95 protein-coding genes, 3 tRNA genes and 1 other RNA gene (2 of these 99 only partly in view) are annotated in these 115,343 nt (G+C 68.5%); 22 read left to right on the top strand and 77 right to left on the bottom strand.

The genetic code is table 11. The annotated features are described in order from the left end of the window. Together VH571_RS04670 and VH571_RS04665 are read right to left on the bottom strand one after the other, a co-directional pair. On the bottom strand, positions 1-1,522 hold the 5' portion of the coding sequence (locus VH571_RS04670; RefSeq protein WP_423263543.1) for a bifunctional [glutamine synthetase] adenylyltransferase/[glutamine synthetase]-adenylyl-L-tyrosine phosphorylase. Its footprint begins 1,475 nt before the window's first position; only the first 1,522 of its 2,997 coding nucleotides appear in the window; the start codon lies at positions 1,520-1,522; the stop codon falls past the left edge of the window. Positions 1,523-1,572: 50 nt separating this feature from the next. Beyond that, positions 1,573-2,910 carry a glutamine synthetase family protein gene (locus VH571_RS04665; protein ID WP_055958161.1) on the bottom strand — a complete coding sequence of 446 codons (1,338 nt, stop codon included), beginning with the start codon at positions 2,908-2,910 and terminating at the stop codon, positions 1,573-1,575. A 48-nt stretch (positions 2,911-2,958) separates the two neighbouring features. On the opposite strand from VH571_RS04665, the gene VH571_RS04660 reads away from it, so the two are divergent. Beyond that, a complete protein-coding gene (locus VH571_RS04660; RefSeq protein WP_423263542.1) occupies positions 2,959-4,695 on the top strand; it encodes an NAD+ synthase in 1,737 nt (578 codons plus the stop codon). A 118-nt stretch (positions 4,696-4,813) separates the two neighbouring features. Here the strand turns inward: VH571_RS04660 and VH571_RS04655 are convergent, their stop codons facing one another. Further along, positions 4,814-4,999 (bottom strand): SPOR domain-containing protein, encoded by a 186-nt coding sequence (locus VH571_RS04655; RefSeq protein ID WP_055958165.1) that lies wholly within the window; start codon positions 4,997-4,999, stop codon positions 4,814-4,816. A gap of 163 nt (positions 5,000-5,162) precedes the next feature. Next, positions 5,163-7,385 carry a lectin-like domain-containing protein gene (locus VH571_RS04650; RefSeq protein ID WP_423263541.1) on the bottom strand — a complete coding sequence of 741 codons (2,223 nt, stop codon included), beginning with the start codon at positions 7,383-7,385 and terminating at the stop codon, positions 5,163-5,165. A gap of 166 nt (positions 7,386-7,551) precedes the next feature. On the opposite strand from VH571_RS04650, the gene map reads away from it, so the two are divergent. Both map and ppgK read left to right on the top strand, forming a co-directional pair. Further along, positions 7,552-8,415, top strand: coding sequence for a type I methionyl aminopeptidase (gene map, locus VH571_RS04645; protein WP_423263540.1), 864 nt, complete (start codon positions 7,552-7,554; stop codon positions 8,413-8,415). Between the two features lie 36 nt (positions 8,416-8,451). Next, a complete protein-coding gene (ppgK, locus tag VH571_RS04640; protein ID WP_055958172.1) occupies positions 8,452-9,213 on the top strand; it encodes a polyphosphate--glucose phosphotransferase in 762 nt (253 codons plus the stop codon). Between the two features lie 108 nt (positions 9,214-9,321). On the opposite strand, the gene rnpB is transcribed toward ppgK, so the two are convergent. From rnpB to VH571_RS04620, 4 genes are all read right to left on the bottom strand, one after another. Further along, an RNA gene (gene rnpB, locus VH571_RS04635) (RNase P RNA component class A) lies at positions 9,322-9,723 on the bottom strand. Between the two features lie 33 nt (positions 9,724-9,756). After that, positions 9,757-10,497 (bottom strand): zinc ribbon domain-containing protein, encoded by a 741-nt coding sequence (locus VH571_RS04630; protein WP_055958175.1) that lies wholly within the window; start codon positions 10,495-10,497, stop codon positions 9,757-9,759. Positions 10,498-10,541: 44 nt separating this feature from the next. Continuing rightward, positions 10,542-11,366 (bottom strand): Nif3-like dinuclear metal center hexameric protein, encoded by an 825-nt coding sequence (locus VH571_RS04625; RefSeq protein WP_423263539.1) that lies wholly within the window; start codon positions 11,364-11,366, stop codon positions 10,542-10,544. 25 nt (positions 11,367-11,391) lie between these two features. Further along, positions 11,392-12,768, bottom strand: coding sequence for a hypothetical protein (locus VH571_RS04620; RefSeq protein ID WP_423263538.1), 1,377 nt, complete (start codon positions 12,766-12,768; stop codon positions 11,392-11,394). A 283-nt stretch (positions 12,769-13,051) separates the two neighbouring features. Between VH571_RS04620 and VH571_RS04615 the strand changes: the two genes are divergently transcribed. After that, positions 13,052-14,668 (top strand): GH25 family lysozyme, encoded by a 1,617-nt coding sequence (locus tag VH571_RS04615; protein WP_423263536.1) that lies wholly within the window; start codon positions 13,052-13,054, stop codon positions 14,666-14,668. 324 nt (positions 14,669-14,992) lie between these two features. Here the strand turns inward: VH571_RS04615 and VH571_RS04610 are convergent, their stop codons facing one another. From VH571_RS04610 to VH571_RS04590, 5 genes are all read right to left on the bottom strand, one after another. Then, on the bottom strand, positions 14,993-15,628 hold the full coding sequence (locus VH571_RS04610; protein ID WP_423263535.1) for a ScbR family autoregulator-binding transcription factor: 636 nt from the start codon (positions 15,626-15,628) through the stop codon (positions 14,993-14,995). A 134-nt stretch (positions 15,629-15,762) separates the two neighbouring features. After that, positions 15,763-16,695, bottom strand: a complete 933-nt coding sequence (locus VH571_RS04605) for an alpha/beta hydrolase fold domain-containing protein (RefSeq protein ID WP_423263534.1) — start codon at positions 16,693-16,695, stop codon at positions 15,763-15,765. A 57-nt stretch (positions 16,696-16,752) separates the two neighbouring features. Continuing rightward, entirely contained in the window at positions 16,753-17,331 is a 579-nt protein-coding gene (locus VH571_RS04600; RefSeq protein WP_423263533.1) for a hypothetical protein, read from the bottom strand. 247 nt (positions 17,332-17,578) lie between these two features. Then, positions 17,579-17,651 (bottom strand) — tRNA-Val (locus VH571_RS04595). 142 nt (positions 17,652-17,793) lie between these two features. Then, a complete protein-coding gene (locus VH571_RS04590; protein WP_423263532.1) occupies positions 17,794-18,267 on the bottom strand; it encodes a peroxiredoxin in 474 nt (157 codons plus the stop codon). Positions 18,268-18,547: 280 nt separating this feature from the next. Between VH571_RS04590 and aceE the strand changes: the two genes are divergently transcribed. The 6 genes from aceE to VH571_RS04560 all read left to right on the top strand — a co-directional run bounded on the left by aceE (position 18,548) and on the right by VH571_RS04560 (position 26,352). Continuing rightward, on the top strand, positions 18,548-21,292 hold the full coding sequence (aceE, locus tag VH571_RS04585) for a pyruvate dehydrogenase (acetyl-transferring), homodimeric type (RefSeq protein WP_423263531.1): 2,745 nt from the start codon (positions 18,548-18,550) through the stop codon (positions 21,290-21,292). Between the two features lie 7 nt (positions 21,293-21,299). Continuing rightward, positions 21,300-22,589 (top strand): PucR family transcriptional regulator, encoded by a 1,290-nt coding sequence (locus tag VH571_RS04580; protein WP_423263530.1) that lies wholly within the window; start codon positions 21,300-21,302, stop codon positions 22,587-22,589. Positions 22,590-22,686: 97 nt separating this feature from the next. Next, the gene (locus tag VH571_RS04575; protein WP_423263529.1) at positions 22,687-23,625 is read left to right on the top strand and encodes an ACP S-malonyltransferase; all 939 of its coding nucleotides are present in this window, start codon (positions 22,687-22,689) and stop codon (positions 23,623-23,625) included. Then, positions 23,622-24,638: a beta-ketoacyl-ACP synthase III gene (locus tag VH571_RS04570; RefSeq protein ID WP_423263528.1), complete on the top strand. Its 1,017-nt coding sequence runs from the start codon at positions 23,622-23,624 to the stop codon at positions 24,636-24,638. Before VH571_RS04575 ends, VH571_RS04570 begins: the two co-directional genes overlap by 4 nt. Positions 24,639-24,755: 117 nt before the next feature. After that, on the top strand, positions 24,756-25,004 hold the full coding sequence (locus tag VH571_RS04565; RefSeq protein ID WP_055958210.1) for an acyl carrier protein: 249 nt from the start codon (positions 24,756-24,758) through the stop codon (positions 25,002-25,004). A gap of 88 nt (positions 25,005-25,092) precedes the next feature. Then, positions 25,093-26,352 (top strand): beta-ketoacyl-[acyl-carrier-protein] synthase family protein, encoded by a 1,260-nt coding sequence (locus VH571_RS04560; RefSeq protein ID WP_423263527.1) that lies wholly within the window; start codon positions 25,093-25,095, stop codon positions 26,350-26,352. A 120-nt stretch (positions 26,353-26,472) separates the two neighbouring features. Here VH571_RS04560 and VH571_RS04555 read toward each other — a convergent pair whose 3' ends face one another. The 9 genes from VH571_RS04555 to VH571_RS04515 form a co-directional block, all read right to left on the bottom strand. Then, positions 26,473-26,988, bottom strand: a complete 516-nt coding sequence (locus VH571_RS04555; protein WP_233573134.1) for a DUF3145 domain-containing protein — start codon at positions 26,986-26,988, stop codon at positions 26,473-26,475. 395 nt (positions 26,989-27,383) lie between these two features. Then, positions 27,384-29,030, bottom strand: a complete 1,647-nt coding sequence (locus tag VH571_RS04550; protein WP_423263526.1) for a bifunctional 3'-5' exonuclease/DNA polymerase — start codon at positions 29,028-29,030, stop codon at positions 27,384-27,386. A 35-nt stretch (positions 29,031-29,065) separates the two neighbouring features. Beyond that, positions 29,066-29,935 (bottom strand): DUF1684 domain-containing protein, encoded by an 870-nt coding sequence (locus VH571_RS04545; RefSeq protein WP_423263525.1) that lies wholly within the window; start codon positions 29,933-29,935, stop codon positions 29,066-29,068. Positions 29,936-30,126: 191 nt separating this feature from the next. Then, entirely contained in the window at positions 30,127-30,753 is a 627-nt protein-coding gene (locus tag VH571_RS04540; protein WP_423263524.1) for an FMN reductase, read from the bottom strand. 19 nt (positions 30,754-30,772) lie between these two features. Then, complete coding sequence (locus VH571_RS04535) at positions 30,773-31,870, bottom strand: LLM class flavin-dependent oxidoreductase (protein WP_423263765.1); 1,098 nt, start codon at positions 31,868-31,870, stop codon at positions 30,773-30,775. 248 nt (positions 31,871-32,118) lie between these two features. Beyond that, positions 32,119-32,511 (bottom strand): excalibur calcium-binding domain-containing protein, encoded by a 393-nt coding sequence (locus VH571_RS04530; RefSeq protein WP_423263523.1) that lies wholly within the window; start codon positions 32,509-32,511, stop codon positions 32,119-32,121. A gap of 81 nt (positions 32,512-32,592) precedes the next feature. Then, a complete protein-coding gene (locus VH571_RS04525; RefSeq protein ID WP_055958223.1) occupies positions 32,593-32,898 on the bottom strand; it encodes a hypothetical protein in 306 nt (101 codons plus the stop codon). Between the two features lie 527 nt (positions 32,899-33,425). After that, positions 33,426-33,671: a hypothetical protein gene (locus VH571_RS04520; RefSeq protein WP_423263522.1), complete on the bottom strand. Its 246-nt coding sequence runs from the start codon at positions 33,669-33,671 to the stop codon at positions 33,426-33,428. Positions 33,672-33,962: 291 nt separating this feature from the next. After that, on the bottom strand, positions 33,963-35,453 hold the full coding sequence (locus VH571_RS04515; protein WP_423263520.1) for a glycohydrolase toxin TNT-related protein: 1,491 nt from the start codon (positions 35,451-35,453) through the stop codon (positions 33,963-33,965). A gap of 67 nt (positions 35,454-35,520) precedes the next feature. Between VH571_RS04515 and VH571_RS04510 the strand changes: the two genes are divergently transcribed. Beyond that, a complete protein-coding gene (locus VH571_RS04510; protein ID WP_423263519.1) occupies positions 35,521-35,676 on the top strand; it encodes a hypothetical protein in 156 nt (51 codons plus the stop codon). 100 nt (positions 35,677-35,776) lie between these two features. Here the strand turns inward: VH571_RS04510 and VH571_RS04505 are convergent, their stop codons facing one another. The 5 genes from VH571_RS04505 to VH571_RS04485 form a co-directional block, all read right to left on the bottom strand. Continuing rightward, on the bottom strand, positions 35,777-36,064 hold the full coding sequence (locus VH571_RS04505) for a WXG100 family type VII secretion target (RefSeq protein ID WP_055958235.1): 288 nt from the start codon (positions 36,062-36,064) through the stop codon (positions 35,777-35,779). Next, the gene (locus VH571_RS04500) at positions 36,064-36,468 is read right to left on the bottom strand and encodes a WXG100 family type VII secretion target (RefSeq protein WP_423263518.1); all 405 of its coding nucleotides are present in this window, start codon (positions 36,466-36,468) and stop codon (positions 36,064-36,066) included. Before VH571_RS04500 ends, VH571_RS04505 begins: the two co-directional genes overlap by 1 nt. Positions 36,469-36,567: 99 nt before the next feature. Next, positions 36,568-36,858, bottom strand: coding sequence for a WXG100 family type VII secretion target (locus VH571_RS04495; RefSeq protein ID WP_055958241.1), 291 nt, complete (start codon positions 36,856-36,858; stop codon positions 36,568-36,570). Between the two features lie 270 nt (positions 36,859-37,128). Next, positions 37,129-38,508, bottom strand: a complete 1,380-nt coding sequence (locus VH571_RS04490) for an MFS transporter (protein ID WP_423263517.1) — start codon at positions 38,506-38,508, stop codon at positions 37,129-37,131. A 416-nt stretch (positions 38,509-38,924) separates the two neighbouring features. After that, on the bottom strand, positions 38,925-39,839 hold the full coding sequence (locus VH571_RS04485; RefSeq protein WP_423263516.1) for a hypothetical protein: 915 nt from the start codon (positions 39,837-39,839) through the stop codon (positions 38,925-38,927). Positions 39,840-40,034: 195 nt separating this feature from the next. On the opposite strand from VH571_RS04485, the gene VH571_RS04480 reads away from it, so the two are divergent. Both VH571_RS04480 and VH571_RS04475 read left to right on the top strand, forming a co-directional pair. Next, positions 40,035-41,012 carry an Ig-like domain-containing protein gene (locus VH571_RS04480; RefSeq protein ID WP_423263515.1) on the top strand — a complete coding sequence of 326 codons (978 nt, stop codon included), beginning with the start codon at positions 40,035-40,037 and terminating at the stop codon, positions 41,010-41,012. A 4-nt stretch (positions 41,013-41,016) separates the two neighbouring features. Beyond that, positions 41,017-45,474 (top strand): FtsK/SpoIIIE domain-containing protein, encoded by a 4,458-nt coding sequence (locus VH571_RS04475; protein WP_423263514.1) that lies wholly within the window; start codon positions 41,017-41,019, stop codon positions 45,472-45,474. Positions 45,475-45,777: 303 nt separating this feature from the next. Here VH571_RS04475 and VH571_RS04470 read toward each other — a convergent pair whose 3' ends face one another. The 10 genes from VH571_RS04470 to VH571_RS04425 all read right to left on the bottom strand — a co-directional run bounded on the left by VH571_RS04470 (position 45,778) and on the right by VH571_RS04425 (position 61,628). Beyond that, positions 45,778-46,119 carry an FHA domain-containing protein gene (locus VH571_RS04470; protein WP_423263513.1) on the bottom strand — a complete coding sequence of 114 codons (342 nt, stop codon included), beginning with the start codon at positions 46,117-46,119 and terminating at the stop codon, positions 45,778-45,780. Beyond that, the gene (locus tag VH571_RS04465; protein ID WP_423263512.1) at positions 46,116-48,437 is read right to left on the bottom strand and encodes a transglutaminase-like domain-containing protein; all 2,322 of its coding nucleotides are present in this window, start codon (positions 48,435-48,437) and stop codon (positions 46,116-46,118) included. Before VH571_RS04465 ends, VH571_RS04470 begins: the two co-directional genes overlap by 4 nt. Continuing rightward, complete coding sequence (locus tag VH571_RS04460; RefSeq protein WP_423263511.1) at positions 48,434-49,813, bottom strand: DUF58 domain-containing protein; 1,380 nt, start codon at positions 49,811-49,813, stop codon at positions 48,434-48,436. The genes VH571_RS04465 and VH571_RS04460 overlap by 4 nt, the downstream gene beginning before the upstream one ends. Then, complete coding sequence (locus tag VH571_RS04455) at positions 49,810-50,802, bottom strand: AAA family ATPase (RefSeq protein WP_423263510.1); 993 nt, start codon at positions 50,800-50,802, stop codon at positions 49,810-49,812. The genes VH571_RS04460 and VH571_RS04455 overlap by 4 nt, the downstream gene beginning before the upstream one ends. A 59-nt stretch (positions 50,803-50,861) precedes the next feature. Next, positions 50,862-56,621: an Ig-like domain-containing protein gene (locus VH571_RS04450; RefSeq protein ID WP_423263509.1), complete on the bottom strand. Its 5,760-nt coding sequence runs from the start codon at positions 56,619-56,621 to the stop codon at positions 50,862-50,864. 2 nt (positions 56,622-56,623) lie between these two features. Further along, the gene (locus VH571_RS04445) at positions 56,624-58,144 is read right to left on the bottom strand and encodes a serine/threonine-protein kinase (protein WP_423263508.1); all 1,521 of its coding nucleotides are present in this window, start codon (positions 58,142-58,144) and stop codon (positions 56,624-56,626) included. Further along, positions 58,134-59,003, bottom strand: coding sequence for a hypothetical protein (locus tag VH571_RS04440; protein ID WP_423263507.1), 870 nt, complete (start codon positions 59,001-59,003; stop codon positions 58,134-58,136). Before VH571_RS04440 ends, VH571_RS04445 begins: the two co-directional genes overlap by 11 nt. A gap of 228 nt (positions 59,004-59,231) precedes the next feature. Continuing rightward, positions 59,232-59,305: transfer RNA gene (locus VH571_RS04435), tRNA-Ile, on the bottom strand. Then, entirely contained in the window at positions 59,296-60,597 is a 1,302-nt protein-coding gene (locus tag VH571_RS04430; RefSeq protein ID WP_423263764.1) for a glycosyltransferase, read from the bottom strand. Before VH571_RS04430 ends, VH571_RS04435 begins: the two co-directional genes overlap by 10 nt. A 116-nt stretch (positions 60,598-60,713) precedes the next feature. Next, complete coding sequence (locus VH571_RS04425; protein WP_370275191.1) at positions 60,714-61,628, bottom strand: DMT family transporter; 915 nt, start codon at positions 61,626-61,628, stop codon at positions 60,714-60,716. A gap of 52 nt (positions 61,629-61,680) precedes the next feature. Here VH571_RS04425 and def point away from each other — a divergent pair, with 52 nt between their 5' ends. After that, positions 61,681-62,247: a peptide deformylase gene (gene def, locus VH571_RS04420; RefSeq protein WP_423263506.1), complete on the top strand. Its 567-nt coding sequence runs from the start codon at positions 61,681-61,683 to the stop codon at positions 62,245-62,247. A gap of 74 nt (positions 62,248-62,321) precedes the next feature. Beyond that, positions 62,322-62,394: transfer RNA gene (locus VH571_RS04415), tRNA-Asn, on the top strand. Between the two features lie 179 nt (positions 62,395-62,573). Here the strand turns inward: VH571_RS04415 and VH571_RS04410 are convergent. The 9 genes from VH571_RS04410 to dusB all read right to left on the bottom strand — a co-directional run bounded on the left by VH571_RS04410 (position 62,574) and on the right by dusB (position 74,740). After that, positions 62,574-63,593 carry a D-isomer specific 2-hydroxyacid dehydrogenase family protein gene (locus tag VH571_RS04410; protein WP_423263505.1) on the bottom strand — a complete coding sequence of 340 codons (1,020 nt, stop codon included), beginning with the start codon at positions 63,591-63,593 and terminating at the stop codon, positions 62,574-62,576. A 7-nt stretch (positions 63,594-63,600) separates the two neighbouring features. Next, positions 63,601-64,455: an ATP-binding cassette domain-containing protein gene (locus VH571_RS04405; protein ID WP_055958287.1), complete on the bottom strand. Its 855-nt coding sequence runs from the start codon at positions 64,453-64,455 to the stop codon at positions 63,601-63,603. Between the two features lie 2 nt (positions 64,456-64,457). Then, positions 64,458-66,128 (bottom strand): dipeptide ABC transporter ATP-binding protein, encoded by a 1,671-nt coding sequence (locus tag VH571_RS04400; protein WP_055958290.1) that lies wholly within the window; start codon positions 66,126-66,128, stop codon positions 64,458-64,460. Continuing rightward, a complete protein-coding gene (locus VH571_RS04395) occupies positions 66,125-67,168 on the bottom strand; it encodes an ABC transporter permease (protein ID WP_423263504.1) in 1,044 nt (347 codons plus the stop codon). Before VH571_RS04395 ends, VH571_RS04400 begins: the two co-directional genes overlap by 4 nt. A gap of 2 nt (positions 67,169-67,170) precedes the next feature. Continuing rightward, positions 67,171-68,253, bottom strand: coding sequence for an ABC transporter permease (locus tag VH571_RS04390; RefSeq protein WP_423263762.1), 1,083 nt, complete (start codon positions 68,251-68,253; stop codon positions 67,171-67,173). 121 nt (positions 68,254-68,374) lie between these two features. Beyond that, positions 68,375-70,033, bottom strand: a complete 1,659-nt coding sequence (locus VH571_RS04385) for an ABC transporter substrate-binding protein (RefSeq protein WP_423263503.1) — start codon at positions 70,031-70,033, stop codon at positions 68,375-68,377. 161 nt (positions 70,034-70,194) lie between these two features. Continuing rightward, a complete protein-coding gene (gene dnaG, locus VH571_RS04380) occupies positions 70,195-72,102 on the bottom strand; it encodes a DNA primase (RefSeq protein WP_194604468.1) in 1,908 nt (635 codons plus the stop codon). A 37-nt stretch (positions 72,103-72,139) separates the two neighbouring features. Beyond that, positions 72,140-73,417 (bottom strand): deoxyguanosinetriphosphate triphosphohydrolase, encoded by a 1,278-nt coding sequence (locus VH571_RS04375; RefSeq protein ID WP_423263761.1) that lies wholly within the window; start codon positions 73,415-73,417, stop codon positions 72,140-72,142. A gap of 96 nt (positions 73,418-73,513) precedes the next feature. Beyond that, the gene (dusB, locus tag VH571_RS04370; RefSeq protein ID WP_423263502.1) at positions 73,514-74,740 is read right to left on the bottom strand and encodes a tRNA dihydrouridine synthase DusB; all 1,227 of its coding nucleotides are present in this window, start codon (positions 74,738-74,740) and stop codon (positions 73,514-73,516) included. Positions 74,741-74,832: 92 nt separating this feature from the next. Between dusB and VH571_RS04365 the strand changes: the two genes are divergently transcribed. Further along, on the top strand, positions 74,833-75,321 hold the full coding sequence (locus tag VH571_RS04365; RefSeq protein WP_423263501.1) for an aminoacyl-tRNA deacylase: 489 nt from the start codon (positions 74,833-74,835) through the stop codon (positions 75,319-75,321). Between the two features lie 28 nt (positions 75,322-75,349). On the opposite strand, the gene VH571_RS04360 is transcribed toward VH571_RS04365, so the two are convergent. The 5 genes from VH571_RS04360 to VH571_RS04340 all read right to left on the bottom strand — a co-directional run bounded on the left by VH571_RS04360 (position 75,350) and on the right by VH571_RS04340 (position 79,742). Next, the gene (locus VH571_RS04360; RefSeq protein WP_423263500.1) at positions 75,350-75,553 is read right to left on the bottom strand and encodes a hypothetical protein; all 204 of its coding nucleotides are present in this window, start codon (positions 75,551-75,553) and stop codon (positions 75,350-75,352) included. Further along, a complete protein-coding gene (locus tag VH571_RS04355; RefSeq protein WP_423263498.1) occupies positions 75,550-76,233 on the bottom strand; it encodes a DsbA family oxidoreductase in 684 nt (227 codons plus the stop codon). The genes VH571_RS04360 and VH571_RS04355 overlap by 4 nt, the downstream gene beginning before the upstream one ends. Beyond that, a complete protein-coding gene (locus VH571_RS04350; protein ID WP_423263497.1) occupies positions 76,230-77,102 on the bottom strand; it encodes a hypothetical protein in 873 nt (290 codons plus the stop codon). The genes VH571_RS04355 and VH571_RS04350 overlap by 4 nt, the downstream gene beginning before the upstream one ends. 134 nt (positions 77,103-77,236) lie before the next feature. Next, positions 77,237-78,622 (bottom strand): glycine--tRNA ligase, encoded by a 1,386-nt coding sequence (locus VH571_RS04345; RefSeq protein WP_423263496.1) that lies wholly within the window; start codon positions 78,620-78,622, stop codon positions 77,237-77,239. A gap of 64 nt (positions 78,623-78,686) precedes the next feature. After that, positions 78,687-79,742 carry an aminotransferase class V-fold PLP-dependent enzyme gene (locus tag VH571_RS04340; RefSeq protein ID WP_423263495.1) on the bottom strand — a complete coding sequence of 352 codons (1,056 nt, stop codon included), beginning with the start codon at positions 79,740-79,742 and terminating at the stop codon, positions 78,687-78,689. Positions 79,743-79,823: 81 nt separating this feature from the next. On the opposite strand from VH571_RS04340, the gene VH571_RS04335 reads away from it, so the two are divergent. Both VH571_RS04335 and VH571_RS04330 read left to right on the top strand, forming a co-directional pair. Then, a complete protein-coding gene (locus VH571_RS04335) occupies positions 79,824-80,816 on the top strand; it encodes a LysR family transcriptional regulator (RefSeq protein ID WP_423263494.1) in 993 nt (330 codons plus the stop codon). Positions 80,817-80,865: 49 nt separating this feature from the next. Continuing rightward, a complete protein-coding gene (locus tag VH571_RS04330) occupies positions 80,866-81,588 on the top strand; it encodes a hypothetical protein (RefSeq protein ID WP_423263493.1) in 723 nt (240 codons plus the stop codon). A gap of 258 nt (positions 81,589-81,846) precedes the next feature. Here VH571_RS04330 and VH571_RS04325 read toward each other — a convergent pair whose 3' ends face one another. Next, a complete protein-coding gene (locus VH571_RS04325; protein ID WP_055958322.1) occupies positions 81,847-82,656 on the bottom strand; it encodes an isoprenyl transferase in 810 nt (269 codons plus the stop codon). A 65-nt stretch (positions 82,657-82,721) separates the two neighbouring features. After that, on the bottom strand, positions 82,722-83,555 hold the full coding sequence (gene recO, locus VH571_RS04320) for a DNA repair protein RecO (RefSeq protein ID WP_423263492.1): 834 nt from the start codon (positions 83,553-83,555) through the stop codon (positions 82,722-82,724). A 34-nt stretch (positions 83,556-83,589) separates the two neighbouring features. Here recO and VH571_RS04315 point away from each other — a divergent pair, with 34 nt between their 5' ends. Beyond that, the gene (locus VH571_RS04315; RefSeq protein ID WP_055958325.1) at positions 83,590-84,252 is read left to right on the top strand and encodes a trimeric intracellular cation channel family protein; all 663 of its coding nucleotides are present in this window, start codon (positions 83,590-83,592) and stop codon (positions 84,250-84,252) included. Between the two features lie 117 nt (positions 84,253-84,369). On the opposite strand, the gene leuA is transcribed toward VH571_RS04315, so the two are convergent. The 11 genes from leuA to hrcA form a co-directional block, all read right to left on the bottom strand. Beyond that, complete coding sequence (leuA, locus tag VH571_RS04310) at positions 84,370-86,133, bottom strand: 2-isopropylmalate synthase (RefSeq protein ID WP_423263491.1); 1,764 nt, start codon at positions 86,131-86,133, stop codon at positions 84,370-84,372. A gap of 189 nt (positions 86,134-86,322) precedes the next feature. Continuing rightward, positions 86,323-87,024, bottom strand: a complete 702-nt coding sequence (locus VH571_RS04305; protein ID WP_055958331.1) for a response regulator — start codon at positions 87,022-87,024, stop codon at positions 86,323-86,325. After that, the gene (locus VH571_RS04300) at positions 87,021-88,307 is read right to left on the bottom strand and encodes a sensor histidine kinase (RefSeq protein WP_235480907.1); all 1,287 of its coding nucleotides are present in this window, start codon (positions 88,305-88,307) and stop codon (positions 87,021-87,023) included. Before VH571_RS04300 ends, VH571_RS04305 begins: the two co-directional genes overlap by 4 nt. Before the next feature lie 93 nt (positions 88,308-88,400). Continuing rightward, positions 88,401-89,300, bottom strand: coding sequence for a GTPase Era (era, locus tag VH571_RS04295; RefSeq protein ID WP_055958337.1), 900 nt, complete (start codon positions 89,298-89,300; stop codon positions 88,401-88,403). Next, the gene (locus tag VH571_RS04290) at positions 89,297-90,658 is read right to left on the bottom strand and encodes a hemolysin family protein (RefSeq protein ID WP_123944129.1); all 1,362 of its coding nucleotides are present in this window, start codon (positions 90,656-90,658) and stop codon (positions 89,297-89,299) included. The genes era and VH571_RS04290 overlap by 4 nt, the downstream gene beginning before the upstream one ends. 6 nt (positions 90,659-90,664) lie before the next feature. Next, positions 90,665-91,135 carry an rRNA maturation RNase YbeY gene (gene ybeY / locus VH571_RS04285; RefSeq protein ID WP_055958340.1) on the bottom strand — a complete coding sequence of 157 codons (471 nt, stop codon included), beginning with the start codon at positions 91,133-91,135 and terminating at the stop codon, positions 90,665-90,667. Further along, positions 91,132-92,157, bottom strand: a complete 1,026-nt coding sequence (locus tag VH571_RS04280; protein ID WP_423263490.1) for a PhoH family protein — start codon at positions 92,155-92,157, stop codon at positions 91,132-91,134. Before VH571_RS04280 ends, ybeY begins: the two co-directional genes overlap by 4 nt. Further along, positions 92,150-92,524: a histidine triad nucleotide-binding protein gene (locus VH571_RS04275; RefSeq protein ID WP_055958345.1), complete on the bottom strand. Its 375-nt coding sequence runs from the start codon at positions 92,522-92,524 to the stop codon at positions 92,150-92,152. Before VH571_RS04275 ends, VH571_RS04280 begins: the two co-directional genes overlap by 8 nt. Positions 92,525-92,597: 73 nt before the next feature. After that, entirely contained in the window at positions 92,598-93,338 is a 741-nt protein-coding gene (locus VH571_RS04270; protein WP_423263489.1) for a 16S rRNA (uracil(1498)-N(3))-methyltransferase, read from the bottom strand. 2 nt (positions 93,339-93,340) lie between these two features. Further along, complete coding sequence (dnaJ, locus tag VH571_RS04265; protein WP_055958350.1) at positions 93,341-94,447, bottom strand: molecular chaperone DnaJ; 1,107 nt, start codon at positions 94,445-94,447, stop codon at positions 93,341-93,343. Positions 94,448-94,539: 92 nt separating this feature from the next. Continuing rightward, a complete protein-coding gene (hrcA, locus tag VH571_RS04260; protein ID WP_055958353.1) occupies positions 94,540-95,571 on the bottom strand; it encodes a heat-inducible transcriptional repressor HrcA in 1,032 nt (343 codons plus the stop codon). A gap of 145 nt (positions 95,572-95,716) precedes the next feature. Here hrcA and VH571_RS04255 point away from each other — a divergent pair, with 145 nt between their 5' ends. Continuing rightward, positions 95,717-96,130, top strand: a complete 414-nt coding sequence (locus tag VH571_RS04255; protein ID WP_423263488.1) for a DUF4870 domain-containing protein — start codon at positions 95,717-95,719, stop codon at positions 96,128-96,130. A gap of 250 nt (positions 96,131-96,380) precedes the next feature. Here the strand turns inward: VH571_RS04255 and hemW are convergent, their stop codons facing one another. From hemW to VH571_RS04230, 5 genes are all read right to left on the bottom strand, one after another. Beyond that, on the bottom strand, positions 96,381-97,607 hold the full coding sequence (hemW, locus tag VH571_RS04250; protein WP_423263487.1) for a radical SAM family heme chaperone HemW: 1,227 nt from the start codon (positions 97,605-97,607) through the stop codon (positions 96,381-96,383). A gap of 2 nt (positions 97,608-97,609) precedes the next feature. Beyond that, positions 97,610-98,260: a DUF1990 family protein gene (locus VH571_RS04245; RefSeq protein WP_055958361.1), complete on the bottom strand. Its 651-nt coding sequence runs from the start codon at positions 98,258-98,260 to the stop codon at positions 97,610-97,612. 206 nt (positions 98,261-98,466) lie between these two features. Beyond that, positions 98,467-98,625, bottom strand: a complete 159-nt coding sequence (locus VH571_RS04240; RefSeq protein ID WP_423263486.1) for a hypothetical protein — start codon at positions 98,623-98,625, stop codon at positions 98,467-98,469. 37 nt (positions 98,626-98,662) lie between these two features. Beyond that, positions 98,663-100,513, bottom strand: a complete 1,851-nt coding sequence (lepA, locus tag VH571_RS04235) for a translation elongation factor 4 (protein WP_055958365.1) — start codon at positions 100,511-100,513, stop codon at positions 98,663-98,665. Between the two features lie 122 nt (positions 100,514-100,635). Further along, positions 100,636-101,775, bottom strand: coding sequence for a pyridoxal phosphate-dependent aminotransferase (locus VH571_RS04230; RefSeq protein ID WP_423263485.1), 1,140 nt, complete (start codon positions 101,773-101,775; stop codon positions 100,636-100,638). A gap of 297 nt (positions 101,776-102,072) precedes the next feature. Between VH571_RS04230 and rpsT the strand changes: the two genes are divergently transcribed. Continuing rightward, positions 102,073-102,333, top strand: a complete 261-nt coding sequence (rpsT, locus tag VH571_RS04225; protein WP_055958372.1) for a 30S ribosomal protein S20 — start codon at positions 102,073-102,075, stop codon at positions 102,331-102,333. A gap of 317 nt (positions 102,334-102,650) precedes the next feature. Here the strand turns inward: rpsT and holA are convergent, their stop codons facing one another. From holA to VH571_RS04195, 6 genes are all read right to left on the bottom strand, one after another. Beyond that, the gene (holA, locus tag VH571_RS04220; protein ID WP_423263484.1) at positions 102,651-103,676 is read right to left on the bottom strand and encodes a DNA polymerase III subunit delta; all 1,026 of its coding nucleotides are present in this window, start codon (positions 103,674-103,676) and stop codon (positions 102,651-102,653) included. Further along, positions 103,592-106,051, bottom strand: coding sequence for a ComEC/Rec2 family competence protein (locus tag VH571_RS04215; protein ID WP_423263483.1), 2,460 nt, complete (start codon positions 106,049-106,051; stop codon positions 103,592-103,594). The genes holA and VH571_RS04215 overlap by 85 nt, the downstream gene beginning before the upstream one ends. Positions 106,052-106,226: 175 nt before the next feature. Continuing rightward, positions 106,227-107,105 carry an NAD-dependent epimerase/dehydratase family protein gene (locus tag VH571_RS04210; RefSeq protein WP_423263482.1) on the bottom strand — a complete coding sequence of 293 codons (879 nt, stop codon included), beginning with the start codon at positions 107,103-107,105 and terminating at the stop codon, positions 106,227-106,229. 91 nt (positions 107,106-107,196) lie between these two features. Further along, positions 107,197-107,883 carry a helix-hairpin-helix domain-containing protein gene (locus VH571_RS04205; protein WP_423263481.1) on the bottom strand — a complete coding sequence of 229 codons (687 nt, stop codon included), beginning with the start codon at positions 107,881-107,883 and terminating at the stop codon, positions 107,197-107,199. Positions 107,884-108,112: 229 nt separating this feature from the next. Further along, on the bottom strand, positions 108,113-110,653 hold the full coding sequence (gene leuS / locus VH571_RS04200) for a leucine--tRNA ligase (RefSeq protein ID WP_423263760.1): 2,541 nt from the start codon (positions 110,651-110,653) through the stop codon (positions 108,113-108,115). Between the two features lie 115 nt (positions 110,654-110,768). Next, positions 110,769-112,148, bottom strand: coding sequence for an anthranilate synthase component I family protein (locus tag VH571_RS04195; protein ID WP_423263480.1), 1,380 nt, complete (start codon positions 112,146-112,148; stop codon positions 110,769-110,771). Positions 112,149-112,160: 12 nt separating this feature from the next. On the opposite strand from VH571_RS04195, the gene VH571_RS04190 reads away from it, so the two are divergent. Further along, complete coding sequence (locus VH571_RS04190) at positions 112,161-112,895, top strand: aminotransferase class IV (protein ID WP_423263479.1); 735 nt, start codon at positions 112,161-112,163, stop codon at positions 112,893-112,895. Positions 112,896-113,187: 292 nt separating this feature from the next. Here VH571_RS04190 and cydC read toward each other — a convergent pair whose 3' ends face one another. Then, entirely contained in the window at positions 113,188-114,879 is a 1,692-nt protein-coding gene (gene cydC / locus VH571_RS04185; protein ID WP_423263478.1) for a thiol reductant ABC exporter subunit CydC, read from the bottom strand. Beyond that, on the bottom strand, positions 114,876-115,343 hold the final stretch of the coding sequence (cydD, locus tag VH571_RS04180; RefSeq protein WP_423263477.1) for a thiol reductant ABC exporter subunit CydD. The gene runs 1,221 nt beyond the window's last position; 468 of the gene's 1,689 nt are visible here — the last part of the coding sequence; its start codon lies beyond the right edge, outside the window; it ends in the stop codon at positions 114,876-114,878. The genes cydC and cydD overlap by 4 nt, the downstream gene beginning before the upstream one ends.

The raw sequence follows: 115,343 nt of genomic DNA, 5'->3' as shown, positions 1-115,343 counted from the left end.
TCGTCGTGAGCGCCAGGTCGGCATCGGGGCGGCGAGCCACGGCCGACAGAAGAGGGCGGTAGAACAGCCGCTCGTGCAGGCTGCGGACCCTCCTCTTGATGGCGTGCCAGTGTTCAACGAGCCCTGCCGCGCTGGTCGCCAGCCCCGTGGCCCGGGCGAGAACGCGGAGGGCCTCCTCGTCGGTCGGCATCAGGTGCGTCCGTCGCATTCGCGAGAGCTGGATGCGATGCTCGAGCAGGCGGAGCTCGCGGTAGTCGCGGTTGAATTCGGCCGCCTCGGCCCGTCCGACGTAGCCCTTTGCCGCCAGGGCACCCAGCGCTCCGAGGGTCGAGCGCTGCCGGATCGACGGGTCGTTCTGACCGTGCACGAGTTGCAGCAGCTGGATGGTGAACTCGATGTCGCGCAAGCCCCCGGGGCCGAGCTTCAGCTGCTGATCGACCTCCGCGGACGGGATGTGCGCTGTAACTCGCTCTCGCATGCGCTGGGTCGACTCGACGAAGTTCTCGGTTGACGCGATCGACCACACGAGGGGCGCGAGCTTCTCGACGTACTCCGAGCCGAGTTCGCGGTCGCCCGCGATGGGCCGGGCCTTGAGGAGTGCCTGGAACTCCCATCCCTTCGCCCAGCGCTCGTAGTAGGCGAGATGCGACGACAGGGTGCGAACGAGGGCGCCGTTCTTTCCCTCCGGTCTCAGGTTCGCGTCGACCTCCCAGAGGGGCTCCTCGGGGGCGAGGTCGGAGAGCGTCCGGGTCGTGTGAATCGCGAGGCGGGTCGCGATCTCGACGGCGCGAGCGGACTCGAGGCCATCCGCCCCTTCTGCGACGAAGACGACGTCGACGTCGCTGATGTAGTTCAGCTCGCGCGCCCCCGTCTTACCCATGGCGAGGATGGCGAGCCTCGTTCGGGCGACCTCGTCGGCGGGGAACGCGACTTCGCGGCGGGCCACGTCGAGGGCTGCCTCGAGCGCGGCACCCGCGAGGTCGGCCAAAGCCGACGCGACCACGTCGAGCCCGGCCACGGGGTCGTAGAGCGTGAGGTCGAAGGCCGTGAGCGAGACCAGGCACTCGCGGTACGCGACCCGCACCGCCGTGCGGGCGGCATCGCCGGTGAGGTCGCCGACGGCGGACAGCAGGTCGCGCTCGTAATCGTCTTGATGCGGGACGGTCCAGACCTTGCTGAGCAGCGCGCGGAGCGATGCCGGACGCCGGACCAGGAAGTCGGCGAGACCCTCGGAGGCACCCAGCACGAGCATGAGGCGATCGCCCGGACGCTCGTCGGCGCGCGTGGGGCTCGGGAGGGTCTCCGCTCCGAGAAACACCCGTGTCTCGTCGGGGGCGCGCTCGATCAGTCGACCGAGGCGGACGAGAGCCTGATCCGGGTCTGCACTCCGAGAGATCGCAGCGACGTAGCTCTCAACCAGGGGCTCCCGGTCGATCAACTCGTCGAGGCGATCGCGACTCGCCCGAAGATCGGCGAACCCCAGCCGTGCCAGATCCGAGAGCGCGGTGGCTGATCGGGGCACGGTGGGGCTCGTCGTCGTTGTCGGTGTCGTCGTCCGCGGAGACGGCTCGGCTACAGCATTTCGAGGTTCGAACGCAGCTCGAACGGCGTGACCTGTGCTCGGTAGTCTTTCCACTCCTGGCGCTTGTTCTTCAGCACGTAATTGAAGACGTGCTCGCCGAGGGTCTCGGCTACGAGCTCGCTGTCTTCCATGAGCGAGAGAGCGTGGTCGAGGCTCGCCGGCAGCTGGTTGTAGCCGAGAGCACGGCGTTCGGCGTCGGTGAGGCTCCAGACGTTGTCTTCGGCCTCGGCGGGGAGCTCGTAGCCCTCCTCGATGCCCTTCAGGCCAGCGGCGAGCAGAAGCGAGAACGCGAGGTAGGGATTGGCCGCGGAGTCGATGGCGCGATACTCGACCCGACTCGACTGACCCTTGTTGGGCTTGTAGAGCGGCACGCGTACCAGGGCGGAACGGTTGTTGTGGCCCCACGTGACGAAGCTCGGCGCCTCGTCGCCGCCCCAGAGGCGTTTGTACGAGTTGACGAACTGGTTGGTGACGGCGGTGATCTCGGGGGCGTGCTTCAGCAGGCCGGCGATGAACTGGCGGCCGATCTTCGAGAGCTGGTATTCGGCGCCCGCCTCGTAGAAGGCGTTCGCGTCGCCCTCGAACAGCGAGAGGTGCGTGTGCATGCCCGACCCCGGGTGACCCTGGAGCGGCTTCGGCATGAACGTGGCGTAGACGCCCTGCTCGATGGCGACCTCCTTGACCACGGTGCGGAAGGTCATGATGTTGTCGGCCATCGTCAGCGCATCGGCGTAGCGAAGATCGATCTCGTTCTGGCCGGGGCCGGCCTCGTGGTGGCTGAACTCGACCGAGATACCGAGGTCTTCGAGCATGCGCACCGAGCGCCGGCGGAAGTCGTGAGCGGTGCCACCCGGAACGTTGTCGAAGTAGCCGGCCGTGTCGACGGGCACGGGGCCCTCCGGGCCGATCTTCGACGACTTGAGCAGGTAGAACTCGACCTCGGGGTGCGTGTAGAAGGTGAAGCCGCGGTCGCCCGCGCGCGCCAGGGTCCGCTTGAGCACGTTCCGAGGATCCGAAACACCCGGCGCGCCATCGGGCGTCGCGATATCGCAGAACATCCGGGCGGTGGGGTCTTCGGTGCCGCGCCAGGGAAGGATCTGGAAGGTGGTGGGATCGGGGTGCACCAGCACGTCCGCCTCGAACGACCGGGTGAGGCCCTCGATCGCCGAGCCGTCGATGCCGACGCCCTCGGCGAAGGCGCCCTCGACCTCGGCGGGCGCGATGGCCACCGATTTGAGGGTGCCGATCACGTCGGTGAACCAGAGTCGGATGAACTTGATGCCCCGCTCTTCGATGGTGCGAAGAACGAAGTCTGTTTGCTTGTCCATTCAGGCCCTTTCTGATGCCGGCTCGAAGCCATTAGTAGGCTAGTGGCTATGCCCCGACTCCGCTTGGCGCTCGCTCAGACCAACCCCGTCGTCGGGGATCTCGCGGGCAACGCAGACCAGATCGTCGAAGCCGCTCGCGCGGCCCGAGCAGCGGGAGCCGACCTCGTCGCCAGCGGTGAGATGAGCCTCACCGGCTATCCGATCGAAGACCTCGCGTCGCGCCCCAGCTTCTTGAAAGCGTCAAGACACGCGGTCGAGCAGCTCGCCGAGCGGCTGCAGGCCGAGGGGCTCGGCGACCTCGCCGTCATCGTCGGGCATCCTGACGGTCCCTTCGAACCGCGACTGCTCGACACGTCGAACGCCCCCACGGCGATCGCCAAGAACTGCGCCAGTGTGCTGCAGGGCGGGCGTGTCGTGACGACCACCGCCAAGTACCACCTGCCGAACTACTCCGTCTTCGACGAATACCGCGTCTTCATTCCCGGCGACGAACTGCTCGTCGTCCGTCTCAAAGGCGTCGACGTCGCCGTCATCATCTGCGAAGACCTCTGGCGTGACGGCGGCCCGGTCGGGCGTGTCATGGAGGCCGGCGCCGGCCTCCTTCTCGTGATCAACGCGAGCCCCTGGATCGCCGACAAAGACGAGGTGCGCCTCCCCCTCGTGACCCACCGCGCCACCGAGAACGACACCGTCGTCGCCTACGTGAACATCGTCGGCGGTCAAGACGACCTGCTCTTCGACGGCGACAGCGTCGTGGTCGACGGCTCGGGCGCGATCCTCGCCCGGGCGCCGCAGTGGAAAGAACACCTGCTCGTCGTCGATCTCGACCCCGAGCAGTCGACCGGCCGCACCATGCCGGCGGGCATCCGCAGCGTCGATGTCGACACGCGACCCGTCGGCCAGCTCGACGCCGTCGCGCCCGACATCGCCGAGCTCCCCGACGACCTCCAGCAGCTGTGGGAGGGCCTCGTCGTCGGCACCCGCGACTACATCGAGAAGAACGGCTTCAGGTCGGTGATCCTCGGCCTGTCCGGCGGAATCGACTCGGCCGTCTGCGCGGCCATCGCGGCCGACGCCATCGGTGGCGATCGCGTCTACGGAGTGTCGATGCCGTCGCAGTGGTCGTCCGACCACTCCCGCAGCGACGCCGACGACGTCGCCGAGCGCATCGGGGTGCAGTACTCCACCGAACCCATCGCCGATCTCGTCGCCCCGTTCGAGCGGCAGCTGAAACTGACCGGGCTCGCCGCCGAAAACGTGCAGGCCCGGGCGAGGGCGCTGATCCTGATGGGTCTCTCGAACCTGCACGGCCACCTCGTGCTCACGACCGGCAACAAAACCGAACTCTCGGTCGGCTACTCGACCATCTACGGTGACTCGGTCGGCGGCTTCGCCCCGATCAAAGATGTGCCGAAGACGATGGTCTGGGAGCTGGCGAAGTGGCGCAACCGGCACGCCGAAGCGCAGGGCTTGCGGGGACCGATCCCCGAGAACTCCATCACAAAGCCGCCGTCGGCCGAACTCCGCCCGGGCCAGGTCGACGAAGACACGCTGCCGCCGTACGAGATCCTCGATGGGATTCTCGACGCCTACATCACGAAGGCTCTCGGGGCGGCCGACGTCGTCGCGCTCGGGTACGACGCCGACATCGTTGCGGAGGTGACGAAGCTCGTCGATCGATCGGAGTGGAAGCGCCGCCAGGGTGCGATCGGGCCGAAGATCTCGGGCATGGCCTTCGGGCGCGACCGCCGACTGCCGATCACGTACCGCCCGACGTCGCCGTAGGCGGCGCCCGGGCTTTAGCAAACGCCAAACGGACTAAGCGACGTGCCGCGGCACGTCGCTTAGTCCGTTTCAGGTGGCCTCGACCCGCTGTGAGGGCGCGGCCACCGTTATGTTCAGCTCAGCGGTCGCCGGCGGCCTCTTCGGCGGCCCACTTCTCGCTGTTCGCCTTGATGCGCTCGAGCGCGTGCTGGGCCTCTTCGCGGGTGGCGTAGGGCCCGGCCCGGTCGACGGCGGGCGAAACCATGCCCTCCTCGACCTGATGCGTCTTCGTGTTGAACCAGAATTCGTGATCGCTGTCAGCCATGGGTTGACCCTACCCCTGGCCGCCGAGCCGTTTCGGTTGGCGGCCAGGGTGCCGACGCGGGCGGCTCTCGTCGAGATAATCAGGCCGGCGCGGGTGGACCGGGATGCCCACGCAGGCGCACTCAGGCCAGCTCGCGCAGCCGAGCCCCCTCACGGCAGCACGGTCACGAGCGACGCCGATGGCGAGACGCGCCGACCAGGCCCACGCCCGCGGCCGCTAGAGCCAGGGCAAGTGCGACGACTCCGGCGATCCCCTGCGATCCGGTGAAGGCGAGCTGCAGCGGTGCGCGCGGCCCGGATGCGGGCCCGGAACCCGCGGCCGCCGCAGGGCTCGGCGATGACGGGGGCCCGGACGGCTCCTCGCCCTGAGCGACGGGGATAAACACCTGAGGAGAAGGATCCGCCCCATCGGCATCGCTCGGAGAGGTTGCGATCGCAATGTTGCCGAGGTCGGCTCCGTCTCCGGCGTAAGACGGGTCGAGCGTGGTCGTGATGCGGAAGCTCGTCGACTCCCCCGGGCGGAGGGTGCGGTCGGACGCGCAGGTGACCCGCTGCCCCGAGGCGGTGCAGTCGTCGCCCGCGGTGAAGGTGAGGTCGTGCGGAAGGTCGTCGACCATGCCGACGTCGGTCGCCGGGGCCGTGCCGTGGTTCGTCGCCGTCAGCACGTAGTCGAGCGACTCGCCCGGTGTGACTGTGTCTTTGCCCCCGCCGAGTACAGCGCGCTTGTCGGTCGTGAGTTCGGCCTTCGGCGGATCTGTCACCGGGATGGTGACAGGCTCGGAGGGGGTGCCTCCGTCGGCATCGTCGGGTGAGGTGGCCACTCCGATGTTTGCGAGGTCGGAGCCGTCGCCGACGTAGTCGGCGTCGAGTCGGGCGGTGAAGGTGAACGCCTTCGAGCCCGAGACGGCGAGGGTCTCGGCCGACGAGCAGGTCACGTTCTGGCCCGTGGCCGTGCAGCCATCGTCGGACGCCACGAAGTGGATACCGGCGGGCAGCGCGTCGGTGGCACCGATCGCGCGAGCGCTGGAGGGGCCTGCGTTCTGGGCGGTGATCGTGTAGGTGAAGTCTTCGCCGGGCGCGACGAGCTCGTCGGTCTGGTCGAGGAGTGCGTACGTCTTCGTCGTGCTGATCTCGGCCTGCGGTGTGAGGGCTGTGGACGCGGTGGCGGTGTTGTTCGACAGATCGCCGTCGTTCCGGTCGGCAGGCACCTCGACCGTGGCGGTGTTGTCGAGGACGCCTGTGGCTGCGGGATCGACCGTGCCCGTCAGGCGGTAAGTGGCGCTGCCTCCAGGGGCAAGATCGGTGTGGGTCGCAAGCGTGTTGCCGGATCCTGACGCCTCATGACAGGCGGAGCCAGCCGAGGCGGCGCACGACCAGGTCACCCCCGACACGGACGACGGGACGGAATCGCGTACGAGGGCATTCGCCACGGGATTCTCGCCCGGGTTTGTCGCCGTGACCTCCCAGGAGACCGCCCGGCCGGGAACAACCTCGGCGGGCCCGGTCTTGGAGATGGCCAGGTCGGCGGGGACGGTCACCCGCAAGTTGTCGATCTCGTGAAGGTTTTTCGCCGTGCCGGTGGATGCCGCGAAACCGAGACGGAGCGTGGGCGGCAGGCTCGCCTGGCCCGACCAGGTGTTGACGTCGACGTCGTCGAAGACGGTTTCGAGGGGAGTGTCGCCACCACGGTTGGTCTGGACGGTGAACCTGACCGCCTTGCCCGCGGGCTGGATGCGGATGCGTGCCGAGCGTGCGCCGGCCCGGTCTGCCGTCATCAGCGAACCGCCGGGTGCCGGGGCGCCGAGTTGATAGGGGTAGCCGACGAGACCGTCGCCCGATCCGCGGACTGCGATCGAGCTCGGTGCCCTGCCCGGGCCCGAGTTGTTGAGGGGCAGACTGAAGTTGCCGAACTCGTCGAAGCCGATGCCGAGATATCCGCCCGGCACGCCGGGGATGGTGCAGTCGCCGACGCTCGCGGTCGTCGACATGCAGGAATAGCCGAGCCCTGCGCCGTGAGCGCCGGTGGCGAGCTGGGCGTCACCGTCGGCGAGAAAGAACGAAATACCGTCGCCGCCCAGTGCGTCGGCGTACATACCGTAGTCGAAGGTGATGTCGAGGCCGAGGGTGGTGTCGAACGGCTCGTCGGTGATCCACGACCCCTTGTGATGCGCAGTGTCGGTCGTGAGTCGAAGCCAGCCTGTGTCGACGGCCGCGTCGTCGAGCAGCGTGCCGCCCGCGGCACCGGCGGCGAAGTTCTGCTCGAAGGGCAGGGGGAAGTCTCGGGGCGCTGCGCTCGCCTCTGCCGTCGCGGCGGGGAGAGCGAGCGCCGTGACGACAGCGGCAGCAGCGACGGCCGCGACGGTGCGGCGGGGTCTTGTGGGGTGCATGGAAGCCTTTCACGCGGGGACAGTTCGGCCATATTGGCATTTGATATTGGTATGCGCAACCAGACCGGTCTGCCCCTGGGGATAACTGCCGGGGCCGCTTCCAGCCGCTCGGGTACCGCGGTCGCCCGTACGCCGGCAAGGCCGGCTGACCCCTAAGCTGGAACGCATGCCCCGGGACTCACACGGTCATCTGACCCCCGGCCGGATCTCGCCGCTGCGACCGGTCCCCTCGTCGATCGTTCGTCCCGAGTACGTCGGCAAGGCGGCTCCTGCGGACTACACGGGCGGTGACGTCTACGACGCGGCCACCATCGAGTTGATCCGCGAGTCGAGCCGGATCGCCGCCGATGCCATCACCGCCGTAGGCGAGGCGATACGACCGGGTGTGACCACCGAGCAGCTCGACGTGATCGCGCACGACTACGTCACCAGCCATGGCGCCTACCCGTCCACCCTCGGCTACCGGGGGTTTCCGAAGTCGGTGTGCACGTCGGTGAACGAGGTCATCTGCCACGGGATCCCCGACGACACCGTGCTGCTCGACGGCGACATCGTCAACATCGACATCACCGCGTACAAGAACGGCGTTCACGGCGACACCAACCGCACGTTCGTCGTCGGCGATGCGCCCCAGACGACCGTCGACCTCGTCGAGCGCACGCGCGAAGCTCTGAACCGCGGCATCAAGGCCGTCGCCCCGGGGCGCCAGGTCAACGTGATCGGTCGAGCGATCGAGATGTACGCCAAGCGCTTCGGCTACGGGGTCGTCCGCGACTACACCGGCCACGGCGTCGGCCGCGCGTTCCACTCCGGCCTCATCATTCCCCACTACGACGCGCCGCAGTTCGACGACGTCATGGAGGTCGGGATGGTGTTCACGATCGAGCCCATGCTCACGCTCGGCGGTGTCGACGCCGACATCTGGGCCGACGACTGGACGGTCACCACCCGCGACTTCTCTCTCACCGCCCAGTTCGAGCACACCATGGTCGTCACCGAGCGCGGCGCCGAAGTCCTCACCACCTACTAGACACTCCACCCCTCCCCTTTAGAAAGGCAGTTCCCCATGACCACCAAGGCAGTGGGCATCGACATCGGCGGTACCGGCATCAAAGGCGCCATCGTCGATGTCGAGTCGGGCGAGCTCGTCACCGATCGCATCAAGAAGCCGACCCCGGCGGGCGGCGAACCGGATGCCATCGTCGCCGTCGTCAAAGAGATCATCGAAGAGCTCGGCGACGACGCAACTGAACTGCACGTCGGCGTGTGCTTTCCCGCCGCCATCATGGACGGCAAGACCCTCTCGGCTGCCAACGTCTCGAAGAAGTGGATCGACTTCGAGGCCGAGAAGCTCTTCGAATCGACCCTCGGAAAGCCGATCCACTTCGTCAACGACGCCGACGCCGCTGGGTACGCCGAGTCGCAGTTCGGTGCCGCGAAGGGCGTCGCAGGTCTCGTCATCATGACCACCCTCGGCACCGGTATCGGCACCGCACTCATCCACGACGGTGTCCTCATCGTCAACGCCGAGCTCGGCCACCTCGAGATCGAGGGCAAAGACTACGAGACGAAGGCCTCGTTCGCCGCCAAGGAGCGCGACGACCTCAGCTGGAAGCACTGGGCCAAGCGCCTCCAGAAGTACTACTCCCGCCTCGAGGCGCTGCTCTACCCCCGGTTGATCATCGTCGGTGGTGGCGTGTCGAAGCATTACGACGAATTCTTGCCGCTCCTCGATTTGCGCGCCGAGATCGTGCCGGCGAAGCTGCGCAACAACGCGGGCATCCTCGGGGCCGCGGCCCTGGCAGCCGAGTCGAAGCCGTCCTTCTAGGGCAGTCGTTTCGGGCCGTCGCTCGCAGGAGCGGCAGAACGATAACAGGCGAAGGATCCGGCACCCCGGCAACGGGCTGCTGGATCCTTCGCCTGTTTCGGTCGTGGGCGAATGGGCCGGCTGGTACGCCGGGTTCTGTCTTGCCTCGCGGCCGCTTGCGCAACCGGTGAGGCATGGACGGCCATCTATCTTGGCTCTACGTTGCCGCAGCGCTCTAGCGGTCTACCCGAGGGCTGGACGAGCAGTCTCATGCGCCCTCTGTCTGACCTTGCTCCGGGCGAGGTTTACCTAGCCGGTCGGTCACCCGAACCGCTGGTGGTCTCTTACACCACCGTTTCACCCTTACCCCGTCGCGCCTCCGAAGAGGGCGCCGTGGCGGTCTACTTTCTGTTGCACTGTCTCGCGGGTCGCCCCGGGTGGGTGTTACCCACCGCCCTGCTCTGAGGAGCCCGGACGTTCCTCGGCGCGATGCCCTTGCGAGCTCCGCGACGCGACCGTCTTGCCGACCCATTCGCGAGACAAGCCTAGCGGGGTGGGCTCGGGTCAGATGCCCGACTCGTCCGTCCGCACCAGGACGGCCTGGCTGTCGGGGCAGAGCAGCACGTCGTCGGGGGCGGCGGAACGGACCGCCGCCAGGTCGCTGCCGGTGAGTTCGACGCCGCTGGCGCTCGAGACCCGAGCACGCAGGTGAGAGGCTCCGACTCCGTAGCGCTCGCGCTGGCGCTCGTACAGGGCGAGGAGGTCGGCGGGGATGCGGCCGGCGATCGTCTCACGGTCGGCGATGGCGTGGCCTCGCTCGGATTCGATCTGGGCGAGCGACGCTTCGCGCGAGGTGGCGAGCTCGGTCTTCGAAGCGGCGATCGCGTCGAGTTCGGACTGCGTGCCGGCGACGACGGCGCTGGTCTGTTCGACCCGATCCATCACCTCCAGCTCGATGTCTTCGAGGTTGCTCTGCCGTGAGGCGAGTGCCGTGAGCTCCTGTTCGAGGGCCTGGATGTCTTTGGGCGCTGACGACGACTGGAGTCGTTCCCGATCTCTCGCGATTCGCGCCTCGACGACGGTCACGTCGGATTCGACGCGGGTCAGTTCGCGGCGAGCCGCCTCGAAGACGGCTTCTTCGGAAGTCAGGCGCACGCGGAGGGCGGCTGTCTGCTTCTCGTATTCGGCGAGCTGGGCGTTCTCGGGCAGCTGGCGAGCGCGGTGGGCAAGCTGCTGCGCTGTCGTGTCGAGGCGCTGCAGGTCGAGCAGGAGCGCCTGGTCGGCGGGGCTGGCTTTCTGGGGCATTGAGTCTCACTTGCGTTCGGTGCGGAAAGCGGAAAGGGCCGGTTTCACTGGAGGACGGCGAAATCCCAGGGGTCGGTGCGGAGCTCCGAGACGGAGACCTCGACGCCGGGAAGGGCGGCGCGCAGCTCTGCCGCCGCCGTGTCGAGCCAGAGCCATTCGCTGGCCCAGTGCGACACGTCGACGAGCGCCGGGCCCTGCCCGAGAAGCATGCGGTCGCGCGCGTCGGAGGCCGGGTGGTGGCGGAGGTCGCTGGTGATGTAGACGTCGGCGCCCACGACGGACGGGTTGTCGAGAAGGGAGTCGCCCGCACCCCCGCACAGGGCGACGGTCTGGATGACCCGGTCGGAGGCCCCGGCCACGCGGACTCCCCCGGCGACCGGCGGCAGGATGTCGGCGAGGGCTCGGGCGAGGGCGACGAGTGTGACGGGCTGCGGCAGGCGCCCGACGATGCCGAGCCCGGTCGTGCCGGTGGAATCGCCAGACGACGTCTCGAGCGGAGCTTGATCGACGAGGCCCAATCGGGCTGCGATCGCTCGCGATGTGCCGGTCTCGACGACGTCGGCATTGGTGTGGGCAGCAAGAAGTGCGCAGGATCCGCGAATGAGTCGAGCGAGCACAGCGCCCTTGGTCGTGGACTCGGCGACGCTCGTCACACCGTGGAACAGCAGCGGGTGGTGGACGAGCAGCAGATCGGCGCCGACCTCGAGCGCCTCGTCGGCGGTATCGAGCACCGCGTCGACGGCGAGGTGAATGCGGCCCACAGTCGCGGTCGGATCACCAGAGACGAGCCCCGGGGAATCCCAGCCAGAGGCTCCCGAGAGGGGCCAGAGTGCTTCGACGGCTGCGCCGACGACTTCGAGTGTGACCACCGGTCAAGCTTAGTCGACCGGCGATTCAGGCTCGGGCGGCGGTCGAGCCTGGGGAATCGTTAGCCGAGCCGTCGGGCGCGCTGGCCGATCGGTCGCCGGCCGGGCCCTTGCGACCGTCGACAGCAACGACGATCACGAATGCCAGCACAAGCGCCGCTGCGAGACCCCCGACGACGGAGAGCTCGCGGGGCACGCCGTGCACCTGCACCAGCGACAGGAGGTACCCCTGCCAGGCGAAGGCGGACGACGTGGTTCGAATAAGTCCTTCGCCGATGACGACGCCGACGATGACCGCGAGAGCGAGGGCCAGGCCGGACGAGCGGTTCGACACGCTGCCCGCGGCCGCCCGGGAGCGGAGCGCGATGCGGCCCAGGACGATGCCGATCCAGGCCGCGGCCGGAACGGCGATCGCCCCGAGCGCGGCGGAGGGGGTGACCGGTGCACCGGTGGCGTTGACGAGGACGGCTGCGATCACGACGACGACCGCGAGGGCGGAAAGCGAGGCGACCAGGATCCTGGTGCTCGCCCGGGCGGGAACGCCCGCCTCAGCGCTGGGCTGGCCGGGTGACGTGGGGGTTCCGTGCTCGAGGAGTTCTTCGTCGGCGAGGCGGGCGCGCTCCGCGTGAACATTCCTCGACGCGTCGTCGACCGCGGGGATGTCACCGGCGGTCACGACAGGGGGCTCTGCGGCCGTCTTGCGGAGTCGGAGCGGAACGAGTCCTTCGCCCGTGGGGGTCTGGTCGACCGTGACGAGCTCAGCGGCGCCGGCGTCTTTGTCAGCGCGCGGGTCTGCGTTCTTGCCTGCGCCCACGTTCGCGCTCGCGTGTGCATCGAGCTCGGCCGACTTGGGCTCTGTGGTGGGAGGCGGCGTGCGGTCGACGGAGATGAGGGGCGGGCCGCTCTGAATTGGAATCACGCCGGTGAAGTGCAAGCGGGTCTTCTCGAGCTCTTCGAGAGCCTCGTCGGTGCCGATCCGGCGGATCTCGGCCTCCCATGCGGCAAAGCGCGCGGCTTCGGTGGCGCGGAGCTGCATCTGCGCCTGCAAGATGCCGATCAGGTCGATCGTCGCGGTGTCGTCGGTGTGGCGTCCGACGAGAGGGACGAGGTGTTCGTCTTCCAGCGAGCCGCGCTCGGGAGGCTGGGGAAAGCTGCGCTCGACCGGCTCGGGAACGAGGGTGTCTTCGGGGAAGTCGTCGAGGTCGTTCGGAGCTGCGAGCGAGTCGTCGGTAGCTGGGCTCTCGGTGACCGGGCTGGTGATGACTGAGCCCCCGATGACTGCGGTCTCGGAGGTTGCGCTCACGGTGGGGATATCGTCGGTCTGAGGAGTCTCGGCGGGGCGTTCGTCGGCCTCCATGATGGCTGTCACCGCCCCTAAACTGCTCGACTCGCGCTGGTGTTCCATGGCGGAATGATATGCGCTCACATGTCGGTATTTGTCATGACGCGCCGCGCACTCTCGTCTCACTCCCCCGTGAGTGTTCGTCACTGTCCTCGATCTGCTGATACCCGGCCCGATTCATCAGCAGATAGCGGACACTCACCCGGCTACCGACGGGCTGAGAGGCTGTAAGTGACTAGTGCGGGTGATGGGGGTGAGCGCTTAGGGTGAGAGCGCCGATTGCAAGTGCGCCTGTCAGCGTGCGTCGGCAAAGGCTTGTTCAGATCGTCTTCCGAGGGGGAAGCGCATGCACCGTTCCATCCGTCGCCGGGTCGCCGTCGGCCTCGCCACCGTTACCGTGTCGGCTCTCGTGGCTGTCGCCGGGGCTTCGGCGGCGGTGGCTGCGCCGTCGTCCAGCTTTCCGAAGGGCATCGATGTCTCGGAGTGGCAGAGCCACTTTCAGGGCAATCCCGACGTCAACTGGGCCGCACAGAAGGCCGCCGGTGTGCAGTTCGCGCTCATTAAGGCGAGCGGCGGCTACAAGGTGACGAACGAGGCGTTCGCCGATCAGTGGAACGGCGCGTACAACGCGGGCCTTATTCGAGGTGCGTACCACCTCGCCGCTCCCAACCTGCCCTCGACGAACCTGACGAAGAACGCGCTCACGCAGGCCGACTATTTCGCATCAAAGGCGTCTGACACCGCCCAGGGCAAGCTCTGGTCTGCTGGGGGCCAGACGTTGCCTCCGGTCCTCGACATCGAGAAGAACAATCAGCAGACGACGATCAACGCCTGCTTCGGCATGACGCCTACGCAGCTCCAATCGTGGATCAAGTCGTATTTGGCCGAGGTCACGGCGAAGGTCGGCCGCACCCCGATCATCTACACCTCGCGCGATTTCTGGACGGAGTGCGTCGGCAACTCGACGAAAACGTTCGCCGGAACCGCCCTCTGGCAGGCCAGCTACGACTCCACAGTCGGGGCCATCCCATCAAGCTGGGCGACCTGGACCATGTGGCAGTGGCGCGAGGGGAAGAACACCGCGGGCAACGGCGGCACCGACTACGACCAGGACGTCTACAACGGCACCCTCACGTCGCTCCACCTCCTCGCCGACCCCACCTACGGCCACGGCACGAGCACCGCGCCACGCTTGCACGACTTCAACGGCGATAAGAAGAACGACCTGCTCGTGGTCTCGTCGGCCGGCGGGGCCTACTTCTACAAGGGCAACGCGAAAGGGTACCTCCTCTCGTCGTCGAGTGTCGCGATGGGTTCCGGCCTGAAGTCGTACAACGCCTTCGCGGCGGTCGGCAAAATCAAGTCGTCGGGGTATGCCGGCCTCTACGCGCGGTCGTCATCGGGCACGCTGTACTACTTCCCGATCGGCGCCACGGGCAAACTCGGCACTCGCGTGACCGCCGCCAAGGGCTGGAGCGCCCTGTCGAACATCACCTCCGCCGGTGACTTCAACGGCGACGGCATCGCCGACCTCGTCGCGGTCGATAAGGTCGGCGTGCTCTGGGCCTACCTCGGCGCGGGCAACGGCACCTTCAAGGGCCGCGTGCAGTTCGGCTCGGGCTGGAACTCCAAGACCGCGCTCGTGGGCGCCGGTGACTTCACCGGAGACGGAAACGCCGATCTGCTCGCGCGCGACTCCGCCGGCCGACTCGCTCTGTACACGCACACCCCCTCGAGCGGCAGCCTTCGTGGCGCGACCCTGGCGAGCTCCGGCTGGAACAGCTACAAGCGTCTCTTCACCCCGGGTGACATCACCGGAGACGGCAAAGCCGATCTGATCGGTGTCGGCACCTCGGGCAAGACCTACCTGTTCCCCGGAACCGGCAAGGCCGCCACCTCGTTCGCCGCCCGTAAGGCCTTCGGAAGCTCGACGAGCTGGGGCACCAGGCTGTTCGTCGGCTGATCTGCCGATTGCGGCTCGATAAACGACAGAGAGCAGGATCCGAGACCTCGTGTGGTCTCGGATCCTGCTCTTTCGAGTGGAGCCTGATCCTCGCTCCATTCGATCCGCCGAATCGGATCGAAGCATTGCGACAGCTCGAGCCCTCAGCTCAACTGCTGCCACGCCGCGTGGCGACGCCTTCTTTCCGCTCAGAGAAAGAGGGGCGTCGTCCCCAAACCCGAACTTAGAGGTTCGGGCGCCCGGAATCCATAGGTTTGCAACGAGTTCATCGAACTGTTACAAACCGGGCCGGTCGGATTGTTTTAGCCACCCGAACCTTGATTATCAGCGAGATAAGACGATCGATAACAGGTGTCGCGCAGATTCCATCCGCTCCGGACGGACCAGGGCGGGGAGTAGCAACTCCCACATATCGCGAATCCGGTCGAGCAGATCGCGTCGCTGTCGCAGGGTGTCGGAGACGAGCTGCACTCCGGTGTAGCTCGGGATGATGTATTCGGCCACTCGACGCGGGTCGAGATGCTCGAAGAGGTCGCCCTGCTCCTGGCCGAGGGTGACGAGGGTCTCGAACGAGTCCATCCACTCGAGGTAGGGGTTCTCTGCCGAGAGCTCCGACGCGGTGCCATCGGTGGTCAGACGGATGCCGGCGCTCACGATGGTCTCGCTGGTCAGCTGGTGCGCGAGGCTCGCGCACATGCGCAGCATCCCCTCCATAGCGCTCTCGGCCTCGGCTAGTGCTTTGCCGGCGGCCACGCGAGCGACCCTGTGCTGCTCGTCGATGACGGCGTTAGCGATCTCGTCTTTGGAGTGGAAGTGGAAGTACATCGCTCCCCGCGTGACACCCGCCTCGTCGGCGATGAGGTCGAGCGACGCGTTTGCGTAACCGCGGGCGTTGAAGACGGTGGCGGCGCCCTGGATCACTGCTGCCCGTGTCGCGAGGGCTCTCTCCTGGGTTGGCACGAGTAGAGCGTACCGGGGTGGCAAAGGGAAACAGGTTGATCGGACTTTTTCGGTGAGGCGCCGAGAGAACGCCGGTGTCGCTCACCGTTTTACGCATTGCTGACTGATTATTCGGTGAGCGATGCGTAAAACGATTAGCGACGCGGCGCGAGACTGCCCGTGACCTGCTCGACGAGTGTGCGGCGTGCAGCTCGACCCTCTGGGGTCGGAAGGAGCGGATACACGTGCACCTGCTGGGGAGCTTCGAAGTAGGTGAGATCGGCGCCGAGAGCCTCGGCTCGCTCGGCGAGCAGGCGAGCGTCGGGATTGAGGATGTCGTGGGTACCGCTGAACATCGTGATCGGGCCGACCGCGGCCAGGTCGCCCGAAAGCGGGCTCACCCGGAGGTCGTCGACCGGGAGCTCGCCGCGCCAGAGGTCGGCATAGACGATGCCGCCCGGTCGAGCGAGCCACGGGTCGTTCGGCTGCACGACGGGGATGCCGGGGTTCGTGAAGGAGAGGTCGAGGGCCGGCGAGATGAGGATCGTCCGCGCCGGGGCGACACCGTGATCGGCCTGCAGGAGGAGCGCGGCAGAGAGCGCGATCTGCCCTCCGGCCGAGTCTCCGGCGAGAACCACTCCCCCAAGGCGTCCGTGGACATCGAGGGCGATGCGAGTGACCTGCTCGACGACCTCGCCGGCGGTGCCGAACGGCGCCAACGGGTAGATCGGCACGGTGACCTCGACGTCGGCCTCGCGGGCGATCTGCGCGATCAGAGTCCAGTGCTGGGTGACGATCTCGTTGACCCAGGCTCCACCGTGCAGGTAGACGACGCCGGCACGAGGGCCTGCGCCGGGCGTCGAGCCGGGCGAATGCGACCCGCTCGGTGTGACCGTGTAGATCGGCCACCCGCTGCGGCGGTCGAGAGCGACGTGCACACCCCGAAGCCGCGCCGGTGGGGCAAAAGGTTGCGGGCGGATCCTTCGGTCTTCGATGTGGGCGCGTGCTTTGTCGGCGTCGACGAACGTGGCATTGGCCCGGACGACGCGGAGGAGGACGGCGACCCCTCGGGCTGCGATGCTCGGCACGGGGTCGAGCCTAGGCGGCGAGTCTGATGAGAGGAGGTCTTCTGCGGCGCGCTGCGCTCACGGGCCCCACGGTGCATTGTCGATGCGCGGCTCGCCGGGGTCCCAGGGCCAGGTGAAGGGGGCGCCGGACGGTTTGTGGTCGTAGATCGGATCTCCGTACGACGACAGGCCCCAGAAGATGGTCTCGTCAGAGGCGCTGCAGTGAAGAAACGCCACCGAGGAGTAGACGCCCCGTTCGATCACCGCTGCGACGATGTCGTCGATGGCGTAGGCGGCGCGGATGACTTCGAACCGGCCATCGGCGACGCGTGCGCGGATGGCCTGGTCTGCGGCTTCCATGTCGAGATAGGTCATGCCGGGTCGAAGGTCATTTGGCCGCCGTGGTGCGACTACGTCGGTATCGCAGACCGGGCAGGAGTCGCGAGTCGCCTCCGTCGAGTTGACGTCACGTCGCTCCGGAATCGGGTAGGCGCGGTCGGGACCGTACCTGACCTCGTGACCGGAATGCTCGCGGAGGCGCTGGATTACTTCAGCAGCGCGTCCCCGCAGGGCGACGGGGACGACGCCGTCCCACAGCTCAGGACGCGGAACCAGGACTTCTGGTTTTCGACCCGTCTCTTGGGTGATGAATCTCATTCGTCCACGCCACTCGGAATACACGATGGCGCGCGTGTCGTCGGGAGTCTCGCGCTCTGCCGCCCAGGACAGCGCGTACCTGCCGCCCCGGTAAAAGACTTTGTCAGCCTTGGAGGGCGACGTCGGCCGACCCGGCTCCAAAGGGACTCCAGGAACGACGAGACCGTCAGCTGCTCGCTTCCACCACATGACTCGACTATGCCAGGTGTGGGAGCGGTGCTGCGCGGCCCGCTTGACTGTGTTGAGGTGGGCCCTACCGGGCTCGAACCGATGACATCCACGGTGTAAACGTGGCGCTCTACCAACTGAGCTAAAGGCCCGCTGCGTCGCGACGACGAGCGTGCGTCAATGCTAGCGGAACGAATTCGACGAACTCGCGCGGATCGGCCGATGTCGCGCGCCACGGCGATGTGACGGTGGCCGATTTGCGCGAGGTCGCGTTTTCCCGCGGGGCAGCAAGCCTCAGACGGCTACGGGCACCAGAGCGTCGAGCGAGGCGCGGTAGTCGGCCATGTCTCGCGCCTGCCCGGGAGCGGTCACGAACTGCTCCTGGATGACGCCGTCGATGTCGATCAAGAAGGTCGCGCGGTTGGCGAAGCCCTTGTGCTCCAAGAAGACGCCGTATTCCTTGGCGACTTCGCCATGGGGCCAGAAGTCGGCGAGGAGGTTGAATTCGTAGCCCTCGGCCTCGGCGAATGAGCGCAGGGTCGCCTTGGAGTCGACGGAGATGCCGATCAGCTCGACCCGGTGGTCTTGAAAGAGACCGATGTTGTCGCGGAGCTGGCACAGCTCGGTGGTGCAGGTGCTCGAGAAGGCGAGGGGGAAGAAGACGAGGGCGACGGGTTTGACCCCGCGGAACTCCGACAGCCGGATGTGCTCGCCGAACTGGTTCGGCAGATCGAAGTCCGGTGCCTGGATGTCGTTCTCCAGAGCCATGTCGCGCTTCCTTTCGCGCCGCGGCTTGCGCGGTGTGTTCACGAGGCCGGACCCGGTGGGGCCGCGGCACGAGCGACAACACTACGCCCGGTGCCCCGCAAAGCAAGTGGCCGAGGATCCGACGTGGCTGAGAAGCACTGACGGCGCGGGTCACTAGAGTGGTCGGGTCGGGATCCTCCCGTCCTCACCCCTGGACGACGAAGTACCGGCAGCTCTGTGGCTTTTCATGTGGCCCGGGGTAAAAAAGCATCATGTTCCCCACAAAAGAACGAGGTCAAGGGTGTCGGTAAACGGTCAGGATCCCTATTCGGTCGACGATTTCGATCGGGATCCCGAAGAGACCGCGGAGTGGAAGGAGTCGCTCGACGGTCTCGTCGCGACTCACGGCCACGAGCGGGCTCGCGAGATCATGCTCAGTCTCCTGTCGAGGTCGCGCGACCTGCACGTCAACGTGCCGATGGTGCCTACCACCGACTACATCAACACGATCGCCGTCGAGAACGAGCCCGCGTTCCCCGGCGACGAAGACCTCGAGCGTCGCTACCGCAAGTGGATCCGCTGGAATGCGGCGATCACCGTGCACCGCGCTCAGCGGCCCGGTATCTCGGTCGGCGGCCACATCTCGACCTACGCCTCTTCGGCCGCGCTGTACGAGGTCGGCTACAACCACTTCTTCCGTGCACAGGGTGCTCCGGGTGGTGGCGACCAGATCTTCTTCCAGGGCCACGCCTCCCCCGGTATGTACGCCCGCTCGTTCCTCGAGGGTCGCCTCGACGAGCACGCTCTCGACGGCTTCCGCCAAGAGAAGTCGCACGGCGACGGCGGCTTGTCGTCGTACCCGCACCCGCGCCTCATGCCCGATTACTGGCAGTTCCCGACCGTGTCTATGGGTCTCGGCCCGATCAACGCGATCTACCAGGCGCAGCAGGCGAAATACCTCACCAACCGCGGCATTAAAGACGCCTCCGACCAGCAGGTCTGGGCGTTCCTCGGCGATGGCGAGCTCGATGAGGTCGAGAGCCGCGGGCAGCTGCAGGTCGCTGCCAACGACGGGCTCGACAACCTCAACTTCGTGATCAACTGCAACCTGCAGCGTCTCGACGGCCCCGTGCGCGGTAACGGCAAGATCATCCAGGAGCTCGAGAGCTTCTTCCGCGGGGCCGGATGGAACGTCATCAAGGTCGTCTGGGGTCGCGAATGGGACGAGCTGCTGTCGCGCGACGACGACGGCGCGTTGCTCAACCTCATGAACCGCACGCCCGACGGCGACTACCAGACCTACAAGGCCGAGTCGGGTGCCTACGTCCGCGAGAACTTCTTCGGACGCGACCCGAAGGCCCTCGAGCTGGTCAAGAACTACTCCGACGACGACGTCTGGCACCTCAAGCGCGGTGGCCACGACTACCGCAAGGTCTACGCGGCCTACAAGGCAGCGGTCGAGCACAAGGGCCAGCCGACGGTCATCCTCGCGAAAACGGTCAAGGGCTACGGCCTCGGCCCGTCGTTCGAGGGTCGCAACGCGACCCACCAGATGAAGAAGCTGACCCTCGACGGGCTGAAGGCGTTCCGCGACGAGATGAGCATCCCGATCTCCGACGCGACGCTCGAAGAGAACCCCTACCTCCCGCCGTACTACCACCCCGGTCAGAACGACGAGGCGATCGAATACCTGCAGGCGCGTCGCCGCGAACTCGGCGGGTACATCCCCGAGCGGCGCAGCAAATACACGCAGATCCCAGTGCCCGAAGAGAAGTCGTACGCGATCGTCAAGAAGGGCTCGGGCAAGCAAGAGATCGCCACGACGATGGCTTTCGCCCGCCTGCTGAAAGACCTGCTCCGTGCGCCCGACTTCGGTCACCGCATCGTGCCGATCATTCCCGACGAGGCGCGCACGTTCGGCATGGACGCCTACTTCCCGACGTCTAAGATCTACAACCCCAACGGTCAGACCTACACGTCGGTCGACCGTGAGCAGCTCCTCGCTTACAAAGAGAGCCCGCAGGGGCAGATCATTCACGTCGGCATCAACGAGGCGGGCGCGTTCGCAGCGTTCACCGCGGCCGGCACAAGCTACTCGACTCAGGGCGAGCCCCTCATCCCGGTCTACGTCTTCTACTCGATGTTCGGCTTCCAGCGCACGGGCGACGCCATGTGGGCGGCCGGCGACCAGATGGCGCGCGGCTTCATCATCGGCGCGACGGCGGGTCGCACGACCCTGACCGGTGAAGGCCTCCAGCACGCCGACGGCCACTCGCAGTTGCTCGCTTCGACCAACCCCGCGGTGGTCAGCTACGACCCGGCCTACGGATACGAGATCGGCCACATCGTCAAGGCCGGCATCGAGCGCATGTATGGCACCGACGACGAGGGCAAAGCGACGCACAGCGACCCCAACGTCATGTACTACATCACCGTCTACAACGAGCCGATGCAGCAGCCGGCCGAGCCCGAGGGCGTCGACGTCGAGGGGATCACCCGGGGCATCCACCGGATCAAGTCGGCCGAGAACCTCGGCCCCCGTGCCCAGCTTCTCGCGTCGGGTGTCGGTGTGCCGTGGGCTCTCGAGGCGCAGCAGCTCCTCGCCGAAGACTGGAACGTCGCGGCCGACGTCTGGAGCGTCACGAGCTGGACCGAGCTGCGCCGCGACGGCCTCGCCGCCGACGAGCACAACTTCCTCTACCCGAACGACGAGCCGAAGAAGGCCTACGTCACCGAGAAGCTCGAGGGCACCGAGGGCCCGGTCATCGCGGTCTCCGACTTCATGCACGCGGTGCAAGACCAGATCCGTCAGTTCGTTCCGAGCGACTACTACACGCTCGGTGCCGACGGCTTCGGTTTCTCCGACACTCGCCCCGCCGCCCGTCGCTTCTTCAAGATCGACGGCCCGTCGATGGTGGTCCGCACCCTGCAGGCTCTCGCCAAGCGCGGCGAGGTCGACCCGAGCGTCGTGCAGCAGGCGATCGACCGCTACCAGCTCCACGAGGTGACGGCCGGAACCTCCGGCTCCGCCGGCGGGGAGAGCTGATCCGGTCGTGAGCGCCTCGCGCACTCAAGACCCAGCGGCGAAGCAGAAGACGCTGGCGTGGTTGCGCACCGTGTCGGGTGAGTTCGCCACGGCGACCATCAAGAAGCTCGACGAGACGCTGCCCTGGTACGGCTCCATGCCACCGGGGCGGCGTTCCGCCGTCGGCCTCGTGGCACAGGCGGGCATCACGTCGTTCATCAGCTGGTTCGACGACCCCAAGGCCACGCCCTGGATAGCTGCCGACGTCTTCGGCGCGGCACCGCGCGAGCTGCTCCGAAGCGTCAGCCTGCAGCAGACGCTCCAGCTGATCCGCGTGACCTGCGAAGTGGTCGAAGACCGCGTGCAAGATCGCGACAGCTTCCTGCGCGAGGCGATCCTGCTCTACTCGCGAGAGATCGCCTTCGCCGCGGCCGACGTGTACGCCCGAGCTGCCGAGGCTCGTGGCCTCTGGGACGCCCGGCTCGAAGCTCTCGTCGTCGACTCGATCCTGTCGGGCGAATACGACGACGAGCTTCCGTCGCGCATCGCGGCCCTGGGCTGGCACGGCCATGGAGCCGTCTCCGTGCTCGTCGGCACGGCGCCCCGCATGCTCGACGTCGATGTGCTGCGCCGGACGGCGCGCCACCTCGACGCCGACGTGCTCATCGGGGTGCAGGGCTCGCGCCTCGTTCTCGTGATCGGGCGCGCCGACTCCGACGACGCGAGCGAAGGATCCCCCGGCCCGGCCTCCTCCGCCACGACTCCCCCGGCAGTGGCGTCGGGTCCTGCGGGCTCGACGAAGCACCACCCCACCTTCACCGAGATCGCTTTGGCCCTCGAACCGGGGTTCGGCGACGGGCCCCTGGTGCTCGGGCACGAAGTCCCCGGCCTCGTCGACGCGTCGGGCAGTGCCAAAGCCGCTCTCGCCGGCTTTGCGGTCGCGCGCTCGTGGCGCAACGCGCCCCGGCCGGCGCAGGCCGACGACCTCCTTCCCGAGCGCGCCCTCGCCGGAGACCCTTTGGCGCGGTCGACACTCGTCAACCGCATCTACCGGCCCCTCAAGGCGCACTCCTCAGAACTGCTGGCGACCCTCTGGTGCTATCTCGACAACGGTCGATCGCTCGAGGCGACGGCCCGCGAGCTCTTCGTGCACCCGAACACCGTGCGCTATCGACTCAAGCGCGTCACCGACGTGATCGGCTGGGACGCCACCGGTGCGCGAGAAGCCCTCATTCTGCAGTCGGCTCTCATCCTCGGCTCGATCGCCGACCCGGATGCACCGACGAAGTCGACTCGCAAGGCACCGGGCGCCAAGTGATTCGACCCTCCCGTGTGACGACTTCGCACAACGGTTTCGCCGATTCTTGGTCGAGTCCCCACACCGCCCCGGTGCGAATGATTGGCAGGATAGACCGGTGATCGTTCTCGTAGCCCCCGGGCAAGGTTCGCAGACCCCCGGCTTCCTCTCCTCCTGGATTACCGACCCGACGCTCAAGGAGCAGCTCGAGCAGCTCTCCGAGGCCTCCGGCGTCGATCTCGTCGCCCACGGCACCACTTCCGACGCCGAGACCATTCGCGACACCGCGGTGGCTCAGCCCCTCATCGTCGCCGCAGGGCTGCTCACGGCTCGGGCTCTCTTCGAGCGCGTCTCCCCCGGCGCCATCGCGGGCGTGGCCGGGCACTCCGTCGGCGAGTTGACCGCCGCCGCCCTGGCCGGTGTCGTCACCGAGGCCGATGCCGTGTCTCTCGTCACCGTTCGGGCTCGGGCGATGGCCGAAGCGGCGGCCGCGGCCCCCACCGGCATGAGCGCCGTGCTGGGATGCGACGAGGCGGAACTCCTCGCCCTGCTCGACGACCTGGGCCTCCAGCCCGCCAACTTCAACGGTGGCGGCCAGATCGTCGTCGCCGGCGACCTCGACGCCCTCGCCGCCCTGGCCGACGCGCCGCCGGCCAAGGCGCGGGTCATCCCGCTCAAGGTCGCCGGCGCCTTCCACACGCGCTTCATGTCGACGGCTGTCGAGCCCCTCCGCGTGGCGGCTGCGGGCGTCTCGGCGAGCGACCCCACTACCCGGCTCTGGTCGAACGCCTCCGGCGCCGAGATCGGCGGGGGCCGGGAGTTCCTCGACCTCCTCGTGGGCCAGGTCGCAAGCCCGGTCCGCTGGGACAAGACCATGGAGTCGTTCCAGGCGGCCGGTATCACCGGCCTCATCGAACTCGCTCCGGCTGGAGCCCTAACGGGCCTGGCAAAGCGCGGACTGCGCGCCCCCGACGGCGGCAAGCTTCCGACCGTCGCCATTACTTCACCCGACGACCTCCAGGCCGCCGTCGATCTGCTCGAGGGAGCTTCTGCATGACCAACCCGACACCCGCTCTGCTGCAGAATCCTCAGAGGCAGTTCACCCGGATCCTGAGCTTCGGCGCAGCCCGCGGCGACGTCGTCGTGCCCAACGCCGACATCATCGAGCCGATCAACTCGTCTGACGAGTGGATCCGGCAGCGCACCGGCGTGATCACGCGCATGCGAGCGAGCCGAGAGATCGACGCGATCGATCTCGCCGAGACCGCCTCCCGGGAGGCCATCGAGAAGGCGGGCATCGACCCGGCGAAGATCGGCGCCGTGCTCGTCGCAACGATCAGCAACACGGTGCCGACGCCGTCGATGGCGGCACTGCTCGCCGAGCGAGTCGGTGCCAACCCGGCCGCCGCGTACGACATCAGCGCCGCCTGCGCCGGCTACACCTACGGAATCGCCCAGGCAGACGCGCTCATCAAGTCGGGAATCGCCGAGTACGTGCTCGTCGTGGGGGCCGAGAAGCTCTCCGACGTCATCGATCCGACCGACCGCTCGATCTCGTTCCTGCTCGCCGACGGCGCCGGTGCGGCGGTCGTCGGGCCGAGCGAGACCCCCGGAATCTCGCCTACCGTCTGGGGCTCCGACGGGTCGAAATGGGAGACCATCGGGATGACCGCCACGACGCGCGAATACCGCGAGGGCGCGGGAGAGGTCGCTTGGCCGACCATTCGCCAGGAGGGCCAGACCGTGTTCCGCTGGGCCGTCTGGGAGATGGCCAAGGTCGCCAAGCAGGCTCTCGAGAAGGCCGGCATCGAGGCCTCTGACCTCGCCGCCTTCGTGCCACACCAGGCGAACATGCGCATCATCGACGAGTTCGCCAAGCAGCTCAAGCTGCCCGAAACCGTCGTGATCGGCCGTGACATCGAGACGACCGGCAACACGTCGGCCGCGAGCATTCCCCTGGCCACGCATCGCCTTCTCGCCGAACACCCCGAGCTGTCGGGCGGTCTGGCACTCCAGATCGGCTTCGGTGCGGGTCTCGTTTTCGGCGCTCAGGTGGTCGTTCTGCCCTGACCCCCGAGCACCTCGCACCCGCGGGGCACTCGAACCGGTTCCGCGCGCCGTGCACCCGCGTGGTAACCGTGCAATAAGATCTACCCGGTCACACCGTCACCCCCAAGGAGAGAAACAATGGCACAGTCCACCGAAGAAGTCCTGGCCGGCCTGGCCGAGCTCGTCAACGACGAGACGGGTATCGCCACCGACACCGTCGAGATGGACAAGTCGTTCACCGACGACCTCGACATCGACTCCATCTCGATGATGACCATCGTCGTCAACGCCGAAGAGAAGTTCGACGTCAAGATCCCCGACGACGAGGTCAAGAACCTCAAGACCGTCGGCGATGCAGTCAACTTCATCACCAAGGCGCAGGGCTAAGAGTCCTTCTGCTCGGCCCGCGTCCTCTCGACGCGGGCCGAGCGCTGTTTCCGGGGTGCGCCGCATCCCGACCACTTAGGAGACCACTGTGACCACAAGCACCCCCAAAAAGATCGTCGTCACCGGCATCGGCGCGACGACGCCCCTCGGCGGCACTTTCACTGCCAGCTGGGAAGCCCTGCTCGCCAAAGAGAGCGGCATCTCGACCATCGAGGCCGACTGGGTCGAGGCGTACGACCTCCCCGTTCGCTTCGCAGGTCAGATCAAAGTCAACCCGTCCGAGGTGCTCACCCGTCAAGAGACGAAGCGACTCGACCCGTCGAGCCAGTACGCACTCATCGCCGCCCGTGAGGCATGGGTCGACGCCGGGTCCCCCGATGTCGTGCCAGAGCGTCTGCTCGTCGACTGGGCGACCGGCATCGGCGGCATCTGGACTCTGACCGACGGCATGGACACCCTGCGCGAAAAGGGTCCCCGCCGCGTGCTGCCCATGACGGTTCCGATGCTGATGGCCAATGGCCCGGCAGCGGCCGTGTCGATGGATCTCGGTGCGCGCGCCGGAGCCCGCACGGTGCTCTCCGCGTGCGCGTCGAGCACCGAGTCGCTCGTGAACGCCTACGAGCACCTGCAGCTCGGCCACGCCGACATCGTCGTCACGGGCGGGTCGGAAGCGGCGATCCACCCGCTTCCCCTGGCCGCGTTCGCCTCCATGCACGCTCTGTCGACGCGTGCCGACGACCCGGCGACCGCCTCGCGCCCCTACGACGTCACGCGCGACGGCTTCGTGCTCGGCGAAGGAGCGGGAGCGCTCGTCCTCGAGACCGAAGAGCACGCCCTCGCCCGCGGCGCCCGCATCTACGCCGAGGTGCTCGGTGGCGGAGTCACGAGCGACGCCTTCCACATCACCGCGCCCGACCCCGAGGGCACCGGGGCCGCGCGCGCCGTCATCGAAGCGCTGAGCTCGTCCGACGTCGAGCGTGAGCAGGTCGTGCACATCAACGCGCACGCGACCTCGACCCCCGTGGGCGACGTCGCCGAATACCACGCTCTCCTCCGCGTCTTCGGCGACCACCTGCCCAACATCGCGATCTCGGCCACCAAGGCGTCGACCGGTCACCTCCTCGGTGGCGCGGGTGCTATCGAGGCGGCCTTCACCGTGAAGGCGTTGAGCAGCCGCACCGCTCCCCCGACGATCAACACGACGCAGACCGATGACGAGATCGACATCGACCTCGTGACGGAGCCTCGGGCTCTCCCCGCCGAGGGCGAGATCGTGGCGATCTCGACGTCGTTCGGGTTCGGTGGCCACAACGCCGTGATCGCGCTGCGGAGCTGGCCTCAGGCGTAGCCGCACGCGCACGAAGGCCCGACCACCTCGCGGGGTGGCCGGGCCTTCGTCTTGCGTCCTCCCCGATGTCGAACGGGAGGGCACGTGAAGCAGCTTGCGGAGAGTCGACGCCCGTGCGAATCAGCCGACCTTGTGCAACCACACGACGGGGTTGCCCTCGCTCGCGTGGCGGAACGGCTCGAGCTCGTCATCCCACGCCTGGCCGAGGGCGAGACGCAACTCGCGGTGCAACTCGAGCGTGTTGGATCCTGCGATCTCCATCGCGTAGCGAATGCGATCTTCGGGGATGACCGTGTTGCCGGCCGAGTCGGTCTGTGCGAAGAAGACGCCGAGGTCGGGCGTGTGCATCCAGCGACCGCCGTCGGCGTGGCTCGACGGGTCTTCGGTCACCTCGTAGCGGAGGTGCTCCCAGCCACGCAGGGCAGAGGCGATCTGGGCTCCGGTGCCTACCGGACCCTCCCAGAAGAACTCGGCGCGCAGGGCACCCTTGAGCACGGGCTGCTCGCCCCACGAGAAGTTGACAGCCGTGCCAAGGGCGCGACCAGCAGCCCACTCGACATGCGGGCTCAAAGCTCTGGGCGACGAGTGGACGAAGAGCACGCCACGCGTCACCGCGGTGTTGGTTATTTCAGCCACAGTTTTCTCCACTCGATTAGGTGCGACTTCCCCATCGACCTGTGAGTGGAACAAACGTGGTACTTCGTGAAGTATGGCTGATGCGGCTGGGTAATGACAAGTGTGTGATTCCTGTGTGCCCGATCGGGGGTCAGATGCCTGCTCTCGAGGGCCGCGCCTGTATTGAGGAGCCCCGGCTGGCAGGAATTCAGGATCCGGCGCCGGCCCCGCTCAACACAGGAGCATCGCGCGCGGATTCAGGCGCATGCTCGCGTCTGCGGCCCGCGTTCAGGAGGAGCAGCTCTTCGCGCGCCTGAAATCAGGAGTACGGAGTCGGCGCACCTGAATTCAGGAGCAGTCGAACGAGCAGACGACAACTCCGCGCGGTGGCACCCGAACCGGGGAGCCGCAAGTGGCTATTTCGCGTCGGCGTACGACTCCACTGTCGCCACCGTCACTGGAAAGCGCACGGGAGCCTGCCCGAAGAGCAGCCGCCCCGCCTCGGCGGCAGCGCCCTCGACCAGGGCGACCACCTCGGGGGCGACATCGGCGGGCGTGTGGACGACGACCTCGTCGTGAAGGAAGAACACGAGGTGCGGTGCGTCCGGGCCATGCCCGAACCGGGCGTCGAGCGAACGGCGAAGAGCACCCATCCAGCAGAGCGCCCATTCGGCTGCGGTGCCCTGCACGACGAAGTTGCGGGTGAAGCGACCCCAGGCGCGGCGCCCTGCCCCGACATCGCCGACGCCCACCTCGGGAGGCGGCGGTGCGAGGTCGTCGCCCGCCGCGGACGAGGGATCGGGCGAGGTGCGCCCCAGGAGCGTGTGCACTACGCCGCCGCCCTCACCGACTCGGGCCGCGTCTTCGACGAGCTTGATCGCCTTCGGAAAGGCGCGGGTGAGTCGCGGCATGAGCCGCCCCCCATCGCCCGAGGTGGCACCGTACATGGCGCCGAGCATCGCGACTTTGGCCTCGGCGCGGGTCGCCACGGCGCCGGACGCCACGATCCCCTTGTAGAGGTCTCCGGTGCCGGCACGCGCCATAGCGTCGTCGTGGGAGAGGGCGGTCAGGATCCTGGGCTCCAATTGCGAGGCGTCGGCGACCACGAGGGCCCACCCCGGGTCGGCCACCACGGCGCCGCGCACCGCCTTCGGCAGTTGCAGGGCTCCCCCGCCCGAGGTGCCCCAGCGGCCGGTCGCTGCGGCGGCGGGGACGTAGTCGGGCCGGAAGCGCCCGCCCGCGACCCAGGCGTCGAGCCAGGCCCAGCCATTGGCGACGAGGAGCCGCTGCTTCTTTTTGTAGGCGAGCAGGGGCGGGATCGCCGGGTGGTCGAGCTGCTGGAGCTCCCACTGCCGGGTCGTGCGCACCGCAAGCCCGGCGCCTCGCAGCGCCTTGATCAACTCGGCCGGCGAATCGGGGTTGAGGTCGGGCGTTCCGAGCTCTCGCCGGAGAGCCGCCAGATCAGTGAGCATCAGGGCAGGGCGCTGGCCAGGGTGCGGCTTGGGGCCGAGGGCGACCGTGAGGAGGGCGTCGTGCGTCGACGCCGACCACGGAATGCCGCGCGCTCGCATCTCAGCGGCGATCAGGGCACCTGCCGACTCGGCGGCGACGAGCAGCTCGAGCTGACCGCGCTGGGGAGAGGCTTCAATGGCCGCACGCTGCAGCAGGAACTCGCCGACCGGATCGGGCAGCGACTCGCGCTCGACGACGAACAGCGCGTCGGCGGCCACCGGCGGAGCCTGGCCGGCATCCCACGGGCCCGCACCGCCCCGATGAATCTCGGAGCCGATGGTGAACTCGGAGGCCCGCAGAATCGCGTGCGCGAGGCGCAGGTCAACGCATCGATCGACGTGGAGGCCGTCTGCGAGCAGCTGGGGATACCACCGAGCGGTGTCGTCCCAGACCCACCGCGTGGCGACCGCTTCACCGCGCTCGATTTCGCCAGCGAGATCGGAGCCCAGGATCCGGCGCACCGACCCCGACCGAAGTGCCCCGGCCTCGTCACGTCCGATCACCGTCACCTCGATGGACTCGTCGGGCAGACGAACGAGACACGTGAACATTTGTTCGATTCTAGGTGGCGGGCGCGTCTGGCCTGCTATTCGTGCAGGAGCGAGCCGTCTTTGGCGAGGACGTTCTTCTCCCCCGCCTCGATGGCTACGGCGAAGCGGTTTTGCTTCGGCGGGATGGGGCAGTTGAAGTTGTACGAGAAGGCGCACGGCGGCAGCACGGCGCGGTTGAAGTCGAGGGTGATGGTTCCATCGTCGTTCGGGGTCGGGAACAGGAAACGCCCGACAGAGTAGGTCGAGTCGCCGTTGGTGGCGTCGCCGAACACCAGCTGCAGCAGGTCGCCGTCGCCCGCGGGGAAAGCGGCCAACTCGTAGTCGACCCCATCACGGCTGAAGCGGATGAGGCCGGGCAGGGGCTTCGGACGGCTGAGGTCGAGGTCTTTCTGGTGTCGGATGTCGACCTCGGTGCCTTCCGCCGTGGGTACCCACTCGGCCGTCACGACCCATGACGAATCGAACGGGAACGCGTCGATGTCGCCGAACGCCTCAATGGCCTCGGAGGCGGGGTTCCAGACCCGGAGAGCGTAAGTGCTGCGGTCGTCGTTCGCGATCACGGTGCCGGTGGAGCCGTCGGCGAAGGCGATCGTCGAGGGGGTTATTGCATCGTCGCCCGAGACGTAGACCGTGCCGTCGACCGGATCGCCGTCGACGATGATGCCGTCGGCGGTCGCTGCGGTGACGGCGAGGCCGCCAAGACCCTTCGGCGCAGGAGCCCACCGCCCAGGCACGCCGTAGATCGGCTGCTCGGAGTCGACCCACTGGGTGTTCGTCAGCGCGAGCGGGCCCTGGGGGCTCTGCGCTCGTCGAAGGCGTCGCTGGTGGAACTCGGCGAGGTCGGCCGCGGGGTCGGCTGCGTTGGTTTCGGCGGGGCTGCTGTCGGCGGTGCTCGTCTCAGTCATGATGGCTCCAACGTAGAAGAGGCCCCCGACATTTCCGCCAGAACCGGCGCGTCACCACGCGGTGCCTGACAACACGGACCTAACAACACGGACCCGGCAACACAGACCTGACAACACGGATCCGAAACCACCGAGCGGCCGCGACACCGCCGAAAGGCGGGTGCGCGGCCGAAAGGTGGCGGCGGCGATGCCTAGCTGTCGGCAGAGAGACGCCGCAGCTGCTCCTCGAACGGCACGACGCCGTCGAACGCGTCGTCGCGAGCCGTCGAGTGGCCCGAGACGAGGTCGGCGAACTGGGCGCCCGCTCGAGCTACCCGGTCGGGCAGGGTGGTCGTGGTCTCATCGCCCGAGCCCCAATCCTCCGAGGCCGCGAACACGCCGAGCGGAGCGACGACCGCGCGGAGGTACGAGAACAGCGGTCGCAGCGCGAAGTCGAGCACCATCGAGTGGCGCGCCGTCCCGGCGGTCGCACCGATGAGAACGGGCGTGCCCGACAACGACTCCTTGTCGATCACGTCGAAGAACGACTTGAACAGGCCGCTGTACGACGCGGTGAAGACCGGAGTGACGGCGATGACGCCGTCAGCCGACGTCACAGCGGTGATGGCGGCATCGAGCGCGGGCGACGGGAACCCGGTCAGCAGGTTGTCGGTGATGTCGTGCGCGAGGTCGCGCAGCTCGACGACGGTGACCTCGACCTGGTCGCCGTGCTCCGCGAGGGAGCGGACGGTGGCCTCGGCCAGACGGTCGGCGAGCAGGCGTGTCGAGGAGGGCTGGCTGAGGCCGGCAGCCACGACGGCGATGTGCTTGAGAGGCATGGTGGCGGATCCTTGGTGTCTAGAGCGCGGAAACAGCGAGGGCAGCGTCGCGCTTGGCGACCTGCGACGCGTGGGTGGGCGCGTCCGGAACGTCGGAGGGGCGTCCGACGGCGAACTCGCGACGCAGCACCGGCACGACCTCGGAGCCGAGCAGGTCGAGCTGCTCGAGGACGGTCTTGAGCGGCAGTCCGGCGTGGTCGATGAGGAAGAGCTGGCGCTGGTAGTCGCCCACGTAGTCGCGGAATCCGAGCGTGCGGTCGATGACCTCCTGCGGGCTGCCGACGGTGAGGGGGGTCTGCGCGGTGAAGTCTTCCATCGAGGGGCCGTGACCGTAGACGGGCGCGTTGTCGAAGTAGGGGCGGAACTGCTTCACGGCGTCCTGCGAGTTCTTCGCCATGAACACCTGACCGCCGAGGCCGACAATCGCCTGCGCGGCGGTGCCGTGGCCGTAGTGCTCGAAGCGCTCCCGGTACAGCTTGACCATCTGGGCGGTGTGCGAGGCGGGCCAGAAGATGTGGTTCGCGAAGAATCCATCGCCGTAGTACGCGGCCTGCTCGGCGATCTCGGTCGAGCGGATCGAACCGTGCCACACGAACGGCGCAACGTCGTCGAGAGGGCGCGGGGTCGCAGTGAAGCCCTGGAGGGGTGTACGGAAGTGACCCTTCCAGTCGACGACCTCCTCCGTCCAGAGGCGGTGCAGCAGGGCGTAGTTCTCGATGGCGAGGTTGATGCCCTGGCGGATGTCTTTGCCGAACCAGGGGTAGACCGGGCCGGTGTTTCCGCGGCCGAGGGTCAGGTCGATACGGCCGTCGGTGATGTGCTGGAGCAGTGCGTAGTCTTCGGCGATCTTCACCGGATCGTTGGTGGTGATGAGGGCGGTCGCCGTACTGAGCAGGAGCTTTTCGGTCTGAGCCGCGATCATGGCGAGAAGAGTGGTCGTCGAGGAGTTCACGAACGGCGGGTTGTGGTGCTCGCCGGCGGCGAAGACGTCGAGGCCGACCTCTTCGGCGTGCTTCGCGATCGTGATCATCGCTTTGAGGCGCTCGTGCTCGGTCGGCGTGATGCCGGTGGTCGGGTCGGTGGTGATGTCGCCGACGGAGAAGACGCCGAACTGCATGCCGCTCTTGTTTTCCATGTTCTCACCCTACGTCATTTGTATGCGTCTGCATACAGTTGGGTTCAACGCCGTGGGGTCGGGTCTATTCCCGAGTGGCGGCAAACGCCGTTTTGGGCGATGGCGGGCGTGCATTTGGCGGCACTCGCGGGCGTGGACGGGGCCAGCCGCGGCGCGGGGCAGCAGGGGGCAGAGCGAAGCCCTCCGCATCGACAAGATGGGAGGGCGACGAGGATCCGACGAAACGCCGCTTAGCTCTTCTCGCAGGCGATTCCGTCTTTGTCGGCATCGGACTTCTTGTTGGCGTTGTAGAGAGCAGTGTCGAACTTGACCTTGCCCTTAAGAGCCTTGTTGGTCTTGGTGCCGTCTTTGTGCTTGACGACGTTGTACTTCACGCCCTTCTTGGCGATGCCGCCCGAGTACACCTTCTTGATGGCGGTGCAGTTCTTGTACTCCTTGGCGGCGGGCTTCGCGAGGCGCGAGGAGGTCGTGTGCGTCGTGGTCGTGCTCGTGGACGCTGTGATCGCAGAAGTGCTTGAAGAGGAGGTGCTCGCGGACGACGCCTCGGCAGCGACGACGACGGACGGCACGGCGATAGCCACGGTCAAGAAAGTGGCGGCGAGAGCCAGCCGGGGTGAGATCATGCCCTGACGCTATCGACGCCGGGGTTCGCCCCCTAGTCCCAGAACGAGTGGCCCCCGTTCGGGGGCCGTCCGCGAAATCCGCTACTCGACGGGCGGGGCCAGCCGGAGGTAGCGCTCGGGCAATTGCACCATCGCTATGGGCCCGTGAAGCTCGGCCGTGTATTGCGGGGTGTCGAACTGGATGGTCCACACGCGGGACGATCCGCCGATCACCGAGACCGGCTGCCACGCCGATCCCCCGGGGCGCACGACCACACCGGTCGGCCCGTCTGGAAAGGGCGAGGTCGGATCCTCGTCGGAGTCGACCACGTAGACCTGCGCCCCGATGCCGAAGCCGGTGTCGCGGGTGATGGGCGAGTCAGTCCCGCGGAGGCGTTTGCCGAACATGCGGCCATTCTCGCACCTGCTGTCGCTCGCGCACCCGTGCGGCGGGTATCGAGACTCCACGATGTGCCTATGAAGTGCCGTGCGCATGGGCAACTTCTGGAGTCTCGCGGCCGACGGGCCGGCTAAAGACGAGGATCCGACGGGGTCGGGTAATGGGGCAAGCGCCAGCCTGGGCGGCGGCGGACCTTCGGCATACGAAACGGTGTTGGGGGTGGGCTTAAGGGCTGCAATCAGCCGGAATCGCAGGCGGAGGGTACGGCGGCCAGCCCGGTGCTACGCGGTGACCGGCAAAGGGCTTTTCGTAGACGTCGGCTCGACCGCCGTCGGCCATGATCGTGAATCCGTCACGGCAGCGCACGAGAGAGTACGAGGGACCGACCGTGGCAATCTGGCCGGCGACTGCGTCGACGGTGGTCACGACGGAGTGCAGGTTGAATCCGAGGCTTGCGATGCACGTGCGGAGGGATTCGTAGTTCCTCGCGGTCCTTTTCGTCCTGCTCGGATCGGCACCCGAGTGCCGAGCGGGCTTAGTCGTGCCACTCGGTCCACGCGAGGTACCCCAGGAATGCCACGCAGGCGTCCTCTTCACTGTTCCAGACCTTCAGCTCGAATTTCTCCGAGCGTTCACCGATGAAGGTCTCCCAGACTCCGTTTTCATTCTGCGCAATGCAGTAGCACCCCTCGGCGTACGACCCCACCGAGACGAGACGGGGATCGACGTGGGCCCTGGCCAATCGCGTCGTGAGCTTGTCGATGTTTATGAAGTAACTCATTGCAAGAGTGCCGGTGTGATGAATCGGTCTGGTGTTGGCTTAATGACGACTACCTACCCCACTCCATCCAAGCGATGCGCCCGAGATAAGCGAGGCAGGCGTCTTCTTCGCTCGCCCAGACCTTCAGATCGTACTTTTGAGACCGCTCAAAAGTGAATGTTTCCCAGTCGCCCTCCGAGTTTGCAGCTATGCAATACGTACCATCGGCAGCTTCACCAACTGAATATAAGCTTGGGTCCACCTCGACGCGTGCTAGTTGACGCTTTAGTGAATCTAAATTGTATAAGTAACTCATTGAACCACTTCTCTGATGAAGCCTCGCGCCAGTAATACCTTCGCATCTTCAGGTAATAAAAGTTGAGGCCCGCCACCGGTCTTTCCAAAGGCGTCCGCCGTCGGCCCTGCCCACGCTGGCAGTTCGTGAATAACTTCGTAGCGATGATAGCCGTAATCGAGGCTGTAATCGTGGAGAGCTCGAGGAGGGAAGCTTGTTCCTACCGGCGAAGTAAAGCGACCAATAGGGCCACCGAGTCGGTCCATGATGAATCCCTTTTTGAGAACCACGGGCATGCGAGACTCTGGATTCTGGAACCCATCCGGTGCCTTCTCGCCATCGGGCCATGAATTGGGGTTGATTTCAGGCTTCCCGTGGACAATTCTTCCTGACAAGTGTTCGGCGTCGTAAGCCGCTTTAGTCCCTCCATTCCAGCGCAAAAAGCCTTTCGGCAAGAGCGCTCTTACTTGGGGACTGTCTGCACCAACTCCCGCTCCGTCCGCAGGCTGAGGCGCATACTCCTTCTCCAGCAAACTTGCCCGCGGATGGATAAGAGCGCGAGTGGGAATGACCTTTCCGTCGGCACCGACGTGAGTGGCAATAGGCGCCAGAACCTCTACCTTTTTGCCTAGCTCACGGCTAATGCCCGGCAGTGCTGCATCAAGTGAGGCCTTCATCGCAGAACGCGCCGCGACAGCATCGACCCCGTACTTCACGCCCTGCCCGAGCGTGCCGAGGGCAGCCCCGCCGATGAAGCCGGAGAGGGCAGCCTCGTTCAGGTCGGCGCCGGGCATCGTGATGGCCGTCGAGACCGTGTTGAGGGCGGAGTTGCCGACACCCGCGACCACCGACTTACCGGCGAAGGCCACGACGCGAACGGTGACCTGCTCGGAGATACCAGCGATGCGAGCGATGGATCCGGCGGCGACAGCGACCTCATCGACCACGCGGGCGACCGTCGCGGCGGCTTCGCCGATGATCGTCAGGATCCGGCTGACCGTAAATGTCACCTCGCCGGCGACGACTCCCGCGCCGACCACATCGGAGGCCCCCGCCGTCACCACCGTCAGCAGCAGGGAGACGCCGACGGTGGCCTCGATCTGCAGCAGGAGGTTATTCAGCTCCTGGCGAGTCTGGGTGTGGACGCTCTCGATCTGGGCGGCGAAGTCGGTGCAGCCGGTGGCGATCGAGCGCGCCTCGGTGGCTAGCTGGCCAACAGCCGTCTGCACTTGGCTGAGGGTGCCCCGGATCGACGGCATCTCGGGGGTGTCGGTGCCGTCGAGACCATCGACGACGCGGGTGAGATCGCTCGACTTGATGGTGTCGAGACTGTCGGCGAGGGCCGTCCAGGCGCTGGCGGCTGCGGTGAGCTTGCCGGTGTCGCCATCGGGCCACATCGTGCCGATGAAGTCGGCGACGTACTCGAATCCGGGGATGTCGGAGGCGCGCGTTCCACCCGACGACGAGGGCGGAGGCGCGGAGCAGACCGCTGACGGCAGGGAGGGCACGGTGAACCCGGGAGGTGAGCCCGCCTGACCGGCGCTCTGCCAGTCGGCCGACGCGTAGTTGTATCCGGTGACCGCGAGCCCCGCCGAGACGGAACCGAGCACGGTCACGATCGAATCGAGGCCCCGCACAGCGTCGGCGGCGGCCGAGTCGTACGACTCCGACCACTTCTGGCCCGTCGGGTCGGAACCGGCCATGGACGAGGATCCCGACAACGCCGATTGAAGCGACCCGCGGGCGGCGACAGCCGACTCCGCCGCCGACGAAGACGTCGTGGACGCGGTGACGAAGTCGGTCGCGTCGACGTCGAAGAGAACCCCGGCCATCAGCCCCACACCCCGCGGGTCGCCTCGGACGCGGCCGTGTAGTTGGCGCTCGAGTCCACTGCAGCCTGATGCATGATGGCGATGCCGGCCGCCATCTCGGCTGCACCGGAAGCCCACTCCGCGTGGAGGGCTTGGAACGAGGCGAAGGCCTCGCCGTCCCACGAGGCGGAGACCGTCTGGCGGATCGTGTCGATCTCGGTGAGGAGCGAGGCGCAGAATTCTGCCAACTGCGACAGCGTCACGACGGTCTGGTCGATCTCGGCGACGTCGGCGTGGAAACGGGGCATCAGCGGAGCCCGGCCGGGTCGGAAGGCGGTGTCGCGGATCCTTCGGTGTGGGGGCTTGTCGATGCTTCGCCTGATGCGCCACCACTGGCTGGAGTGGAAGAGACGACCGTCGACGAGACGGAGACCCGGGTCACGCTCGCCTCCGTCTCGGCGTACTCGACGGCCGCCTCGGCGAGGAGGGTCGCGATGCCACCCAGGGCATCGGCGACCTTGGCCGCGCCGGTCGACCAGTCGGTCCAGCCGGTGTGGAACACGGTGGAAGCCTCGCCCGTCCAAGACGACGAGACGAGTGCCTGGACCGTCTGGTCGGCCTGGGCATGCCGAGCCGAGAATTCCTCGACCATTGCACTCACCCGCGAGGAGGCCTCGTGGACCGCCTCCGATGACACTGTGACATTCGCCACGAGCTCCCCCTCTGTTTCACTCCGCCGGACACACCGACGCGCGCTCCCTTGAGAGCGCGCGCGGGTGGGTCGGCCCTGGTGGTGCCGACCCGGTTGTCGCTAGCCGCGGAAAGCGTTGGCGACGTTGGCCTCAGACTCGGCGTAGTACGACGCGGCCTTGCTGAGGAGGTCGGCAATGCCCGAGAGCGACTCGTTCAGCTTGATGCCGGCGGTGTTGAACTCGGTGTAGAGCTCGTTGAAAGCGCTCGAACCGGAGCCTTCCCACTCGCTACCGAGGCTCTCGACGAGACTGCGGAGGTGAGCGAGAGTCGACTGGACGTCGCTCGAGCCGTTCGAAAGCTGGCTCGATGCCGACGCGAGGCTCTCGCTGGAAACCTTGTACTGTGCCATGACTGCCCTGACCCTTCTTCGGACGTGCCGCGCGGAGGCGAATCCCCCTGGAGTGTGACGACCACGCGGTAACGACGCTACACGCGGGGCGTTGCGCGCCACAACTGATTCGTGTGGGTACATGTGCCCCCGGTTTGCAACGGCGACGGCTTGCAAATTCGAAGGAGATTCGGTCGGAGGGGGACGACTTCATGCCGATCGGCGGGGGTCGGCGCCCAGTTTTTCCTTCAAATTCGAAAGCAGGGCGGGCGGCGCGAGCGGGGCGACGCCCTACGGCAAACGCGTCGAACCGGTCGCAGTGTCGGGAGTGCGGATCGTGCGGATCGACGACGTGTGCGTCTTGATCGTGCGGATCGACGACGTGACGAGGGTGGGAATCGACGTGGTGATCGTCTGGATCGACGTCGTGATCACCGGGATACTCGTGGTCGACAGGGTCGCCTGCGCGTGGCCGTGCAGCGGGAAGCCCTTACGCGCGACGACGACCACGCCGAAGCTCGCGGCGAGCACCACGGCGGCGGCCAGCGGCAGTGCGCCGAGACCGGCCGACCCGTACACGACACCACCCGCTGCAGCACCGGCCGCGATGCCGACGTTCGAGGCCCCGTTGATCAGCGCGCCCGCGATGTCGGGGCTCACTCCCCCGGTGCGGATCGCCGCGGCCATGAACAGCGTGCCGGTCGTGCCGTTGGCAGCCATCCAGATGCCGGCGACGACGAACGTGCCGACGAGCGACCCGTGCACGAACGGCAGTGCGGCGAGAGCGAGAGCCATGACGGCCACGGCGACGAGCAGGGTCTGGCGCGGGGCTCGGTCGACGAAGGATCCGGCCGCGAGGAGTCCGATAATTCCGGTGCCACCCAGAACGAGGAGCGCGCCACCGATGGCGTCGTGGCCGAGCCCGGCGCCCTCGAGGTACGGCCCGACGTAGGTGTACACGACGTAGTGGCCGGCGAAGAGCAACAGGTCGGCGACACCCACCGCGAGGAGGCCGGAGCGGGCCCACGATTTGGGGGATCCTAAGTGGGGTTGTGCTTCTCCCCGCACCGACGGCAAGAAGGCGACCGCGACGAGAGCGAGCACGGCCGACGCGACGGCGACCCCGCCGACGGCAAGACGCCAGCCGCTGTGCTCGCCGACCGTGGTCGCGAGCGGCACGCCCAGCACGAAGCCGAGCGAGCTGCCCGAGTAGACGAACGCGATCGCCCGGCCGGCCAGGCGCGGCGGCACGATCCGGGTGGCGTACGCCGACGCGACCGAGAAGAACAGAGCGTGCGCGACGCCGCCGATGACGCGGCCGGCGCAGACGACGGCGAACGTCGGGGCGAGGGCGATCAGGAGGTTCGAGACCGCATACCCGCCGAGCGTCGCGATGAGCACGGCTCGCCGGGGGAAACGCGAGGTCGCCACGGTGAGCGGCAGTGCGAGCAGCGCGACGGCGAGCGCGTAGACGGTGACCACGAGGCCCATCTGCGAGACGCTGACGCCGAGGTCGGCACTCATCGGTCCGAGGAGGCCGACGGGCATGAGCTCGGTGGTGATGGCGAAGAAGGTCGCGAGGCCGAGGACGGCGATGCCGATGACGGCCTTCGGGGTCAGGGTGTGGGCCTGGTCGCTGACGGACCGGACGGCGCCGGTTCGGGTGGGCATGGTTCGGACTGACCCGGTGCGTGCGGGTGCTGTGATGTCGGACACGGGTCTCCTCGGGTGCACGACAAAACACGAGCGCTGCTGCACTCGATCGGACCCTGTCGGGGCCGGGCGTCTCGCCGTGGACTCTGTTTCTGCGATCGTGCCTCGGGGTTGGCCGCGAGGCTGAAGCGATCGACTTTCGGATTGGATGGACAGACCACTCCACGACGAGTGACGTGTATCCAGTCTGACACGCACCCCCTCCCCCGGCGCAAGGCACCCATCCTGGGCACTCCTGCACTTATTGGTATTTCACAGGTAGCTGCTCTGGGGTTGATCGCCCCACGGGTTGGTGAGTGTCCGCGATCTGCTAATGATCGCGACCGGGGACTAGCCGATCGTGGACACTCACGAGAGCCCGACGAGAGGCGGGGCTACTGGGAGGGGATGTCGGCGACGCAGAAGCGCTGGGCGCCAGCGGTCGAGAGATCAGCCCGCGATGTCGGCACGGTCGGGTGCTCGGTGGCCTCGGCGGTGCTGCGGACCACGAAGCAGGAGGCGTCGGTCAAGCCGAGGCCCGACTTCGGCACGAATGCCTGGCGTCCGCCCTTGACGAAGCGGGTGACGTCGATGGTCGTCGACGCCTTCGTCGTGACCGAGACCGAGTAGGGCACGTCGGGGCCGTTCCACTGCAGCACGTAGTTGTTGCCGCCGTCGAGCACGGTGAGCCCCTCGACGGCATCCGGCCCGCGGAGTACGTGCTGCAGCACGAAGAAGGCGGCGACACCGAGAAGGATCACGCCGGCCGCAATCAGCGAGACGATGAACGCGGGCTGCTTGCGAAGCGGCGGAGTGCTGTCGTCGACACCGGGCTCGGGCAGGAGATCCGGGAGCGTTTCGAGCGTCACCGCCGACGGGGAGCCGATGCCGGAGATGAGCCCGGCGGACGCGGCGGAACCGATGACGCGGTGGGTGAGAGCGGTGACCTCGCGGCGAGGAGCGAGGGCGACCGCGGTCGGCGCCAGCGCGGCGGGTGCAACGACCGGGGCGGGAGGGGCAGCAGCAGGTGCGACCGGAGCAGGCGCAACCGGAGCAGGCACAGCCGGGGCGGGAGCAGCCGGGGCAGGCGCAACCGGCGCGGAAGCAACCGGCGCAGGCGCCACCGGAGCGGCAGCAGGCGGCGCCACCGGCAGCACGCGCCGCGGAACGGCTCGCACCTCGGGAGCGGCGTCGACAGGCGTCTCGACGCGAGCACGGCGACCGCGGGGTGGAGCACCGGCGGGACGCACCGGGGCGCCGGTCGGGCGGACGGGTCGGCGCGGATCCTGGGAGTGGTCGTCTGTTGCCACGGAATCCCCCTTCACGCTGTCGTCGCTCGTCTCGAACGACCCCGATGCTAACCTACGGGTGTTCCCGCCCCGGGTCGACAGACTCCCGGCGAGACGCACGAAGCAGGGCGAGCACACAGATCGGCGGGGGTTCGATTGTCTTTTGGCCGTCGACGGCGCCGTTTCGGTCGTGGCCGTGTGCGGTTCGCGGCGATCGTGGTCGCAGCTCTCGCCCTCTCGACCGGGCTCGTGCCCGCGCATGCCGCGGTCAGCGACGATGTGCTCAGCATCCCCTTTCGCGGCTCCCAGCAGAGCGCCCTGCCGAAGGGCTGGACGGTCACGGCGTGCCCGACCGGACGCACTCCCGATCTCGTCACGGTGCGCTGTGACGACCGGGCCGTCACCTTCGCTGCCGCTGGTTACGACCGCGGTGTCGGCACGCAGAAGGTCGTGATCGCTCTGAGGCGAGGATCCGAGACCCGCGCCGAGACCTACCGAGTCGCCCTCGCGCCCCCGACTCTCTCGGCACCCGCCCCCGCGTTCCACGACGTTCCGCTGGCGCAGGGGTCGCTCGCCACGATCCCCTACTCGGAGCTGCCGGCGACCTGCGCGAGCTGCACGACGACCGGGCCGACGTTCGCCGGAGCCACCGTCACACCGGCTCGTGCCGGGACCGCGAGCTTCGGCCCTCGCGGCATCGTGTTCCAGTCGGCACCCGACTTCAGCGGGCGGGCGACCATCCACTACCGGATCGACGACCCGGTCGGCCAGCGGTCGGCTCCCACGAGCGTCGAGGTCGCGGTCGTGCCGGGGATGACGCACGCGCCGACGATCGCCGGTGCCGTGGCGCGAACCGCCAAGAACGCGGCGGTCTCGGGCTCGGCCGTGGCCGACGACACGGTGGCGAGCGGCTACCCGATCACCCTGAGCCGCTGCGGACAGCCGCAGAACGGCAGCGTCGAGTGCAAGGCCGACGGCACGTTCGTCTACCACCCCGACACCGGCTTCACCGGCATCGACCAGTTCTCGTACTTCGTCTACGCCGACCGCAGCGGCGACCAGGCCGTCGGCTCGGTCGTCGTCGGCGTCGGCCGCTCCTCCACAAACAACCCGGCCCGCGTCCTCGCCGCCGAGCCCTCCCGCGAAGCGGTCTCGCCGCTGACGCCGCCCCGCGACACCGACCGGAACGGATGACCCCGTGCGCTTGACCTTCTCTTCACCGGGTGACCCCCTCGGATCCTCGGATCTCGTCGTCGACGCAGAGCCGACCGTGTCGGTGGGCGAGATCGCCGAGGCGCTCGGGGTGCCGGTCGCGTCGGTGGCTCCGGGGCAGGATCCTGCCGTGCCGGCCACCGAGGTCGGCCTGCTCGTCGGAGCGACCATTCCGAGCGCTGAGCCTGTGCTGCTGCTGCCTGTCGGCGCGGTGCGGCTCGAGGTCGTCGGCGGGCCGTTCTCCGGTAAGGTCGTCGGGCTTCCGGCGGGATCGGTCGCGACACTCGGCAGCGGTGCCGACCAGCTCGTGCAGATTCTCGACCCCGCTCTGCTGGCTCAGCACGCGACACTCACGGCGGCACGCGAGAATGCGACCCCGGCCGCAACCGGGTGGGGGCAGGCCGCTCCCGTGTCGATGATCGTGGAGCCGTTGGGCGACGATGCCGTGGTCACGGTGAACGGCCGGCGCATCGACGCTCCGACGACCGTCACGGGCGACGACCTCGTGCAGCTCGGGTCGAGCGTGCTCCGGATCGGCCGTCAACCCGCGCGGAACGCCGACGTCTCCCCCGACACTCTGGGGCGCCTCGCCTACAACCGGGCCTCGCGAATCCATCCCGCGCCGACGACGCCCGTCGTGACGCTGCCGGGCGACAAGCCCACGGCGGCCGAGAAGTCGCCGGTGCCGTGGCTCGCGGCGATGCTGCCGGTCGTGATCGGAGTCGTCATGGCGTTCGCCTTCCGCACCCCGGTGATGCTCGTGATGGCGGCGGCCTCGCCGATCATGGTGATCGGCAACAACGTGACGAGCCGGCGCACCGCGCGCCGCACGGGCAAGCGGACGATCGACAAGTGGCGCTCCGAGGTGGTGGCGGCCCGCGCGGCGATCGAGGCGGCAGCGGAGGAACAGCGAGCTCGCGGCTGGGCCGACGCGCTCGATCCGGTGGCGGTGGACGACATCGCGACCACGCCGACCGACCGGCTCTGGGAACGCCGGCAGGGCGAGCCTGACGCGCTCACGGCGCGAATCGGGGTCGCGGAGCTGCCGCTGGAGGCCGACTATCAGGGCGCGGGCACTCGATCCTCGTCCGAGCCGTTCCGGGCCGGTGTCTCTCCCGTGCCCGTCTCGGTCGACCTCGCCCGAGGCGTCGTCGGTATCGCCGGCCCTCGGGCTGTCGCTCTGAGCATCGCCCGCACCCTCGTCGTGAACCTCGCGGTGACGAGGTCTCCCCGTGACCTCGGCGTGATCCTGCTGTGCGATCAGGCGTCGGAGGCTGACTGGGCCTTCACCCGGTGGCTTCCGCACGTCGAGGCGGCCGACGGTGCGCTCGCCCTGATCGGCAACACGTCCGACACGCGGCTGGCCCGGCTCCGCGAGCTCGGCTCTCTGATCGAGGGGCGCCGCGCGGCCCGTGGCTCGCGCTCGGACGTGCGGTTCGACACCGATGTCGTCGTGGTGATCGATCAGGCGCGGACGCTCCGCACCCTGCCCGGCATGGTCACCCTGCTGGAGCAGGGGCCGGCCCTCGGCGTGCACGTCGTAGCGATCGAAGACGACCGGTCGCGGCTGCCGCAAGAGGCGGTGACCGAGATCCTCGTCGATCCGGCGGCCCCGACACTCGGTCGCATCGAGTCGGCGACCGCACCTCACGCGCGCGTCCTGCTCGACAGCACGACAGCCCAGCGCGCCGACCGGATCGCTAGAGCCCTGGCGCCCATCGTCCACGTCGGCGGAGTCGGCGACGACAACCTGCTGCCCGCGTCCGTCCGCTTCGCCGAACTCCGCGGCATCGACCTCGACGACCCCCAGCCGATCGTCTCCCGCTGGTCGTACGCACCGCGCGAGACGCGGGCCGTCGTAGGTGCCTCGGCCGACGGTGAGTTCGCGATCGATCTCGCGAGCGACGGCCCCCACGGCCTCGTCGCCGGAACGACCGGCGCGGGCAAGTCGGAGTTCTTGCAGACCCTCGTCGTCTCGCTGGCTCTCGTCAATCGCCCCGACGCGCTCAACTTCGTGCTCGTCGACTACAAGGGCGGCTCGGCCTTCGCCGACTGCGAGCGACTGCCGCACACCGTCGGTCTGGTCACGAACCTCGACGGCCGCGAGACGGAGCGCGCGCTCGAGTCGCTCGACGCCGAACTCAAGCGCCGGGAGCGAGTGCTGAAAGACCTCGGCGCCAAAGACGCCGATGCGGCCTGGGACAAGGATCCGGCTGCCGCGGCCGCCCGTGGCCTCGCCCGTCTCGTCCTGGTCATCGACGAGTTCGCCGAGCTCAAGACCGAGCTGCCCGACTTCGTCAACGGTCTCGTCCGCATCGCCCGGGTCGGTCGGTCGCTCGGGGTGCACCTCATCCTCGCCACGCAGCGCCCGGCCGGGGCGATCACGCCCGAGATGCAGTCGAACACCAACCTCCGGGTGGCTCTGCGCGTCACCGACCGCGGCGACTCGACCGATGTGCTCGGATCGCCCGAGGCCGCGTCCATCTCGACGTCGACGCCCGGGCGCGGTTATGCCCGCCGCGGGGCGGGGGCCGCTCCGGCCAGATTCCAGACGGCGCGTGTCGCCGGACGCCGCCCGGGAGTGCAGGCCTCCTCCGCCGATGCGCCGCGGGTGGTCACCCGCGCGTGGCGCGACGTGGGCCTTCCCGTGGTGTTCCCGAAGCGGGCGTCTCACGTCGGCCCGATCGATCACGACGACACCGATCTGCGCGCGCTCGTCGACGTGATCTCGTCGGCCACGGAGGCGCTCGGCGTGGCCAAGAACCCCTCGCCGTGGCTCGACCCTCTGCCGACTGCGCTCGACCTCGCGCATCCTGCCCTCGACCGCTCGCTGGTGGCCGCCGGATCCGTGATCCTCGGTCTCGAAGACGTTCCGTCGGAGCAGACGCAGCGTCCGCTGACCTGGAACCCCGCCGACAACTCGCACCTCGAATTCGTCGGTGGCGCCCGGTCGGGCCGCACCTCGGCGCTCCGGTCTCTCGTCGCGCAGCTCGCCGAGCACAACTCCCCCGACGACCTGCACCTCTACGCCATCGACTTCGGCAACGGCGGGCTCGGACCGATCCGCGACCTCCCGCACACCGGCGCCGTCGTCACGCCTCTCGAGTCGGGCCGACTGCCACGCTTCATCCGCCGTCTCGGCGACGAGATCGGACGCCGCCAGAACCTGCTCTCGCGCGGGTCGTTCGGCGACGTGCGCGAGCAGCGGGCGGCCGTGCCCCGCCAGGAGCGTCTGCCCTACGCCGTGGTCGTCATCGACGGGTGGGAGCGGCTGACGAGCGACCTCGGGGCCGACGCCATGGTCTCGTTCCGCGACGAGATCGTGCGGCTGCTTCGCGAAGGCCCCGCGGTCGGCGTGCGCCTCGTGATCGCCGGCGACAGAGCGCTCATCAACGACAAGGTCTCGGCATTCATCGACACGAAGTACCTCCTGCCGATGACCGACCGCGAGGACTACCGCACCGCCGGCATCCCCGTCCGCGGCCTGCCCGCTGAGATCCTGCCCGGGCGCACCTACTTCGGCACGCCGCTGCGAGAAGCCCAGTTCGCTCTGCTGCCCGGCGGGCCGTCGGGCGAGGCGCAGAGCGCTGCGCTGCGCGCGGTCGTCGCGGCGGTCGTGGCGTCGGTCGCGTCGGACGCGTCCGCGACAGGGGAAAGCGCAGGATCCGGCGACACCGCCGCCGACACTGGTGCCCAGATCCGCCCGTTCCGCGTCGACGTCCTCCCCGCCGAGATCGGCCTCGAGGCCGCGGGTGGGCTCCCCCTCAAGGCGGACGGTCCCGGCTCCGGCCTCGGATCCGGGGGCGTGCCCCGCTCGGCCGTCGTGCTCGGCGTCGGGGGCGACGAGCTGTCGCGCTACGCCGTCGACGTACTGGAGAACCGCGGGCTGATCGTCGTCGGCGACCGCCGCACCGGGCGTTCGACGACCCTCGCGCTCGTCGCGACGCAACTCGCCGCGGCAGGACTCCCGGTCGTCGCGGTCGCTCTGCGCGAATCACCCCTGCGCGACACGGCCCGGTCACTCGGCATCCCGCTGATCACCGACGCCGACCTCGCCGGGGCCGCCTTCGACGAGGTCGTCGCGCCCGCGACGTCTTTGCTCGAGGGCGTCGGTGCGGTCGTCGCCCTCCTCATCGACGACGTCGAGACCCTCAAAGACACCGCACTCGAGCGGGAGGTGCTCGACGCCCGGGCCCGCTTCGCGTTCCTGGTGTCGGCGCACGTCGACGAGGCAGGCGGACTGTTTCGCGGACCGTTCCCCGAGGCCAAGAAAGCACGCCGTGGGATCCTGCTGTCCGCCTCGACGGCGATGCACGGCACCCAGACGTTCGGTGCGCCGTTGCCCCGGTCGTTGCAGGGGCAGGCGGCTCCCGGGCGCGGTGCACTGTTCTGGGAGGGTGGGTACGTCGAGGTGCAGGTGCCTCTGCCTCTGCCGCTGCCGTAAACGGGCGCTTTGTGCGGCGCGGCCCTCGGTCGACGTGAGCGGCCGTTTCGCGTGATCCGCTCGTGTCTCTCCGGAGTGGGCACCTTCGTAGAGACGTTTTGCGCGCGATCAAATTTGACGCGGCGCAAAACGTCTCTGGAGAGAGGTCACGTCCTGGCAGGCTTGGCACAAACACTTGCGGATGGCCGGAGAACTCCGCCTAGGACCACCTCGAACGCCGGTGGCGAGGGTGTGAGTAAGCAGCAGGGCAAACCGGCCCGACTTGACGCAGCAGCGTCAGCGACCAGCGATAGACGACCAGCGCTAGCCGACCAGCGCGCTGAACGGCCCGAATTCGACCCGCGACCCGGGGTCGAGCTCGTAGCGCACACCGGAGTCGAGAGCGAAGGCGCTGCCATCGGGGTAGATCAGGCGCGTGCCGTTGCCCGAATCGGCGTCGAGCACCCAGGGCACGCCGTCGAAGGTGCCGAAAGCGAGGTGCACCCGCGACACCGACTTCAGCGGGTCGACCAGGGTGACGAGGTCGACGGGGCCCTCGTCGAGCTCGGACGCCAGCTGGTGCAGATGCGGATTGCGACCGACCACGACCGAGCCGGAGGCCTCGAGAGTCTGACCGTCGCTGAAGGTGAGGAGCAGAGGAATCACCGTCCCATTCTGGTGCGAGAACGTCGCGTTCGGAGATCGTCCAAGAGACGTCGGGCCGAAGCCCACAGCGACCGCGCGGTGAGACGGAACCGGAGGCGCTGCCAGCGCGTCGGAGCCAGCGCGATGACACTGAGCTTGGCGGCGTCCGCCTCGCGCCACAGGCGATCGACGTCGGCCGAATCGAGCACCTGCGTCGAGAACACGCTGCGCTCGGTCTCCGCTGCCAGCCGCTGCACCTCGGGCGTGCCGACGAGAGCGGCGATCTCGGTGCGCGTCGCCGACGCGTCGACGTCGAAGCCGGCGTCGTCGATGGTGTCGCGCACTTCATCCCAGGCGCCGGACGCCGCGACCTCTCGGGCATCCGCCGCACGACGTCGGCGTCGACGAAGCAGTCGCGCGAGGGCGATCGCCCAGAGCGGCGCGGTCACAATCCCGAGCACCAGCACGATCGGCAGGCCGACGCGCGCCACCGCCGCGAGTACCTCGAGCCAGCCAGCCGCCGCCGGCTCGCGGCTGGCCTTCTGCCCATCGCGGTTCTGCGAGACCGCGGCGTCGTTCTTCTCGGGCGGTGGCGGCGGCAGAACCGTCTGCGGCCGGGCGACCGACTCCGACGGAGTCGTCTCGGTGGGCGGAACCGGGCCCTTCTCGGGGTTCGGATCGATCGACACCCAGGATCCGCCCGACGTCTCGACCTCCACCCGCGCTGTGAGATCGGCCCCCGTGAACGTCGTGCTGCCGGCGGCGCCCGCCGTGCTCGTGTCGTCGTCGGAGCCCGACTTCGCGTAGCCGACGACCACGCGGGACGGAAATCCGACCTGGCGTGCGAGGAGGGCAAGAGCGGGCGCGTACTGCTCGGCGTCGCCGAGGACGGGCGACGAGGTGAGGAGCTTCTGGATCCTGCCCGCGGAATGCCCGGCGGCGCTGAAGGGCTCGCCGTCGCCCGAGTCGCTCACGTACCCGGAGCGGAGCCAGCGGGTCAGGGCGGCGAGACGACCGCCGGGGGTCGTCGCGCCGTCGGAGTGGGCCTTGACGGTCGCGGCCAGTGCAGCGGGAAGCGCCGACGACACGGGTTGTGTCGCACTGCCGGGTCGCAGCTCGGCGAGCCGGTCGAGCGATATCGCGCCAGCGATCGCCGTGTCGACCGTGTACCGCTCCCCTGAGACGGCTTCCCCGGGCAGAGCCGCTGTGCTCGTGGTGGCGTTGAGGTAGTAGTCGGTGTCGGGGGCGTTCGCGTCGAATCGGACCCGCGAGACGTCGCCGGCGGTCGGCAGCCAGACCCCGCGGTAGCCTTCGACGCTCACGCCCAGGGAGACCCGCTCGCCGTCGGCCGTGCCGTGGTCGACGGCGGACGGAACCCGGGCGAAGGTGCCCGACGACGCCGTGTCGCGACCGTCTCCGACGGTGAAGGCCAATCCGTCGTACGAGTCGAGCGTGGCGACGCGCAGAAGGGCGCCGTCCGGCAGGCCGGTGACCCGGAGCATCGGTTCGCCGGCGTTCGGCGGCAGAACGCTCGTCCGGTAGCCGACGAGGGGGCTGACGTAGTGATCGGGGTCGAACGGCGGGGCCACCACGTCGCGAAGGACGGCCCGGTCGGACGACGGCGGCCTGGTCGTCGCAATGGCCGTTCCTCCCCCGACGGCGACGGCGACGAGGAGGGCGGCAGCGATCACCCGTGTCATCGACAGGGCACCGGCTCCGAGGCCCGACCACACACCCCAGGCGAGCGCGACGACCACGAACGCCCCGCCGACGGCGAGCGGCAGGGTCGTCGTGGTGCCACCGAGGGCGATTCCGGCCGCCAGGACGGCGACGGCGGGCACGACGGCGAGGCCCGGCCGTCGCGAGCGAAGCGTGAGCGACACCGCCACCACGACCGCGGCGAGCAGCACGATCAGCGCGGGCACCAGCAGGGCCTCGTAGCGGCCGAGAGGCAGGTCGACCGAGAGCATGCGCTTCCAGGAGGTGACGGTGCCGATCACGAGCGCGCGGAGACCGCCGCCGGTCGGCAGCACGCCGAAGGCTGCCTGAGACGGCACGGCGAGCGGGACCCCGACGAGGAGGTAGGCGACGGGGGTCGCGACCACGACGAGGAGCGCGGGCCAGGCGCGCACGGCGGCGATCCCGGCGAGGAGCGATCCGACGACGCCGGCGGTGATGGCGAGGGTGACGAGTGCTGGATCCTGGTAGACCGTCGCGAGGGGCACTGTCGCGACCGCGAGGAGCAGAAGGGCGAACCCCGAGTGGACTAGGCGGCGCGCGGTCAGAACAGCGTGCCCGGCCCCGACACGGCGCCCGCTCACCACACGACGCCCGCTCACGAGACGCCCCCGGCGAAGGATCCGCGGAGATCGTCGAGATACCCGAGCGTCACGACGCCGAGCTCGCCGAACCGCTGCAACCCGGGCTTCTGCTCGGGCGAGCACACCAGCGCGACCACCTCGACGCCGAGCGGGAACCGCAGCGACCACGACTGGAGGTCGCGCAGGGTCGGCGTCGATCCGCAGACCAGGAAGACGAGGGAGGCACCCGAGACGCGATCGGCGGCGAGGCGGGAGACGAGGCCGAGGCCGACGCTCGACGAGCCCTGGTCGAGAGTGCTCAGCTCGTCGAGAAGCCGCTGCCGGCCACGCGTGCTCACGAGTCTCGGCTCGCGAACGCCGTCGACGTCGTCGCCCGAGGCCGGGGGGCTCGTCGCCACGGTCACGTCGCGCCCGTCGCGCAGAGCACGAACGGCGATCGAGGCCGCGGCGCCGATGCCGAGCTCGAACTCGTCCGGGCCGCGGAAGTCGGTCTCGGCCAGGCCGAAGGCGATGACGACGTGGCTTCGGCGCGTCTCTTCGAACTGGCGGACCGTCAGCTGGCCCGTGCGCGCCGTGCTCTTCCAGTGGATGTGCCGGCGGTCGTCACCCGGTCGGTACTCGCGCAGGGCATGGAACGAGATGTCATCGGTGGTGAGATCGCGCGTCGACGCGCCCTCGAGGTCGCGGATGAAGCCGTTGCTCGTCGGCGGCACCGCCACGGTCGCCGGGTGGATGAAGACGTCGACCGTGTCGGTCCAGAGGGCGTCGCGACGGAAGAGGCCGAGTGGATCACCGCGAACGGTGCGGACCGGCCCCACGCGGACGACCCCGCGGGCGTCGGCCGGGATCCTGAACTCCGTTGTCGACGAGGCCCCGGCGCCGAACTGGACCGGCACCGCTGACTCGCCGATCTGCACCTCGAGGCGAGCACCCCAGAGCGGACGCCGCCCTTCGGAGCCCAGCACGACGCGCCCCGTCACGGGCGACCCGACCACGGTGCGCACGACGGGCACCTCGAGCTCGACGGTGAAGCGGGTGCGCCCGATCAGGAACAGCGCCGACAGAACGAGCAGGAACGCGAGTGCCAGCCCCGCGGCGGCGAATTCCAACCAGCCGAGGCCGTATCCGACGGCCAGGGCTACGACGGTCGCCGCGAGCGCGGCCCAGCCGAACGGCGTGATGACGCTGCCGACGAGTCGCGCGAGAGAGAAGACGCGCACGGCCATTCGACGGCGAAACCGGCGGAGTCGACGCAGACGGCGCGCGAGGCGACGCGCGGGCCGACGATCCGAGCCCCGCGACGTCGCCGCAGTGCCCGTCGCACTCGTCGCCGCGGTGTGCCCCGTGCGAGTCGTGTGGCCGGTGCGAGTGTTCGTGTCGGAGGTCGGGGTCACACGGGCAGCCGTCTCGTCGGCGGCGCGACATCGAGCAGGATCTGGCCGACGATGCTCGTGCCAGTCACCCCGTCGAATTCGGCCTCGGGGTCGAGCACCAGCCGGTGGGCGAGCACGGGTTCCGCGAGTGCTTTGACGTCGTCGGGTAAGACGTAGGTGCGCCCCTGGCTCGCGGCCCAGGTCATCGCCGCCCGGACGAGCGCGAGGGCTCCCCGCACGCTCGAGCCGAGCCGAACCTCGTCGGCGAGCCGGGTGGCGTCGACCAGTCGCGACACGTAGTCGAGGATCGCGGCGTCGGTGACCACGAGCTTCGCCGCGTCGATCAGCCCCAGCATGTCGGCCACGCCGATCACCGGCTCGATCACCCGGTGATGCGACTTGACCCGCGCTCCCTCGAGGATCCGCCGGGTCGAGATCGCATCCGGGTAGCCGAGGCTCGTCTTCAGCAGAAAGCGGTCGAGCTGCGCTTCGGGCAGACGGTAGGTGCCGGCCTGCTCGATCGGATTCTGCGTGGCGATCACCATGAACGGGTTCGGCACCGAGTGCGTCACGCCGTCGACCGTCACCCGCGACTCCTCCATCACTTCGAGGAGTGCCGACTGCGTCTTGGGCGAGGCGCGGTTGATCTCGTCGGCGAGCAGGATGTTGGCGAACACCGGCCCGGTGTGGAATTCGAACACGCCGTTCTTCTGGTCGTACATGCTCATGCCGGTCACATCGCCCGGCAGCAGGTCGGGGGTGAACTGGATTCGTGAGCTGGAGCCGCCCACCGTCTGGGCGATGGCCCGAGCGAGCGACGTCTTGCCGGTGCCCGGGAAGTCCTCGAGCAGCAGGTGCCCCTCGCTGACCAGGGTCGTGAACGCCAGGCGCACGACGTGCGGTTTGCCGAGCACGACCTGCTCGACGTTCTCGACGAGGCGGTCGAAGACCTCCTTGAACCAGGCGGCCTGTTCGAGAGTCATCGTCTCGTCGGGCTGTTCGGGAGTCATCGGTTCTCGTTTCTGGTGGTGGTCATCGGCGTTCGGCGGTTCTCGGAGTGCGGCACGGCTCAGGGCGCCGGAGCGGTGGGCGGTGGGGTCGCGGGCGGAGTCGTGGGCGGCGGGGTGACGGCTGCAACCGGCGTGAGATTCTGGCCGATCTTCGTCTCAGGGCCACAGGTGTCGGAGCCCTGGAACCGGCAGGCCCTCGCGAACACGTCGAAGGTCTGCCCGTACGGGTTGCCGTTGGGTGTGCCGACGCCGGTGATGAAGCCGCCGTCCTGATCGATGCGCTGCCAGTTGCCGGAGGGCTGACCGGCCGTGACCAGGCTGTACTCGTAGTGGTCGACCCGGCTGCTGGAGTCTCTCAGCCGTCCCACGCGGATGTCGGTGGCCACCTCGGCGCCGCCCGGCGTCTGCTTCTCGAGCGTCGCCTCGCCGGAGGGCGCAGCGGGCAGGTTCGTGTCGGCCACCCCGGAGGTGAACCGCGCGCAGAACAGGCCGTTCGAGGCGTAGACGGCGTAGCGAGAGCGGCCGAAGCCCGGATCCTGATCCGTCCACGAGGTGGCCGAGCCGACGTTCGTGCCCGGCATCGACTCGGGGCGGCAGGAGTCGGGAGTGTCGCCGGTGACCGGGGTCACCGAGTAGACGAGCGCCTGGCCGCCGTTCGCGCTGCCGGGCGTCCAGTCGACACGCACGCGAATTCCACCGTCGTACAGGGTGGCGCTGCTGACCGCGACGTCGGTGGGCGGCCCGACCGAGTTCGAGCGCGCCGAGGCGGGCTGAGACGTGTTCGTCTTGTTCGACGCGGTGATCGAGATGGCGTATTCGCTGCCGGGCTGGATACGAGGATCCGAGACGGCCAGGCTCGTGGCGGTCGCCGGCAGCTTCTTCGACAGCGAGACACCCGGCCCCGAGAAGACCAGCGAGTAGGACTGCACCGGCGTGCCCTTCGTCGCCTGCGGGGCGCTCCAGCGGGCCAGCATCGAGTGGCCGCCGGCGTCGGCCGCGGTCGCGGTCAAAGAGACGTCGCGGGGTGCCCCGGGGGTGCCGTCGATCACAACGGTGTCGCTCGCCGGGCTCGGCTTGCTCGTGCCGAGAGCGTTGTCGGCGGTGGCCGTGAACGCGAACGGTGTGCCGTAGGCGAGACCACGGACGACGCACGCGTCCGGGTTGGCGCAACGGGCCGTGACGGACTTGTCGGTGGAGGTCACGGTGTACGCGCGCACGGGCGAGTAGTTGGGGAACGCGTGCGGGATCCTCAGGGTCACCTGCGCTTTGTCGGTGTCTTTCGCCGCGATCGCGGGGGCCTGTGCGGGGGCGTCGGGAACATCCTGGATGGTCAGCGAGATGGTGCTGGAGGCGTAGCGGGACGGATCGTTGGTCACGTCGGCGACCTCGTACGGCACCGTGACCGTTCCGGTCTTGGCCGTCTTGGCGACGCGGAGGGCGACGACACTGCGGTCGGCGCTCGGGCTGACGGTGACTCCCGCGGGAAGGCGCGCACCCCGGCCGACCGACACGACGCGGAGGGGGTGCCCCGGGAACGGGTTGGTGGCCTGGTCGTTGGCGAGGACGGAGACGCTGGTCGAGGATCCGCGGCGGAGCGTGACGCTGTCGGGGATCGGTTCGACGATCGGCCTGGTCGAGCGGACGATCGAGACCGTGACGACGCCCGACTTGCCCGCGCCCTTCGAGTCGCGCACCGACACAACGACGCGGGCAGTGGTGCCGACGGTGCCGCCGTCGACGGCCCGGAGCGACAGCTTCGCCCCCGACACGCTGGCCGTGACCGCGCCGGGAGTCCCCGAGACGGCCGAGTAGCGGAGCTCACCGTAGCGGTCGGGATACGGGTAGTCGGTGAGGGCCTGGAGGTCGACGGTCGTCGAGGCGCCGGCCTCGAGCGGCAGGTCCGCTCCGTTGACCACGGGCGGTTCGTCGGTCTTCGGGGTCACCGTGATCGGGATCGTGAGCGTCGCCTGGTCGAAGAACGAGGCCGCCCGCCCGGCCGGGGCGTCGGTCGCAGTCAGGGTGATGGAGGCGGGCCCGAAGTAGCCGGTCCGCGAGGTGAAGCGGAGGGTCCGGTCGTCGACGACGAGGCTGGAACCGTTGGAGTAGGTCGCCGACACGCTCGACGACCCGGTGATCCGGACGGCACGGCCGGAGACCCCCTGCAGTTGGTCGGCGAGTCGGATCGTCAGAGTCGACCCGCTGACGACGGTGAGTGCGGGCGCATCGGGCCGGAGCTCGGGCCGACCGTCGTCGGTGCCGGGCACCCAGACGAAGGCGATCGACGACGTCGCCGCCGAGTCTTTGCGCGAAACCCGGAACGGCACGATTCGGCTCGACTTCGCCACGGCGATCGTGACCACGCCGCCCGTGACCGAGGCCCCTGACGAATACCCCCGCAGGAGCGACAGGTCGAGGTCGGCCGACGAGCCCTCCGAGAACGTCACGGAGCGAAAGGGACGCACATCGACGCTCGATCGGCCGGCGATGTCGCTCGACTTCAGCACGATGTCTCGCGCCACCGGGCCTGCGAGCGGCGCCGACTTCGACACGTCGAGGTAGAGCCACGCCGAGGCCGAGCCACCGCGCGAATCGCGGGTCGAGTAGAGGACGCCGTAGCTGCCCGCCTTCTCGGGTGCGGTCAGTGCCACCGAGTTCGCGGTGAAGCTCGGCCGTACGGCGGAGCTCGTCGCCTCCACGCCCGTCACCTCGACGTCGCCACCCGACGGAGCGCTGTCGTTGTCGAGCACGTGCACTGAGAGCTTGGTTCCGGGCCGAGTGCGCACGAGGTCGTCTTGAGCGATCGGCGGTGCGACGACCCCCGACGACGGAGTGACCCCGACGCGAATCGTCCCGGTGCCCACGGCGCCGACCGCGTCGACGACCGAGTACTCGAAGGTGTCGGTTCCCGAGGCATAGGAGGAGGCCCGATAGGTGATGGAGTCGGTGCCGACCGAGGCCACGGCACCGAGCTTCGGTGCAGAGGCCTGCCCGACGAGGCTGACGGCATCGCCCTCCGGGTCGATTCCGGAGAGCGGGATCGGAATCGTGACCGCTCCCCCGGCGGTGACCCGAGCGGTGACCGTCTGCGGGGCGGGAGCCCGGTTGTCGGCGTCGTCTCGCGCTTTCACGGTGAGCGACACCGAGGCGGTCGCGTACTGGCCGTCGGACTGCGTGATGCGGTATTTCGCGGTGAATCGGCCGGGCTTCGCCGGAGCCAGGTAGCGCAGGCGATCCTGAGCCGCGAACAGCAGGCCGCCGTTCGAGGCGACGGGCTGCTCGAGAGTCGGCGCGAGCTGGAGCGGCTTGTCGTTCGGCTGCCGGTCGTTCGCGAGCACGGGAATGTCGACGACCTGTCCGACCCGCACGACGCTCGCGTCGTCGACGGCCTGCGGGGGTTGCAGGCGATCGGGCTCCGGCGTCTCGACGACGGTGACCGTTCCTGTCGCCTCGGCTTTGCCGTTGGTGACCGTGTAATCGAAGGTGACCGGCCCGTCGAGCGAGCGGGTGAGGGTCACGCGCAGCGTGCCCTTCTGCACGATGCCGACCGTCACGCCCGATCGGGCAGGAATGCCCGAGACCGACACGAGCGACAGCACTCCGCCGGCCGGATCGCTGTCGGTCGCCAGCGGATCGACCGTCTTTGTGTCTTGCAGGTAGAGGAATGCCGTGGTGGGCACGGTGATCGGAGGCAGGTTCGCACTCGGCGGATCGATGACGTCGACGCGGATCGAGCCACTGGCCGTCTTCGTTCCGTCGGTCACCGAGTAGCGGAGATGATGGGTTCCGGCTCGAGAGGCCGAGAGGGTGAAGGTACCGTCGGCGAAGTCCGGCTCGAGCGTCATCGACTCGTCGCCCTTGGCCGCGGTGACGCCGTCGAGCCGCAGCGTCCCCGTGCCGCCGCGCGCGTTTCCGAGCGGGGCCACCGACTGCTGCTCGCCGGTGTACCCGGTCAGCGAGAACGACTCGGCGATGATCGGAACGCTGCCTCGGGCGCCCACGGTGACCGTCTCGGATCCTGCGCCCTGGTCTGTCCCGTCGGAGACCGAGAGGGCGACCGACTTCAGAGACCCCTTGGCCTTGGCCGCCAAGCCGGAGTCGGTGAACGTGACCAGGCCGTCCTGCGAGAAGTCGACCGAGTCGGGGCTGGCCGTGCTCGCCGACCGCAAGAAGATCGGGTCGGAATCGGGATCGACCCAGTCGGCCAGCACGCTCGTGCGGGTGGTACCACCGGCGGCGACCGAGGTGCGAGTGGCGCGGACCTGCTTTGGGGCGCCGTTGACCGAGTCGCCGTGAACCTCCACGGTGACCCGTGCCGACGCCTCGTGCCCGTATCCGTCGCTGATCGTGTAACGGAAGCTCTGGCTGCCCCGTGCGTCGTCGCGTGTCGTGACGAGGATCTTCTGCGCGTCCTCGACGATGTCGACCCGGCCGAAGTCGGTCGGCAGGGCAGTCGCGCGGGTGACGACCAGGGCATTGCCGTTCGCATCGCTGTCGTTGAGGAGCACCGGGAGCGTGTTGGCGCGCCCCGCTCGCACGCCGAACGAGTCCGCCCGGGCGACGGGGGCCTTCTGGGCGGGGTCGAGCTTCGGTGGCACGTCTTCGCGGGACTCGGTCGTCGTCTTCCGTTTTGTCTCGTCGACGAAGTCGCTCCAGTTGTCGATCAGCTGACCGCCGTGCTGGAGCGCCCAGCTGCGCCCCGACAGGGCATCGTTGGCGACGAGGTGGTGCCCGCGCACCAGCAGCGCCAGCGGGGCAGCGCTCGTTGCCCGGTCGAGCGTCTCGGTGGTCGGCGTCGATCCGTCGCCACACTGGCGAAGGGCGATGCCGCCCGACCAGGCCGCGTAGTCGCAGCCGTCGAGGCGGACCGGCGCGGCGGGAGTGCCCCGACCACCCGTGCCGACCACCAAGACGCGGCGGTCGCCCGGGTCGACGGCGAGCAGACGTGTCGAATCGGAGAGAAGGATCCGGCTGCCCGTCGTCGAGGGCTGCTGCAGTCGGGCCGACCCCGGGTCGCTGATCCCCGTGGCCCCGGCCGCGCCGGTCGTGCCCGTCGCCTGGCCGCTCGTCAGATCGACGAACCCGCCGTCGACCCACAGCCGCCCCGACACGGCGTCGAAGAGCACCGGGCGACCCGAGACCAGGGTCACCTGCACGCTCGGCGCCGCCCCCGGAAAGCGCACAGCCCGTGACGATGCGGCGCGGCCGCTCGTCGGGTCGAGCGATCCGGTGACGAGGGTGCCGGTCTTGGCGCTGTAGCCGGCGTAGCCGCCGTCGGCGTCGACCGCGAGGGTCGCCGAGGATCCGAGACTGAACGTGGGCGCACTCGTCGCCTCGAATTTCGACAGGTCGCCGAGCGTCGAGGCCCAGGCGTCGCCCGTCGAGGCCCGGTAGATCGCCGCCCACCTGCCGGACCCGACCACGCGCGGAGTGCCCTCGGGCAACGGCACAGTGTCGGTCACCGTGCCCTGGGCGGGATCCACGAGCTGGAGCGTGTTGGCACCGGTGTCATGGACGACGACGTGAGTGTCGTCTTGCAGGAGCTCCATGTCGGAGCCGTCGGTCGCGACGGTCGCCGTGAGGGCGCCAATCTCGGTGTTGGCCGTGCCGAGGAGTCGGTCGCTGCCGTTCGCCACCCACACCGAACCGTCGTCGAGGTGATGGTCTTGGCGCTCGTAGCCCGGAGAGACGATCGCGGCCGCCACGACCGTCGCGACCACGACGACGCCGGCGACCGTGCCGATGGCGGTGCGGCGGCGAGGGCTGAGGCGGGTGAACCGCGACGTGACGCGACTCGCGGCTCGGGTGAAGGCGCTGGGCACTCTCAGCCGCCCACACAGGTCGGGTCACTCGCCGGGCCGATTCGGCCGTCGCGCACCACCGTCACCGTGACGCAGGTGCGAGCACTGGTCGTCGCGGAGCGCTCCAGCTCGAACGACGTCCCGGTCTGCGTCGTCGAGCGCGAGCCCGCGCGTCCGTCGAGGCGGACGCGATAGGCGTCGCCAGTCGAGAGGCCGGGGTCGTCCCAGGAGAAGCGGAAACCGGTGGTCGTGGTGTCGGCAGCGACCGTGCCGACGCGGGGCACATCGGCCCCGCCCCTCGCGTGGAGCTCGAGCGGAATGCCGATACCGGCCAGCACGACCAGGGCCGCCACCGAGATCGCCACGACACGAACGGGCAGAGAGACCCGAGACCGTCCAGTCAGAGCGGAGTCGTCGTCGGCGGAACGCACCACCGTCCGGTCAGGTGCTGACACCGGTGCCGCGGTCACGGGAGCGACTGCCGCGGGTGGCCGACTCGCGAGGGCACGACCCACTCGCGAGCGGGAGCGAGAGCCCGTGTCGGCCGGGTCGGATCCTTGGTCCGTCCGCCTCGACGCCGACCTCGGACGGCGCGGGGTGCCGGACGCCGCTGCGCGAGACGACAGGGCCGGAATGTCGGCCTGGAGATCGAGCGACGACGAGTCGAGCACACTCTCGGTGGGCAGCAGGAGCGGAGAGGGCCTCGCGCCGAGCTCGGCCTCGACCAGCTGGAACTCGCGCAGCAGGTCGACGATGCGTGCGGGGCGTCGTGCGGGGTCTTTCGACAGGGCGCCGGCGAGTGCCTGTTCGAGCCGCGCCGGAACGTCGGCACGGCCGGTCGTGGGGGCTGCGTTTCTCCCGACGATCCGCCGCTGGATCGCCTCCATCGAGTTGTCGCCGCCGACCGCCTCGAACGGCGACCGACCAGCCAGGAGCCCGTGGATCGTCGCCGCGAACGCGTAGACCTCGCTCAGAACGGTGCCGCCGGTCGTGCCCCGAAGCACCTCGGGGGCCGACCACGGCACCGAGAGTCCGCGGGTCTGGTCGTCGTCGGTGGCGAGGGCCGCCGCGATACCGAAGTCGGAGAGCACCGGCCGGCCGTAGCTCGTACGCAGGATGTTAGAAGGCTTGACGTCGCGGTGCAGGAAACCGTCGCGGTGAGCGGTCTCCAAGACGCTGCCGACGGCCAAGGCGACCTGGAGGACCTCGGTGACTCCGAGCCGCTCGGTGCGAAACCTCGTGCCGTACGACTCGGGGCAGTACTCCATCACGAGATACGGGCGACCGTCGGCGGCGATGTTCGCCTCGTAGACGGTGAGCACGTCGGGGTGGGCGGCGAGCTGCGCCATCAGGGTCGCCTCGGCCAGGAACATCCGCCGACGATCGGTGTCGGCCACTCCGGCCAGCAGCACCTTCACGGCGACGCTGCGACGGGGCAGGCTTTGCTCGAAGAGGAACACGTCGGCGAACCCGCCCGTGCCGATCGGCCGGACGACGGTGTAGCCGGGGAGCACGGGTGCGGTCTCGGGCAGCCTAGAGGGCACCGACGGCTCCCGGGTCAGAGCTGGCGGGGTTCGGGCTGGCGAGGTCCAGGCCGTCGGGGTCTGAGCCGGCGGGGTCGGCGACAACCGTGATCGTGACGTCGGCGGTCAGCACCAGACGGGTGCCGGGGACGATGGGCACGGCCTCGTGCGGAGTAAGTCGGTAGGGATCGCCGACGACGGGAATCAGCGTCGTTCCGTTCGTCGAGGAGAGGTCGCGCACGACGAGATGCGCACCCGAGCTCGTCAGCGAGAGGTGCGTCGCCGAGACGTGGTCGGTCACGCTCGACACGGCCAACAGAGCTGCCCCGGCGTCGTCGCGGTCGCGGGGAGCGCGCCCGACCAGGGTGGTCCCGTCGACACGATGGAGCACGCGGCCGTTGCGGTCGGCGAGGTCGATGAAGAAGAACGCAGGATCCGAGGGGGCTGCGCCCGCACTCCGGCCACTGTTGGCGGTCTGCCCGGCGTCATCAGCCCTCGGCGTCAGGATCGTCGCGTCGAAGTCGGGCTCGAGAGCCGGCTTCGCCGTTTCGTGAGGGCTGTTCGGCTGCTCCTCGCCGAGAGTCAGGATCGTCTCGTCGAAATCGAAGTCGAGATCAGACTCGTCGGGGGCGATCTCGACATCGTCGCGGTGGACTGCCAGAACACCGTGGATCTGCTCGGCCGGCGGGTGGCGCCCGTCGACCTCCAGCGTTTCGGTTCCCGTGGTGATGCTGAGCCGAACCCGCGCGCCCAGTGTGATCTGCACGACGCGTGTGGAGCCCTGGCGAATCGAGAGGGCGGCCTCGTCGGTGTGGTCGGGCACCAGAGCCAGCGTCACCGGGCGAGCCCACGTGAGATCCCAGCCTGCCTCGTGCACCACTCCCCCGATTCCCCGTTTCTTGCTCGACCAGACTACCCACTCCGGTCGTACTTCTCGCGGGGCACAAATGCCCGTTGCCGCCCCGCCCTGCCCCGGCCCTGCCCCGGCCCCGCCCCGAATTTGAAGGAGATCCTGGTACCCGGCCCCGTCGGATCCTTAATTCTTCGTCGCGGCGCGGGCGCTTTTCCTTCGAATTTGCACGGGCCGACGGAGAGCAGCACTCGCGAGTAGGGCGGACGGGACTTGAACCCGTGACCGAGCGATTATGAGTCGCCTGCTCTGACCAGCTGAGCTACCGCCCCGAACCGCCGGATTCGATCTCGTCTCCGGCCCGGGCACCTGGCGCGGACGCGGACTCGATCGAAGGAGCGGCGGTGTCGGCGACCGGGGTGGTCGCCGGTTGCCCACGATACAGCTTCTCGAACGTGTCGAGCGTGCGGTTGATGTCGTGCGGCTCGATCATGGCGAGGCTCGCGCGGCGCATGGCGATGTAGTCGTCGTCGCTCTTCGTGAGCACGTCGGTGAGTTTCGCGGCGAGGTCGTCGGCGTCGCCCGGAGTGAACAGATAGCCGTTCGAGCCGTGGTCGACGAGGTGCGGAAGCGCCATGGCGTCGGCGACGACGATGGGGAGGCCCGACGCCATCGCCTCGAGGCTCGCGATGCTCTGCAGCTCGGCGGTCGAGGGCATCGCGAAGACGGTCGCGTCGGTGAGGGTGCGGCGCAGCTCGTCGTCGGAAAGGTAGCCGGCGAACGTGACCCGTTCGGCGAGGCCGAGGTCGGCCGCCATCTGGGTCAGCTTCGCGAGGAGGTCGCCGCCTCCGACGATGGTGAGGGTCGCGCCGAGAGCGGCGGGCAGCTTCGTCATCGCGGTGAGCAGCACGTCGATGTGCTTCTCGCCCGTGACGCGGCCGACGAAGACGATCCGGTTGGTCGACGGACGGTCGGGCCGCGCCGTGTAGTGCGAGGCGTCGATGCCGCACGAGATCGGAATGACGCCGGTGATGTCGGTCGCCTCCTCGAGGAATCCGGCGGCCTTGCGCGTCGGCGTCGTGATCGCCTGGCAGTGCTGGTACGTGTTCGCGGCGTCTTGCCATGCCCGTCGCGTGATCCAGTCGAGTAGCTTGCGGGGCATCGGCGGTGTGTGCTCGATGAGGTTCTCGGGCATGAAGTGGTTGGTCGCGATCACACGAATGCCGCGCTCTTTCGCGATCGTGGTCAGCCCGCGGCCGATGATGATGTGCGACTGGATGTGCACCACGTCGGGCCGGAACGAGTCGACGATCGGCCTGGTGTTGTGTTTGACCATCCACGGCGTCGCGAAGCGGAGCCAGTCGTGCAGCGGCCAGCGGGTCGAGTTGAGTCGGTGCACGGTGAGCGTCGCACCGGCGTGCTGCTCTTCGAACGTGCCGTGGCGACGGGTCGGCGCGGGCGCGACCACGTGCACATCGTGACCCCGTTCGGCGAGGCCGACGGCGAGCCTCTCGGTGAAGTTTGCCGCGCCGTTGACGTCGGGCGGAAAGGTGTCTCCGGCGATCAGGATCCGAAGCGGCCTGGTATCGGAAGACCTCGCGGTCGTCTCATCGTGATGGTCGATCGTCACTTGTCGGTTGCGTCCTTGCCGTGGGCGGTGCGGCCGCGGAGTGGGCGGCCGGTGATCCGGGCGTCTTGTGCTGCGGCCCCCGTGTCGGGGCCGACACCAGTCAGGCTAGCTCAGCCCTTGGCCTGCGGATGGTATTTCGCCAGCTGAAACACGCCGTAGACGGCGATCGCCCCCGCGACGACGTAGAAGATACCGGCCCACCAGGGGGCTTGCGAGGCCTCGCCGAGAACGAGGATGCCGATGCCGACCGCGACCAGGGGGTCGACGACGGTGAGGCCCGCGATCACGAGGTCGGGTGGGCCCGACGCATAGGCGTTCTGCACGAAGTAACCGCCGAGACCGCCCGCGGCCAGGAGGAACAGGATGCAGACGGCGGTGAGGATGTCGAAGTTGTGCGACTCGACGCGGTTGATGACGACCTTGGCGAGGGTGGCGACGAATCCGTAGAGGAACCCGGCGGCGATGATGTAGAACAGCGCCCGGATCTTGCGCCGGAAGAGGGTGAACGCGGTCAGGAGCAGCGCGAAGACGATCGCGAGGATCACCAGCACGGTGATGAGCTGCCCCTGGGTGATGACGGGCTCGGTGGCTGTCAGTGCGGCCACCAGCACGAACAGTGCGACGCCGCCGACGCAGAAGAGGATCGCGCGTTTCGACTGTCGATCGAGTCGCTGCCTCGTGGTCCGCGAGTTGAGCACAGCGGTCACTACGAGGGCGACGGCGCCGAGAGGCTGCACCACGATGAGTGGAGCGAAGCTGAGGCTGGTGAGCTGGAAGACGATGGCGAGCGCGAGCATGAGGGTGCCGAGCACCCACGATGGCCGGCCGAGGAGTCGGAGCACCTGCCTGACATTGAGCCCCTTCGAAGCGCCGCCGGAGGCACGCTCCACCTTCGTCACACCCCGGTGCTGCAGCTGCGCTCCCACCGAGAGGAAGATCGCGCCGATCAGAGCGAGCGGGATGCCGATCGCGGTCTGAGAGTCGAGTGTCACCGGCTCGGTGAGGACGTCGAGAGGCAGAGGCACGCTCTCACGGTACCGTGAGGCCCGGCGCCGGGCCCGCCGATAGGCTGAGTGAATGGCTGTCCGACCGATCACGATCACCGGCGAACCCGTCCTCCACGAGGTCGCCTCCCCCGTCACCGTCTTCGACGACGAGCTCCGCACTCTCGTCGCCGACATGTTCGAGACGATGGACGAAGCGCCGGGCGTCGGCCTGGCCGGCCCGCAGGTCGGGGTGGCCTTGCGCGTCTTCGTCTTCTCCTGGGCCGACGACGAGGGCGAGTCGTGGCGCGGAGTCGCGATCAACCCGGAGCTCTGGCAGAGCCCACTGACCCTCGACGACCTCGACGACGACGACGAGTCGGAGGGGTGCCTGTCGATTCCGGGCGAACGCTTCCCGCTGCGTCGTGCCGACAGCGTGCTGCTCCGGGCCGTCGACCTCGAGGGCGAGCCCTTCGAGATCGAGGCGCACGGCTGGCTGGCCCGGATCTTCCAGCACGAATACGACCACCTCGACGGCATCCTCTACGCCGATCGCCTCGAGCACCTGTTCTCGAAGGCGGCCGCGAAGGCCGTCCGTAAGAACGGCTGGGGTGGCCCCGGCCACACCTGGACCCCGGGGCTCGACCACCCCGAAGGCTGAGGTGTACATCGAGGGCCAAAACCTTTGCTAGAGTTGTGGTCGCTCGTTCAGCGCCAATCGAACGGGAGTTGTAATCCTCGATAGCTCAATTGGCAGAGCAGCCGGCTGTTAACCGGCAGGTTGTTGGTTCGAGTCCAACTCGGGGAGCGAAGGCCCTCACGGCTCCACCCGTGGGGGCCTTTTTAGTGCGCGCGGTGTGTCCTAACCCCGCTCCGCCTCCGCCTCCGAATTTGAAGGAAAAACGCCGCGACCCCGGCGGAAACATCAGGATCCACCGGGGTCGCGAGTCGAAATCTCCTTCAAATTTGCAAACGGGGGCGACGAGCTCAGTAGCCGACGGCAGGATCCACGACGCCGATGAATTCCCCGTCGCCTTCGAGCGCTCGCACGTTATGCCGGATCCGCTCGGCCAGCAGCGGCGCGACCATGTCGGGCGTGTCGGCCTGATGCGGGGTGATCAGCGCTCGGTCGTTGGTCCATAGCGGGTGCCCCTCGGGCAACGGCTCCGGATCGGTCACGTCCAGCCCCGCACCCCACAGCGACCCGGAGTCGAGCGCATCGACCAGGGCGTCGGTGTCGACGAGTCCGCCGCGAGCAATGTTCACCAGTACGGCGGTGTCTTTCATGGCGGCGAACTGCGGCGTGCCGAACATCTTGGCGGTGTCGTCGGTCATGGCCGCCGCGACGATCACGACGTCGGCGGTCGGCAGCACCTCGTCGAGCTGCGCGGCCGGCACCGTGCGCGCCGCGCCGTCGACGGGAGACGAACTGCGGCGGACGATGGTGATGCGAGGGTCGAATGGCGCGAGGAGGCGCATGATCTCGAGGGCGATTCCACCGGCGCCGACGATGACGACGTCGAGCCCGTACAGCGAGATGCCCTTCGGCTCGGTCGCCCAGGAGCTGGCACGTACCCGCTCGGGGAACACCCGGAGCAGGGCCAGCGTGAGAGCCACTGCGTGCTCGGCGACCGGCTCGGAGTAGGCGCCCTTGGCGCTGGTCCAGAGCGGACGCGGCGACGACGCGTACTTCGCCATGATCGGGGCGAACATGTCGACCCCGGCCATGGGCAGCTGCACCCACTCGATGTTGGGGTAGGTCGTGAGCGCGTCGTCGAGTTCGTCGATCTTCGTGTGCGATAGCCACATCAGCCCTCGCGTCGACTCGTCGAGGGGGCCGAGGGTGCCTCCGCCCGATTCGACGGCGTCGACGACGTGCTGCAGTGGCTTCGGCCCGATGGCGATGGGCCCGGGCGTGGGACGGTGCTCGGCGGGCACGGTCGCAGACGGGGTCAGGACGGCACGGTGACCGCGGGCGGACGAGGAGGCGGGGGTGGCGGAAGACAAGGTGCTCCTAACGGTGCTTCTTGGGGGTGCGGTCGGACGACGGGATGATGTCGATGGGCGACGTCTGCGAAAGGACCTTCACGTACGGGTCGACGGTCGTGGCGAGCACGTCGTCGATGGTCCCCAGGCCGACCAGGTGCCCCGAGCGGAGCACGGCGATGCGGTCGGCCACCGCGCGAGCCTCGTTCACCGACGAGGTAACGACGACGGCCGAGAACTGCCGCGTCTCATGGATGCCGCGGAGCAACTCCAAGACCGACTGGCGCACGAGCACGTCGACCCCGCGGGCCGGTTCGTCGGCGATGAGAACGCTCGGCGAGAGCACGAGACTGCGGGCGAGCGCGATGCGCTGCCGCTGACCCGAGCTGAGCTCCCACGTCTGTTTGAGCATGGTCGAAAGCGGCAGATGAACAGCGTCGACGAGGGTCGACACCAGCCGACCGGCCTCTTTGCGATCGAACTTCTTGTCGCGCTCGTAGAGAGGCTCGGCTACCGCCTCCCCCACTGTGAGATCGGGGTTGAGGTTGTCGCCGTCCGACTGCGACAGATAGCCGACGGCCCCCGTGAGGCGGTCACGATGCCGTTTCGATATCGTCTTGATCCGCTCGCCGAGCACGAACAGCTCGCCGCCCGCGATCGTCGCCGACCCCTCGGGGGGCCTCGAGGCGTAGGCCAGGCCCGCGAAGGCACGGGCGAGCGTCGACTTGCCGGATCCTGCTTCTCCGAGCACCCCGAGGATCTCCCCCGGAGCCAGTTGGAGCGAGATACCGTCGACGGCGCGTACTTCCGGGCGCCCGGCGCGAGCCGGGTAGAGCAGCGAGAGATCGTCGGCGACGAGGACGGGTGCGTCGGTGTCGGCCATACCTAAGCTTGACGGGTCAGAGCTCGCAAGGCTTCGCGGCGCGCGGCCTGCTCGGAAGGATCGGGCACCGGCAGCGAGGCGAGCAGTCGCTTCGTGTAGTCGTGCTCGGGCGCGCCGAGCACCTGGTCGTTCGGCCCCGACTCGACCAGGTCGCCGTGAAAGAGCACGCCGATACGGTCGGCGAGCAGGTTCACTACCGCGAGGTCGTGGCTGATGAACAAAGCCGCGAATCCGAGGTCGCTCTGCAGCTCGGCAAAGAGCTCGAGCACCCGGGCCTGCACCGAGACGTCGAGCGCGCTGGTGGGCTCGTCGGCGATCAGGAGCGCAGGATCCAGCGCAAGCGATCTCGCGAGACTGGCCCTCTGGCGCTGGCCACCGCTCAGCTCGTGGGGGTAGCGGTCACCGAACGCCTTGGGCAGCTGTACGGCCTCCATCAGCTCGTCGACGCGCGCGCGTGCGGCTCGGGCGTCTCCGGCGCGGCCGTGCACGATGAGCGGCTCGGCAACGGCCTCGGCGATCGTCAGCAGCGGGTTGAACGACGAGGCCGGGTCTTGGAACACGAACCCGATCTCGGCCCGCTTCGGCTTGAAGTCGCGCTCGTGCACGCCGTTCATCTCGACGCCGAGCACCTCGAGCGAGCCACCGGTGACCCGGGTGAGCCCCGCGATCGCGCGGCCGATGGTGGTCTTGCCCGAGCCGGACTCCCCCACCAACCCGAGCACCTGGCCCTTGGCGATCGTGAAGTCGACACCCTTCACCGCACGGAATCCCGCACGACCGAGACGTCCGGGGTATTCGATCTCGAGCCCGCGGGCGTTCACGACGATCTCGGCGTCGGCCGACGGAGCAGCCTGGTGGCCGCGGGCCTCGAGTCGAGGCACGCTGCCGAGGAGGCGCTTGGTGTAGTCGTCCTGCGGGTCGGCGAACAGCGTTTTGGCGTCGGCCTCTTCGACCACCTTGCCGAGGTACATGACGGCCACGCGATCGGCGAGATCGGCGACGACGCCCATGTTGTGGGTGATCAGCACGATCGCGGCGCCGAATTCGTCGCGGCACCGGCGTAGGAGGTCGAGGATCTCGGCCTGCACCGTCACATCGAGCGCCGTGGTCGGCTCGTCGGCGACGATCACCGAAGGGTTCAGCACGAGCGCCATAGCGATGACCACACGCTGCTTCTGGCCGCCCGAGAACTGGTGCGGGTAGTAGTCGACGCGGGTCTCAGGATCCGGGATCCCGACCCTCGACAGGATGTCGATGGCCCTCTTCCGCGCCTCCTTCTTCGACACCTTGCCGTGGGCGCGGATGCCCTCGGCGATCTGCCACCCGACGGTGAAGACCGGGTTCAGCGCCGTCGAGGGCTCCTGGAAGACCATGGCGACGTCGGTGCCGCGGAGCTCGCGGACGCGCTTCGGCCCGACGGTCAGCACGTCCTCGCCGGTGAGGAGCACGGCGCCGGAGGCGACGGCGGTCTCGGGGAGCAGGCCGAGGATCGTCTTGGCGGTGACGGTCTTGCCGGATCCTGATTCTCCGACGATCGCGAGCACCTCGCCCGACCGGACCGTCAGGCTGACGCCCTGTACGGCATTGACATCGCCGCCGTCGGTGGCGAAGGTGACCTCGAGGTTCTTGATGTCGACGGCCGTGTGACGGTCATCGCGGACGATGTCGCTCATGCGCGTCCTCCTTCGGGGGCGGTGGTGCTGCCGGGGGTCTTGGTGTCGCCGACGGCGGGGTCGCTGGAGGCGCTGGTCACGGCCTTGCGGCGCTTGGCCCGCCTGCGCGTGCGCAGGCGCGGGTCGGCGAGGTCGTTGAGGCTCTCGCCCACGAGCGTGACGCCGAGCACGAGCAGGACGATCGCGGCTCCGGGGAATACGCCCGTCCACCAGATGCCACTGGCGGTGTCGGAGAGTGCCCGGTTGAGGTCGTAGCCCCACTCGGCCGCCGCCGTCGGCCCGATGCCGAAGCCGAGGAAGCCGAGCGACGCGAGCGTCAGGATCGCCTCGGACGCGTTGAGGGTCAGGATCAGCGGCAGGCTGCGCGTGGCGTTGCGCAGCACGTGCTTGAACATGATGCGGGCGGTCGACGAGCCGACGACCTTCGACGACTCGACGAAGGCCTCCGACTTGAGGCGGACGGCCTCGGCGCGGACGACGCGGAAATACTGCGGCACGAACACCACGGTGATCGAGATGCCCGCGGCGACGATTCCGCCGACGAGGCTGGACTGGCCTCCCGAGATCACGATCGAGACGACGATCGCGAGCAGGAGCGACGGGAACGCGTAGACCGCGTCGGCGATGACGACGAGGATCCGGTCGAGCCACCCACCGAGGTAACCCGACACGAGGCCGAGCGTCACCCCGATCAGCACCGACAGGATGACGGCCACGATCACGACGGCGATGGCGGTCTGCGCGCCCCAGACGACACGGCTGAAGACGTCGTAGCCGCCGACGGTCGTGCCCCAGATGTGGTCGGACGAGGGCGGAGCCTGGCGGGGGAAGGATCCGGCGCCGTCGCTCAGCTGACCGAACCCGTAGGGCGCGATGATCGGGGCGAAGATCGCACCGAGGAGGAACACCAGGCAGATGACGATGCCGGTGATGAGCATTCCGCGCTGGAGGCCGACGCTGCGTCGGAGCTGCGCGACGATGGGAAGGCGTGAGAACCAGGGGGCGCGCTGGTCTCTAGCGGCGGCGAGAGTGGTCGTCATGATCAGTACCTCACGCGCGGGTCGATGAACGCCGCGACGATGTCGACGATGAAGTTGGTGACCGCCACGATGACGGCCAGCAGGGCCACGATGCCCTGGACGGCCACGAAGTCGCGGGCCGAGAGATACTGCTGCAGCTCGAAGCCGAGGCCTCGCCAGCCAAAGGTGGTCTCGGTGAGCACAGAACCACCGAGAAGCATCGCGATCTGCAGACCCATGACGGTGATGATCGGGATCAAAGCAGGCTTGAAAGCATGGGTGCGCACCAGGCGGACCTCGGAGACACCGCGCGAGCGGGCCGCGTCGACGTACTCCGAGCCCAGCGTGCCGATGACGTTCGTGCGGACCAGACGAAGGAAGATGCCACCGGTGATGAGGCCGAGAGCCAGGGCCGGCATGACCGCGTGCAGCAGTACGTCGCTGATGATGATCGAGTTGCCGGTGCGGAGGGCGTCGATCAGGTAGATGCCGGTCGGGTTCGGCACGGTGCCGAGGGCGAGCTCGATGCGGGTGCTCGCCCTGCCGCCGAGGGGCAACCAGCCGAGCCAGACGGAGAAGACGAGCTTCAGGAGAAGCCCGGCGAAGAAGACGGGGGTGGCATAGGTGAAGATCGCGAAGACGCGGAGGATCACGTCGGGCCAGCGGTCGCGGAGGTACGCGGCGAGCATTCCGAGCGGAATGCCGATGAGCAGAGCGATGATGAGCGCGTAGAAGACGAGCTCGACAGTGGCGCCACCGTAGGTCAGCAGGATGTCGCTGATCTTGCGGTGATCGGTCAGCGTCGTGCCGAAGTCACCGCGAAGCAGCTGCCCGAGGTACTCGCCGTACTGCACGATGATCGGACGGTCGTAACCGGCAGCGTGCAGGCGCTCCTGGAGCTGAGTCGGCGTGAGACGCCCGCCGACCGAGGCGGTGATCGGGTTGCCGACCACTCGCATGAGGAAGAACACCAGCGTGACCAGGATGAAGACGGTCGGGATGATGAGCAGGAACCGGATCAAGACGTAGCGGCCGAGGCCACCGCCCTTGGTCTTCCCCTGAGAGGGCCCCGGCACCGCGGGTGCGGTGGGCGAGGTGTCGTTCAGAACGGTCACGAGGTCGCGTTCCCTTTCGTTTGCTCTTCGGCGGGCGTCATCGCCCGACACGGTGGTGGGGTGCTCCCCCGGCCTTTCGGCCCGGCGGAGCACCCCACCTTCTGTTCGTAAGCTACAGCGACAACGTCGCGTAGCGGAACTTGAACGAGGCGTCGAGGGCGTCGTCGACACCCTTGACGTCCTTGCCCGAGACCGCGACCTGAGCGCCCTGGAGCAGCGGCAGGGTCGAGATGTCGCCGGCCTCGAGCGTCTGGATCTGCTCGATGTCTTTGGTGCGGGCAGCAGTGTCGGTCTCGCTGCGCTGCGCCTCGATGAGGGCGTCGACCTTCGGGTTGTTGTAGTGGTTGAGCAGGAAGCCGCCGTCGAGGGGCTTGCCGTCGGCACCGGGCGAAGGCAGGAAGAACGGTGTCAGGTAGTTGTCGGCGTCGGAGTAGTCGGGGAACCAGCCGAGCTGGTACAGCGGGTAGCTGTCTTTGGTGCGCTCGGTGCTGTACTCGTCGTAGATGGTCGACTGGATGTTGACCTTGAACAGCTTGGTGTCTTCGAGCTGCTTCTTGATCAGCGCGTACTCGTCGTCGGACGACGCACCGTAGTGGTCGGGCGTGAACTGCAGGTTGAGCGTGACGGGCGTCGTGACACCGGCCGCGGTCAGAGTCGACTTGGCCTTGTCGGCGTCGGGGCCGCCGTCGCCGTCGCCGTAGAGCGACTTGAACGGGGTGATCGAGCCGGTGAGGCCGTCGGGCACGGGCGAGTACAGCGGCGTGTAGCTGCCCTTGTAGACGTCTTCGGAGAGGGCCTCGCGGTCGACCGAGTCGGCGACGGCCTTGCGGACGGCGAGGGCCTTGGCCGAGTCGGCCTCCGAGGTCTTGGCACCGTACGGCATGGTGTCGAAGTTGAAGACGATGTAGCGGATCTCGCCGCCGGGGCCGTCATGCACTTTCAGCTTGTCGTCTTCCTTGAGCGACGCGAGGTCGGTCGGGCTGAGCGAACGGTAGGCGACGTTGACGTCGCCCTTCTGCACGGCCAGCTTGAGCGCCGTCTCGTCGGTGAAGTACTGAGCCGTCACGCTCTTCGTCTTGGGTGCGCCGAGGAGGCCCTTGTAGCCCGAGAAGGCGGCGTACTGGATCAGCTCTTTCGCCTTGTACTGCGAGATCGAGTACTGGCCGGCGAACGGCTTTCCCTTGACGATGTCGGCGTCGGAGGTCACCTTGGTGGCGCTGAAGACCTGCTCGTCGACGATCGGCCCGGCCGGGCTCGAGAGCACCTGCGGGAACGTCTGGTCGTTCTTCGACTTGAGGGTGAAGACGACGGTGCTGTCGTCGGGAGCAGCGGTGCTCTTGAGGTTCGAGAGCAGCGACGAGGGGCCGTTGGCGTCGGCGATCGCGATCTGACGGTCGAAGCTGAACTTCACGTCGGACGAGGTGAGTGCGTCACCGTTGGCGAACTTGAGGCCGGACTTGAGCTTCACGGTGTACTGCGTGGGGCTCGTGAACTCCGCGCTGGTGGCGATGTCGGGCTTGACGTCGGGCGAGCCGTACGGCGTGTTCATGAGGAACGGATAGACCTGGTTCATCACGGCGAATGAGCCGTTGTCGTACGAGCCTGCCGGGTCGAGCGAGGTGATGACGTCGGACGTGCCGATCACGACACCGTCGAGGGTGTCGGTGCTCGTGGAGCTGCTGTTGGCGCAGCCTGCGAGAACGAGAGTGGTGGCGACGGCGCCACCCACCCCGATCAACAGGCGTCGCCTCACGGAAGACGTGGAATTCACGGTGGTACCCCTTTGTGTCGGTGCATGGACCCGGGGTCGGAGCAGAGCTGTGATCGACTGCCGGGATTTCATTCTTAACACACGCCCGGTGCTGGGCTGAAATTCAGGCGGAAGTGTTTACAGGTTCGCAACGCGCCGCGCACTTTGTGTGCGCATATCTCCTATTCGTTGCGCAGGATGCGGCGCGCCGCCTCGACTTCGACTAGCTTCTGCCCTATCTCGCGCCGCTTCTCCGGTTCGGCCCGCACATCGGTGCGGTGCATCTGGCCGAGCAGCTCCGCCTTTTGACGGAGCAGGTCGCGTTCGACGAGGGAGCCGAGGATCCCGGCGCAGTACAGCGCCACATCGGCGCCCTCGCGCTCGGGCAGGGGCCCCATTGCCAGCTCCCGCACCAGACCGGCGAACGGCCCGGGCGTCTGCTCCAACACCAGATCGACGAAGTTCGGAGCGTCGAGGTGATCGAGGCTGGCCGCGATCGCGTCGCGGACCACCCCCAGCGAGCCATTCACGAAGACCGAGAAGGCGGCTTGGATGGTGAGGTCGCGGGGGGCCGACGCCGGGTGCTGCAGGATCGCCATCAGCGCGTCGCGCTCCATGCGCGTGGAGAGGTCGTCGGGCAGGCGGAGGATGCTCGGGCCCTCGTCGACCGGCTCCGCCTCCGGGAGGCTGGTGATCGACTGCCGTGAGGGATCGCTCGACGGGGCGAGACGTTCGACGGCCTTCGGCTGTGCGGCGACCGTGCGACGGGCCGCGTCGACCGCTGTGCCGACCTCGTCGGGGTCGAGGCCGAGCCAGCCGGCAAGTGAACGGACGTACCCCTGGGTGAGCGATGCATCGCGGATGCCGGCGACGACCGGTGCCGACGAGCGGAGTGCGGCGACCCGCCCCTCCACCGTCTCGAGGTCGTGGCCGTCGAGGGTGCGCTTGATCATGAACTCGAACATCGGCCGCTTGCCGTCGACCAGGCGTCGAACGGCGTCGTCGCCTCGATTGAGTCGGAGGTCGCACGGGTCGAGCCCGTCGGGGGCGACCGCCACAAACGTCTGCGCCGCGAATCGTTGCTCTTCGGCGAAGGCCCGGCTGGCGGCGCGCTGACCGGCCTCGTCGGGGTCGAAGGTGAAGACGACCTCGCCGAGGCTCGAAGCATCGGCGCCCCGCACGTCGCCGAGCATCGGCCTGAGCACCTTGATGTGGTCGACGCCGAACGACGTGCCGCAGGTCGCGACCGCCGTGGTGACACCGGCGAGGTGGCAGGCCATGACGTCGGTGTAGCCCTCGACGATCACGACCCTCTTCGAGCGCGAGATGTCTTTGCGCGCCAGGTCGAGCCCGTACAGCACCTGCGACTTGTGATAGATCGGCGTCTCGGGGGTGTTCAGGTATTTCGGGCCGTTGTCGTCGTCGAGAAGTTTGCGGGCACCGAAGCCGATCGTGGCGCCCGTGACGTCGCGAATCGGCCAGATGAGTCTCCCGCGGAAGCGGTCGTAGGCGTTGCGATCACCCTGGCTGAGGAGCCCGGAGGTGACCAGCTCCTCCTCAGAGAACCCTCGACCTTTGAGGTGCGAGCGGATCGCGTCGAACGACTTGGGTGCGAAGCCGACGCCGAACCGCTGCGCGGCCGCCGGATCGAATCCGCGCTGCCCCAGAAATCGTCGTGCCGGATCGGCGTCGGCGCCGGTGAGCTGCTCGACGTAGAACTCGCGGGCCGCTTCGTTCGCCGCCAGGAGTCTCGCGCGATTGCCGTGATCGCTCGCCTGACCGCCGTCTTCGTAGTGCAGGGTGAAGTTGATCCGCGCGGCCATCCGCTCGACGGCCTCTTGGAACGTCGTGTGGTCGGTCTTCTGGATGAAGCTGAAGACGTCGCCGTCTTCGCCGCAGCCGAAGCAGTGGTAGCGACCGACCTGGGGGCGCACGTGGAAACTGGGGCTGCGCTCGTCGTGGAACGGACAGAGGCCCTTGAGCGAGCCCACACCGGCGCCCTTGAGGGTGACGTAGTCGCCGACCACGTCGGCGATGTTGACACGGCTGCGGACTTCGTCGATGTCGGCGCGTTTGATCAGACCTGGCACGCACCGCCCCCTTCGAATCGATCCAGTCTAGGCGGGGTCACGAGCGGACCAGCCGGTCGTGCCAGGCCATGGCGCTCTGGTCGGTGAGGGAGGCGACCTGGTCGACGATCACGCGCCGTCGGCCCGCGTCGTCGGACGCGTCGCGCCAGTCGGCGGCGAATCCCGGGTCGAGCTCGGTCGCGCCGCTGGCCCAAAGGGCATCGGCGAGCGTGGTCAGCACTTCGCGCTGTTGCACGTAGATGGGCTGGCGGGTGTTGCGGGTCATCACGAAGGCCGCGACGATGCCCTTGAGCGCGGCGATCTCGCCGATGATCTCGGCGGGGATAACGACGCTGGCGGCGAAACGGATGAGGCTGTCGAGCGGATAGTGCTCGTGCGTCGCGTCGATTGCCGAACCGGCGAATCGGCCGATGAGCTGACTCGTCAGGTTTTTCAGGCGAGCCTGTGCGACCCGCCCGCCGTCGTAGTCGTGCAGCCAGAAGTCGAGGCCGCGGAGACGGTCAAAGGCCTCGGTCAGCTCGTCTCGGCTGAGTTCGCCGCCGACCCAGGCGTGCATGGCGTCGATCAGCGAGTCGTGGCCGACCGGCGACGACAGCGCCGCGACGTCGATGTAGCCGTTGACGACGGCGTCTTCGAAGTCGTGCACCGAGTAGGCGATGTCGTCACTGAGATCCATCACCTGGGCCTCGATGCACCGCTGGCGTCGTGGCGCGCCGATGCGGAGCCACTCGAAGGCCGGGGTGTCGTCGTCGTAGAACCCGAACTTCACTCGACCGCCGGGATCGGGGATGCCCTGGGCGGTCGGCCACGGGTATTTGCAGCTGGCGTCGAGGCTGGCGCGCGTCAGATTGAGACCGTAGCTCTGGCCGTCGGCGCCGATGACCTTGGGCTCGATGCGCGTGAGCAGTCGCAGCGTCTGCGCGTTGCCCTCGAAGCCGCCGATGTCGGTGCACCAGTCGTTGAGGGCCTTCTCGCCGTTGTGGCCGAAGGGCGGGTGACCGAGATCGTGAGCGAGACAGGCCGTGTCGACGACATCGGGATCGAGGCCGAGGCTGGTTGCGAGCTCCCGCCCCACCTGGGCGACTTCGAGCGAGTGCGTGAGGCGGTTGCGGGCGAAGTCGAGCCCCGCTGTCGGGCTGAGCACCTGCGTCTTCGCGGCCAGGCGCCGGAGGGCACTTGAATGGAGGAGTCGCGCGCGATCGCGCGCGAAGTCGCTTCGCCGGCTGGAGTGCTCTTCGGGCAGCCACCGCTCTCCGTCGTGCTCGCTGTAGCCGGCGGAGCCGACCGAGCCGGGACCAGAGCGCGGGGTGCCCAGCAGATCGGCGTTGGCGGTAGGGGTGTTCTGGGTGGTCACGCGGGCCCTTCGGGCGGGAGGTGCGGGTAGGTCGGGAGCGCTCGTGTGCGGGGCGTCTCAGCCACCGCTGTGGTGGAGTTCGGCGGCGGCGAGCTCTTCGCGGAACGCCTCGTCGAGCTCGCGGCTCTCGAGCCACCGGTCGGGAAGCGATGGACGCTTGGGGCTGCCCGCGCGCCCGCGCGGACCCTCGGCGTCGATGCCGGGGTAGGCCTGAGACCAATCCATCGTGCCGAGGAGGTCGTCGATCTCGGCCACGCTCGACGAGGCGGCCAGGCTGGCTCGCACGTCGCCGCCCACGGGATACCCCTTGAAGTACCAGGCCACGTGCTTGCGCATGTCGCGGCAGGCGCGCGCTTCGTCGCCCTCGTAGAACTCGATCAGGAGCTCGGCATGGCGTCGGAACGCTTGGGCCACTTCGCCGAGGGTGGGCTCCGCCTTGCGCTCTTCGCCGCGGAACGCCGCCGCTAGGTCGCCGAACAGCCATGGGCGGCCGAGGCAGCCGCGACCGACGACCACGCCGTCGCACCCGGTCTCGTCGACCATGCGGAGCGCGTCGGCCGCTGACCAGATGTCGCCGTTGCCGAGCACCGGCACCCCCGTGATGGCGTTCTTCAGGGTCGCGATGGCTGACCAGTCGGCCTGGCCGGAGTAGAAGTCGGCCGCGGTCCGTGCGTGAAGCGCGATCGAGGCGACCCCTGCCCCTTCAGCCGCTTTGCCGGCCTCGAGATAGGTGAGGTGATCGTCGTCGATGCCCTTGCGCATCTTGATGGTGAGCGGGATGTCGCCGGCGGCCTTGACGGCACCCTCGACGATGTCGCGGAACAACCCGAGCTTCCAGGGCAGGGCCGATCCGCCGCCCTTGCGGGTGACCTTGGGCACCGGGCAGCCGAAGTTCAGGTCGATGTGGTCGGCACGATCTTCGGCCACCAGCATCGTGACGGCCTCGGCGACCGTCTTCGGCTCGACGCCGTAGAGCTGGATGCTCCGGGTGGTCTCGCTCTCGTGATGGGTGATGAGGCGCATCGACTCGGGTGTGCGCTCGACCAGTGCCCGACTGGTGATCATCTCGCTGACGTAGAGCCCGGCACCGTATTCGCGGCAGAGCCGGCGGTACGCGGTATTGGTGATGCCGGCCATCGGCGCGAGCACGACCGGCGAAGCGACCTGGATGGGGCCGATAGCCAGCCCCGGGTGCGGAGCGGTCTGCCCCGGGTGCGGAGAAGTCTGCCCAGGGTGCGCGGAAGAATGCACACCGGCTTCTGGTTGCGAAAGAGTGGTTGTCATCACCACTGATTATCCCAGACGGCCGCAAGCCCGATGAGGGATCGAGACGCCCCTGTGGAGAACTCGATCCCGCCCACCCCCTTGGAGTCGAAATGCCTAACATCAGCGGAACCGACCGAATGCTCGCCGATGCCGAAAGCCGAGGGCTGGCCGTCGAGGTGGTCGAGCGGCCGGTAGCGGACAGCCTCGCCGAGGCAGCAGGGCTGCTGGGGATCGAGCCCGGGGCCGTCGTGAAGAGTCTGGTGGTGAAGAGGCATGACGGATCCTTCGTTTTTGCTCTTGTTCCGGGCGGACGGTCGATCTCGTGGTCGAAGCTGCGCACCGTGGTCGGCGTGAACAAGCTGTCGATGCCCTCCCCCGAGATCGCTCTGGAGGCGACCGGTTACGAGCGAGGCACGATCACTCCCCTGGGATCGACGACGGCGTGGCCGGTGTTCGCCGACGAGAGGATCCGAGGATCCCGCGTCGCACTCGGTGCGGGCTCGCACGGACGCAGTGCGTTCGTGGAGGCCGATGCGCTCATCGAAGCGCTGGCCGCCACCGTCGCTGACATCACCGACCCCGAGGTGCCGCGCTCGTAGAGCCGTGGACACCCGGGGCATCGGTGACCTAGAGTGATGCGCCTTCGTCGAGTGCCGCGGTGACGGCCCGCGCCGAGGCGGCGGCGGCCTCGTCGGCCGTGGGCTCGATCTCGGGCATCGAGACGGTCTCAGTCAGGGCGCCGGGGATCAGGCAGCTGTCGCCCTCGCAGGCCGCTGCGTCGGCCGAGCCGAGCATCGTGAAGCTGCCCGGAGTCGGTGCGGAGTCGGTCACTCGGCCACCGCCGCATCGCGCTTCTCGGCGGCGACCGTCTCGAGGACGTTCTGGAACGCCGAGGCCTCTTGGGCTCCCGACACTCCGTACTTGCCCTCGATCACGAAGAACGGCACGCCGTTGATGCCGAACGCCTGGGCCTGGGCCTGGTCGGCACGGACGGCGTCGAGGTACTCGTCGCTCTCGAGCGCCTGCAGCACCTCGGCGCGATCGAGTCCCGCCTCGGCGGCGATGTCGGCGAGCACGTCGAGCCGGCCGAGGTGACGGCCGTCTTCGAAGTACGCGGCGAGGAGGCGCTCCTTCATGTCGAGCTGGAGCCCGCGGGCCTTGGCGAAGTGAATGAGCTGGTGCGCCTTGACGGTGTTGGTGTGGTGCATCGCGTCGAAGTCGTACTTCAGGCCGACCGACGCGGCGATGCCGCCGACGTTGTCGAGCATCTGGCGGGCCTGCTCGGGGGCGATGCCCTTGTGCGTCGACAGGAACTCGACCTCGTCGCCCTCGAAGTCGACCGGCGTATCGGGCGAGAGCTCGAACGAGTGATACTCGATCTCGACCTCTCCGGCGAAACCGGCAGCTCCGGCCTCGAACTTGCGCTTGCCGATGAAGCACCATGGGCAGGCGATGTCTGACCAGATGTCGACTTTGATGGGGGCGGTTGCGGCGGCGTTCTCGATACTCACGGCGTCTGCAACCGTCGGTGTCGCTCGGGCATTCCCGACGCGCGTCGGTGACCCCGATGCATGGCCACCGCCGCGGCGATCCCCTGTTCGACCCGTGGCCAATCGCGCCGCACCATCCCGTACGACACGCGCATCGCCGAGCGCCCCTCCAGCACGATCGCCAGGTCTTTCTCGCGATCCGACTCGAACGAGCTCTCGTGATAGGCCCGGCCGTCGAGCTCGAGCCCCAGCACGCCGTCGACGACGAGGTCGATCGACCGCACGGTATCGACCGGCACCTGCGAGACGACCTCGTACCCGAGCAGCCGGAGCCGGGTCCGGACGATGCTCTCGAGCACGCTTTCGCAATCGCGATCGACCCACTCGGCAATCCTCCGCAGCGGCTTCGGTAGCCGGGCGCAGAGCCGATGCAGGTCGACCTCGTCGAGGCGGCGGGTGTGGCAGGCCCAGTCGAGTACCGCGACGGCTTCCTCGAAGGGCAGGTGCTTCACTGCGATCACCAACGCCTCCGTCACGGAGGCGCAACCGGTATCAGAGAGCTCGGGCAGAAAGGTGACCCGCACGGTCGAGGGTGGGGGCGCCTGAAGCTTTGTACCTCGTAGAACGACGACGTCGAGAACGCGCGGTCGGTTCCACATCCAAGCTCCCCGGAGTTCGAGGGCACTTTGCCCCGAGAGAACTCCCCCAAGGCGGCAGGCGACCACCCGAGGATCCGACGCGGGCAGAGTCGTGTACCAGCCACGCCGGATCCTGCGGATACTGCCCGTCTGCTCGGCGGCCGAGAGCTGCCGTCGGGTGATCGCGTGTTTCAGCAGAGCATCGCGCTTGGCAATGCCCCCGAGGGCGGTGATGTGGTGCGCAACGGTCATGCATCGAGGTTGGTGCGCTGACGAGATCACCGCTGCTGTTGTCCACACGTACCCTCACCATACGAAATCGGGCAGATCTGCCAGAAAAACAGCGGATCTGCCCGATTTCGTAGGCTGAAGGCCCCAGAACGGAGCTATACGCCGAGCAACCGCGCCCCGAGGTACGCCTCGAGCTCGTCGAGCGGCACGCGCTCCTGAGCCATCGTGTCGCGCTCGCGCACGGTCACGGCGTTGTCATCGAGCGAGTCGAAGTCGACCGTGACGCAGAACGGCGTGCCGATCTCGTCTTGGCGGCGGTAGCGTCGGCCGATCGCTCCGGCGTCGTCGAAGTCGATGTTCCAGAGCTTGCGGAGCGTGGCCGCGACCCCTCGCGCGAGCGGCGAGAGGTTCTCGTTGCGCGACAGCGGCAGCACGGCGACCTTGACCGGAGCGAGGCGGCGGTCGAGCTTCAGCACGGTGCGCTTGTCGACGCCGCCCTTCGCGTTCGGCGCCTCGTCTTCGTGGTACGCGTCGACGAGAAACGCCATGAGCGCTCGGGTCAGTCCGAACGCCGGCTCGATGACGAACGGGGTCCAGCGCTCGTTCTTCGCCTGGTCGAAGTACGACAGGTCGACGCCCGATGCCCCGCTGTGCGTCTTGAGGTCGAAGTCGGTGCGGTTCGCGACGCCCATGAGCTCGCCCCACTCCGATCCGGTGAAGCGGAACTTGTACTCGAGGTCGACGGTGCGCTTCGAGTAGTGCGACAGCTTCTCGGCGGGGTGCTCGTAGCGGCGGATGTTCTCCGGGGTCACGCCGAGGTCGAGGTACCAGGCCTCGCACGCGTCGATCCAGTACTGGAACCACTCGTCGTCGGTGCCAGGCTCGACGAAGAACTCCATCTCCATCTGCTCGAATTCGCGGGTGCGGAAGATGAAGTTGCCGGGGGTGATCTCGTTGCGGAACGACTTGCCGACCTGCGCGATGCCGAAGGGCGGCTTCATGCGCGAGGCGCTCATGACGTTGTTGAAGTTGACGAAGATGCCCTGCGCGGTCTCGGGGCGCAGGTAGACCATGCCCTGCTCATTGTCGACGGGGCCGAGGTAGGTCTTGAGCAGGCCGGAGAAGTTCTGCGGCTCCGTCCACGAGCCCTCCTGGCCGGTGTCGGGGTCGCGGATGTCGGCGAGGCCGTTGACCGGCGGGTGGCCGTGCTTGTTCTCGTATGCCTCGAGCAGGTGATCGGCCCGGTAGCGCTTGTGGGTGTGGAGCGATTCGACGAGCGGGTCGGAGAAGACCTCGACGTGGCCGGAGGCCTCCCAGACGGTGCGCGGCAGGATCACCGAGGAGTCGAGCCCGACGATGTCGTCGCGGCCCTGCACCATGAACTTCCACCACTGCTGCTTGATGTTTTCTTTCAGCGCGGTGCCGAGGGGCCCGTAATCCCACGCCGAGCGGCTGCCCCCGTAGATCTCGCCCGCCTGAAAGACGAAGCCGCGGCGCTTGGCCAGGGCGATGACGGAATCGAGACGGTTCGGTGCTGCCACGTGAAGTACTCCCAGAAGTTAGTGATGCGACGCTCGCGCTGGATGCGCGAGGCTCCGGGCGAGTTTACCGGTGCGCCGAGCCGAGGGCGGCGGCTACGGCTGCCACGTCGGCCGGAGTGTTCCAGAGATGGAAGGCCACTCGGGCCCGGCCGGCGCGACCGGAGGCGGTGATCCCCGCGGCGCCGAGCAGGGCCAGGTCAGACCCCTCAGGATCCGCCCACGTCACGATGGCCCGTCCCTGCCGAGGGATTTCGAGCGCGTCGCACAGCGCGTCGCCGAGTCCGCTCGCGTGCGCCCAGATGAGGGCCGCATCGACCTCAGCGAACTGTTCGAGCACGACGGCCGCGCCGACCACGGCCTGCCACGCGGGCGACACGTCGAACCGCCGGGCGTCTCTGGCGAGCTCGAACGCGGCTCCGTAGCACGACGCCCAGACGTCGGCTCCGGCGTACCAGCCGGCCTGGATGGGCCGAAGTGTCGGCTCGAATGCCTCCGACAGGGTCAAGAAGGCGACTCCGCGCGGCGAGCAGAGCCACTTGTAGGCGTGGGTGACCGTCGCGTCGTAGCGGCCTGCGTCGACGGGAAGGACTCCTGCCGCCTGGGTGAGGTCGACGAGCGTCCGGGTGCCGTGGGCACGAGCCGCGGCGACGACGAGATCGTCGTCGGCGAGCTCGCCGGTGGCCGACTGCACGAGCGAGTAGGCGACCAGCCAGGTGTCGTCGTTCACCGCCTCAGCGAGCGAGTCGAGAGGAACCTCGCGAAGGCGAACGCCCCGATGCGACTGGCTGGCGAAAGGGGCGACGATCGAACTAAAGTCGCCTTCGACGCAGAGCACTTCCGCTCCGTCCGGAACAGCTGCGGCGATCACCGACACGAGCACGGAGGTCTGCGAGCCGAGCGCTACCCGATCCGCGCCGACTCCCACGATGCGAGCGAACGCGACACGGGCCCGCTCGGCGAACGCTCCGTAGGCGGTGGGCGACACGGTGCCACCCGACCAGGCGTCGAGGTCGGCACGCATCGCGGCCGTCGCCGTGCGGGTCGGCAGACCGCCGGTGCAGGCCGCCAGGTAGTTCGTTCCGCTCGGAAAGTCGGCGACGAGTCGATCGAATGCGGTCATGAGTCCAGCGTGGAACCGGGGCAAGCATCACACAACCGCCACTTGTCGATCGAATGTATAACCGCCGGTTATCCTGGCGCGATGACCGACGATCTCGACCTCGCCGACCTGCGAGCCATCCGAGCGGTGGCTGAGACCGGCAGCATCACTGCCGCCGCCGCGCGGCTCGGCTACAGCCAGCCCGCGGTCACGCAGCGGTTGCGGCGAGCCGAAGAGCAGATCGGCCAGCCGTTGCTGCGGCGGTCCGGCCGCTCGGTCTCGCTGACCGAGGCCGGCACGCGCCTGGCCCGCCACGCCGTCCACGTCGAGGCCGCCCTGGCCGCCGCTCGCGACGACCTAGCCGGGCTTCGCGGCGTCGAGTCGGGCTCCGTCCGCCTCGCCGGATTCCCGAGCGCCTCCTCCACCCTTGTTCCCGCGATCCTCTCCGCACTCGCCGTAGCCCACCCCGGGCTCACCACGACCTACATCGAGGTCGAACCACCCGAGGCCCTCGATCTCCTCCGCCGTGGTGAGGTCGATGTGGCGCTGACCTTCGGCTACCCGGGAGACGGACGAACGGCAGGATCCGACCCGGTCGAACCCGGCCACCGCCCGGCCGGGTCTCAGCACGACGGCACCACCGAGCGGCCGCTCTTCCGAGACACGATGTTGGCTGTCGCGCCTGCCGGCACCCTCGGATCCTCGTCGTCTGGCCCAGGCTCCCGCCTCGACGACCTCGCCGTCCTCGCGGGGTCGAGGTTCATCGGCGGCTGCCCGCGATGCCGAGGGCACCTTCTCGCGACCTGCCGCCGAGCGGGTTTCGAGCCCGAGATCATCCTCGAGACCGACAACGCTCTGGCCGTGCTCGGCCTGGTGGCGGCTGGGCTCGGCGTGGCACTCCTGCCCGCGCTCTCGCTCGTTCCGGCACCCGTGCCGCCGGGCGTCGAGACGGCGCGGCTACCCGGGGCGAGTGACCGCGTGCTGTCGGTGGCCTATGCCAGCGGGGCCGAGCGGATACCCGCGATCGGGGTGGCGGTCGAGATCGTGCGAACGCTCGACCCTGCCTCGTTCGGGCTCCGGCCCGTTTCCGCCTAGCCTCGGCCCGGCTCATGGCGCTGTCGGGGGCGCCGGTTAGGGTGACCGTGTGCCCAGACGACTGCTGAAAGCCCTGCTCGCGACCGCGGTGGTGCTCGCCGTCGCCGGATGCGCTCCCGCCGTGGGGTCGCTGACCCCGGTCGGCGACAACGGCACGTCGGGCTCCGGGCTCGGCGATTCAGGGTCGGGCGGTTCGGGCTCTGGTGGTTCGGGGTCGGGGGGTTCGACTTCGGCGCCCCAGCCGCAGGTCACGGGCGGCACCGGCTCGGGCGGCAGTGGTTCGTCGTCGAGCATCGACCCGAAATCGCTCGCTCCGGGCGGCACCCTGCTCAACCAGGTCAATTACAAAGACCTCACGATCTACGTCTACCGGGTCGGCGAACTCACGACGACCGCGCCGTCGATCTACGCCCACCCGGGCGGCAACGACCCCTACCCGGCCGGCACCAAGGTCGAGGTGACCGCGTACGTGCTGGTCAACGACTCCGGACGTCGGCTCGACCTCACCGACCTGAGCGCCGATTACTCGTCGTACGGCAACGCCCTGGCGACGCAAGACACGTTCGCAGGCGCCGACCTGCTCAAGAAAGACGGGTACAGCTCCGACCTCGGCAGTCAGTTCCCCGCCGGGTCGTCGACGTGGTACCTCCTGCCGGGCAAGGCCGTCGTGTTCGGCAACGCGTGGTTCCACCGGGCCAGCGACGGCCCGCTCACGCTGCAATTCCTCTGGCCGTCGGAGCGCATCTTCCTCGGCGCCAATGTGACGTTCTAGCCGATCGCGCCCGCCCCGCCTCCGAATTCGAAGGAGATCCGGGTGCTCGACCCCGACGGATCCTGATGTTTCTGCTCGCGCCCGGGCGTTTTTCCTTCGAATTTGCATCGGTCGCGCGACGGACCCGCCGGAGCGGCTCAGACCCGCGCCGTCGGCGAAAACAGCCCGGCTAGGACGCGGGTTTGTGCCGGTCGTGCGGGTTTGTGCCGAGCGTGCGGGTCTGTGCCGCTCGGGCGGGTCTGTGCCGATCGCCCGGGTTTAGGCGGGCTCCGCCGAAGCCCCGCCAGCAGCCGGCGCATCCACCGCGCCGCCGAAGCGCCGCCCGCGATTCGTGTACTGGTCGATCGCACCCCAGAGGTCGCCGCGCGTGAAGTCGGGCCACAGCTGATCGAGGAACACCATCTCGGCGTACGCCGACTCCCACAGCTGGAAGTTCGACGTGCGCTGCTCCCCCGACGACCGCACGAACAGGTCGACGTCGGGCAGCTGCGACTGGTAGAGGTGCCGCTGAATGACCTTCTCGGTGATCCCCGACGGCTTGAGGCGCCCGGCGGCGACCTCGGCGGCGATCGACCGCATGGCGTCGGTGAGCTCGTTGCGGCCGCCGTAGTTGACGCACATGTTCAGGGTCATCGTGGTGTTGGTGCGCGTCGCCTCCTCGGCCACCTGCAACTCGTTGATGACAGACGCCCAGAGTTTCGGACGCCGACCCGACCACACGATCTTGACGCCCCACGCGTTCAGCTGCTCGCGCCGCCGGTGGAGCACCTCGCGGTTGAACCCCATCAAGAAGCGCACCTCTTCGGGCGACCGCTTCCAGTTTTCGGTCGAGAAGACGTAGACGCTGAGGTGCTGCACTCCGGCCTGGATCGCACCCGCGACGACCTCGAGCAGGGCCGCCTCGCCTGCCTTGTGGCCTTCGATGCGGGGCAGGCCGCGAGCATTGGCCCAGCGGCCGTTGCCGTCCATGACGACGGCGACGTGCTTGGGCGCCGCGCCCGGCTCGTAGACAGGAGGCGTGCCGCCCTGCCAGTCGAGGGGCAGGTATTCCATGTCGACGGCGTCCATGTGTTTCGGGACGGCGCGTCGACCGAACAGCCCGCGCTTCTCAGAACCGGCGGAGGGGGTAGAGCTCACAGAACTTCTCCTGTTCGGGCATTGACGCGAGGGGCATTGACGACAGCGGCACTGGCTCCAGCGGCACTGACGCCAGCGGCGCCGGCGCCAGCGGCACTGACGGCGGGGGTGCGATCGACGTGTTGCAGCGACCGGAGCCCGCGCTCGAGGTGCCACTGCGTGTAGGCGGCGACCACGCCGCTCGCTTGATTGCGGGTGCTCTCGCCCATCGCCTCGGCGGTGGCCCAGTCTCCGCTGAGCAGGGCCCCGAGCAGGGCGAGGGTCTGAGGATCCAGGCGCGGCGCCCCGGGGGGTGCCGCCTCATCGGCCACGACGCCGCCGAGCTGCACCACGAAGGCGGAGTGCGGGCCGGGCGCACCGGTGACGGCGCAGTCACCGAAGCTCGGGGCCCAGCCGGCGATCGACAGGGCGCGGAGCAGGTAGGAGTCGAGGATCAGCTGAGGGTCGTGAGCGCGCTGCGCGAGCGACCGCAGGGCGCCGACGAGCAGCAGGTACTGCTGAAGACCTGCCTCGGCGTCGGTGAGCTTGTCGGCGGTCTCGACGAGCACGCTGGCGGCGGTGTAGCTCGCGTAGTCGGAGACGATCGCGGCGCCGTACGACCCGATCGACTCGGCCTGGGTGACGATGTCGAGGCTGCGGCCCTCGTAGAGCTGCAGGTCGGCCACCATGAACGGCTCGAGCCGCGCCCCGAACTTCGACGCGGTGCGGCGGACGCCCTTGGCGACGGCACGGATCTTGCCGTGCGAGCGTGAGAGCATCGTCAGGATCCGGTCTGCCTCACCCAACTTGTGGGTGCGCAGGATCACGCATTCATCTCGATAGACCGGCACCCGTCCAGTATCCCCCGCGTGGCAGAATCACTGGGTGTCCGCCACAGCCTTCTCCATCCCCCTCTGGGCTGATCTTCTGGCGGTGGCCATCGGCAGCCTCCAGGGTGCCCTCTTCGCGAGCCAGTTCCGGGAGCGTCGGGTCGATCTGCTCGGGGTCGCCATCATCGGCACGGCAACGGGGCTGGGCGGCGGGATCCTTCGTGATGTGCTCATCGGCGAGGTGCCGAGAGCGATGCAGAGCAACTGGTATCTCATGACCGCGGTGCTTGCCGCGCTGCTCGGAATGCTGCTGCAGCGGTTGTTCAACCGGCTGGCGGGGTTCATCACGATCCTCGACGCGTTGACCATCGGCCTGTTCGGAGCGATCGGAGCGACCAAGGCGCTAGCGCTCGGCCTGCCCGAGATCCCGGCGGTCTTCGTCGGGGTCGTTTCGGCGGTCGGCGGCTCGGTCGTCCGTGACCTGCTGATGAACCTGACGATCGCCATGATGCACGTCGGCTCGCTCTACGCCGTGGCCGCCGGAGCCGGTGCGGCCCTGCTCGTCGCCCTCGTCGTCTTCGGGGTGCCGACCCCGCTGGCCGGCCTCATAGGAACCGCGACGACGTTCTCGATCCGCCTGCTCGCGGTGCGGTTCGGGTGGAGCCTGCCCGAGCAACGCGCGCTGTCGCGGCTGCCGCGCTGGCGTCGCCCTCGCTAGGCGAGGTCCGCCGCCGGCACGGACAACACCGCCTTTCGGAGAAGACACCCGCGATCGACGGTGTCTTCCCCGAAAGGCGGTGTCGCAGTGTCGCCGGGCCGCTAGGGAGCGAGCGCGCTAGGCCGTCGCCAACTCGGCGTCGACGTCGGCGCGGGTGCGCAGTGCGCGGTTGACGGCCGAGACGATGGCCTTCAGGCTCGCCGTCGAGATGTCGGCGTCGATTCCGACTCCCCAGAGGCGCGTGCCGTCGACGTCGAGTTCGACGTAGGCCGCGGCCTGAGCGTCGCCCGAGGCGCTGAGGGTGTGCTCGACGTAGTCGTACAGCTTCACCTGCACGCCCTGATCGGCCAGCACGGCGATGAACGCGGCGATCGGGCCGCTGCCGACACCCTCGGTCGAGACGACCGACGAACCGGCCCGGAGGTCGACCGAGAGGTGAGTCTCGCCGCTCATGTCGCTGCGGGTGCCGGTGCGGGTGAGTTCGAAGTGTCCCCACTTGGCGTCGTCGACCTTGGCGGGCAGGTATTCGTCTTGGAAGATCTCCCAGATCTGCTCGCTCGTCACCTCGCCGCCCTCGGAGTCGGTCTTTGACTGCACGACACCCGAGAAGTCGATCTGCAGTTTGCGCGGCAGATCGAGCGAGTGGTCGGTCTTCAGCAGGTAGGCGACGCCGCCCTTGCCCGACTGCGAGTTGACGCGGATGACGGCTTCGTACGAGCGGCCGAGGTCTTTAGGGTCGACCGGCAGATACGGCACGGCCCAGGCGATGTCGTCGACGGACGTGCCCTGAGACGCCGCCGACGCGGCCATCGCCTCGAAGCCCTTCTTGATGGCGTCCTGGTGCGAGCCCGAGAAAGCCGTGTAGACGAGGTCGCCGGCCCACGGGCTGCGCTCGGGCACGGGCAGCTGGTTGCAGTATTCGGCCGTGCGCTTGACCTCGTCGAGATCGGAGAAGTCGATCTCGGGGTCGATGCCCTGGGTGAACAGGTTGATGCCGAGTGCGACCAGGTCGACGTTGCCGGTGCGCTCGCCATTGCCGAAGAGGCAGCCTTCGATGCGGTCGGCACCGGCCAGGTAGCCGAGCTCGGCCGCGGCGATAGCGGTGCCGCGATCGTTGTGCGGGTGCAGCGACAGGATCACATTCTCGCGGTGCGCGAGGTTGCGGCTCATCCACTCGATGGCGTCGGCGTAGACGTTCGGCGAGGCCATCTCGACGGTGGCGGGCAGGTTGACGATGACCTGGCGTTCCGGGGTCGGCTCGAACACCTCGACGACGGCGTTGCAGATGTCGCGGGCGAATTCGAGCTCGGTGCCGGTGAACGACTCGGGGCTGTATTCGTAGTAGACGGTCGTCTCGGGGACGGTGGCCTCGGCGATCTTGCAGAGGCGGGCGCCCTCGAGGGCGATGTCGATGATGCCCTGCTTGTCGGTGCGGAACACGACGTCGCGCTGCAGGATGCTGGTGGAGTTGTAGAGGTGGACGATCGCCTGCTTGGCGCCCTTGATCGACTCGTAGGTGCGGTTGATGAGGTGCTCGCGGGCCTGCGTCAGCACCTGGATGGTGACGTCGTCGGGGATCGCATTCTCTTCGATGAGGCTGCGCACGAAATCGAAGTCGGTCTGCGAGGCCGACGGGAAACCGACCTCGATCTCTTTGTAGCCCATGTTCACCAGCAGATCGAACATGATCCGCTTGCGCTCGGGGCTCATCGGATCGATGAGGGCCTGGTTACCGTCACGGAGGTCGACCGCGCACCACCGAGGGGCCTTCGTGGTGCGCTTCGTCGGCCAGGTTCGATCGGGCAGGTCGACTGCGATCTGCTCGTGGAACGGGACGTACTTGTGGATCGGCATCCCGGAGGGCTGCTGCGAGTTCTTCATGGTCTCTACCTTGCGTCGTGAAAGTGGTCAGCCAGTTGCGTGGAGAAGCAACACGAACACCGCGACGAGGGAGGCCTTAGGAGGAGGTCTCGTCGCGGCAACTAAGAAGAAGCAGGCCGAACAGCACAAAGTGACCCTAGCACCGGGCTCCCGCCAGAGGCCACTGCGCGACAGATCGGGGGCGGTGCGTCAGACGATGAGGCCGTGCTCGTACGCGTAAACCACCAGCTGGACACGATCGCGAAGCGAGAGCTTCGCGAGGATCCTCGAGATGTGGGTCTTGACGGTCGCCTCGCTGAGGTACTCGAGCTGCGCGATCTCGGAGTTCGACAGCCCGCGAGCGGCCGACTGGAAGATGTCGCGCTCTCTCGTGGTCAGTGCGCCGAACGCCTCGGGCGCCACCTTGGATCCTTGGTTTCCGCCGTCGAAGTGCTCGAACAGCTCGCGCGTCGCCGACGCGGCGATGACGCTCGTGCCCGCGTGCACGGTGCGAATCGCGGCGAGCAGAAACTCGGGATCGCTGTCTTTCAACACGAAGCCGCTGGCGCCGCTGCGGATCGCGCGAGTCGCCGCCTCGTCGAGATCGAAGGTCGTCAAGACGAGGATCCGGGGCGCGGGCCTCTTCTCCCGGTCCGCCTGTTCGAGAATGGCTGCGGTGGCAGCTATGCCGTCCATGTTCGGCATGCGGATGTCCATGAGCACGACGTCCGGTCGCGTCCGCGCCGCGACCTCGACGCCCTCGGCTCCGTCGCCCGCCTCCCCCACGAACTCCAGGTCGCGCTGCGACGAGACCACCATGCGGATGCCCGCCCGGAACAGCGCCTGGTCGTCGACGAGGAGCACCCGGATGCGCGAGGCGGTCGGGGCGTCGGTGGGGCTGGTGGTTGTCATCGAAGTCGGACCTCCTGGGTCAGCGCGGCGGTGGGGATCGTGGCTCGCACGATGAAGCTGCCCCCGGCCTGGTGGGTGGTGAGGGTGCCGCCGGCGAGAGTCGCGCGCTCGCGCATGCCGACGATGCCGTGGCCCCGCCGCTCATCGGGGCGGAACTGCCCGCTCGACGTCAGGGCGTTCGGATCGATCGGTGCCGCAGGCTGCATGGTCGACGCGACGACGATGATCAGGTCGTCAGGACGCCAGTCGAAGAGCACCTCGACGGTGGACGTCCGGTCGCCGTGGCGCAGGACGTTCGTGAGGGACTCCTGCACGATCCGGTAGATGGCGAGTTGGCGGTTGCTACCGAGCTGGCCCGGGGTGCCGCTCGAGCGCAGATCGATCGAGAGGCCGGCTGCCGTCATCTGGTCGACGAGCTTCTCGAGGTCGCCGAGGACCGGCTGCGGCGCCGCACCCTGGCTGTGCCGGAGCTGGCCGAGGAGCACACGCACCTCGACCAGCGACTCGCGGGCGGTCGCCGCGATGGTGCTCAGCGACTGCTCGACGGAGGTCGGGTCAGCCTGGTAGGCGTAGCGGGCACCGTCGGCCTGCGCGATGACGACGGCGAGCGAGTGCGCGACGACGTCGTGCATGTCGCGCGCGATCCGTGATCGCTCCTGCTCGACGGCGATGTCGCGCTCGGCCCGAGCCGCCTCGCGGGCGGCACGAGCTGCATCGTTCTCGGCGCGGAGAGCTTCGCGCTCGGCGATGAGCTGCGCGTCGCGGCTCTCCCTCGCGGCGAGTCGCGTGCGGACGAGCTGACCTCCCACCCAGGGCAACCCGAGAAGCGCCAGGAATCCGAGGAACGTCACGCCGATTTGGAGCAGCAACTGGACGAGGTCGGTCGCGTTGGTCACGTCGTGCGGCACCCCGAACAGGGCCAGTCGGGCGAAAGTCACGTAGAACATGCCGAGCGCCGCGCCGATGCCGACGGAGCCGAGGCCGAGCCACTTGACGCGGGAGCTGCCATACGCCGCGGTGGCGTACAGCACCGCACAGATCGCGAGGTTCGACACCTGCGGGGTCGAAAGCGTCAGCATCTCGAAGGCGGCGGTCGCCCACGCGAGAGACAATGCCGCCGCGGGCGAGATGCGGCGGAACGCCAGCGCGACGACCATGCCGCCGGTGATGATCAGCGAGAACGCGTTGGCCCGGTAGTCGAACGGCAGCGTGACCAGCGCCGTGACGACGGCGACCGCCACGTCGAACGCCAGTTGGCGCGAGGTGAGGCGTCGGAAGATCACGCCCTCCACCGTAGGGGGTCTGTCGCCGCCCGCCCCGCTCCGGGAGCGGAGTCGCGACCTTCGGCGAGCGGAATCACTCTCGCGATGTACTGGCTAAAAGCCGAGGCGCCCGAGCTGCTTCGGGTCGCGCTGCCAGTCTTTCGCGACCTTCACCCGGATCGAGAGGAAGACCTGCTTGCCGACCAACGGTTCGATCTGAGCTCGGGCTCGCTCGCCGACCTCGCGGAGGCGCGCTCCCTTGTGGCCGATGATGATGCCCTTCTGGCTGTCGCGCTCGACGAAGAGGTTGGCGTAGATCTCGATCAGCTCTTTGTCGTCGCGCTCGACGATGTCGTCGATGGTGACGGCGAGCGAGTGCGGAAGCTCGTCTTGGACACCCTCGAGCGCGGCTTCGCGGATGAACTCGCTGACGCGGTCTTCGACGAGCTCCTCGGTGACGATGTCGCTCGGGTAGAGCTGCGGCGACACCGGCAGGAGTCGGATCAGCTCGGAGACCACCGTGTCGAGTTGGATCTTCGAGACCGCGGAGAGCGGGATGATCGTCTCCCAGTCGCGCAAGCCGCTGACGGCGAGGAGCTGCTCTGCCACAGCGGCGCGGGAGGACGCGTCGACCTTCGTGACCAGCGCGACCTTCTTGGCGCGAGGAAACTGGTCGAGCTGCTCGTTGATGAAGCGGTCGCCGGGGCCGAGCTTCTCGTCGGCGGGAACGCAGAAGCAGATCACATCGACCTCGCCCAGCGTGTCTTGCACGACCGAGTTGAGCCGCTCGCCGAGAAGGGTGCGGGGGCGATGCATGCCGGGGGTGTCGACGAGCACGAGCTGGCCGCTGGGTGCGTGCACGATGCCGCGGATGGCGCGACGGGTGGTCTGCGGCTTCGACGAGGTGATCGCGACCTTCTCGCCCACCAGAGCATTGGTGAGGGTCGATTTGCCCACGTTCGGTCGACCGACGAACGAGACGAAGCCGGCGCGGTATTCGGGGGAAGGGGTCATCGTGCTGTCCGCTCGTTGGAGGTGCTGGTGCTGCCGGGGGAATTCGGTCGGATCGGGGTGGTGGAGCCGGCGTGAGCTGCGAAGGCGGCCTGGCTGGCGATGAGGGCCGGGTCGCGACGCACCAGGACGGTCTGCAGGTCGCGCCGGCGGCCCTCCGTGCGATTCGCGGTGAGGATGAGCCCGGAGACCGTGGCCTCGGATCCTCGTTCGGGAAGTCGTCCGAGCGCCTTCGTCAGGAGCCCGCCCACCGAATCGACGTCGTCGTCGTCGAGCTCGATGCCGAACAGGTCGCCGAGCTCGTCGACCGGCAAGCGGGCGCTGACGAGGTACACGCCGTCCGAGACCTCGCGGTGCGACGACACGGCCTGGTCGTATTCGTCGCTGATGTCGCCGACGAGCTCTTCGATGAGGTCTTCGAGAGTGACGAGGCCGGCGATTCCGCCGTATTCGTCGACGATCATCGCGAGGTGGTTCTTGCCCGCCTGCATCTGGCGCAGAGTCTCGTCGGCTCGCTTGGATTCGGGCACGAAGACCGCGGGCTTGGCGAGGTCAGACGCGTAACGGAGCGACGCACCACGACCCTCGTGGAGGAAGCGGGCCGTGTCGCGCAGATAGACGATGCCGAGGATGTCGTCGCTGTCGCGCCCGACGACCGGCACACGGGAGACGCCCTTGCCGAGGAACACGCCCATGGTCGTCTCGATCGTGGCGTCGGCGTCGACGGTGACCATGTCGGTGCGCGGCACCATCACTTCGCGGACCACGGTCTCGCTGAACTCGAAGATGGAGTGGATGAGAGTGCGGTCGTCTTCGTCGAGCACCTCCATCTCGGTGGCCTCGTCGACCATGCTGAGCAACTGCTCTTCGGAGGAGAACGAAGTGGCGCTGTTGCGGCCCGGGGTCACCCGGTCGCCGAGCGCGACCAGCAGGGCTGCGACGGGGCCGAGCACGAGCCGGATCGCCCGGACGAGCGAGGCGTCGAAGCCGATCAGAGCGCGAGCGTGAGCCCGCCCGACGCTGCGAGGGCTGGAGCCGACGAGCACGAACGAGACCAGGGTCATGATGAGGGCGGACAGGAGCAACGCCCACCACCACTCGGCGATCGTGTAGGCGAACGCAAGCGAGACCAGCACGGCGGCGGCCGTCTCGGCGAGGATCCGCACGAAGTTGACCGCATTGACGTGCGCGCCGATGTCGTCGGCGATCGCTACCAGGGCGCTGCCACCTCGGCGCCGCTTCTCGGCCAGTTCGAGCAGGTCGGCACGGCTCAACACGGTCAGAGCCGAGTCGGTCGCTGCGAGCACACCGCCGAACACGACGAGGAGGACGGCCGCGGTGACGAAGATCGCGATCATCATCGGTCGCTACCTCGCGGAATCGAGCTCGGCGAAGGCCGAGAGGATCTGCCCCTGGATGCCGAACATCTCGGCCTTCTCGTCGGGTTCGGCGTGGTCGAAGCCGAGCAGGTGCAGGATGCCGTGGCAGGTGAGCAGCAGCATTTCGTCGAGCGTCGAGTGGCCCGCCGTGACAGCCTGGGCGGCGGCGACCTGCGGGCAGACCACGATGTCGCCGAGGAGACCGGCGGGTGTGGGCTCGTCTTCGGTGCCGGGACGGAGTTCGTCCATCGGAAAGCTCAGCACGTCGGTGGGGCCCGGCTCGTCCATCCACTGCACGTGGAGCTGCTCCATCGCTGCCTCGTCGACGAGCACGATCGCGAGCTCGGCCTCGGGATGGACGTGCATCTGATCGAGCGCGAAGGTCGCGAGGCGAAGAATGGTCGCCTCGTCGCCCTCCAGCCCGTCGATGCCGGATTCGTTGTTGATCTCGATGCTCACTGGGCTTCTTTCGAGTGGAGTCGGGCGAGCTTCTCAGCGTCGAACTTCGTGTAGGCGTCGACGATCTTGGCGACGAGGGTGTGGCGCACCACGTCGTCGCTGGTGAGCCGAGCGAAGTGGATGTCGTCGATCTCGCCGAGCACCCTCGTGACGAGCTGCAGCCCGCTGGAGCCGGTCGGGAGGTCGACCTGGGTGATGTCGCCGGTGACCACCATCTTGGAGCCGAACCCGAGACGCGTGAGGAACATCTTCATCTGCTCGGGCGTGGTGTTCTGCGCCTCGTCGAGCACGACGAACGCGTCGTTGAGCGTGCGGCCGCGCATGTACGCGAGCGGAGCCACCTCGATGGTGCCCGCCGCCAGAAGCTTCGGCACGATCTCGGGATCCATCATCTCGCCCAGCGCGTCGTAGAGAGGGCGGAGGTAGGGATCGATCTTGTCGGTGAGGGTGCCCGGCAGGAAGCCGAGCCGCTCACCGGCCTCGACGGCGGGCCGCGTGAGGATGATGCGCGAGACTTCGCGCCGCTGCAGCGCCTGGACGGCCTTGGCCATCGCGAGGTAGGTCTTGCCGGTGCCGGCCGGGCCGATGCCGAAGACGATCGTGTTGTCGTCGATGGCGTCGACGTAGTCTTTCTGGCCGAGCGTCTTCGCCCGGATGCTCTTGCCCTTGTTCGTCAGGATCGTGGTGCCGAACAGCTCGGCGGGGTGACCCTTGCCGCTGTCGAGGATCTCGCCCGTGGTCGCGACCTCGGCGGGGCCGAGCTCGTGCCCCGACCGCACCATCGTCACCAGTTCGTCGACGAGGTCGCGCGCACGGCGGACGTCGTCTGCGGGGCCCTCGAGTGAGACCTCGTTGCCCCGCACGAGCACTCGCACCGACGGATACCGCTGTTCGACGGTGCGCAGCAGGCGATCCTGCGGGCCGAGTAGCTGCACCATGGCCACGCCATCGATGGTGAGGTCGTCGCGAACGGTGGAACCGGTGCCGCCGGCACCGGTGGGGCTTTCGGAGCTACTAGGCAAGTGAGCCTTCCTGGAGGGTGCCCGCCATGACGTGGGCGTGAACGTGGAAAACGGTCTGACCGGCTGCTTCGCCGGTATTGAAGATCAAGCGGAACTCACCCGGCGTGAATTCCCGGATGACGGCAGGATCCGCCGCCAACCGCGATGCGACATCGACGATCTCGGCGAGCAGCCCGGGATCGCCTGCGGCCAACTCGACCACATTCGCGTAGGCGGCGGTCTTCGGTACGACGAGGAGGTGCACGGGTGCTTTCGGCGCGATGTCTTCGAAGGCGATCACCGAATCGCTCTCGAAAACGATCGTCGCCGGGATCTCTCGACGCACGATTCGCTCGAAGATCGTCGGCTCGGCTGCGGAGGTGCTCATGCCCCCATCGTAACGAAGGCGACCGACACCGGACCGGGCCGAGAAAGCGGGTCGCAGGAGCCGCAGCGCACCGTCACCAGCGCCCGAGTCGCAGACTCAGCGCGGCCAGCGCGGCCGGGCCCGCTGTCGAGGTGCGGAGCACCGAGTCGCCGAGGCGCACAGCGATGGCGCCAGCCGCCTCGAGCGCCTCGATCTCGTGCGGCGTCACGCCGCCCTCCGGGCCGACGACGATGACGACGTCGCGAGTGTCGGCCTCGTCGCCCAGATCGACGGTCGAGAGCGCAACGGTCGCCGTGGGTTCGAGCACCAGCACTCGTGCCGTCGCCGCCCGGGCCACGAGCTGGGCCGTCGTCGCGACCTCGGACACCGTCGGCTGCCACGCCCGAATCGACTGCTTGGTCGCTTCGCGCACGATGGCGCGCCAGCGTGCCAGGCCTTTCGCTACCTTCGGCCCCTCCCACCGCGAGATGCTGCGCCCCGCCGCCCAGGGCACGACCTCGTCGACCCCGAGTTCAGTGGCCGCCTGTACGGCGAGCTCGTCGCGATCGCCTTTCGCAAGCGCCTGCGCGAGCACGACACGACGAAGCGGACCAGGATCCGCAGCCACCGTCTCGACGCGAAGCACGAGTCGGTCTCCGCTCGCCTCCTGCACGGTTCCCCCGACGACGAGCCCTCGCCCGTTGCCGACTCGCAGCGCCTCGCCGATTCGAACCCGGCTCACCGTGACGGCATGTCGGGCTTCGGCGCCGGTCAGCACCACGTCGGAGCCGACCGAGGTCTCGGTCAGCTCGTCGGCGAGGTAGAAGTGCGCCACGATCAGAAGTTCAGAAACCGGTCGCGGAGCTTGCCGAAGAGACCCTGCTGAAACTGCGAGAGCTGCGGCGAGTCGTGCTTGCGGCCGGAGGCGAACTTCTCGACCAGCTCGCGCTCCTTGTGGCTGAGCTTGGTCGGGGTGACCACCTGGATGCCGATCTTGAGGTCGCCGCGACCCGTGCCGCGAAGTCGCGTGACGCCGCGGTCTTTGATCGTGACGACGTCGGCGCTCTGCGTGCCCGGCTTGACCTCGACCGAGATGTCGCCGTCGAGGGCCTTGACCGTCGTCGTCGTGCCGAGGATCGCATCGGCCATCTGCACCTCGAGGGTTGCCAGAAGGTCGTCGCCGTTGCGGCTGTAGACGTCGTGGTGCTTCACCTTGACCTCGAGGTAGAGGTCGCCGTTCGGGCCGCCGGCGGGGCCGACCTCGCCCTGGCCGGGCATCTGCAGGCGGATGCCGGTGTCGACGCCCGCGGGAACGTCCACGGGGATCGTGCGGCGGGCGCGGACGCGACCCTGGGCCTGGCAGGTCGGGCAGGGGTTCGGGATGACCGTGCCGTAGCCGCGGCAGGTGCCGCAGGGGCTCGAGGTCATCACGTTGCCGAGGAGCGAGCGCACCTGGCGGTTGATCGACCCGGTGCCATGGCAGATGTCGCAGGTCTGCGGGCTGGTACCCGGTGCGCAGCACGAGCCGTTGCAGGTCTCGCACAGCACGGCCGTGTCGACCTCGATGTCGCGCTGCACGCCGAAGATGATGTCTTCGAGGTCGACCTCGAGGCGCAGCAGGGCGTCTTGCCCACGCTCGCGGCGTGACCTGGGGCCCTGCCGCTGCTGGTTGCCACCGAAGAACGCGTCGAAGATGTCACCGAAACCGGCGCCGCCGCCGCCACCGCCCCCGAAGCCCGGCTGCGGGCCGAGGTCGTATCGCTCCCGCTGCTGCGGGTCGCTCAGGACGTCGTAGGCGTGCGTGACGTCTTTGAAGCGGTCCGATGCCTCGGGGCTCGGGTTGACGTCGGGGTGGAGCTCGCGTGCGAGCTTCCGGTACGCCTTCTTGATCTGTTCCGGGGTCGCGCTGCGCTCGACTCCGAGGACGTCATAGTGATCTGCCACTGGTCTCCGTCGTGCTTTCGTAAGGGGATTCGGTGAGTCTTGGGGAGGGATCCTGAAGCTCAGGATCCGACGGGAAAGGGTGCGAAATCGTCTCAGTCGTTGCCGAGAAGGCCACTCAGGTAGCGTGCCACCGCGCGGACGGCCGCCATGTTGCTCGAGTAGTCCATGCGGGTGGGGCCGAGGACGCCCAGCCGGGCCACCTCGCCACCCGACGCCGTATAGCCGCTGGCGAGAACGGACGTCTGGCCGAGGCCGAACGAGTCGTTCTCGCGGCCGATGCGCGCGATGACGTCGGCGTCGCCCGCCGGGCCGTCGCGCATCTCGCCGAATAGTCGAAGCAGGGTGACCTGCTCTTCGATGGCTTCGAGAACGGGAAAGAGGTTGCCCGAAAAGTCGTCTTCGGTGAGCACGAGGTTCGCGGTGCCGGCCATGACCAGGCGTTCTTGCCGGCCTGCCGTCGCCTCGTCGACGAGGGCGGTGCAGACGGCCGCCACGAAGGCGGCGCGCTCGGGGCGGAACTCGGTCGGCAGCGCGGTCAGCACGGCGGCTGCTTCGGCGAGCGTCTTGCCGCCGACACGGGTGTTGAGTTTCGCGCGGAGCTCGCCGACGAAGGCCTCGTCGACCGCGATCGCCGTCTCGATGCTTCGTTGCTCGACGTGGCCGGAGTCGGTGATGAGCACCGTCATCAGGCGGGTCTCGCTGAGACGAACGAGCTCTACGTGACGAACCGTTGCTCGGGAGAACGTGGGGTATTGGACGAGCGCGACCTGGTTGGTGAGCTGCGAAAGCAGCCGCACCGTTCGTGAGAGAACTTCGTCGAGATCGGACGAGTTGCCGAGGAACGTCTCGATCGCCGTGCGCTGGGCTGCGGTGAGCGGCCGCAGGTCGGCAAGTTGGTTGACGAAAAGGCGGTACCCCTTGTCGGTGGGCACTCGACCGGACGACGTGTGGGGCGCGGCGATCAACTCTTCTTCTTCGAGCAGAGCCATGTCGTTGCGGATCGTGGCCGCGGAGACACCGAACTGGTGGCGCTCGACGATCGACTTCGAACCGACGGGCTCGCGCGACTCGACGTAGTCGTGGACGATGACGCGGAGAACCTCGAGACCTCGCTCGCTGACCACGGTCGCCTCCCTCCACGAATTCGGAACGTCGCACGGCTGGCACTCGCTCCGTGAGACTGCCAATGGTACTCCACGCCCCCGACAAGCCCTGGTCGTGGGGCGGGGCGTGCCGCTAGGCTCGCTGACCGACGACGATTGGCGAGACATGACCGGCACACCTCCCCCTCCGCCCCCGACCGACGGCCCGTACGGCGGAAACCAGCCTCCCTACGGCGGCAACCAGCCGCAGCAGCCGCTCCGGCCCGAAGACGAGAAGCTCTGGGCCACGCTGATTCACGTGGGAGGCATCTTCTACTTCCTGCCGTCGCTGATCGGCTACCTGATGTTGCGCGACCGCGGGCCCTTCATCCGCGAGCACACTCGCGTCGCCCTCAACTTCCAGCTGACGATGCTGATCGCCAGCTTCGTTGGCGGCCTCCTCTCGATCGTCGGCATCGGCCTGCTGATCGTGGGCGCCGTCTGGATCGACAACATCGTCTTCTCGATCATCGCCGCGCTGGCGGCCAATCGCGGCGAGTACTACCGCTACCCGCTGAGCATCGAGTTCATCAAGCCCTGAGGCGCTCCGCGAGTCTCCTTGCGAGCTGCCGCGCGACGGTAGAGCCCCGAGTGTCGCCAAATGCCGGCAGGGGCCTGGCCGAACGCGCATTAGGCGGCACTCGGCAGAAGCTGCTCGGCCTGCCGCTGGCCGGGCACTGGCTGAAGCCCCGAGTGCCGCTAAATGCCGGCTGAGGTCTGGCCGAGCCAGCATTAGGCGGCACTCGGCGCAATCGACGACCGAGCCAGGGCCGGGCGGGGAGCGGACGAGCTCAGTCGCCGAGCAGACGGCGCACGACGGCGTCGGCGAGCAGCCGACCGCGAAGCGTCAACCGGATCGTGCCCGCAAGCGCCCGCCTGCCGTCGACCAACTCGTCGGCGATGAGCCCGGCGACGGCCTTTCTGCCGGTCTCGTCGAGCTCGGCGACGAGCAGGCCGTCTCGGATCCTCGTCTTCAAAAGGACGTTCTCGACCGCACCGGTCTCGGCGTCGAGGGTCTCTCGACCGGCCGCGGGCGAGACGCCCGAGAGCACGCGCTCGGCGTAGGCGGCAGGGTGCTTGACGTTCCACCAGCGGACTCCCCCGACGTGGCTGTGAGCGCCGGGGCCGACTCCCCACCAGTCGTGGCCGCGCCAGTACGACAGGTTGTGCCGGCTCGAGTGCTCGTCGCCCCGCGCCCAGTTGCTGACCTCGTACCACTCGTAGCCCGCCGAGGCGAGGCGCGCGTCGGCCAACTCGTACATGTCGGCGGCCGTGTCGTCGTCGGGCTGAGCGACCTCGCCACGCCGGATCTGCCGGGCGAGCTTCGTCCCGTCTTCGACGATGAGCGAGTAGGCCGACAGATGATCGGGCTCCTGGGCCAGGGCCTGGTCGAGCGAACGCTCCCAGTCGCCGAGCGTCTCGCCGGGCGTGCCGTAGATGAGATCCAGGCTGACGTCGAGCCCCGCGTCTCGGGCCCATTCGACGACGAGCGGGATCCTAGCCGGGTCGTGCGTGCGCTCCAGAGTTGCCAGCACGCTCGGAACGGCCGACTGCATGCCGAAGCTGACGCGCGTGAACCCACTATCTTTGAGCGCCCGGAGGTACTCGGCGTCGACCGAGTCGGGATTCGCCTCGGTGGTGACCTCTGCCCCGTCTTCGAGCGACCAGGTGTCGCGGACCGCTGCGAGCATCGCCGCGAGATCGCTCGAGGGCAGCATCGTCGGTGTGCCTCCGCCGAAGAAGACCGTCGATACGACGCGGTCGGGAAGACCGGCAGACCGAAGGATCCGCCCGGCCCCCTCGATCTCACTCACCGCCTGGCCGGCGTAATCGCTCCTCTTCACCCCGCGGAGCTCGTCGCCCGTGTAGGTGTTGAAGTCGCAGTACCCGCACCGCACGCGGCAGAACGGCACGTGCAGGTAGACGCCGAAGTCGCGAGCGTCGACCCCCTCGACGACGGATGCCGGAAGGGCGCCGTCGGCGGGCGCGGGGTCGCCGAGAGGAAGAGTGCTGGGCACGCCTAGTCGCCGACCAGCACGCGGAGGTAGCGCTGGGTGAATTTGTTCTGCTGCGCGCGGAGGAACGGGGCGACGAGGCGCCACTTCCAGTTGGCGGGACGCGAGAACGCGCGAATGGTGAGCCACACGGAGCCGTCGTCGGTCTGGTCGATGACCCACGACTCCTCGCCGCTCTCGGGGTGACCCTCGAGGGTGCCGTAGGCGAAGCCCTTGCGGGTCGGCTCGTCGATCACGTAGACCACACGCACCGGCGCGCGGTTGGTGCGGCCGTAGGCCTTGATCGAAAGCGTGGCGGTTGTTCCGGCAGTGAGGAACGGCTCCCCTTCGGGCGAGAAGTGGGACTCTCCGTCAGAGGGCGAGTAGTCGGCACCCTCGAGCGGGTTGCCCTCGTCGTCGAAGGTGACGGGCGTGTACGCGCCCTCCTCGACGGTCGGCACGGAATCGACGTGGACGTCGATGCCGCTGCGCTCCTGCACCTTCCAGGTCATGATGGCCGACCAGGCCGCCTCGAAGCGGGCGTCGCCGTGGCCGATGCGGGTGCGGTACTCGACGGGGCGGAAGCCCTTCGGCGGGTACTGCATCAGGTCGGGGGCCTGCGTTGCCCCGACCTGCCCGTAGGTGGTCTGGGTGTCGGTGTGGGTCGCGCGGCGCATCCGTCGAGTCTAACGCCGGGGCCTGGGGTGCTCGCGCTCTGAGCCGAGTGCCGCCTATTGCCGGTTTGAGCGCGTGCGCGTCGGCATTAGGCGGCACTCGATGCCGCGCGCGACCGGACGCCGCCGAGTGTGCGAAAACCGCCCCTCGCGAGAGTCGCGGGGGCGGTTTTCGTGCACTCGATGGGGCCGGGCCCCAGCGCTTGGGGTCAGCGCTTGCCGGTGACCGACCGGACGATCCAGCCGATCACACCGATCGCGACCACGACGAGGCCGATGAACAGCAGGAACTTGACGGCGGCGCCGATGAAGCTCAGTCCGAAGAGGACGATTCCGACGATGATGAGGATGATAAACAGAGCAGGCATGCCCCTAAGCATGCCCGCTCTCGTCGTCGGCCGCGTGCTACTTCTTCTCTTTTTTCTCCACGTCGCCCGAAAGCGCGGCGATGAACGCCTCCTGAGGAACGTCGACGCGACCGATGGTCTTCATGCGCTTCTTGCCCTCTTTCTGCTTCTCGAGCAGCTTGCGCTTGCGGCTGATGTCGCCGCCGTAGCACTTGGCGAGAACGTCTTTGCGCATGGCGCGGATCGACTCGCGAGCGATGATGCGGGCACCGATCGCGGCCTGGATCGGCACCTCGAACTGCTGGCGCGGGATGAGCTCGCGAAGGCGGCCCGTCATCAGCACGCCGTAGGCATACGCCTTGTCGCGGTGCACGATCGTCGAGAAGGCATCGACCTGTTCGCCCTGCAGAAGGATGTCGACCTTGACGAGGTCGGCCTCCTGCTCGCCGCTCGGCTCGTAGTCGAGAGAGGCGTAGCCCTGGGTCTTGCTCTTCAGCGAGTCGAAGAAGTCGAAGACGATCTCGCCGAGCGGCATGTTGTAGCGCAGCTCGACCCGGTCTTCACCGAGGTACTCCATGCCGAGCAGGGTGCCGCGACGCGACTGGCAGAGCTCCATGATCACGCCGACGTAGTCTTTCGGCGCCAGGATCGCGGCCTTGACCATCGGCTCGGCGACCGACGAGATCTTGCCGTCGGGGAACTCCGACGGGTTGGTGACCGTGACCGTGTTTTTGTCTTCGGTGGTGACCTCGTAGACCACGCTCGGCGCGGTGGTGATGAGGTCGAGGTTGAACTCGCGCTCGAGGCGCTCCGTGATGATCTCGAGGTGCAGCAGGCCGAGGAACCCGCAGCGGAATCCGAACCCGAGCGCGACAGACGTCTCGGGCTCGTAGACGAGGGCGGCGTCGGAGAGCTTGAGCTTGTCGAGCGCCTCTCGGAGCACCGGGTAGTCGCTGCCGTCGATCGGGTAAAGACCGGAGAACACCATCGGCAGGGGCTCGGTGTAGCCGGCAAGGGCCTCGGTCGCGGGCTTCGCAGCGGTGGTGACCGTGTCGCCGACCTTCGACTGGCGAACGTCTTTCACGCCGGTGATCAGATAGCCGACCTCTCCCACGCTGAGGCCCTGCGACGAGATGGGCTCGGGCGACGAGACACCGATCTCGAGGATGTCGTGCACCGCACGGGTCGACATCATCTGGATCTTCTCGCGCGGCGACAGGGTGCCGTCGATCATGCGCACGTAGGTGATGACGCCGCGATAGCTGTCGTAGACCGAGTCGAAGATCATGGCACGGGCCGGAGCGTCTTTGACGCCCTTCGGCGCGGGGATGCGGTTGACCACGACGTCGAGGAGCTCTTCGACTCCGACACCGGTCTTGCCGCTCACGCGCAGCACGTCTTTCGGGTCGCCGCCGATCAGCTGCGCCAACTCGGCCGCGTACTTGTCGGGGTCGGCGGCCGGCAGGTCGATCTTGTTGAGCACCGGGATGATCTCGAGGTCGTTCTCAAGAGCGAGGTACAGGTTGGCGAGCGTCTGGGCTTCGATGCCCTGAGCAGCGTCGACGAGCAGGATCGCGCCCTCGCAGGCGGCGAGCGACCGGGAGACCTCGTAGCTGAAGTCGACGTGCCCCGGAGTGTCGATCATGTTGAGCGCGTACGTCTTGCCGTCGAGGGCCCATGGCATGCGCACGGCCTGACTCTTGATCGTGATGCCGCGCTCTCGCTCGATGTCCATCCGGTCGAGGTATTGAGCGCGCATGGCACGGTCTTCGACGACGCCCGTGATGCCGAGCATGCGGTCGGCGAGAGTCGACTTGCCATGGTCGATGTGCGCGATGATGCAGAAGTTGCGGATCGCGTCGGGCGCGGTCGACTTCGGCTCGAGGGCGGTGACGGCTTTGGGGCTCACGGAGACTCTCTGATTGCAAACGGGAGTGCGGTCCGTCGATTCTCCCACGGACCGGCGACGGTGCGGTTCGTCGGCGCCGGGTCGGATCCTTCGGTTCTGTCCTTAGGGGCCGAAGACGAGCGTCAGGGCGCGGGAAGCGCCGAAAGCCCGCGAGTGAGAGCCTCGGCGGGAGAGGCGAGGCTGATGCGGATCCAGCCCTCCCCCGTGCGGCCGAATGCGCTGCCCGGGGCGACGGCGACGCGGTGACTCAGAAGGAAGTCCTCGGCCCAGGTCGCGACGTCACCGCGCGAGGCGTGGGAGACGTCGATCCAGAGGTAGAAGGCGCCCTCCGGGTCGAGATAGGTGAGGCCGCGCTCGTCGAGAAGGGCGCGGGCGAGGTCGAGGTTCTCTCGGTAGTGCTCGCGAGCGTCGGCCACCGGCTGGTTGTCGCCGGTCACGGCGGCGAGGGCGGCGTACTGGTCGGGCTCGGCGACGCAGCTGATCTGGGCCTCCTGCACCGTGCGCATCGTGTCGGCGAGACCCTTCGGCGTGACGAGATACCCCACGCGCACGCCCGTCATCGCGTACGTCTTACTGAGAGAGAACACGCTGAAGACACGATCGTCGTCATCCAAGGCCGCGAGACTGACGTGCTTCGGCCCGTAGGTGAAGTACTCGTAGACCTCGTCGCTGATCACCCAGAGGTCGTGGCGTTTCGCAAAATCAAGGATCCGTCGGAGCGTCGCTTCCCCGAACACCACTCCGAGCGGATTCGACGGGGAATTGACGATGATCGCCCGCGTTCGATCGGTCACGAGGTGCTCGAGCGCCTCCAGGTCGGGCTGGAACTCCGCCTCGGGAGCGAGCTGGTAGGGCACGGCGCGGGCGTCGAGCATGTGGGCGTTCATGGTGAAGGTCGTGTAGCCGGGATCGGGGACGAGGATCTCGGATCCTGGGCTGAGGACGAGCCCCATCGCCTGGTGCAGCGCCTGCGTCGCACCGACCGTCACCCACACCTGCTCGACATCGGCCTGGATCTGGTTCTCGCGTGCGAGCTTCGCCACGAGGGCCTCGCGAAGGGGCGTGATGCCGCCGTTCGGCGTGTAGCCCGTGCGGTCTTCGGCCCAGGCGCGGCGGGCGGCGTCGATGATGTGGCGGGCCACCGGGACGTCGGGCTCGCCGACCACGAGCATCGTGACGTCGTCGAGCTTCATCGCGATCTCGAAGACGCGACGGATTCCGGAGCCCGGCACGGACTCGATGTGCGGAGCGAGGGAAGGCATGCTGGGACGCTACTACGCGGATGTTTCCTGCTTGCTTCGTGCGTCTTGGTGCCGAATCCGTCGGCAACACGCGCCTCTGCCCTGCATTGTGGGCGGAGGGACCCCCTGGTAGTGTTGATTTTTGGCTTCCGCTGCCGCTTCCCCGCTGCGCAGCGAATCGCAGCCACCGTTCATCTGGTCAGTGTCTTTCGACATCGTGCCGGGCGGACATCGCGCTACCGCGAGCAGAACTTCCCTCTAAAGGTCTGGTCGGCTGCGTACAACAACTACAACTCACTCAGACGAAGGGTCACCACCGTGGCAAACATCAAGTCGCAGATCAAGCGCATCGGCACCAACAAGAAGGCCCAGGAGCGCAACAAGGCCGTCAAGAGCGGCCTCAAGACCGCACTCCGCTCCACGCACACCGCCATCGCCGCCGGCGACAAGGCTGCTGCGACCGCTGCTCTCGTCGTCGCGTCGAAGAAGCTCGACAAGGCCGTCAGCAAGGGTGTCATCCACCAGAACCAGGCCGCGAACCGCAAGTCGGCCATCGCCAAGCAGGTCAGCGCGCTCTAAGCCGCGTCTTCTGGGCGGCTCCCGCCCGGAGCCTCGCGCTCGTACGAAGGCCCCGCTCTCCCACTGGGAGGCGGGGCCTTCGTCGTGTGCGCCGTGGGCGGGTGCTCGTCGCGCGCGAGATGGCCTGATCTACGCCGCTGTGGGGCGTTTCGACGTCGATTCGGCCATCTCGCGCCGCGGCCGCGGCCCTGCCCCGGCGTCCGGGCAGGCTGGCCCCGCGAGATCGCACTCGTGGTCGGGTGCACCCGACCACAACTGCGATCTCGGCGATCGGCAGGCTCACGTAGCCCGCGGCCGTCGCCGAATCGGCGGGAGCCTCAGCGCAGGTCGCCGCGCCGGCTGATCACACTGACCATCCGTTCGAGCGCATAGACGGGATCGCGTTCGGCGCCCTTGACGGCGGCGTCGGTCGTGGCCAGGAGGTCGATGGCGTTGCCGAGCCCCTGGTCAGACCAGGAGCTGACGTCGCGCTGTGCCTTTTGCACCTGCCACGGAGCCATGCCGAAGCGCGAGGCGAGCTCGCCGGACGACGCGCGACTACCGTTCACCTTCGCCATCGTGCGCAGCTTGTTGGCGAACGCGGCCACGATCGGCACCGGATCTTGGCCGGACGCGAGGGCGTGACGGAGCAGGATCAGGGCCTCGCCGTGCCGGCCCGCGATCGCCGAGTCGGCGACCTTGAACGCGGTGGTCTCGACCCGGCCCGCGTAGTACTTCTCGACGGTGGCCTCGGTGATCTGCGCGTCGCCGTCGGCGAGTAGCTGTTGGCATGCGGCGGCCAGCTCGGCGAGGTCGTCTTGGAAGGCCTGCACGAGGGCCCGGAGTGCGCCCGCGCTGACCCTGCGGCCCTCGGCGGCGAACTCGGCGGCGGCGAAGTCGAGCTTCTCGGTGTCTTTCTTGAGTTCGAGGCAGATGACTTCGATCGCTCCCCCGGCTCCTCCGCGAAGCGCGTCGAGTAGTTTCTTGCCCCGGACTCCCCCGCCGTGTCGCAGCACGAGATAGGTGTCGTCTGCGGGGTTCTCGATGTAGTCGAGCGTTTCGAGCAGAAAGGCATCGGTGCATTTCTCGACGTTCGAGACGCGGATGAGGCGGGGCTCGGCGAACAACGACGGGCTCGCCACCGTGAGCAGCTGCCCCGGTGCGTAGTGGTCGGCCTCGATGTCATTGATCTCGAGCCGCGGGTCTTCGGCCACGAGCTGGTCGCGGAGCTGCCTGATCGACCGGTCGGCCAAGAACTGCTCGGGCCCCGAGACGAGGATCACTCGCGCGGGCCGGATTCCGTGCCACGGCAACTGCTCGATCTTGGCCTTCGCGGTGGTGGCCTTGCCCGTCGCGCGCGCCATTTTCGTCCTTCGCTCAGCCACGCCGCCCCGACCGGGTTCGGCTCGTCGTCAAGCCTAGGGGCACCCGCCGACGCCGGGCGCGCCCCGCTCTGCCAGAGCGAGATACGGCCATCGGCGGTTCCCGTCAGGGCCACCGTCCCGTCACGGTCTGACCGGACGACCCTCGCCCCGGTTCGCTCGAGAAGGCGAACCGTCGCGGGTACGGGGTGCCCGTAGGTGTTGCCGGCTCCGACCCCGATGAGCGCGACCCGAGCGCCGAGCGATCGATACAGCTCGGGGCTCTGGTCGCGCGATCCGTGATGCGACACCTTCACGACGTCGACCGGACCGACCCCGAGACCTCGCCCGAGCAGGCGACGCTGGGCGGTCTCGTCGAGGTCGCCGAGGAGGACGGCAGACAGGCAGGATCCGGCACACCCGACCCGGGGCTCCACCCGCAGGGCCACACTGGCCCCGTTGCCCGCCTCCGTCTTCTCGGGTGGCCAGAGCACCTCGAGCGACAGATCGCCCAGGTCGAGCGACTCCTTCGGCCGAGCGTCGATCACGGTGGCCCCACCGCGGCGAAGAGTCGAGACCAGGCGCTCATCGACCGGCCCGCCACTCGGCCCCACGAGGAGAGACTGGACGCGGCCGGTGAGCGATGCGGCGGCCCCGACGTGGTCGGCGTCGAAGTGCGTGAGGACGAGCAGATCCAACCGCTGGATCGCGAGGAGGTCGAGACACGACCGCAGGAGCGTGGCGTCGTCGCCGGTGTCGACCAGCGCGACGCGCTCCGCCGACCGAAGCAGCACCGCGTCGCCCTGACCGACGTCGCACTGTGCGATCTGCCAGTCGGGAGGCAGGGTGGCGCGTCGCCCGAGTGTGCCGCCGACCGCGACGGCGCCGAGCGGCAGCAGGAGGCCCGCCAGCACGAGCGTGGTGACGAGCCGGCTCCGGCGGCGCGACGGCAGCAGAATCGCCACACCCGCGAGTGCGGTCGCTACGACACAGACCACGATGGCGAGGAGGGAACCGTCGGTCTCCAGCCTCATCGACGGCAGGGCGGCGGCGCCGCGGGCGACGAGGGCGATCCACGAGGCGGGGGCCCATGCGGCCGCGGCAGCGACGCCCGCGCCGAACGGCCACACCGGCCCCAGCAGGCAGGCCATCAGGCCGAGCACGGTGGCGAGCGGTGCCGCAGGATCCGCGAGCACGTTCGCCGGCACCCCCAGAACGGCGATGCCCGGGTCGAGGCTCAGCAGCAGCGGTTGCACCGCGGCCTGTGCGGCAACCGGCACTGCGAGCGCAAGGGCCAGCGGCTCGGGCATCACTCGAGCGAGGAGCGCAACGAGCGGCCTCGTGAGCACGACGAGCCCAGCTGTCGCGAGAACGGAGAGCGCGAATGCGTACGACCGGGCCAACCACGGGTCGATGATGAGGAGGATTACGACGGCGAGCGAGACGAGTGGCAGACCGCGCACGGGGCGACCCACGGCCTGGGCGACCAGGGCGAGAACGGCCATCACGGCGGCGCGGACGACGCTGGGATCGGGGGTGACCAGCACGACGAAGCCGGCGAGGACGACGATGGCGAGTGACGACACCAGGATCCTTGGCCCTCTGAGAAAGGCCCCGATTGCGAGGATCAGCGCGACGAGCACGGCGCAGTTCGCTCCGCTGACGGCGGTGAGGTGTGCCAGCGACGAGGCTTTCATCGCGGCGTCGAGGCCTTCGTCGACGTGGGAGGTGTCGCCGATCGTGAGGCCCGGCAGCAGGTCTCCGCCGTCGCCGGTGAGGCCGTGGGATGTGCGAGCGAACGACTCCCGCAGGGTGGCCGCGACGGCGTGGACGCCGTAGGCGCGCGACACGACCTCGATGTCGCCGGCGGGTCGAAGCAGAAAGGCGACGCTGCCGCCCGGGTCGGCCACGCCGAGACGGCCGGTGAGTAACACGCGGTCGTCGGCGCCGGGTAAGCGCTCGGCCTCCAGCCCCAGCACGAGCATCGGCACGTTCGCTCCCGACACGACCGGCACACCCCGTGCGCGCACCTCGGTGACCGCCAGAGCCACCCGGTCTGCGGTGGGCACTCCGACGACACGCCCGGTCACCTCGACCGTGGCTGACCTATCCGCTAGAGCGACCAGTCGTTCCGGGGTACGGGCGGGTGCCTGCAGCGCAGCGATCGCGGCCAGCAGGGCGACAACCAGCAGCGCCAGCGACACCGACGCGAGCGTCGAACGCCATCGCCGGGCGACCAGTGCGCAGGATCCGAGCGCGGCGACCCCGACTCCCCCGCAGACCGCTGCAGTGGGCCCGAGTGCGCCCGGCTGAGGCAGCACTCCCGCCAGGGCCGCCCAACCCAGCGCTGCCGGGGCGCCCAACCGCACGTCGATCACGGCGCAGCCCTGCTCCAGCCGCGGGCAGCGGAGGGTGGGCTACGTCGGGCGGAGCAGTCGTGTGCGGAGGGCATGCCTCGACAATAGAAAAGGTGACGACCACCGCGACGGGCCCGCGAGCTTTATGTGGATAAGTCGTTGTCGGGTCGGCCTGGGGAGACCGTGTCGGCGATTCTTAGAGCGCGTGCCCCTGCTCGTCGAGGTAGTCACGCCACGACCGAGTGGGATTCCAGCCGAGGAGTCGGCGGGCTTTGGCGGTCGAGATACCGGAGGCGTCGACTCGGTCGAGGGGTCGCAGCTCGATCTGGTCTCCGTAGTGCTCGTGCAGAAGCGCGGCGAAATCGTGCCCGCCCGCATTGTCGGGAGAGGCGATGTAGAACACCTCATGGCCCGGAAGGTCGGACTCGGCCGACAGCACGAGGGCGTCGGCGAGGTCGTAGACGTCGATGTAGCTCCACAGATTGGCGCTGAGGTTCGAGGGGTCTCGCACCTGCTTGCCGAGGTTCTCCTCGTAGTTGTCTTCGTTGTGCACCGTGCTCGGCCGGATCGAGATCGCGCGAATGTCGGAGCGGCGCACTGCAGCATCCATGAGCTGCTCACCGAACGACTTCGACAGAGCATAAGGATCCTGCGGGTACAGCGGGTGGTCTTCGTCGACGGGCGCATAGTCGGGCAGGAAGGGCCGCTCCGGGAAGAAGTTGCCGACGATACTCTCGCTCGACACGTTGACGAAACGCGTGACACCGAAGCGGACGGCCGCCTCGATCAGGTTGAACGTCGACATGAGGTTGGTCTGGAAGACGACATGCGGCGGGTTGCCGGTCGGCTGCGGGATTGCCGCGACGTGGACGACCACATCGGCCCCGGCGACGACCGCGTACGCGGAGCCGGCGTCGGTGAGGTCGGCCATCATGTAGCGCCCCGGTACGGTGACGCCGGCGTCGAACACCGGCCGCACCAGATCGACGCCGAGCACATCGTGACCGCCGGCTACGAACGCCTCGACCGCGGCCCGACCGACTTTGCCGCGGGATCCTGTGATTACGACCTTCATAGTGTTCTCCCTCGAACCGGCATCCGGCACTTCGATCGAATCCGAGCGACACGACATAGACGAACTTACTCAGGGTCGGGTGAAAGCGCCGTCACCGCACCACCACCCCGTCGCGAAGCTTCTCGAGCTTCTTCTCGCCGATGCCCGTGACGTCGAGGAGGTCGTCGACCGACTCGAAGCGGCCGTGCTCGTCGCGCCAGGCGATTATCGCGGCCGCGGTCGCTGGACCCACCCCGGTGAGGGTCTCGAGGGCGGCCTCATCGGCGGTATTCAGGTCGACGAGCGCGGTGCCGGTGCCGGTGCCCGAAGCCGAGCTGTCGGATCCTACGGGAGGAAGAGGAGGCGGTGACTCGCCCACCCGCGGAACGACGATCTGCTCGCCGTCGGTGACGGTGCGGGCGAGGTTCAGAGCGGCCTGGTCGGCGTCGTTCTGAAAGCCGCCGGCAGCGGCGACGACATCGACCGCCCGCGCCGTGCCGGCTACCTCGTAGAGCCCGGGTTTGCGGACTCGGCCGAGGATGTGAACGAAGACGGTCGGCCCGGCCGAAGCAGAGGCAGAGGCGGTGGGGCGGCTCGTGGCGGCAGTCGAGCCGGATGTGAGGGGGACGTCGGAGAGAGCCGCGCCGCCCGACCTCAGTGCCGACACGACCACGAGCACTCCGAAGAGGACGAGGGCTGCGACGACCGCCGCACCGACGCCGATCCGCCAGCGCGGCGCGGAGCCGGGCTCGCGGAAGTCGGGTGGGCGGGGCTCAGATGTGCGGAGCTCAGTGGTCATCCCTCGACGCTAGGGACGCCCCTGTGCTCCAGATCCCGTGGCCGCCAACCCTGTACACAACCCGCCCCTAGCCCCTCCTGGGGAGACCTGGTTTACAAGGTGAGTGTCCACGATCTGCTGATCGGAGACCTTCCAAATCAGCAGATCGTGGACACTCACCCGCCGGGGGCGGAGGGCCGGCGCCGGAGGACCGAGGCCGGCCGGGGGTCGAGCCCCGAGACAACGACAGTCAGCGAACGGCGATATTCACTACGCGCGGCGCACGGACGATCACGTTCACGATCTCCTTGTCGCCGACGGCACGAATGACGGCCTCAGAAGCCCGGGCGAGCTTCTCGAGCTCGTCGGAGGCGATCTTCGGCGACACCTCGATGCGGTCGCGCACTTTGCCGTTGACCTGGATGATCGCGGTGATGCTCGTCTCGACCAGGAGTGTGGGGTCGGCCTTGCGCCAGCCGTAGGTGGCGACGTCGGAGTCGTAGCCGAGCATCTCCCACATCTCGGACGCCACGAACGGCGAGAAGAGCGACAGGGCGAGCGCCACGGTCTCGGTGGCCTCGCGGACAGCCGGGTCGGCTGCCCCCGCGCCGGAGTCCACGACCTTGCGGATCGCGTTGACGAGCTCCATCAGTCGCGCGACGACGACGTTGAACTTGAAGGCCTCGACGAGACCGGGCGACTCCGAGAGGAAGCGGTGTGTCACCCGGCGGAGGTTCTGATCGCCCTCGGACCACACGGCGTCCGGAGCCGAGGTCACGTCTTTAGCGAGACGGTAGGCGCGCGCCAGGAACTTCGCGGCACCGGCCGGCGAGACGTCTTCCCAGTTGATGTCGTCTTCGGGCGGGCCAGCAAAGGCCATCGTCAGCCGGATCGCGTCGACGCCGTGGAGAGCGAGTTCGTCGGAGAGGTTGACCCCGCCCTTCGACTTCGACATCTTCGCGCCGCCCGACAGCACCATGCCCTGGTTCAGCAGGGCGCTGAACGGCTCGGTGAATCCGACGTAGCCGAGGTCGAACAGGACCTTGGTGATGAAACGCGCGTAGAGCAGGTGCAGAATCGCGTGCTCGACTCCACCGACGTACTGGTCGACGGGGGCCCACTTGTCGGCCTCCTTCGGGTCGAACGCCTTGTCGGGGTCGTTCGGGTTCAGGTAGCGCAGGTAGTACCACGACGAGTCGACGAAGGTGTCCATCGTGTCGGGGTCTCGGAGGGCGTCGGAGCCGTCGCGGGGATCTTTCACGGAGACCCACTCGGTGGCGGCGCCGAGGGGCGACTGGCCCTTCGGCTTCAGGTCGAGACCCTCGGTGGACGGCAGCTCGACGGGGAGCTGGTCGTACGGCACCGGCACCTCGGTGCCGTCGGCACCGTGGATGATCGGGATGGGGGTGCCCCAGAAGCGCTGGCGCGAGATGAGCCAGTCGCGCAGCCGGTACGTCTTGGCGGCGCGGCCGTCTCCCGACGTCTCGAGCGCCTCGATGATCTTCTTGATTCCGGTCGACTTCGACAGGCCGGTGAACACACCCGAGTTGAGCAGGCGGCCCTCGCCGGTCAGCGCCTCGCCGGTCTCGGCCGGGTTGGACGGCTCGAGGTCGTCGGGCAGGATCGCCAGACCGTTCTCGTCGAGCTCGAGAGCCGGGATCACACCGGTGACGGGCGCGTTCACGTCGACGACCACCCGAACCGGCAGGTCGTACTTGAGCGCGAAGTCGAGGTCGCGCTGATCGTGCGCGGGCACGGCCATGACGGCGCCGTGACCGTAGTCGGGCAGCACGTAGTCGGCGGCCCAGACCGGGATCCGCTCCCCCGTGATCGGGTTCTTCGCGTAGCGACCGAGGAACACACCGTTCTTCGGGCGGTCGGCCGTCATCCGCTCGATCTCGCTGGACTTCTGCACCTCGGTGAGGAAGTCCTGGAACACCGCGCGAATCTGCGCGTCGTCTTGGCCCGCCACGAGCTCGGCGGCGAGGTCGGACTCGGGGGCGACCACCATGAACGTCACGCCGAACAGGGTGTCGGGGCGCGTCGTGAAGACCGTGATCTTCTCGGAGCGACCCTCGACGACGAAGTCGACGTCGGCGCCGGTCGAGCGGCCGATCCAGTTGCGCTGCATGGCCAGGACTTTCGACGGCCAGCGGCCCTCGAGCTGGTTGAGGTCGTCGAGCAGACGGTCGGCGTAGTCGGTGATCTTGAAGTACCACTGGGTCAGCTTCTTCTTGACCACGACGGCACCCGAGCGGTCGGAGGTGCCGTCGGCCAGCACCTGCTCGTTCGCGAGAACTGTCTGGTCGACCGGATCCCAGTTGACCCAGCTGTCTTTGCGGTAGGCGAGGCCCTTCTCGTACATCTTGAGGAACAGCCACTGGTTCCACTTGTAGTACTCGGGGTCGGAGGTGTGGATCTCGCGGGTCCAGTCGACCGAGACGCCGTAGGCCTTCATGGCGGCGCGCTGCTGGTCGATGTTCGAGTAGGTCCACTCGCGCGGGTCGGTGCCGCGCTTGATGGCGGCGTTCTCGGCGGGGAGCCCGAAGGAATCCCAGCCGACGGGGTGCAGCACCTGGAAGCCCTGCTGCCACCAGTAGCGGGCGACCACGTCGCCGAACGCGAACGCCTCGGCGTGACCCATATGCAGGTCGCCGGAGGGGTACGAGAACATGTCCATCACGTACTTGCGCGGGCGCTTGTCGCCGGCGTCGCTGACCGTGAAGGGTTGGCGTTCCTCCCAGATGGCCTGCCACTTCGTCTGAAGGCTCGCGAAGTCGTAGCCGCCCACTCCGAACTGGTCGTCGTGGGGTGCGCTGTTCTGGTCGTGCTCGTGTGCCACTGAGATTCTCAATTCAGGTCTTGGGGGCAGGGCTGCGGGGCGCTTGCAGACCCGACGATCTAGATTAGCGACTCGCCGCGCCGAGCACCTGCAGCAGCGGGGCAGCCTTGGCGTGCACCTCGGTCAGCTCGTCGGTCGGCACCGATCCCTCGGTGATGCCGGCCCCGACGCCGACGCGCGCGGTGCCCGAGGCGAGATCGAGCGCGATCGAGCGGATCACGACGGCGAGATCGGTCGTGCCGTCATAGCCGAACCGGCCCACGACGCCCGAATACACCCCGCGGGGATGCCCCTCGAACGACTGCAGCAGCGCCACCGAGCTGTGCTTCGGCGCGCCGGTCATGGATCCGGGCGGGAACGTCGCGCGCAGCACATCCACTCCGCTCAGCCCCTGACGCACGCGGCCGGTGACCGTGCTGACCAGCTGGTGCACGTGCTCGTACGAATGCACCGCGAACAGCTCCGGCACCTCGACAGACCCCGGCTCGCACACTCGTCCGAGGTCGTTCCGCATCAGGTCGACGATCATGAGGTTCTCGGCGCGCTCCTTCGTGTTGCCCCGGAGTTCTGCCGCGCTCTCGGCATCGACCTCGGGGTCGGAGTCGCGGATCCTCGTCCCCTTGATCGGTGACGTCGACACTCGCCCGTCAGTGTCGATTTGCAGAAACGACTCCGGGCTCGCCCCGATCAACGCGAGTTCGCCGATGCGCACGAACGATGCGCGCGGTGCCGGTGAATGCCGCCGCAGAAGTGCATAGAGATCGAGGTCGACCGCCGAGGTCGGCACCGAGACCGCGGTCGTTAGGCAGAGCACGAACGCATCACCCTCGTGAATCGCAGCCCGACAGCGGTCCACCAGCGCGACGTACCCGGCGGCGTCGTCGTGCCACACCGGGTCAGCGGGTCGAGCCGTGTCGACAGACCCGAGCGCAGGATCCGGGGCTGCCGCCACCGGGCCACCATTCCACCAGCCGATCAGCGCTTCGACCCAGTCGGCGTGATCGCCCCGGGTCACCAGCTCGACGGTGCCCCGCACGTGGTCGAAGACGAGGGCCCGATCGACTTCGAGCAGCGCGAGATCGGGGTGGGCGTCGTCGGCGAGGGCCGCCGCCCACGCCGGGTCTCCCGGCGCCAACACTTCGGCCGCCACACCGTAGCCGACGAGGCCCCACCAGCCGAGGGGCGCTTCCGCTCCGCTGGCCCCCGCGGCGAGGGCGGTGTCGAGATCGCGGAGGGCGCCCGCGATGGCACCCTGTGTAGAGGCGTGGGCGAGGATCCTGCGGTCTCCCCAGCCGACCAGTGTCGTCGTCGGATGTCCGGCCAGAGGCAGGCCACCCGCCAGGTCGCTCGCGGCTCCGGCGTCGAGCCACACGACGTCGCCGGAGTCGCCGAACCGCCTGACCACCGTCTCGGCGGCGATCCAGCCGGGAAGCAACTGCCGCATAGGGTTGATTGTATGAAACCCGGCGCGGCGCGAACTCTGGTGGTCGACTCGTTCCTCGTCGACGGGGGGCGGATTCTTGCCGCCGCAGCCCACCGGTCGCGGTTCGTCACGTCCGTGGCCGAGCACGATGCCGATCTCGCCGAAGAGGCGGGTTCGTTCTGGGATGCCTCGGTCGCCGCTGTGCCGTCGGACGGTCGCTGGTTTCCGCGCATCTCGTGGGCCCTGCCGGAGGGGAGCTCGACACCGACCTTCGAGGTGTCACCGCGCCCGGCGCCCACCGGGTCGGAGTCGCTCGTGCTCGCGACCGCGTCCGGCGACCCGCGCACGACGCCGCTCGTGAAGGGGCCTGACCTCGCACGCTTAGACGCGCTCCGGTCGGCAGCGTCCCGCGTTGGAGCGGACGAGGCGGTGATCCTCTCCCCCGACGGGCTGGTCGTCGAAGGCAACTACTCGTCGATCGTCTGGTGGCGCGGCGACTCCCTCTGCATCGTCGACGAGTCGCTCCCACGCCTGCCGAGCATCACCGAGAGCGCCCTGGTGACCCTGGCGACAGCACTCGGGGTCGAGATCGTTCCCGAGCTGGTCGAGCCCTCCGACCTGGAGGGCCACGAGGTGTGGTCGCTCGCGTCGCTGCACGGGCCTCGAATCGCGACGAAGTGGGTGGGCGGCCCGGCGCTGGCCGCTCAGCCCGGGCGGCTGCGGGCGTGGCGTGCCCGGCTGGACGCGCTCAGGCGCCCGGTGGCTTAGCCGGCCGCGCGGTGCCGAGTGCCGCTGAATGCCGTGCGGCGCGCCCTCGGGCCGGCATTCGGCGACACTCGCGGCAGGTGGCTCGCCGTGCCCGGTCAGGTTCAGTCGCCGAGTGCCACCAAATGCCGCGCTGCACGCGCTCGGGGCAGCATTCGGCGACACTCGCGGCAGGGGGCTCGCGGTGCCAGCTCAGGTTCAGGTGCCGAGTGCCGCCAAATGCCGCTCAGGCACCGGTCGGGCCTGCATATGGCGGCACTCGAAGCCCGCGGCCCTGCACTCCCGATCGGCGCCACTACGCCAAGCGACCGCCAGCCAACCGCACCCGCCGCGTCACGAGAGACGCCGCCACCGGCACGTGCGAGATCAGGATCACCGTGGTGCCGTCGGCAGCCGCGGCTGTCAGCAGGTCGCGCAGGAGCTCGTCGGCGACAGCGGGGTCGACCCCCGCCGCGGGCTCGTCGAGCACCAGGATCGGGAAACCGCGGAGCAAGGCCCTGGCCAGGGAGATCCGTTGGGCCTGACCGCCCGAGACCAGTTCGCCCCGTTCGCCGAGTCGCGCCGTCAACCCGCCGCGCTCTCGAAGCCACTCGCCTAGCCCCACCCGCTCGAGCACCGCGGTGAGCTCGTCGTCGGTTGCCGTGTCGCGCGCGAACAGGAGATTCTGCCGGACGTTCTCGTCGAAGAGGTAGGGCGTCTGCTCGATGAGCCCGACGGTCGCACGCGCGTCAGCGGGGCGGAGTTCGGCGTCGGCCACTCCCCCGATCCGGTACGAGCCCGAGTGGTCGAGAAAGCGCACCAGCACCTGCGCGAGCGTGGTCTTACCGGCGCCGCTCGGACCCTCGATGAGCACGCGACCACCCACCGCCACCTCGAGAGTGACGTCGGAGAGAGCCGGCGACGACGACGCACCGCCGTCGGGTTCAGGCCAGGCCGCCCCCACTCCCGCAAGCGCCAGCGCCGGCGATCCCACGGGCCCGAGCTCCAGGGCCACGCCGGCGGGAGCGTCGTCGGGCTCGTCGTCGATCACCACACCGACCGGGGAGCTCGACGGGGCGGCCTCGTCGACCCGGCTGGCGCTTGCGGCGACCTTCCGCCAGGCGAGCACGGCGACGGGCACGGCTCCGACGACCTCGAAGACGGCCAGCGGCACGAGCGCGACGAGAGCGAATTCCGGGCCGGTGAGACCGTGGCCCAGCGAGGGCGCGGCGGCGAGGATCGTGAACAACACCGTGGCACCCGAGACGAGGGCGATCAGCCCGGCGACGATGCCCGCGCTCGAAGCCCGTCGCAACGACGCACTGCGAAGATCGGCGTCCAGGGCGTCGACCCGATCGAGTTGATCGTCGATCGCCCCGAACGCGATCAAGACATCGAGGTTCTGGACGGTGTCGAGCACAGCCGCCGACAGGGCACCGCGACGCTCGGCCAGATCCAGCTCCGACGTTCGCGCCAGCCAGGAGGCGAGAAGGCAACCCACGACGAACGCCACGAGGAGGCCGACGAGCAGCACGAGCCCCGCCCGCGATGCGAAGATGAACACCGCGATGACAGCCGCGAGCGCCGAGACACCCGAGATGACGAGGGGCTGCACGACCCGCAACGGTAGATCTTGCAGCGCGTCGACGTCGCTCACGACCCGGCTGAGCAGATCACCGCGATCCGTCCGGCCGAGACCGGCGGGGGCGATTCGCACGAGTCGCCGGTAGAGGCCCGTCCGCACCACGGCGAGTTGGCGGAACGCGGCGTCGTGGCTCGCCACTCGCTCGAGGTAGCGGAAGACCGCTCGAGTCAGCGCGAAGAGCCGCACCGACACGATGGCGATCGACAGATAGAGAATCGGCGGCTGCTCCGCGGCCCGCGTGATGAGGTAGGCGCTCATCGCGAGAAGCGCCACACCGCTCAGCGCGCTCAGCACACCGGCGGCGAGCCCGGGCCAGCTCCGGCGAAGGGGTGGCTGCGCGATCCGGAGGATCGAATCCATCATGCCGACACCTCCCGAGCAGACGGAGAGACAGACTTGGCACCGGCGACGAGGCCCGAGGGCGTCAGCGTGAGGGCCACATCGGCGGCCTCGGCGACCGCGGGGCGGTGTGTCACGACGAGCACGGCCACGCCGGTCGCGGCAATGGCCCGCAGCCCGGTGACGAGCACGGCCTCGGAGTCGGCGTCGAGGGCCGATGTCGGTTCGTCGACGAGCAGCAACCGGCACCCGCGGCGGCGCACCCGATAGATGGCTCGAGCGAGCGCGACCCGCTGGGACTGGCCGCCCGAGAGTCCTGTTCCGCCGGCCCCGAGGAGCGATTCGGGCTCGATGTCGCCCACCCCGGCGGTTGCAAGAGCTTCTCTGACCGCGAGAAGGTCGACGCGGTCGCCGAGCGCGACGTTCGAGGCGATCGTGCCGGCCGCCAGCGCCGGACGCTGACCCGACCACGCGATGTCGGTCGCGAG

The organism is Frondihabitans sp. 4ASC-45 (assembly GCF_049472575.1).
Lineage (GTDB): Bacteria > Actinomycetota > Actinomycetes > Actinomycetales > Microbacteriaceae > Frondihabitans.
Note: the sequence above shows the minus strand (reverse complement) of the source record. Positions and strands in the feature narration are given on the sequence as shown.

Coding starts and splice junctions, on each gene's coding strand:
- VH571_RS04665 (WP_055958161.1), bottom strand. CDS start 2,910: ATGGACAAGCAAACAGACTTCGTTCTTCGCACCATCGAAGAGCGGGGC.
- VH571_RS04660 (WP_423263542.1), top strand. CDS start 2,959: ATGCCCCGACTCCGCTTGGCGCTCGCTCAGACCAACCCCGTCGTCGGG.
- VH571_RS04655 (WP_055958165.1), bottom strand. CDS start 4,999: ATGGCTGACAGCGATCACGAATTCTGGTTCAACACGAAGACGCATCAG.
- VH571_RS04650 (WP_423263541.1), bottom strand. CDS start 7,385: ATGCACCCCACAAGACCCCGCCGCACCGTCGCGGCCGTCGCTGCTGCC.
- map (WP_423263540.1), top strand. CDS start 7,552: ATGCCCCGGGACTCACACGGTCATCTGACCCCCGGCCGGATCTCGCCG.
- ppgK (WP_055958172.1), top strand. CDS start 8,452: ATGACCACCAAGGCAGTGGGCATCGACATCGGCGGTACCGGCATCAAA.
- VH571_RS04630 (WP_055958175.1), bottom strand. CDS start 10,497: ATGCCCCAGAAAGCCAGCCCCGCCGACCAGGCGCTCCTGCTCGACCTG.
- VH571_RS04620 (WP_423263538.1), bottom strand. CDS start 12,768: ATGGAACACCAGCGCGAGTCGAGCAGTTTAGGGGCGGTGACAGCCATC.
- VH571_RS04615 (WP_423263536.1), top strand. CDS start 13,052: ATGCACCGTTCCATCCGTCGCCGGGTCGCCGTCGGCCTCGCCACCGTT.
- VH571_RS04600 (WP_423263533.1), bottom strand. CDS start 17,331: ATGAGATTCATCACCCAAGAGACGGGTCGAAAACCAGAAGTCCTGGTT.
- VH571_RS04590 (WP_423263532.1), bottom strand. CDS start 18,267: ATGGCTCTGGAGAACGACATCCAGGCACCGGACTTCGATCTGCCGAAC.
- VH571_RS04570 (WP_423263528.1), top strand. CDS start 23,622: ATGACCAACCCGACACCCGCTCTGCTGCAGAATCCTCAGAGGCAGTTC.
- VH571_RS04565 (WP_055958210.1), top strand. CDS start 24,756: ATGGCACAGTCCACCGAAGAAGTCCTGGCCGGCCTGGCCGAGCTCGTC.
- VH571_RS04550 (WP_423263526.1), bottom strand. CDS start 29,030: ATGTTCACGTGTCTCGTTCGTCTGCCCGACGAGTCCATCGAGGTGACG.
- VH571_RS04545 (WP_423263525.1), bottom strand. CDS start 29,935: ATGACTGAGACGAGCACCGCCGACAGCAGCCCCGCCGAAACCAACGCA.
- VH571_RS04540 (WP_423263524.1), bottom strand. CDS start 30,753: ATGCCTCTCAAGCACATCGCCGTCGTGGCTGCCGGCCTCAGCCAGCCC.
- VH571_RS04535 (WP_423263765.1), bottom strand. CDS start 31,870: ATGCAGTTCGGCGTCTTCTCCGTCGGCGACATCACCACCGACCCGACC.
- VH571_RS04530 (WP_423263523.1), bottom strand. CDS start 32,511: ATGATCTCACCCCGGCTGGCTCTCGCCGCCACTTTCTTGACCGTGGCT.
- VH571_RS04525 (WP_055958223.1), bottom strand. CDS start 32,898: ATGTTCGGCAAACGCCTCCGCGGGACTGACTCGCCCATCACCCGCGAC.
- VH571_RS04520 (WP_423263522.1), bottom strand. CDS start 33,671: ATGAGTTACTTCATAAACATCGACAAGCTCACGACGCGATTGGCCAGG.
- VH571_RS04505 (WP_055958235.1), bottom strand. CDS start 36,064: ATGCCCCGTTTCCACGCCGACGTCGCCGAGATCGACCAGACCGTCGTG.
- VH571_RS04495 (WP_055958241.1), bottom strand. CDS start 36,858: ATGGCACAGTACAAGGTTTCCAGCGAGAGCCTCGCGTCGGCATCGAGC.
- VH571_RS04490 (WP_423263517.1), bottom strand. CDS start 38,508: ATGCCCACCCGAACCGGCGCCGTCCGGTCCGTCAGCGACCAGGCCCAC.
- VH571_RS04455 (WP_423263510.1), bottom strand. CDS start 50,802: ATGACTCCCGAACAGCCCGACGAGACGATGACTCTCGAACAGGCCGCC.
- def (WP_423263506.1), top strand. CDS start 61,681: ATGGCTGTCCGACCGATCACGATCACCGGCGAACCCGTCCTCCACGAG.
- VH571_RS04405 (WP_055958287.1), bottom strand. CDS start 64,455: ATGGCCGACACCGACGCACCCGTCCTCGTCGCCGACGATCTCTCGCTG.
- VH571_RS04400 (WP_055958290.1), bottom strand. CDS start 66,128: ATGAGCGACATCGTCCGCGATGACCGTCACACGGCCGTCGACATCAAG.
- VH571_RS04395 (WP_423263504.1), bottom strand. CDS start 67,168: ATGACGACCACTCTCGCCGCCGCTAGAGACCAGCGCGCCCCCTGGTTC.
- dusB (WP_423263502.1), bottom strand. CDS start 74,740: ATGACAACCACTCTTTCGCAACCAGAAGCCGGTGTGCATTCTTCCGCG.
- VH571_RS04365 (WP_423263501.1), top strand. CDS start 74,833: ATGCCTAACATCAGCGGAACCGACCGAATGCTCGCCGATGCCGAAAGC.
- VH571_RS04350 (WP_423263497.1), bottom strand. CDS start 77,102: ATGACCGTTGCGCACCACATCACCGCCCTCGGGGGCATTGCCAAGCGC.
- VH571_RS04340 (WP_423263495.1), bottom strand. CDS start 79,742: ATGACCGCATTCGATCGACTCGTCGCCGACTTTCCGAGCGGAACGAAC.
- VH571_RS04335 (WP_423263494.1), top strand. CDS start 79,824: ATGACCGACGATCTCGACCTCGCCGACCTGCGAGCCATCCGAGCGGTG.
- VH571_RS04325 (WP_055958322.1), bottom strand. CDS start 82,656: ATGGACGCCGTCGACATGGAATACCTGCCCCTCGACTGGCAGGGCGGC.
- leuA (WP_423263491.1), bottom strand. CDS start 86,133: ATGAAGAACTCGCAGCAGCCCTCCGGGATGCCGATCCACAAGTACGTC.
- VH571_RS04305 (WP_055958331.1), bottom strand. CDS start 87,024: ATGACAACCACCAGCCCCACCGACGCCCCGACCGCCTCGCGCATCCGG.
- era (WP_055958337.1), bottom strand. CDS start 89,300: ATGACCCCTTCCCCCGAATACCGCGCCGGCTTCGTCTCGTTCGTCGGT.
- VH571_RS04290 (WP_123944129.1), bottom strand. CDS start 90,658: ATGATGATCGCGATCTTCGTCACCGCGGCCGTCCTCCTCGTCGTGTTC.
- VH571_RS04275 (WP_055958345.1), bottom strand. CDS start 92,524: ATGAGCACCTCCGCAGCCGAGCCGACGATCTTCGAGCGAATCGTGCGT.
- VH571_RS04255 (WP_423263488.1), top strand. CDS start 95,717: ATGACCGGCACACCTCCCCCTCCGCCCCCGACCGACGGCCCGTACGGC.
- VH571_RS04245 (WP_055958361.1), bottom strand. CDS start 98,260: ATGCGCCGCGCGACCCACACCGACACCCAGACCACCTACGGGCAGGTC.
- VH571_RS04240 (WP_423263486.1), bottom strand. CDS start 98,625: ATGCCTGCTCTGTTTATCATCCTCATCATCGTCGGAATCGTCCTCTTC.
- VH571_RS04230 (WP_423263485.1), bottom strand. CDS start 101,775: ATGCCTTCCCTCGCTCCGCACATCGAGTCCGTGCCGGGCTCCGGAATC.
- holA (WP_423263484.1), bottom strand. CDS start 103,676: ATGGCGCGCGCGACGGGCAAGGCCACCACCGCGAAGGCCAAGATCGAG.
- VH571_RS04210 (WP_423263482.1), bottom strand. CDS start 107,105: ATGAAGGTCGTAATCACAGGATCCCGCGGCAAAGTCGGTCGGGCCGCG.
- VH571_RS04205 (WP_423263481.1), bottom strand. CDS start 107,883: ATGACCACTGAGCTCCGCACATCTGAGCCCCGCCCACCCGACTTCCGC.
- VH571_RS04195 (WP_423263480.1), bottom strand. CDS start 112,148: ATGCGGCAGTTGCTTCCCGGCTGGATCGCCGCCGAGACGGTGGTCAGG.
- VH571_RS04190 (WP_423263479.1), top strand. CDS start 112,161: ATGAAACCCGGCGCGGCGCGAACTCTGGTGGTCGACTCGTTCCTCGTC.
- cydC (WP_423263478.1), bottom strand. CDS start 114,879: ATGATGGATTCGATCCTCCGGATCGCGCAGCCACCCCTTCGCCGGAGC.